Below are 110,609 nucleotides of genomic sequence, written 5' to 3'. Positions count from 1 at the left end.
ATAAGTAGGGATTGAAGTGGCCGCCGCAGACGCGCTCGCCAACGTACGCAACATCGGCATCATGGCGCACATCGATGCCGGTAAGACCACGACCACCGAGCGGATTCTGTTCTACACCGGTATCACGTACAAGATCGGTGAGGTCCACGAGGGCGCTGCCGTCATGGACTGGATGGAGCAGGAGCAGGAGCGTGGTATCACCATCACCTCCGCTGCCACCAAGTGTGAGTGGAAGGGCCACACGATCCAGATCATCGACACGCCCGGCCACGTCGACTTCACGGTCGAGGTCGAGCGGTCGCTGCGGGTGCTGGACGGTGCGGTCGCGGTCTACGACGGCGTCGCCGGCGTGGAGCCGCAGACGGAGAACGTCTGGCGTCAGGCGGACAAGTACAACGTCCCCCGGATGTGCTTCGTCAACAAGCTCGACCGGACCGGTGCCGACTTCTTCCGCTGCGTGCAGATGATGATCGACCGGCTCAACGCCACCCCGCTGGTGCTCCAGATCCCGATCGGGCTCGAGGCCGACCACATCGGCGTCGTCGACCTGATCGGCATGCGCGCCCTCACCTGGCGCGGGGAGACCCAGAAGGGTGAGGACTACGCGATCGAGGAGATCCCGGCCGACCTGGCCGACTCCGCGGCCGAGTGGCGCGAGAAGCTGATGGAGACCCTGGCCGACGTCGACGACGCGATCATGGAGAAGTACCTGGAGGGCGAGGAGATCTCCGTCGAGGCGATCAAGGCCGCCATCCGCCGGGCCACCATCGCCGGCAAGGCCAACCCGGTTCTCTGCGGCTCCGCGTTCAAGAACAAGGGCGTCCAGCCCATGCTCGACGCCGTGGTCGACTTCCTGCCGTCGCCGCTGGACATCCCGGCGATTGAGGGCACGGCCACCGACGGCGAGACCCCGCTGCAGCGGAAGCCTTCCACGTCGGAGCCCTTCTCGGGCCTGGCCTTCAAGATCCAGACCGACAAGCACCTCGGCAAGCTCACCTACGTCCGGGTCTACTCCGGCGTGGTCGAGTCCGGGTCCCAGGTGGTCAACTCCACCAAGGACCGCAAGGAGCGGATCGGCAAGATCTACCAGATGCACGCCAACAAGCGGGAGGAGCGCAGCTCCGCCAAGGCTGGCGACATCATCGCGGTCCAGGGTCTGAAGCAGACGACCACCGGTGACACCCTGTGCGACCCGGCGAACCCGGTAATCCTGGAGTCGATGACCTTCCCGGAGCCGGTCATCGATGTCGCCGTCGAGCCGAAGACCAAGGCTGACCAGGAGAAGCTCAGCACCGCCATCCAGCGGCTGGCCGAGGAGGACCCGACCTTCCGCGTCAAGCTGGACGAGGAGACCGGTCAGACGGTCATCTCCGGCATGGGCGAGCTGCACCTGGACATCCTGGTCGACCGGATGCGCCGCGAGTTCAACGTCGAGGCGAACATCGGTAAGCCGCAGGTGGCGTACCGCGAGACGATCCGCCGTCCGGTGGAGAAGATCGAGTACACCCACAAGAAGCAGACCGGTGGTTCCGGCCAGTACGCCCGGGTCATCATCAGCCTGGAGCCGCTGCCGCTGGACAACGACACCCCGACCTACGAGTTCGCGAACGCCGTCACCGGTGGCCGGATCCCCAGGGAGTTCATCCCCTCGGTGGACGCGGGCGCCCAGGACGCCATGCAGTACGGCATCCTCGCCGGCTTCCCGCTGGTGGGTGTCAAGCTGACGCTGGTGGATGGTCAGTACCACGAGGTCGACTCGTCCGAGATGGCGTTCAAGATCGCCGGCTCGATGGCGCTGAAGGAGGCGGCCCGCAAGGCCGACCCGGCGCTGCTCGAGCCGATGATGGCCGTTGAGGTCACCACTCCTGAGGAGAACATGGGTGACGTCATCGGCGACCTCAACTCCCGCCGTGGCATCATCCAGGCGATGGAGGAGCGCGGCGGTGCCCGCGTCGTCCGCGCCCTGGTGCCGTTGTCGGAGATGTTCGGCTACGTCGGCGACCTGCGGTCGAAGACCCAGGGCCGGGCTAGCTACAGCATGCAGTTCGACTCCTACGCCGAGGTTCCGCAGAGCGTGGCGAAGGAGATCATCGCCAAGGCGACGGGTGAGTGACGCTCACCTTCGCTGATCGATGACCCGGGGCTGGGCGCGGGAGGGACCTCCCGCCCGCGGCCACCTCGGTCGGGTTGTGTGAATCCGGGCCTGTAGGCTTCATCGCCGCAGAACCCACAAAGGCTCTCCGGCCGTCAGGTCGGAAAGGCTGTCGACAGAGTCCTAAGCGCCGACCGGCGCGCCGGGGCGAACGAACCAAGAAGTCCACAGGAGGACACCAGTGGCGAAGGCGAAGTTCGAGCGGACTAAGCCGCACGTCAACATCGGCACCATTGGTCACATCGACCACGGTAAGACGACGCTGACGGCGGCCATCACCAAGGTCCTGCACGACAGGTATCCGGATGTCAACCCCTACACGCCGTTCGACGAGATCGACAAGGCGCCGGAGGAGAAGGCCCGCGGTATCACGATCTCGATCGCACACGTCGAGTACCAGACCGAGGCGCGGCACTACGCACACGTCGACTGCCCCGGTCACGCCGACTACATCAAGAACATGATCACCGGCGCCGCGCAGATGGACGGCGCGATCCTGGTGGTGGCCGCGACCGACGGCCCGATGCCGCAGACCCGCGAGCACGTGCTGCTGGCCCGCCAGGTCGGCGTGCCCTACATCGTCGTGGCGCTGAACAAGAGCGACATGGTCGATGACGAGGAGCTGCTCGAGCTCGTCGAGCTCGAGGTCCGCGAGCTGCTGTCGGCGCAGGAGTACCCGGGCGACGACCTGCCGGTCGTTCGCGTCTCGGCGCTGAAGGCGCTCGAGGGCGAGCCGGAGTGGACCGACCGGCTCATGGAGCTGATGAACGCGGTTGACACCGCGATCCCGCAGCCGGAGCGGGAGACCGAGAAGCCGTTCCTCATGCCGATCGAGGACGTCTTCACGATCACCGGTCGTGGCACGGTTGTCACCGGTCGCGCGGAGCGTGGCATCCTCAAGCCGAACGAGGAGGTGGAGATCGTCGGCATCCGCGAGAAGTCGCAGAAGACGGTCTGCACCGGCATCGAGATGTTCCGCAAGCTGCTCGACGAGGCCCGCGCGGGCGAGAACGTCGGTCTGCTGCTGCGTGGCATCAAGCGCGAGGACGTCGAGCGCGGCATGGTGGTCGTCAAGCCCGGCACCAGCACCCCGCACACCGAGTTCGAGGCGACGGTCTACATCCTCTCCAAGGAGGAGGGCGGCCGGCACACCCCGTTCTTCCAGAACTACCGTCCGCAGTTCTACTTCCGGACCACGGACGTCACCGGCGTCGTCACGCTGCCCGAGGGCACCGAGATGGTCATGCCGGGCGACAACACCACGATGGCCGTGAAGCTGATCCAGCCCATCGCGATGGAGGAGAACCTCAAGTTCGCGATCCGGGAGGGTGGCCGGACGGTCGGCGCGGGTCGCGTCACCAAGATCAACAAGTGAGCTGGGTAACCCCGATTAGCGTCGCCGCCGGTCGTGCGGCATACTAGTCAGGTTGCGTAACGACGGTTAGTCACCTGCGTCCGGTGAATGCTGGACCTCCGGGTCACCGACGGTCGCGCGTAGGGTGGTTGATCGCCACTGGCGGTCAACCACCCTCGCACGGCGTCCAGGTCGCGGAGACGCGATCGGCGCCAAGACCCACCGCGTAGTCAGATAGCCGCTCCGGAGTCCCGGGGCGGAGCCTGGCCCGAGGGCGCGACACGCCCGACCGCGGGGGTCGGCGGAAGTGGGCCTGTGCCAGCCGGCACAGGCGCCCGCAACACAGCGGCATCGAGAGAAGGAACAGAAGCCACCATGGCGGGACAGAAGATCCGCATCCGGCTCAAGGCCTATGACCACGAGGTCGTCGACTCCTCGGCTCGGAAGATCGTCGAGACGGTGACGCGTACCGGGGCGCAGGTCGCTGGCCCGGTGCCGCTGCCCACGGAGATCAACCGTTTCTGCGTTATCCGCTCGCCGCACAAGTACAAGGACTCGCGCGAGCACTTCGAGATGCGTACGCACAAGCGGCTGATCGACATCATCGACCCGACCCCGAAGACGGTCGACTCGCTCATGCGCCTCGACCTGCCGGCTGGCGTCGACATCGAGATCAAGCTGTAGGGACCGGACAAATGGACAGGCAAGTCAAGGGGATCCTGGGCGCAAAGCTCGGCATGACCCAGGTCTGGGACAACAACCGCGTTGTCCCGGTGACCGTGGTTCAGGCCGGCCCGTGCGTCGTCACCCAGGTTCGTAGCGCCGACAAGGACGGTTACTCCGCGGTCCAGCTGGCGTACGGCACGATCGACCCGCGCAAGGTTAAGAAGCCGATCAGCGGGCACTACGCCAAGGCGGACGTGGCGCCGCGCCGGCACATCGTCGAGCTGCGCACCACCGACGCCGCGGACTACTCGCCGGGCCAGGAGGTCACGGTCGAGGAGTTCCCGGCCGGGGTGTCGGTCGACGTGACCGGCAAGACCAAGGGCAAGGGCTACGCCGGCCCGATGAAGCGGCACGGCTTCCACGGTCTGCGCGCCAGCCACGGTGTCGAGCGCAAGCACCGCTCGCCCGGCTCCATCGGCGGCGCGTCGACGCCCGGCCGCGTCTTCAAGGGCGTCCGGATGGCCGGCCGGATGGGTGGCGTGCGCTACACCGTCCAGAACCTGACCGTCCAGGCGGTCGACACCGAGAACAACCTCCTGCTCGTCCGTGGTGCCATCCCCGGTCCCAAGGGCGCGCTGGTCCTGGTCCGTACCGCGGCCAAGACCAAGGCGAAGAAGGGCGGTGCGGCCAAGTGACCACCGTTGACGTCCTCAACGTCGAAGGCGCCAAGAGCGGCTCCGTCGAGCTGCCGGCCGACATCTTCGACGCCCAGGCCAACGTCGCGCTGATGCACCAGGTCGTGGTGGCCCAGCTCGCGGCCGCGCGCCAGGGCACGCACAAGACCAAGACCCGCGGCGAGGTCGCCGGTGGCGGCAAGAAGCCGTACAAGCAGAAGGGCACCGGTCGGGCCCGGCAGGGTTCGATCCGCGCGCCGCAGTTCGCCGGCGGTGGCGTGGTCCACGGCCCGGTGCCGCGTGACTACAGCCAGCGCACCCCGAAGAAGATGAAGGCCGCCGCCCTGCGTGGCGCCCTCTCCGACCGGGCGCGCGCCGGCCAGGTGCACGTCGTCGAGGCGTTCGTCTCGGGCGAGAAGCCGTCGACCAAGGCCGCCCTGGCCACGCTGGCCAAGCTGACCGAGGCCCGTCGGGTCCTGGTCGTGCTGAGCAGCACCGACGAGCTGAACTGGGTGTCGCTGCGCAACGAGCCGCGGGTGCACCTGATCGAGGCCGGCCAGCTCAACACGTACGACGTGCTGGTGGCCGACGACGTGGTCTTCACGAAGGACGCCCTGGACGAGTTCCTCGGCGTTCCCGCCGAGACCACCGAGGAGGGTGGCAAGTGAGCACGATCGCGGATCCGCGTGACGTCATCGTCGCGCCGGTCGTCTCGGAGAAGAGCTACAGCGAGCTGAACCGCAACTGGTACACCTTCCTGGTGCACCCGGACGCCAACAAGACCGAGATCAAGATCGCTGTCCAGCAGATCTTCAACGTCCGCGTCCTGTCGGTCAACACGCTCAACCGCGAGGGCAAGCGCAAGCGGACCCGCACCGGGTTCGGTAAGCGCAAGGACACCAAGCGGGCGATGGTGAAGCTGGCTGACGGTGACCGTATCGAGGCCTTCGGCGGCCCGGTCAGCTGAGGGGTGTAGACAATGGCTATCCGTAAGTACAAGCCGACGACGCCGGGCCGGCGTGGCTCGAGTGTCGCCGACTTCGCCGAGATCACCCGGTCGGAGCCCGAGAAGTCGCTGGTGGTGCCGCTGCCGAAGAAGGGCGGACGCAACACCTACGGCCGGATCACCACCCGGCACCACGGTGGTGGTCACAAGCGCCAGTACCGTCTGATCGACTTCAAGCGGGTCGACAAGGACGGCGTGCCGGCGAAGGTCGCGCACATCGAGTACGACCCGAACCGCACCGCGCGGATCGCGCTGCTGCACTACGCCGACGGCGAGAAGCGCTACATCATCGCGCCGAAGGACCTGAAGCAGGGCGACGTCGTCGAGTCGGGCCCGTCCGCCGACATCAAGCCGGGCAACAACCTGCCGCTGCGCAACATCCCGGTCGGTACCACGATCCACAGCGTGGAGCTGCGTCCGGGCGGTGGCGCCAAGCTGGCCCGTTCGGCCGGCGTCGGCATCCAGCTGCTCGGCCGTGAGGGCGCGTACGCGACCCTCCGCATGCCGTCCGGTGAGATCCGGCGGGTCGACGTGCGGTGCCGCGCCAGCATCGGCGAGATCGGCAACGCCGACCAGTCGAACATCAACTGGGGTAAGGCCGGTCGGATGCGGTGGAAGGGCAAGCGCCCGACCGTCCGTGGTGTCGCGATGAACCCGGTCGACCACCCGCACGGTGGTGGTGAGGGTAAGACCTCCGGTGGTCGCCACCCGGTCAACCCGCAGGGTAAGCCCGAGGGCCGCACCCGTCGTAAGGGTCAGCCGAGTGACCGGCTGATCGTCCGCCGCCGCTACGCCACCCGCAAGCGCGGCTAACAGGAGAGCTGACAGATGCCTCGCAGCCTGAAGAAGGGCCCGTTCGTAGACGACCACCTGCTCAAGAAGGTGGAGACGCAGAACGAGAAGGGCTCGAAGAACGTCATCAAGACCTGGTCGCGGCGCTCGACGATCATTCCCGAGATGCTCGGGCACACGATCGCCGTGCACGACGGACGCAAGCACGTCCCGGTGTTCGTCACCGAGGCGATGGTCGGGCACAAGCTCGGCGAGTTCGCGCTGACCCGAACGTTCAAGGGTCACGAGAAGGACGACCGGAAGAGCCGCCGGCGCTGACGCCGCGGGCATACGGATAGAGGAACAAGGGGTTACAGCGATGCCAGGAAAGGGCGACGCTCCGGTGCTTCCGGGCGCGCGGGCGGTTGCGCGGCACGTGCGCATCTCGCCGATGAAGGCGCGCCGGGTGGTCAACCTCGTCCGCGGCCTGCCCGCGAAGGAGGCGCTCACGGTGCTGCAGTTCGCGCCGCAGGCTGCGAGCGAGCAGGTGTACAAGGTGCTCGCGAGCGCGATCGCCAACGCGGAGAACAACGAGCGGCTGGACCCCGACGCGCTGCTCGTCAGCGAGGCGTTCGTCGACGAGGGCCCGACCATGAAGCGGTTCCGGCCGCGGGCGCAGGGCCGGGCGTACCGGATCCGCAAGCGCACCTGCCACATCACCGTGGCGGTCGAGGCGGTCGCGCCGGCCGCGGCGAAGAAGTCCGCGGCGAAGAAGGCCGCCCCGGCGAAGCAGGCCGAGGCCGCTGAGACGGAGAGCACGACGGAGGGTGCCGAGTAATGGGTCAGAAGGTTCACCCCACTGGGTTCCGGCTCGGCATCTCGACCGACTGGAAGTCCCGCTGGTTCGCAGACAAGCTCTACAAGGACTACATCGGCGAGGACGTCAAGATCCGCCGGATGATGTCCAAGGGCCTCGAGCGGGCCGGCATCTCCAAGGTCGACATCGAGCGCACCCGGGACCGGGTCCGCGTCGACATCCACACCGCCCGGCCGGGCATCGTCATCGGCCGTAAGGGTGCGGAGGCCGACCGGATCCGCGGCGAGCTGGAGAAGCTCACCGGCAAGCAGGTGCAGCTGAACATCATCGAGGTGAAGAGCCCCGAGTCGGACGCGCAGCTGGTCGCCCAGGGCGTGGCCGAGCAGCTGTCCAGCCGGGTCAGCTTCCGCCGGGCCATGCGCAAGGCGATGCAGTCGGCCATGAAGAACCCGGTCGTCAAGGGCATCCGGGTGCAGGTCTCGGGCCGTCTGGGCGGCGCCGAGATGAGCCGGACCGAGTTCTACCGTGAGGGCCGGGTTCCGCTGCACACGCTGCGGGCCAACATCGAGTACGGCTTCTTCGAGGCCCGTACCACCTTCGGCCGGATCGGCGTGAAGGTGTGGATCTACAAGGGCGACGCCGTCCCGGGCCGGGAGGCTCCGGCCGAGGCCGGTCCGTCCCGCCCGCGTCGTGAGCGCGGCGAGCGTCCCGAGCGTCCGCGCCGTGGCCGGTCGGGTTCGGCCGGCACGACCGCCGGGGGCACCGAGGCTGGCCGGGCTGCCGCGACGACACTCGCGCAGGCCGCCGAGACGCCGGCCGGTGAGCCGGTGGACACCGCCGCCGTCGCCGCAGCAGCGTCGGCTCCGGCAGAAAAGCAGCAGGAGGGCTGACAGATGCTGATGCCGCGCAAGCCCCCGAAGGGCTTCCGCAAGCCGCACCACCCGGACCGTCACGGCGCGTCCAAGGGTGGCAACCGGGTGGTGTTCGGCGAGTTCGGGATCCAGGCTCTCGAGCCGGCGTACGTGACGAACCGGCAGATCGAGTCGGCGCGTATCGCGATGACCCGCCACATCAAGCGTGGCGGCAAGGTCTGGATCACGGTCTTCCCGGACCAGGCCCTGACCAAGAAGCCGGCGGAAACCCGGATGGGTTCCGGTAAGGGCTCGCCCGAGTGGTGGGTCGCCAACGTCAAGCCGGGGCGGGTTCTCTTCGAGATGTCCTTCCCCAACGAGCAGATCGCGCGAGAGGCGATGCGTCGCGCGATCCACAAGCTCCCGATGAAGTGCCGCATTGTTACGCGCGAAGTGGGTGAATCCTGATGGCAGCGGGCGTTAAGGCCTCCGAGCTGCGTGAGCTCTCCGAGGAGGAGCTGGTCACGAAGCTGCGCGAGGCCAAGGCGGAGCTGTTCAACCTCCGCGTGCAGGCCGCAACCGGGCAGCTGGACAACAACCGGCGGCTGCAGGTCATCCGTCGGGAGATCGCCCGGATCTACACGATCATGCGTGAGCGCGAGCTGGGTCTCTCGGCCGCGCCGACTGAGGTGACTGCATCATGAGCGAGAACACCACCGCCCCCACCCGGGCCAGCCGCAAGGTGCGGGAGGGCCTCGTGGTCAGCGACAAGATGGACAAGACCGTCGTCGTCGAGGTCGAGGACCGGGTCAAGCACGCGCTGTACGGCAAGATCATGCGCCGGACCAGCAAGCTGAAGGTGCACGACGAGCAGAACTCCGCCGGCATCGGCGACCGGGTCCTGATCATGGAGACCCGGCCGCTGTCCGCCACGAAGCGGTGGCGGCTCGTGGAGATCCTGGAAAAGGCCAAGTAGCGAAGGCTCGAGCTCGCCCGGCGTTGGTCGGGCGCAGGTTCCGCCAGGCTCCGGCCGCCCTCGGGCGGCCGGAGAACCGGCAGACATAGGAGATAGACGTGATTCAGCAGGAGTCGCGACTGCGCGTCGCCGACAACACGGGTGCCCGGGAGATCCTGTGCATCCGCGTTCTCGGCGGCTCCGGTCGGCGCTACGCGAGCATCGGCGACGTCATCGTGGCCACCGTCAAGGACGCGATCCCGGGTGCCGGTGTGAAGAAGGGCGACGTGGTCAAGGCCGTCGTCGTTCGCACCGTCAAGGAGAAGCGGCGGCCGGACGGCTCGTACATCCGCTTCGACGAGAACGCCGCCGTCATCATCAAGGACGGTGGGGACCCGCGCGGCACCCGTATCTTCGGCCCGGTGGGTCGCGAGCTGCGGGACAAGCGGTTCATGAAGATCATTTCTCTCGCGCCGGAGGTGTTGTGACCGTGAAGGTCAAGAAGGGCGACACGGTCGTCGTCATCGCCGGTAAGGACAAGGGTGCCAAGGGCAAGGTCATCGCGGCCTACCCGCGGCAGGACAAGGTCCTGGTCGAGGGCGTGAACCGCGTCAAGAAGCACACCCGCATCAGCACCACCCAGCGCGGCGCCAAGACCGGTGGCATCGTCACCCAGGAGGCCCCGATCCACGTCTCGAACGTGCAGGTCCTGGACTCCGACGGCAAGCCGACCCGCGTCGGTTACCGGGTCGACGAGAACGGCCAGAAGGTCCGCATCGCGCGTAGCACCGGTAAGGACCTGTGATGACCACGGCTACCGAAACCAAGACCATGCCGCGCCTCAAGGAGCGGTACCGCAGCGAGATCGTGGCCCAGCTGCGCGAGCAGTACAACTACGCCAACCCCATGCAGGTGCCGCGGCTGGTCAAGATCGTCGTCAACATGGGCGTCGGCGAGGCCGCTCGGGACGCCAAGCTGATCGACGGCGCCGTCCGCGACCTGGCCACCATCACCGGCCAGAAGCCGCAGGTGCGGCGGGCGACCAAGTCCATCGCGCAGTTCAAGCTGCGTGAGGGCATGCCGATCGGCGCGAAGGTGACCCTGCGCGGCGACCGGATGTGGGAGTTCCTGGACCGGCTGCTCTCGATCGCGCTGCCGCGTATCCGCGACTTCCGCGGTCTGGACGGGCGCAAGCTCGACGGGCACGGCAACTACACGTTCGGTCTGACCGAGCAGTCGGTGTTCCAGGAGATCGACCAGGACAAGATCGATCGCCAGCGGGGCATGGACATCACGGTGGTCACGACCGCCACGACCGACGACGAGGGCCGGGCGCTGCTGAAGCTCCTGGGCTTCCCGTTCAAGGAGAACTGAGATGGCCAAGAAGGCGCTGATCCTCAAGGCGGCCGCGAAGCCGAAGTTCTCGGTTCGCGCGTACACCCGCTGCCAGCGGTGCGGGCGTCCGAAGGCGGTCTACCGCAAGTTCGGTCTCTGCCGGGTGTGCATCCGGGAGATGGCCCACCGCGGTGAGCTGCCCGGCGTGTCCAAGGCTTCCTGGTAATAGCCCGGCGCGCTTCGCGCGTCAGCTGAACTGACTCTTCGCCGTAGGCCCCGGGCGTGGCCCGGGGAACCCCGGCGAGAAAGGTTGACGAATTCCATGACGATGACCGACCCGATCGCAGACATGCTCACGCGTCTGCGTAACGCCAACCAGGCGTACCACGACCGGGTGACGATGCCCTACTCGAAGATCAAGGCGAACATCGCCGAGGTCCTCAAGTCCGAGGGTTACATCAGCACCTGGTCGGTCGAGGAGCCCGAGGAGGGCGCCGTCGGCAAGCGACTGGTCGTCGAGCTGAAGTACGGCCAGAACCGGGAGCGGAGCCTGGCCGGCATCAAGCGCGTGTCCAAGCCCGGTCTGCGGGTTTACGCCAAGTCGGACGGGCTCCCGCGGGTGCTCGGCGGGCTGGGCGTGGCGATCATTTCGACGTCCCAGGGGCTGCTCACCGACCGGCAGGCCCGCAAGCGGAGCGTTGGCGGGGAAGTCCTCGCCTTCGTCTGGTAACGGGAGACAGGTAGAAATGTCGCGTATTGGACGTAAGTCGATCCCGGTACCCGCCGGCGTCGACGTCACGATCGAGGGCCAGACCGTCAAGGTCAAGGGCCCGAAGGGCGAGCTGAGCCACGTCCTCGCCGAGCCGATCAAGGCGGAGCGGGGCGACGACGGCGCGCTGCACGTCAACCGGCCGAACGACGAGCGCAAGTCCAAGGAACTGCACGGCCTGAGCCGTACGCTGGTCGCCAACATGATCGTTGGGGTGACCGAGGGCTACCGCAAGAGCCTCGAGATCGCCGGCACCGGTTACCGCGTGACCGCCAAGGGCAAGGACCTCGAGTTCGCGCTCGGGTTCTCCCACCCGGTCACCGTGCAGGCGCCGGAGGGCATCACCTTCACGGTGGAAAAGCCGACGCTGTTCCACGTGACCGGCATCGACAAGCAGCAGGTCGGCGAGGTCGCCGCCAACATCCGGAAGATCCGCCCGCCGGAGCCGTACAAGGGCAAGGGCGTGAAGTACCAGGGCGAGGTCATCCGCCGCAAGGCTGGAAAGGCAGGTAAGAAGTGAGCGCCACGCTGCTCAAGCGCCGCCGCGGCGTCGCCGCCAAGCGTGCCGTCGGGCGTGCGCGTCGGCACTTCCGGGTCCGCAAGAACATCAGCGGTACTCCCGAGCGCCCCCGCCTGGTCGTCACCCGCTCGCTGCGGCACATCGTCGCCCAGATCGTGGACGACACCAAGGGTCACACCCTGGTGTCGGCCTCGACCCTGGACGACTCGCTGCGCGGTGCGGAGGGCAACAAGAGTGCCCTGGCCGGCAAGGTCGGCGCCCTGCTCGCCGAGCGGGCCAAGGCCGCCGGCATCTCGAAGGTCGTCTTCGACCGCGGTGGCAACCGGTACGCGGGGCGGGTCGCCGCGCTTGCCGACGCCGCCCGCGAAGCCGGGCTCGAGTTCTAGAAACCCCGTCACGAGAGAAAAGGAAGGCTGCTGATGCCAGGTCAACAGCGCCGTGGCGGCGGGTCCGGTGGCAACGAGGGTGGTCGCCGCGACAACCGCCGTGAGGGCGGCCGCGGAAACGCGCCCGTCGAGAAGACCCCGCACCTCGAGCGGGTCGTCGCGATCAACCGCGTCGCCAAGGTTGTGAAGGGTGGTCGTCGCTTCAGCTTCACCGCCCTGGTGATCGTGGGCGACGGCGACGGCACCGTCGGCGTGGGCTACGGAAAGGCCAAGGAGGTGCCCGCGGCGATCGCCAAGGGTGTCGAGGAGGCCAAGAAGCACTTCTTCAAGGTGCCGCGGATCGGTGCCTCGATCCCGCACCCGGTGCAGGGCGAGGACGCCGCCGGTGTGGTGCTGCTCAAGCCGGCCTCGGCCGGTACGGGCGTCATCGCCGGTGGTCCGGTGCGTGCCGTGCTGGAGTGCGCGGGCATCCACGACGTGCTCTCCAAGAGCCTCGGCTCGTCCAACCCGATCAACATCGTGCACGCCACCGTGGCGGCGCTGAAGGCGCTCGAGTCCCCGGAGGCGGTCGCGGCCCGTCGTGGTCTGCCGGTCGAGGACGTCGCGCCGGCCGCCATGCTGGCGTCGCGGGCGGAGGTGGCTTCCTGATGGCTCGCCTGAAGGTCACCCAGGTCCGGTCCGAGATCGGGACCAAGCGCAACCAGCGTGACTCGCTGCGTTCGCTCGGTCTGAAGCGGATCAACGACGTGGTGGTCAAGGAGGACCGGCCCGAGATCCGCGGCATGATCTTCACGGTCAGCCACCTCGTGAAGGTCGAGGAGGTCGAGTAATGACGATCAAGGTGCACCACCTGCGCCCGGCGCCCGGTGCCAAGACCGCGAAGACCCGCGTGGGTCGCGGTGAGGCCTCGAAGGGCAAGACCGCCGGTCGCGGTACCAAGGGTTCGAAGGCCCGGAAGAACATCTCGGCGGCGTTCGAGGGTGGGCAGATGCCCATCCACATGCGCCTGCCGAAGCTGAAGGGCTTCAAGAACAAGTTCAAGGTCGTCTTCCAGGTGGTCAACCTGGACCGGCTCGCCGAGCTCTTCCCGAACGGCGGCCAGGTCGGCCCGGTCGAGCTGGTCGAGGCCGGCGCGGTCCGCAAGGGCCAGCCGGTCAAGATCCTCGGCACCGGCGACCTCGGCGGGGTGGCCCTCCAGGTGTCGGCGCACGCGTTCAGCGCGTCGGCCAAGGAGAAGATCACCGCCGCCGGTGGCTCCGTCACCGAGCTGTAAGGCAGAACCCATGGCGCCCGTTCAGTTGTCCCCAACTGGGCGGGCGTCATGGTCTACCTGGCCCGTGTGCGCCGGGTAACATTGGATTCGGTTTATGTAGCCGGGCACGTCTGCCCCGACCGGGATGGGGCTGTTAGAGTCCCATCCCAGCTATGGATATCGGGCGCTCGCCCGGCACCCACCCCGCCCCGCCAGGCATCACCGGCGGCCCGCCTCGCGCAGGAGGAAGAAAGTTGCTGTCCGCCTTTCTCAGTGCGTTCCGTACGCCTGACCTGCGCAGGAAGCTGCTGTTCACGGTAGGCATCATCGCGGTCTACCGGCTGGGCGCCACTATGCCCAGCCCGGGTGTCGCGTACGGCAACGTGCAGAAGTGCCTCGACACCCTCCAGGGGGGCAGCACCGGGGTGCTGAACCTGCTGGACCTCTTCTCCGGTGGCGCGCTGCTGCAGCTCTCGGTCTTCGCGCTGGGCATCATGCCCTACATCACCGCGTCGATCATCCTGCAGCTGCTGACGGTGGTCATCCCACGGCTGGAGCAGCTCCGCAAGGAGGGCCAGGCCGGCCAGGCGAAGATCACCCAGTACACCCGCTACCTCACCCTCGGGCTGGGCATCCTCCAGTCCTCGGCGTTCGTTGCCCTGGCCCGCTCCGGGCAGCTCTTCAACAACCAGTGCGACCAGTTCCCGATCATCCCGAAGGGCACCGGTATCCCGGACTGGCTGACCCTGAGCATCCTGGTCATGACCATGACCGCCGGCACCGGCGTGGTGATGTGGCTCGGTGAACTGATCACCGACCGGGGCGTCGGCAACGGCATGTCCGTGCTGATCTTCACCTCGATCGCGGCCCGGCTCCCCAGCGAGGGCTGGCGGATCAAGACCACCAAGGGCTGGGGGATGTTCTTCCTCGTCATCGCCCTGGTCCTGCTGGTCATCACCGCGGTCACCTTCATCGAGCAGGCGCAGCGCCGGATCCCGGTGCAGTACGCCAAGCGCATGATCGGCCGGCGGATGTATGGCGGCACCTCGACCTACATCCCGCTGAAGGTCAACCAGGCCGGCGTCATCCCGGTCATCTTCGCCTCGTCGCTGCTCTACCTGCCGCAGCTCGCGCTCCAGTTCTTCGACCAGACGAACCCGGGCAAGACCCAGGCCTGGATCCAGAACCACATCGTGAAGGCGAGCGCGCCGGAGCACATCGCGATCTACTTCCTGCTGATCATCTTCTTCACGTACTTCTACGTGTCGATCACGTTCAACCCGACCGAGGTCGCGGACAACATGAAGAAGTACGGCGGCTTCGTGCCGGGCATCCGCCCCGGCAAGCCGACCGCCGAGTACCTCGACTTCATCCTCAGCCGGATCACCCTGCCGGGCGCGCTCTACCTGGGCATCATCGCGATCCTGCCGAACTTCTTCTTCATCTGGCTCGACAACCAGCAGTTCCAGAACTTCCCGTTCGGCGGCACCGCTGTGCTCATCATGGTCGGCGTCGGTCTGGAGACCGTGAAGCAGATCGAGAGCCAACTCATGCAGCGGAACTACGAAGGGTTCCTGCGGTAGATGCGACTCGTTCTGGTTGGCCCGCCAGGCGCGGGCAAGGGCACACAGGCGGAGTTCATCGCCGCCCACCTCTCCGTGCCGAAGATCTCGACCGGCGACATCTTCCGGGCCAACGTGTCGCAGGGCACCCCGCTCGGCACGGAGGCCAAGCGGTACATGGACGCGGGCAAGCTGGTCCCGGACGAGGTCACCATCAACATGGTGCGGGACCGGCTCGCCGAGCCGGACGCCAGCGAGGGCTTCCTGCTCGACGGCTTTCCGCGTACGGTGCCGCAGGCCGCCGCGCTGGACAAACTCCTCGCCGACTTCGGCACCGCGCTGGACCTGGTGCTGGAGCTGGTCGTCGACGACGACGAGGTGATCCGGCGGTTGTCCGGCCGGCGTACCTGCCGCGGCTGCGGCAAGATCTGGCACGTGGAGTTCGACGCCCCGACGCGGGAAAGCATGTGCGACCGCTGCGGCGCCGAGCTGTTCCAGCGCGAGGACGACAAGCCGGAGACCATCGCCGCCCGGCTGCGGGAGTACGCCGAGAAGACCGCGCCCCTGGTCGACTACTACGGCGCTCAGGGCAAGCTGGTGGGCATCGACGCCACCGGGCCGGTGGAGGACGTCACTGTTCGCGCCATCGATGCCCTGCGCTCGTACGGCGGCTGACGTCCCGCCCGGGGCTCCGGCGGATAGAGTGCGAACGGCGGGGTACGTCCGACGTGCCCCGCTGTTCCGCGCAACGAAAGGTAAACCCTCTATGCGCCGTCCCCAGCTGGACGTCCAGCTGAAGACCCCCGACCAGATCGAGAAGATGCGGGCCGCCGGACTGGTGGTCGCCCGCGCGCTGCGTCGGATGCGGGAGGCGGTCGCGCCCGGGGTGAGCACGGCCGATCTGGACGCGATCGCCGAGGCGACGATCCGTGAGGCCGGCGCCACCCCGTCGTTCAAGGGCTACCACGGCTACCCGGCGTCGATCTGCTCCTCGGTCAACGAGCAGGTGGTGCACGCCATCCCGTCGTCGAGGCAGGTGCTCAACGACGGTGACCTGATCTCGATCGACTGCGGCGCGGTGCTGAACGGCTGGCACGGCGACGCGGCCATCACTGTCGGGGTCGGCGAGGTCGACCCGGCGCTGCTGAAGATGGCCGCGGTCGCCGAGGACGCGATGTGGGCCGGCATCGCGGCGGCCGCCCGGGGTGCGGCCAGCGGCAAGGGCCGGCTCACGGACATCTCGCACGCGGTGGAGAACGCCGTCCGCAAGGGCGGCCGGTACGGCATCGTCGACGGCTACGGCGGGCACGGCATCGGCACCGAGATGCACCAGGACCCGCACGTGCTCAACCACGGACGGCCGGGCAAGGGCCCGCGGCTGGTGCCGGGGCTGGCGCTGGCCATCGAGCCGATGATCACCATGGGCTCGCCCCGCACCGTCGAGCTGGCCGACGGCTGGACCGTGGTCACGCGGGACCGGTCGATGGCGGTGCACGTGGAGCACACGATGGCGCTGCTCGACGACGGCGTCTGGGTGCTCACCGCCGAGGACGGCGGCCGGGCCCGGCTCGGCGGCCTGGTCACCTCCCGCCAGCCGGCGGAGTCTCCGGCTGTCTGACCGGCGGGGCGGACCGACTCCCAGCGTCACCCGGCTCGCGCGGCTCGCGGCTGGCGACGAAGTGGTCACCGGGGACCAAATTCGGGCGTCGCCCACATCACGGAAGAGATCGCCCGGCCGTCGACGGGCATACGCGGGGGCGGCGGCGGGTGGCGCCGCGGTGACATGCTTGCCCTCATGGAGGGGCGGGGCCACCTGCGGGCGGCGGACACCGATCGGGCGGCCACGGCTGAACGGCTCCGGGTGGCCGTGGAGGAGGGCCGGCTCGACCTGTACGAGTACGACGAGCGGCTGCAACGGGCGTACGGCGCGAAGACCTACGCGGAACTGGACGAGGTGCTGGCCGATCTGCCCGGGCCGACGCCGACGGAGCAGGTGGCCCTGGCCCGCCTGACCACCGGGCAGTCGCGCCCGGCCGGGGCAGCGGCAGAGGCTGTGGACCACTCGGGGACGGTAGCGGTGGCCGGGCGGGCGAGGGCCGTAGCGGTGACCGGACCCGTGGGCCGATGGTTGGCCCAGCTCTGGCTCCCATATCTGCGGGTGGTCGGGATCCTGACCGCGATCTGGATCTTCTCCTCGATAGGGGCGCGCGAGGCCGTCTTCTACTGGCCCCTCTGGGTGGCCGGTCCGTGGGGCGTGGTGCTGCTGTTCCGGACGGTCGGCGGGCTGAGCGCCGGCGAGCCCCGGCGCGTGGCCGAGCGGGAGCGGCGCCGGCGGCGGAAGCGGAAGCGCCGGGGGAGGGAACGGGAGGGCGGTGCCGGCGGGGGAGACCTCGGCCGGAAGCGCCGACGAGGAGAGGTTGGCCGCAAACCGGATGGCGAGGACCAACCCGATGGATTGGGATCTACCGTCCGGAAGTCTGACCAGTCCGCACCGACGCGTGAACCGCCGCCGGGCCCGGACGGATTCGCCGGGCGCGGCCCCAACGAGGGTTGACCTCCGCCGCGTCCTGGATGCCTCATTCCGGCGGCGCCTGGCCCGGACTGGTCTCGGGCGTCTTGTCCGGATCGCGCTGAGGTGGGTGGTCAGTTTGGCGACGGCGCGCAGGCGGGCGTACACTTTCTGATCGGCGCACAGCGTCCACTCCGGCATGCCCACCCAGCGCTTCGGTGGGAGTCGGAGCCGCGGCTGGCGCGGGTTCTCTGATCTTGGTCGGTTTACCCGTGTAAGACGTTGTGGGCCGTCCGGAGCAACCGACGTCAGGACAGCGGAGGACATGCCGAAAAAAGACGGAGCCATCGAGATCGAAGGTCGGGTCATCGAGCCCCTGCCGAACGCCATGTTCCGGGTGGAGCTCGCGAACGGCCACAAGGTGCTGGCTCACATCAGCGGCAAGATGCGGCAGCACTACATCCGCATCCTGCCGGAGGACCGGGTCGTCGTCGAACTCTCGCCGTACGACCTGACCCGCGGGCGCATCGTCTACCGCTACAAGTAAGCCTGACGACGGCCGGGACGTCCCCGTGTCCGTCTTCGACGTCCGGAGTCGCGCCCTCGCGTCTCCGGGCCAGATGGGAAGTAAGGCAACCGTGAAGGTCAAGCCGAGCGTCAAGAGGATCTGCAACAACTGCCGGGTGATCCGCCGGCACGGCCGGGTCATGGTCATCTGCACCGACCCGCGCCACAAGCAGCGCCAGGGCTGAACCAGTCCCACCGGTCGTGACACGGCCGGTCGGATCGGTCCGGGCCGCAGATCCAGACAACACATCATCAGCTCGTCCCAGCCGCGAGCGGTACGCAGCGCGTACCCCCCTCGTGGTTGACCCCCGGTCGGAGGCCGGGGCCCGCTCGGGCAGCGACCGATCCCGGTCGCCGGCGCTGATCGCGCCGGAAGGACGGGACGGCCGGTAGCGGGGTGGGACGGGTCCACACCTCCGCGACAACATCACGAGGAGTACGCCCGCACATGGCACGTCTAGTCGGCGTGGACCTCCCCCGCGACAAGCGGATGGAGATCGCGCTCACCTACATCTTCGGGGTCGGCCGTACCCGCGCCCTGGAGACGCTCGCCGCCACCGGCATCTCGCCGGAGAAGCGCGCTCGGGACCTCACGGACGAGGAGCTGGTCCAGCTCCGCGACCACATCGAGGCCAACTACAAGGTTGAAGGTGACCTGCGCCGCGAGGTCGCCGCTGACATCCGCCGCAAGGTCGAGATCGGCTGCTACGCGGGCATCCGGCACCGCCGGGGCCTGCCCGTCCGTGGCCAGCGGACCCGGACCAACGCGCGGACCCGGAAGGGCCCGAAGCGGACCGTCGCCGGCAAGAAGAAGCCCGGCAGGAAGTAATAGGAGCGCAAGAGACTTATGCCACCGAAGGCTCGTGCCGGAGCCGCCGTCAAGAAGGTCCGGCGCAAGGAACGCAAGAACGTCGCCCACGGGCAGGCGCACATCAAGAGCACCTTCAACAACACCATCGTGTCCATCACGGACCCGACTGGTGCGGTCATCTCCTGGGCCTCCTCGGGCCAGGTGGGCTTCAAGGGCTCGCGCAAGTCGACCCCGTTCGCCGCGCAGCTGGCCGCCGAGGCCGCCGCGCGTCGGGCGATGGAGCACGGCATGCGCAAGGTCGACGTGTTCGTCAAGGGCCCCGGCTCCGGCCGGGAGACCGCCATCCGCTCGCTGCAGGCCGCCGGGCTGGAGGTCGGTCAGATCTCCGACGTCACCCCGCAGCCGCACAACGGATGCCGTCCGCCGAAGCGTCGCCGGGTCTGAGAGGTTAGAGAGAGATGGCTCGTTACACCGGTGCTGACTGCCGCCGTTGCCGGCGGGAGAAGATGAAGCTGTTCCTCAAGGGCAGCAAGTGCGATGGCCCGAAGTGCCCGTTCGAGTCCCGGCCGTTCCCGCCCGGGCAGCACGGCCGCGGCCGCACCAAGGAGACGGAGTACCTGCTCCAGCTCCGTGAGAAGCAGAAGGCCCGCCGCGTCTACGGCGTGCTGGAGAAGCAGTTCCGCGGTTACTACGAGGAGGCCGTGGCCAAGCAGGCCAAGACCGGTGAGGTCCTCCTGCAGATCCTCGAGTCGCGGCTGGACAACGTGGTCTACCGGGCCGGCTACGCCAAGTCCCGGGACATGGCCCGTCAGCTGGTCAAGCACGGTCACTTCACGGTGAACGGCAAGAAGGTCGACATCCCGTCGGCCCGCGTCAAGGAGCACGACATCATCGAGGTCCGCCCCAAGAGCCGGGAGCTGACCCCGTTCCTCGTCGCGCAGGCCGAGGCCGGCTCTCGGGCCGTTCCGGCGTGGCTGGAGGCGATCCCCAGCCAGATGAAGATCCTGGTGCACTCGCTCCCGGCCCGGCAGGTGATCGACACCCAGGTCCAGGAGCAGCTGATCGTCGAGCTCTACTCCAAGTAAGGGCTCGTTGCGGTGGCCCGCCCCTCCGGGCGGGCCACCGGAACAGTTTGTGTCGTGGGCGTCATATGGCGGGCGTCCCGGAAGAGAAGAGAAGACATGCTCATCAGCCAGCGACCGACCCTCTCCGAGGAGTCGATCAACGACACCCGCTCCCGGTTCACCATCGAGCCGCTGGAGCCGGGCTTCGGCTACACCCTGGGCAACTCGCTGCGGCGTACGCTGCTGTCGTCGATCCCGGGTGCGGCCGTCACCTCGATCAAGATCGACGGCGTGTTGCACGAGTTCACCACGATCCCCGGTGTCAAGGAGGACGTGGTCGAGCTCGTCATGAACATCAAGGAGCTCTGCGTCAGCTCCGAGCACGACGAGCCGGTCAGCATGTACCTGCGCAAGCAGGGCCCCGGCGACGTGACCGCCGGTGACATCCAGCCCCCGGCCGGTGTCTCGGTGCACAACCCGGACCTGAAGCTCGCCACCCTGAACGGCAAGGGCCGGCTCGACATGGAGCTGACCGTCGAGCGGGGTCGTGGCTACGTCACGGCGGCGCAGAACAAGCAGGCGGGCGCCGAGATCGGCCGGATCCCGGTCGACTCGATCTACTCGCCGGTGCTCAAGGTGACGTACCGCGTCGAGGCGACCCGGGTCGAGCAGCGGACCGACTTCGACCGGCTGATCATCGACGTCGAGACCAAGCCGTCGATGGGCCCGCGTACCGCCCTGGCCTCGGCCGGGTCGACGCTGGTGGAGCTCTTCGGGCTGGCCCGGGAGCTGGACGAGACCGCCGAGGGCATCGACATCGGGCCCTCCCCGCAGGACGCCCAGCTGGCGGCGGACCTGGCCCTGCCGATCGAGGAGCTGGACCTGACCGTCCGCTCCTACAACTGCCTCAAGCGCGAGGGCATCAACAGCGTTGGTGAGCTCATCGGGCGTACCGAGGCCGACCTCCTCGACATCCGGAACTTCGGTCAGAAGTCGATCGACGAGGTCAAGATGAAGCTCGCCGGGATGGGTCTGGGGCTGAAGGACTCGGCCCCGAACTTCGACCCGGCGCACGTCGTGGACGCCTTCGGCGAGGCCGACTACGACACCGAAGACTACCGCGAGACCGAGCAGCTCTAAGTCCGGCTGCCGCCACATCTGAGGAGCACCAAGCATGCCCACGCCCACCAAGGGCCCCCGCCTCGGCGGCAGCCCCGCGCACGAGCGGCTGATGTTGGCCAACCTGGCCAGCGCGCTGTTCCAGCACGGCAAGATCCAGACCACCGAGACGAAGGCCCGGCGGCTGCGTCCGCTGGCCGAGCAGCTCATCACCAAGGCCAAGCGCGGCGACCTCGCGTCGCGCCGCCGGGTGCTGAGCGTCGTCAAGGACAAGGACGTGGTCTACGCCCTGTTCGAGCAGATCGCGCCCCGGTACGCCAACCGCAACGGTGGCTACACCCGGATCGTGAAGACCGGTCCGCGCAAGGGTGACGCCGCACCGATGGCGATCATCGAGCTGGTGGAGGAGCTTCAGGTCGCCGAGCCGAAGGCGCCCCGGAAGGCCGCCGCCCGCAAGGCCGCGCAGCAGGACAAGCTCGAGGCGCTGGCCCCGGCCGAGGAGACCCCGGCGTCGGCCCCGGCCGACCAGGACTCCGAGCCGCCGATCTCGGCCGCCGGCGACACCGCCCAGGCGCGCGAGGACGACGACGAGGTCAACGAGAACAAGGCCTGAGCAGAGGCAGCATCGTCGGGCCCGGCATCCCTTCCTGGGGTGCCGGGCCCGACGCCGTGAACGGGAGGTACGAGGTGGACGAGCGGATCCGGCTGCGGCTGGACGTCTCGTACGACGGCACCGGTTTCTCCGGCTGGGCCGCCCAGCCGACCCGGCGCACCGTCGCCGGGGTGCTCACCCAGACGCTGGACCTGGTCCTCGGGGTCGGCACGGCGACCGGGCTGACCGTGGCCGGCCGGACCGACGCCGGCGTACACGCAACCGGTCAGGTCTGCCACCTCGACCTGCCCACCGCCGCCTGGCGGGAGCACGAAGGTCGCCTGCTGCGCCGGCTGGCCCGGCTGCTCCCCACCGACGTGCGGGTACGCGCGATCACCGAGGTCCCGGCCGATTTCGACGCCCGCTTCTCGGCGACCTTCCGCCGCTACCAGTACCGGGTGACCGACGCCCCTTGGGGAGCCGAGCCGCTGCGCCGGCACGACACGCTGGCCTGGCCGAAGCCGCTGGACCTGGACGCGCTGAACGCCGCCGCGGCCGGCCTGGTGGGGGAGCACGACTTCGCCGCGTACTGCCGGCGCAAGGAGAACGCCACCACGTTGCGCGAGGTGACCCGGCTGGACTGGCGGCGGGACCCGGACGGGATCCTGGTTGCCACCGTGCAGGCGGACGCGTTCTGCCAGGCGATGGTCCGCAGCCTGGTCGGTGCGATGCTGGTGGCCGGGGACGGCCGCCGACCGGTCCAATGGCCGGCGGGCCTGCTCACCCGGCGGGAGCGGTCCAGCGAGGTGACCGTGGCACCGGCGCACGGGCTGACCCTGGTGGCGGTGGGCTACCCGGACGACCCGGCCGAGTACGCCCGCCGGGCCGACCTGACCCGCCGGCTCCGGGTGCCGGTCGCCGAGGGCTGACGGCGACCCGGAATCCGGGACGGGTCAGGGGCGGCTACTGGCCGGCGTTACCGCCGGCGCCGCGGGTGCCCGGCTGGGTGCCGATGACGTCCGTCGGGCCGGCCGTCGGTTGGCTGGCCACGCCGACGGTCGCCCGCTGCTCCAGCACCCTGCGGTTGAGGTACAGCTCGATCATGTCGTGCAGGATGTCGCGCACCTTCTCGTCGTTGGCGTTGATCTGTGCCCCGTCGGACCGGGTCACCAGGCAGTAGGCGAGGTAGTGGCCGCGTACCTGCCAGCCGACCTGGGCGGCGGCCTTCGCCACGACCTCGGCGTCGGCACCGGTCGCCATGCCGACGAGGCGGCCCTGCCGCTCGTCGAGTATCTGCCGGATCCGGTCCCGCGCCCGCTGGGCGCTGGCGACGTCGGTCAGGTTGAACAGCCCGGCGGTCAGCAGGTGGTCGCCGTCGGGGGAGCGGAGGGTGGCCCGGACCACCTGGTTGCAGCCGAGGAGGACCAGCAGGTCGGCGATCTCACCGGTGGCGGCGACGGCACAGCTCCCGCTGGCGTGCGTGCTGAGCACCTGGTAGGCCGGCTGGCCGTCGGTGATCACCAGGTCCTTGCCGGGGAAGACCTCCTTGACGGTCAGCGCCAGTTGATCGGTGTCCCGGGAGTCGAGGTCTTGCCCGGCGGCCTGCTGTTGGGCCGTCGGCGCGCCGGCCTGCGAAGCGCTGGGCCGGTCCTGGAGCAGTGCGGCGGCGGCCAGCCCGCAGAGTGCGAGCAGCACCAGCACGGCGGCACCGCCGATCAGCACGTGCCAGGCCCGCCCGCCACGGGTCCGATCGTCGGGACCGGACGGGGGCAGGTCCGCCGGCGGCGTCGTGTCGTGAGCCTCGGCGGGGGGTGTCGGCTCGGGGACACCGGGTGCCGAGGTGCGCGCGCCGGCCGCAGACCCGGGCTGCGGCACCGGGGCGGTGGCCGGGGCCGGACTCGGGTCGACCGCCGGTGAGGTCGGTTCCGGACTCGGGTCAACCGGCGGTCGGGGCTGGCTTGGGGCCGGGCGGACCGGCGGTCGGGTGGCCCAGACCGGCGGGGGCAGCGACGGGGTGGGGAAGCGGGACGGCGAGGGACCCGCGGGCGCAGGCGCACCGGCGAGCACCGAACGGTCAGACCCAGGCTCCGGGTACTTCAGGAATGCGTCCTCATCGGACTCGTACCGATACACCATGTGTCCCACAGTAGGAGCGATTGTCCCTTTAGTGGGTAATACCGGAGAATTCCGGCGAGAACGGCCTGGGGCCCTGTCGGTCCTACCGTCGATCGCCCGCCGATCGGCCGGTGCGACAATGCGGGACGTGACCGGCGACCATTACTTCACCGCGGAACCCACGACCGCCGCCCACCCGCGCGAGGTCCAGTTCTCCGTCGCCGGACGCGACTTCACCCTCGCGTCGGCCAGCGGCGTCTTCTCGGCCGACCGCCTCGACCCCGGCACCACCGTGCTGCTGCGCAAGGCGGAACTGCCGGCGGCGGACACCACCGGTCCGCTGCTCGACCTGGGGTGCGGCTTCGGGCCGATCACCTGCGTGCTGGCCACCAGCGCGCCGCCGGCCACCGTCTGGGCGGTCGACGTCAACGAGCGCGCCCGGCAGCTCACCGCCATGAACGCCGAGCGGGTCGGCGCCGCCGACCGGGTCCGGGTCGTCGCCCCGGACGAGGTACCGACGGACGTCTCGTTCACCCAGCTCTGGTCCAACCCGCCGATCCGGATCGGCAAGGACGAGCTGCACGACCTGCTGCGCCGCTGGCTGCCCCGGCTCGCCCCGGACGGGGTCGCCTGGCTGGTCGTCGCCCGGCACCTCGGCGGCGACTCGCTGCACCGCTGGCTCGTCGAGCAGGGCTGGCAGGTCGACCGGCACGCCAGCCAGAAGGGCTACCGGGTGCTGCGGGTCACCCGGTAATTGAATGTCGCTCGCCCCTGCCGCTCCGGCAGGATGCCGACGTGGGATACGTGGACGTGGCGGCGGTCGGGCACATCCTGCCGGACGGCCGGGAGCTCTTCTCCGACGTGTCGTTCCGGGTCGGTGAGGGCGCCAAGGTCGCCCTGGTCGGGCCGAACGGCGCCGGCAAGACCACGCTGCTCCGGATGGTCGCCGGAGATCTGCCGGTGAAGGCCGGCGTCGTCTCCCGCTCCGGTGGTCTCGGCGTGATGCGGCAGTTCATCGGCATGATCGGGGACGACTCCACGCTCGCCGACCTCGCACTGTCGCTCGCCCCGCCGGCGCTGCGCGACGCCGGCCGCCGGCTCGCCGCAACCGAGGCGGCCATGCGCGAGGCCGAGGTGCGCGGCAAGTACAGCACCGCCGCCGGCAAGGCCCAGCTGGCGTACGCGGACGCGCTCGCGGCCTGGGGCGAGGGCGGCGGGTACGACGCCGAGGTGCTCTTCGACACCGTCGCCACCATCGTGCTCGACCTGCCCTGGGACGCCGCCCGGGACCGTCCGGTGCGGACACTGTCGGGCGGGCAGCAGAAGCGTTTCGCCCTCGAACTGCTGCTCCGCGGCACCGACGAGGTGCTGCTCCTCGACGAGCCGGACAACTTCCTCGACGTGCCCGGCAAGCGCTGGCTGGAGGCGCGGCTGCGCGAGTCCGGCAAGTCGGTGCTCTACGTCTCGCACGACCGGGAGCTGCTGGCGCAGACCGCCGACCGGGTGGTCGCGGTGGAGGGCGGCAGCGCCTGGGTGCACCCCGGCGGCTTCGCCAGCTGGCACGAGGCGCGGGTGGCCCGGCACGACCGCCTCGACGAGCTGCGCAAGCGCTGGGACGAGGAGCACGAGAAGCTGCGCGAGCTGATGCTGATGTACAAGCAGAAGGCCGCGTACAACTCGGGGATGGCCTCGCGGTACCAGGCCGCGCAGACCCGGTTGCGCAAGTTCGAGGAGGCCGGGCCGCCGCCCGTACCCCCGAAGGATCAGGACATCCGGATGCGCCTGACCGGCGGGCGGACCGGCAAGCGCGCGGTGATCGCCGAGCAGCTCGAGCTCGACGGTCTGACCTACCCCTTCGACCTGGAGATCTGGTACGGCGACCGGGTCGCCGTGCTCGGTGCGAACGGGACCGGCAAGTCGCACTTCCTGCGGCTGCTGGCGCGGGGCGGCAGCGATCCGGACCCGGCCAACACCCCGGTCGACGGCGCGGCCGGGCTGGCGCGGGTGGCCCACGACGGCGTGGTCCGACTCGGTGCCCGGGTGCGGCCCGGGCACTTCTCGCAGACCCACGACCGGCCCGAGCTGATGGCGAAGACCCTGGTCGATATCCTCTGGCGGGGCGACGAACACCGGGCCGGGATGGACCGGCACGCGGCGATGGCCGCGCTCGGCCGGTACGAGCTGGCCGGACAGGGCGACCAGCGGTTCGGCACCCTCTCCGGTGGCCAGCAGGCCCGGTTCCTCGTCCTGCTGCTGGAGCTGTCCGGGGCGACTCTGCTGCTGCTCGACGAGCCCACCGACAACCTCGACCTGGCTTCCGCCGAGGCGCTGGAGGCGGGGCTGGCCGCGTTCGAGGGGACGGTGATCGCGGTGACCCACGACCGATGGTTCACCCGCTCCTTCGACCGGTTCGTGCTGTTCCGCGGCGACGGTGAGGTGCTGGAGACCCCGGAGCCGGTCTGGAACGTGAAGTGATCACGACGGGTGGGGCGGCTCTGCAGTCTTCGTGGGGCGGTGCGGCGACCGGCGGTGGAACGGGCGCGCGGACGCTGTGGACCTGATGTCGTGGATGAATCACCCGCCCGATCCCGGGTCCTCCGCCGGTCGCACCCGTGAGTCGGCGCGGGCATAGGGTGGATCTCGTGACTGAGATGACCTACCGGCGGCTGGGCGACTCCGGGCTCGTGGTGTCCGTGGTCGGCGTCGGCTGCAACAACTTCGGCCGCAAGCTCGACCTCGACGGCACCCGGGCGGTGGTGGACGCGGCGCTCGACGTCGGGATCAACTTCTTCGACACCGCCGACATCTACGGCGAGCCGCAGGGCAGCTCCGAGGAGCTGCTCGGTCAGGCGCTCAAGGGGCTCCGGGACGACGTGGTGGTGGCCACCAAGTTCGGCATGGACATGCACGGCCTCAACGGGCCGGACTTCGGCGCCCGGGGCGCCCGCCGCTACATCGCCCGCGCCGTGGAGGCGTCGCTGCGCCGGCTCGGCACCGACCACATTGACCTGTACCAGATGCACGAGCCCGACCCGGGCACCCCGATCGATGAGACCCTCGCCGCGCTGGACGACCTGGTCCGCGCCGGGAAGGTGCGCTACCTCGGGAACTCCAACTTCGCCGGCTGGCAGATCGCCGACGCCGACTGGACCGCCTCGTCGCAGGGTCGGACCCGCTTCATCTCCGCGCAGAACCACTACAGCCTGCTGGAACGGTCGGTCGAGGCCGAGGTCATTCCCGCCTGCGAGCGGTTCGGCCTCGGCATGCTGCCGTTCTTCCCGCTCGCCAACGGCCTGCTCACCGGCAAGTACAAGCGCAAGGAGGCACCGCCCGCCGGCAGTCGGCTCTCCGGCGGCGGCCGGTACGCGCAGCGCCTGGCCGCCGCGGACTGGGACACCATCGAGGCGATCGAGGCGTACGCGGCCGGTCGGGCGCTCACCATGCTCCAGGTGGCCATCGGTGGGCTGGCCGCCCGGCCGGCGGTGACTTCGGTGATCGCCGGCGCCACCACGCCGGAGCAGGTGCGGGCGAACGCCGCCGCCGGCACCTGGCAGCCCAGCGACGAGGACCTCGAAGCCCTCGACGCCATCCTCTGACGCCGAAAGCTCCGCCCGCTGCCCCGGCACCGTGTTGACGGCGCCGGGGCAGCGGCGTATCGGCTGGCGGCGGTGCTCCCGCCGGCGCGCCATCGAGGTCAAACACCCCCGTCGCCGCGACAGCATCGCCCAGGTGAGCAACCCCTGCGCGACGGCGGCTGCTCCGGAACGGCAGAAACGACAACCGTCGAGGCGCGCGCGGGGCCGAGGGCATTCGGACAGCATGGCGTGAGGGGGCGGTCACTCGCTGCCCCGGTCATCGCGTTCGGACGGTCTGTGGGAAAAGCCGTTGCCCGCCCTTGGCGGATCCGGGCCGACGTCGTACGGTAGGCCCGCAAGTGACCCACGGGAGCCCGGTACACCGGGCTGAGAGGGGGGCTGGAAGCCCCCGACCGTCGAACCTGATCCGGGTAATGCCGGCGCAGGGAGGAGTGTTGCCGTGCCGTCCCTGGGACGACTGCATCTGATCACCGACACCCGGCCGGGGCGAGACCCGCTCGCCGTGCTGCGCGCCGCCCTCCCGGTGGCCCGCGCCGAACTGGTCGTCCAGGTCCGGGTGGAGGACGACGCCACCGACCGCCAGGCGTACGACCTGGCCCGACGGGTGGTCGCGCTCTGCGCGCCCTACCGGGCGACCTGCCTGGTCAACGACCGGCTGCACGTGGCGCTCGCGGTCGGCGCCGCCGGCGGCCACGTCGGCGCGGACGACCTGCCGGTCGGGGCGGCCCGTCGGGTGCTCGGCTCCACCGCCGTGCTCGGCGCCACCGCCCGGGAACCGCTCGCCGCCGCCGAGGCGGCCGCCGCCGGGGCCAGCTACCTGGGCGTCGGCCCGTGCCACGCCACCAGCACCAAGCGCGGGTTGCCGGCCCCGGTCGGCCCCGACGGGGTCCGCGCGGTCGCCGACTCCGTGGCCGTGCCGGTGATCGCGATCGGCGGGGTCACCGCCGCGTCGGTGCCGACGTTGCGCGCCGCCGGGGCGTACGGGGTGGCGGTGGTCGGGGCGCTCTCCGGCGCCGTCGATCCCGGGCGCGCGACGGCGGAGCTGCTCGGGGCGCTGACGTGCTGACCCGACCGGACGTCGCGGTGGTGGGGGCGGGACCGGTCGGGCTGGCGATCGCCTGGCGCTGCGCGGCGCGCGGACTGCGGGTGGTCGTGCACGATCCGGCCCCCGGTTCCGGTGCGTCGCACGTCGCCGCCGGGATGCTCTCGCCGGTCGCCGAGGCGTACTTCGGGGAGCACGAACTGACCGCGCTGCTCGCCGACTCCGCCGCCCGCTGGCCGGCGTTCGCCGCCGAGCTGGCCGAGGCCGCGGGCGTCGGGTTCGGACACCGCACCGAGGGCACGCTGGTGGTCGGGCTGACCGGGGACGATCTGGCCGAGGCGCGGCGGCTGTGGTCGTACCAGCGGGGTTTGGGACTGCCGATCACGCCGCTGCGCCCGTCGAAGCTGCGGGACCGCGAGCCGGCGCTGGCGCCGCGGGTGCGCGGCGGCGCGGTCGCGGCGGGCGACCACCAGGTCGACCCGCGGCGGCTCGTCGCCGCGCTGCGCGTTGCCGCCGAGCGGGCCGGCGCGACGCTGGTGCCCGACGCGGTGGCCCGGCTCTCCGATTTGGACGCCGGGGTCACCGTGGTGGCGGCCGGCTGCGGGGCCGCGGCGCTGACCGGGCTGCCGGTCCGGCCGGTGAAGGGGCAGGTGCTCCGGCTCCGCGCGCCCGGTCGCGGCGCGCCGGGCTTCCGGCACGTGATCCGGGGGTACGCCGACGGCGAGTCGGTCTACCTGGTGCCCCGGGACACCGGCGAGGTGGTGGTCGGGGCGACGGTCGAGGAGCGCGCGGACACCGAGGTGACCGCCGGGGCGGTGCTGCGGCTGCTCCGCGCCGCCGTCGACCTGGTCCCCGAGCTGGCCGAGTACGACCTGGTCGAGGCGTCCGCCGGGCTGCGCCCCGGTACGCCGGACAACGCGCCGATCCTCGGGCCGCTGCCCGGGCGCCCCGGCGTCCTCGCGGCCACCGGCCACCATCGGCACGGCATCGTGCTCACCCCGGTCACCGCCGACCTGATCGCCCAGCTGATCGTCACCGGCGAGGCGGACCCGCTCCTCGCCCCCTTCACCCCCGACCGATTCGTAGCCGAGGAGGAGCGTACGTGGAATTGACCGTGAACGGCGCCCGGCGGATCCTGCCCGGCGGCTCGACGGTGGCGGACCTGGTCCGTGCGGTCACCGACCAGCAGCGCGGCCTCGCGGTCGCGGTGAACGGCGAGGTGGTGCCGCGCGGCGGCTGGCCGGCGTCGGCACTGCGCGACGGCGACCGGGTCGAGGTGCTCAGCGCCGCCCAGGGCGGGTGAGGCGGGATGTCGTTCGAACTGGGCGGCGAGACGTTCGGATCGCGGCTGATCCTCGGCACCGGCGGCGCGGCCAACCTGCACGTGCTGGAGCAGGCGATCCGGGCCTCCGGTACGGAGCTCGTCACCGTGGCGCTGCGCCGGGTGGACACCGCGCCCGGGACCGCCGGTGCGCTGCTCGACCTGCTGGACCGGTGCGGGGTGAAGCTGCTGCCGAACACCGCCGGCTGCTACACCGCGGGCGAGGCGGTGAAGGTGGCCCACCTGGCCCGGGAGGCGTTCGACACCGACCGGGTGAAGCTGGAGGTGATCGGCGACGAGCGGACGCTGCTGCCCGACGGAGTGGAGCTGTTGCGCGCCGCCGAGGAGCTGGTCGGCGACGGATTCGTCGTGCTGCCGTACACCTCGGACGACCCGATCCTGGCCCGCCGGCTGGCCGACGTGGGCTGTGCGGCGGTGATGCCGGCCGGCGCGCCGATCGGCTCCGGGCTGGGCGTGAGCAACCCACACCACATCCGGCTGATCCGGCAGAGCGTGGACGTGCCGGTGATCCTGGACGCCGGCATCGGCACCGCGTCCGACGCGGCGCTCGCCATGGAGCTGGGCTGCGACGCGGTGCTGCTGGCCAGCGCGGTGACCCGGGCCGCCGATCCGGTGGCGATGGCCACCGCGATGCGGTACGCCGTCGAGGCGGGCCGGTTGGCCGCCGGCGCTGGACGGATCGCCCGTCGCTTCCACGCCCTCCCCTCAACTCCCGACGAGGGAAGGCCCGACCTGTGACGCGCGCGGTGGCCGGTGTGGCTGTCAGCGATGCCGGTACGCCCCTGGCGGGTCCGCCACCTGCCAAGATCGCGCCTGCGCCGTCCGGGCTCCTGGTGCTCACCGACCGACGGCAGGCGCGGCGGCCGTTGCCGGAGGTGGTCGCCGCGACAGTCGACGGGGGAGTGCGCTGGGTGGTGCTGCGGGAGAAGGACCTGCCGCGCGCCGAACGGGCCGCCCTCGCCGCCGAGCTGCGCCCGGTCCTCGCCGAGGCGGGCGGCACCCTGATCGTCGCCGGCCCCGACCCCCTCGACGGCGACGCCGTCCACCTGCCCGCCGCCGGCCCGTACCCACCGCCGAGCTACGGCCTGGTCGGCCGCTCCTGCCACGACCACTCCGAACTCGCGCGACTCACCACAGAGGACTACGCCACCCTCTCGCCCGTCTATCCAACGAGGACGAAGCCCGGCTACGGCCCACCCCTGCACCCCGAGGGACTCCGCGAGCTGATCCAGGCCAGCCCCGTGCCGATCCTCGCCCTAGGCGGAGTGGAGACCCCGGACCAGGTGCACGCCTGCATCGAGGCGGGAGCGGTGGGAGTGGCAGTGCTCGGCGCGGTGATGCGAGCGGAAGACCCGACCGAGGCAGCCACCAGGCTGACCGCCCCCTTCGAGGTGCCGCGAAGCCGGCGCGGACGCACGGCGGTCTCCGGTACGGGGCTGCGGCCGACCGTGACCACGGAGGAATCAAGCCTGACCGCCCGGAGTGGGCGCGGTCGGCCGCAGCCCTCAAGCGCAACCACCGACGAACCGCGAGGCACGGAAGAGTGACCCCCACGACAGTGCTCACCATCGCCGGATCGGACTCCGGCGGGGGAGCCGGCATCCAGGCCGACCTCAAGGTCTTCGCCGCCCTCGGCGTCTACGGGACCAGCGTCATCACGGCCGTCACCGCGCAGAACACCAGAGGCGTGGACGCCGTCCTGCCGCTGCCACCCCGGACGGTCACCGAGCAACTGGACAGCGTCCTCGGCGACTTCGGCGTACGCGCGGTGAAGACCGGCATGCTCGGCACCCCGGCGGTGGCCGACGCGGTGGCCGAGGCGGCGAAGGCGGGCCGGCTGCCGCATCTCGTCGTCGACCCGGTGCTGGTCGCCACCAGTGGGCACCGGCTCGGCGTGGTGGGGGCGGTGGAGCGGCTGCTGCCGTACGCGGAGGTGGCGACGCCGAACTGCGCGGAGGCCGCGGCCCTAACGGGACGCCCGGTGACCACGGTCGAGGAGATGGTGGCCGCCGCCGAGGCCCTCGCGGCCGGCGGCCCGCGGCACGTCGTGGTGACCGGCGGCGACGTGCGCGCGGGCGGTGAGTCGGTCGACGTGCTGCACGGCGCCGGGCGGAGCACGCTGCTGCGTGCGCCCCGGGTGACCACCCGGCACAACCACGGCACCGGCTGCTCGTTCTCGGCGGCGGTCGCCGTCCGGCTGGCGCTGGGCGATCCGGTGCCGGTCGCGGTCGCCGCCGCCAAGGAGTACGTCACCCGCGCGCTGACCGGCGCGCGGCACTGGGAGCTGGGGGCGGGACGCGGCCCGCTGGACCACTTCGGCTGGTCCTGTTGATTACCAAGGGAGGCTGTCATGCAGGCACGTCGCAAGGTCTACGTGGAGGGCTCACGGCCGGACATCCGGGTGCCGTTCGCCGAGGTGGAGCTGACCGGGGACAACCCGCCGGTACGCCGCTACGACACCTCCGGCCCGGGCTCGGATCCGGCGGTCGGACTGCCGCCGCTGCGCGGGCCGTGGATCGCGTCCCGGGGGGACGTGGCCCCGGTCCGTGGCGCGGGCACCCCGCTCGCGGCCGTGAACGGCAGGCGCCCGACGCAGCTCGCCTATGCGCGGGCCGGCGTGGTGACGCCGGAGATGGAGTTCGTGGCGATCCGGGAGGGCGTGGCGCCGGAGCTGGTCCGGGACGAGATCGCGGCCGGGCGGGCGGTGCTGCCGCTCAACGTCAACCACCCGGAGTGCGAGCCGGCGATCATCGGCAGGGCGTTCCTGGTCAAGGTGAACGCCAACATCGGCACCTCGGCGGTCACCTCCTCGATCGCGGAGGAGGTGGAGAAGCTGACCTGGGCGACCCGGTGGGGCGCGGACACCGTGATGGACCTGTCGACGGGTAAGCGGATCCATGAGACCCGTGAGGCGATCCTGCGGAACTCGCCGGTACCGATCGGGACGGTGCCGATCTACCAGGCGCTGGAGAAGGTCGGTGGCGACCCGGTGAAGCTGAGCTGGGAGGTGTTCCGGGAGACCGTCATCGAGCAGGCCGAACAAGGCGTGGACTACATGACCGTGCACGCCGGGGTGCTGCTGCCGTACGTGCCGCTGGCCGTCGACCGGGTGACCGGGATCGTCTCCCGGGGCGGCTCGATCATGGCGGCCTGGTGCCTGGCGCACCACGAGGAGAACTTCCTCTACACCAACTTCGCCGAGCTGTGTCAGATCCTCGCCCGGTACGACGTGACCTTCTCCCTCGGCGACGGCCTGCGGCCCGGCTCGATCGCGGACGCCAACGACGAGGCGCAGTTCGCCGAGCTGCGTACCCTCGGCGAGCTGACGAAGGTCGCGTGGGAGAACGACGTGCAGGTGATGATCGAGGGCCCCGGGCACGTGCCGATGCACAAGATCAAGGAGAACGTGGACCGCCAGCAGGAGTGGTGCCACGAGGCCCCGTTCTACACGCTCGGCCCGCTGACCACGGACATCGCGCCCGCGTACGACCACATCACCTCGGCGATCGGCGCCGCGATGATCGGGATGTTCGGCACCGCCATGCTCTGCTACGTCACGCCAAAGGAGCACCTGGGGCTGCCGGACCGGGACGACGTGAAGGCGGGCGTGATCGCGTACAAGATCGCGGCGCACGCGGCGGACCTGGCCAAGGGGCACCCCGGGGCGCAGGCCTGGGACGACGCGCTGTCGAGGGCCCGCTTCGAGTTCCGCTGGGAGGACCAGTTCAACCTCTCGCTGGACCCGGCGACCGCGCGGTCCTACCACGACGCGACGCTGCCGGCGGAGCCGGCGAAGACCGCGCACTTCTGCTCGATGTGCGGGCCGAAGTTCTGCTCGATGAAGATCACTCAGGAGCTCAGGGACTATGCGGCGCGCGGCATGAGGGACAAGTCCGCGGAGTTCGTGTCCGCCGGGAGCCGGATCTACCTGCCGCTGGCCTGATCTGCTGCGGCCGGGCCGGCCTGGCGGTCGGACCGGTCGGCGGGTCAGTCGCGGTGGTGACGCCCGGTGCGCAGGGAACGCTTGTCCTCCGAGTCGGCGTCCGCGGCCGGGCGGCCCAGACCGGTGACCCAGTCGAGGTACTCCTCGTCGTGCGCCGGCTCCGGTTCTCGCGCGCCCGTCGTGCTCTCCGCACCACCCTTGGCCCGGTTCCGGCGGAACAGGCCGCGCCGCTGCCGGGACTCTCCGGTGTCTCCGTCCGCGCTTGCGCCGGCCGTGGACCGGCTCGGGTCGGTCGTCTCGGCAGCGTCGTCGCCCTCGTGGGCCGCGATCCGTTGACCGGCGGGCGCGCCGGCGACCCGGCTGGCGGCCGGCGGGACGGGCGCGTCCGGCCCGGCGGCGTTGCCGAAGGAGTCCCAGTTCGGGGAGCGTCCCAGGTCGGGCAAGGCGCGGTGCCGGGGGCGCGGGCGGCGCTCGGCCGGCGTGCCGCTGCCGGCGCCGTCCGCGGTGACGTCCGGCGTCGCACCCCTGCGCGGCGCGGTCGGCCGAGCCGGCGCGGGCGCGATCGGCCAGGCCGGTCGGACTTCGCCGCGCCGATCCGCCTCATCCTCGACCTCCGGGGCCCGGGGCCGGGTCGGGTGGCCGCGTCCCGCCGGGCGGTTCAGGGGGCCGCCGGGCGACCCGCTGGCGTCCGGATGGGCGGCGGGCGGCGGTGCGTCAACGGGATCCGCGCCGGGAGCGATGCGGGATTCCGGCACGGTGTGGCGGCCCCCCGGCTCTGGCGCGGTGTCGGCCGGTGCCGGTGCCGGTTCGGTGGCGGGGCCGGCCGGCGCGCTGGCGTCGGCCGTGCGGGATTTGCGGGCCCGCTTCGCCCGCACGGGCGGCGATGCGGGGACCGGCCTGGGGGAGGCCGGGCCGGACTCCGGCAACCCGGTCGGCGAGCCGGGACTCGATGCCGCGGGGGCCGGCGCCGTGGATTTCGCTGCGGGTGCACCGGTCCCGGGGGTCGTCACGGACGCCGGCGGCTTGGTGCGGGAGTCGCCCGTCACGGTCCCGGAACGGGACACCGGCTCGTCCGTCTCGGGAGGCGTACCGGATCCCGGCGGCGGGGTCGCGGGAGGCGTACCGGATCCCGGGGTCGCGAGAGGCCGACCGGCGGCGAGCACGTCGATGGCCGAGATCCGCCTGGCCGTCGGTAGCCCGGTCGGTGCCAGCAGGCTGCCCGTTGCATCCTCGGCGTCCCACTCGCTCAGCGGATCCGCCACGTCGGCCCCGACGGCGGAGGCCGACCGCTCCTCGTCGCCGCCGGAGGTCATCGGGCCATTCACCGTCGGGCTGCTCACCGTCGGGGTGTTCACCGTCGCGTTGCTCAGCGCCGGGGCGCTCACCGTCGGGCCGCTCAGCGCCGCGCCGCTCGCCGTCGCGTCGCCGGCGGTGTCCGCGCGCTGTTCATCTTTGGAGACGGCGTGCTTGGCGCGGGAGGCGCGGTCCCCGGAGCCGCGGGCGTGGTCGTCGGTGGTCGAGGCGGGGGCCGGGACGCCGGGGACGGGGTCGTCGGCGAAGGACCGGTCGTCGATGACGGACGACGCGTTGCTCGCCCGGTCCACCGTGGTCAACGCGTCCCGCGCCGCCGCAGTGGTCGGCGTGGGAGCGGGGCCCACCGGGAGGGGCTGGAGGATGTCGGTCGGCTCGATGGCGTCGGTGACGGCCGCCGCGGCCGGCCGGCGCCGCAGCACGGCGGCGGCCGTCGAGCCGAGCGCGCCGGCGGCGACCGCCATCAGGGCGCCGTAGTAGGGCGCCAGTTGGTAGCGGTCGACCGGGTCGCCGGGGCCGGCGGTCAGGTAAGCGAACGCCACCAGGACCGGCCCCGCCGCGCCGGCCGCGCCACCGATCACCGGGGTCTCACCGCGCCAGCGAGCCAGCGCGCCGACCGCCACGCCGGCGAGCAGGGCCGTCGCGGGCAGGATCAACATGGTCAGGCGCTGCGCGGCCGCCGCGTCCAGCCACGACGGTTCCAGGACGCCGAGCCGTACCGTGGGCAGCGGCCCGGTGGACGCGAGCGACGGTGCCTCCGAGACGAGCGCGAGCAGCCAGACGAGCCCACCCGTCATCGCGATGTTCCAGCCCAGCGGGGGCTTCAGCAGTACGGCCAGCGCGGCCGCGGCGCCGACCACCGCACCGAGGATCGCGCAGATGCCGACCGCCCACACCGGGTCCGCCGTGGGGAGCTCGGCGGACCGGGCGGGCTGCATGCACAGCGGTGCGACGACGGTCGCGCCCAGCGCGGCGGCGCCGGCGACCGCGAGCGGTTCCCCCGGGCCGCCCGGGAACCCGATCCGGCGGGCGAGACGTTCGGTGAGGACCGCGCCGGCCACCGCGGCGACCGCCGCGAACCAGCCCACCCAGACGAGCTGAGCCGGCCAGTGGTTGACCGAGCCGTCGGTGAACACGTCGTTGAGGCGTACGATGCCGAACCCGTACGCGATGCCGAGCTGGCCGGCCCCGGCCAGCACGCTCACCCCGAGCGCCGTGAGCAGCAGCCTGCCCCACGTCCGAAAGGCCATGTCGGCACGTTACGGCCCGGTGCGCCCGATTGCCACCTTGGCACACGGGTGCGCGGCAGCCCGCCTCCGACCTGGGCTATTTCAGCTCGACCAGGCGCGCCAGATAGGTGGTGTCCCCGACGTTGGTGAGCGTGTGCACCGCACCCGGGTCGCGGTAGACGACGCCGCCGGTGGGCTCGTCGGCGTCGATCCGGGTGCCGTCGATCGTCTGCACCACGTTCTTCGCCCCCTGCACGGCGATCACCAGGTAAGGATGGTCGTGCCGGTGCAGCGGCTGCCGCTCGCCGGGCTTCAGCCGGATGTGCCAGACCCGCACCCGGTCGTTCTCGTAGACGATCTCCTGACCCACCGGGCCCAGCTCGGTCCCGTCCCGCACCTCGGTCATCGGCTTCCGTCCAGTCGGGGGAGCACCTCGGCGGCGATGAGCTCCAGGTGGTCGAGGTCGGCGAAGTCGATCAGGCGCAGGTGCACCCGGGTGGCGCCGATGGCGGCGAACTCGCCGAGCCGATCGACCAGCTGCGCGGGGGAGCCGACCACCGGGTCCTCCGGCGGCAGGGCGCTCTTGACGTGCAGCGGCGCGGCCCGCCGCTGCGCCTCCGCGTCGGTACGCCCGATCGCCACCACCACCCCGGCGGAGAGCACCAGCGGCGCCCGCCCCGACTCCGTACGACCGGTGCGCTGGCACGCCTCGCTCACCCGCTCGTACGCGGCGGCCGTCTCGACGACGGTCTTGAACGGCATGTTGAACTCGTCGGCGTACCGGGCGGCCAGCTCCGGCGTGCGCTTCGGGCCGCGGCCGCCGACGATCACCGGCGGGCCGGGCCGCTGCACCGGCTTCGGTAGCGCGGGCGCGTCCACCAGCCGGTAGTGGTCGCCAACGAAGGTGTAGGTCTCGCCGGGCGGGGTGCGCCACAGCCCGGTGATGATCTCGAGCTGCTCGGCCAGTCGGTCGAACCGCTCGCCGACGCGGGGGAAGGGGATGCCGTACGAGGTGTGCTCGCGCTCGTACCAGCCGGCGCCGATGCCCAGCTCGACCCGGCCGCCGCTCATCTGGTCGACCTGGGCCACCATCACGGCCAGCGGCCCGGGCAGCCGGAAGGTGGCCGAGCTGACCAGCGTCCCGAGCCGGATCCGGGTGGTCTCCCGGGCCAGCGCGGCCAGCGTCAGCCAGGCGTCGGTCGGGCCGGGCAGGCCGCGGTCGTCGCCCATCGACTGGTAGTGGTCGGCCCGGAAGAAGCCCTCGAACCCGCCCGCCTCGACCAGCCGGGCGAACCGGAGCTGGTCGTCGTAGCTGGCCCCCCGGTGCGGCTCGGTGAAGACCGACACCCGCATGGTCACCGCCCTCCCGCGCCGGCCCGGGCCGGCGAGTCCGTCCGGTCGGCCTCGGCGGCGTCCCGTTCCATCAGCAGCTCGTGCAGGTCGGCGCTGACCCGGGCCACCTCGGCGAGGTGGGCGTTGCGGCCGAGGGTGCGCGGCCGGGGGATGTCCACCTCGACCACCTTGCGGATCCGACCGGGGCGGGGGCTGAGCACGACCACCCGGTCGGCGAGCAGCACCGCCTCGTCGATCGAGTGGGTGACGAAGACGATGGTGGCCCCGGTCTCCATGTGCACCCGCTGCAGCTCGCCGGAGAGCTCCTCCCGGGTCAGCGCGTCGAGTGCGGAGAACGGCTCGTCCATCAGCATCACCCGCGGCTCGCCGATCAGCGACCGGCACAGCGAGACCCGCTGCTGCATGCCGCCGGAGAGTTCGTGCGGCAGGCGCTTCTCGAAGCCGCCCAGCCCGGCGAGGTCCAGCAGCTCCCGCGCGCGCTCCCGGTGCTTCGCCCGGCTCCACCCGAAGATCTCGACCGGGAGCAGGACGTTGTCCAGCACCGAGCGCCAGGGCAGCAGGGCCGGGCGCTGGAACAGCATGGCGATGTCCCGGCGCGGCCGGGTAATCGGCGTGCCGGCGACGGTGATCTCACCCTCGCTGACCGGCAGCAGCCCGGCGATCATCCGGAGCAGGGTGGACTTGCCGCAGCCGGAGCGGCCGAGGACGGCGACGAACTCGCCGTCGGCGACGTCGAGGTCGATGCCGCGCAGCGCCTCGACCCGGCCGGCGCGGCCGTCGAAGGTGCGGGACACTCCGGACAGTCGGATCATCCCCGCCGGCCCCCCTCCTGCCCGACGATCGCGAGCCCGGCAAGGGTAACCGGCGAATGTCCCTATAGCACCGTCCGGGGTGGACGACTGTCGGTTTCCGTTACGCAACTTCGTTTCCGTTCCGCAACCGATACGCCTGGCGTGGCAATGCCGGCCTTCTCGTACGCTGTGCCCGCGAAGAGTCCCCTTGCGACGGTCCGGTCGGCTTCCCCTCCTGCCGGCACCGTCGGACCCACGACCCGTCCGGGTGGTATGACCTGGTCGGAAAGGACATGGTGCACTGATGAGAAGGCTGACCCGTACGGTCGCCGCCGTCGCGCTCGCTTCCGCCCTCGCTCTGACCTCCGGGTGCAGCAGCGGCTCGGACAAGTCCGACGACGCGAAGGGCGCGAAGGGCGCGGCGCTGGAGAAGGTGACGTACCTCACGTCCTTCGGCAACTTCGGTCGCGACTCCTACGCCTGGGTGGCGAAGGAGAAGGGCTTTTTCAAGGACGCCGGATTCGACGTGGAGATCAAGCCCGGCCAGGGCACCGGCTCCGTCATCCAGACCGTCGTCGGCGGCCAGGCCGACTTCGGCCCGATCGACCTGACCGGTGGCCTGCTCCAGCTCGGCAACGGCCAGGCCAAGGACTTCGTCGCGGTCGCGGCGATCCAGCAGCGCACCATGGCCGCCATCGTCTCCGTCGAGGGCAAGAACATCGCGACGCCGAAGGATCTGGAGGGAAAGCGGCTCGCCGACACCCCCACCTCGGTCGTGCGCAACCTCTTCCCGACGTACGCCCGGCTGGCCGGCGTGGACGCCAGCAAGGTGACCTGGGTCAACGGTGAGCCGCAGACCCTGATGGGCACGCTCGCCTCCGGCGCGGTCGACGGCATCGGCCAGTTCGTGGTCGGCCAGCCCACCGTCGAGGCGGTGACCAAGAAGAAGCCGGTTCTGCTGCCCTACAGCAACGTGATGCAGGACCTCTACGGCAACGTGCTGATCACCTCCACGAAGATCGCGAAGGAGAAGCCGGAGATGGTCAAGCGGTTCACCGCGGCGCTGCTCAAGGGCCTGGAGTACGCGCTGGCCAACCCGCAGGAGGCGGCGGACATCCTGAAGAAGCAGGTGCCCGCCACCGTTTCGACGGCGGCCGCTCAGGAGCTGCAGCTGATGGCCGGGTACGTCCGGTCCAGCAACTCGGGCACCGCGCTGGGCACCCTGGACAGCGGCCGGGTCGCCAAGAGCATCGCCCTGCTGCAGGGCGCGGGCGCGCTCAAGCAGAACCTCACCCCGGACCAGATCATCGACTTCAACCTCGCGCCGAAGGCCTGACCGCTCGGCTCGGACCCGGGGGTGCCCCCACCGGCTTCCGGTGGGGCGCACCCCCTTTCCTGCCGGTCGTCGGGCTGGCCGAGGAGAGGAGGACACCTTGACGGAGTTGACCGGGTCGCCGGCACCGGACCAGGCCGCGCCGGAGGCGGCCGTGCCGCGCCGGGGCCGCATACGCCCCGCGGCGGTGGCGCTGCCGGCGCTCGGACTGCTGATCGCGGTGGCGATCTGGTGGTTGGTCACCTCGGGTCTGCACCTGGTCCACCCGGCGTCCCTCCCGCCGCCGCAGGTGGTCTGGAGCGCGTTGACCCGGACGAGTGACGTGCTGCTGCCGGCGTTGGGGGCCACCACCCTGATGACCCTGCTCGGCTTCCTGCTCTCCTCGGTCGTCGGCGTGCTGATCGGGTTGGCGCTGGCCGCCTCCCGGCGGGCCGAGCGGATGTTCGCGCCGCTGCTGGTGGCGATCAACGCGGTGCCGAAGATCGCTTTCGGCCCGCTGCTGGTGGTCGCGGTGGGCTGGGGTGAGAAGCCCATCCTGACCATGGTCTTCCTGCTCTGCTTCTTCCCGATCGTGCTCTCCACCGCGACCGGCCTCACCACCACCCCGGTGGACCTGGCCGAGCTGGCCCGGTCGCTGAACGCCTCGCGGTGGCAGTCGTTCCGCAAGGTCCGCTTCCCGGCCGCCCTCCCGCAGATCTTCGTCGGATTGAAGGTGGCGATGCCGCTCGCCGCGATCGGCGCCGTGATCGGGGAGTTCTACTCGGACAAGCCCGGTCTGGGCTACCAGATCCTGCAGTACAACGGCGTCGGCGACACCGCGACGGCCTGGGCGGCGATCGTGCTGATCGCGCTGATGAGCATCCTCCTCTACGCCGCCCTGACCCTCGTGGAACGCCTAACCCTCCCCTGGGTAAAAGCCACCACCTCAGCCAGGTAACCACCGCAAGACAGCAACGTCGACAGTGGACCGGCCGGCGTCCGTAAACACCCGAGATCACAAAGCCGGGGGGCCGGCGGCGAGGGACCACCAAGGTAGGGGCAGCGGACGGACGAGTCTGTGCTCTAGACTCATTCAAACTCTTAAGATCATCGCTGTCGCGAAGGGAGTGAGCTAGCTTGATGCTCAAGCGCGTACTGGCGAGGGCCTTGGTAACGGCCGCTGTGGCCGCATGCGGTCTGAACGCCACTGCATCGCCCGCGATGGCAGTTGGAGGTTGCCCCAGCGGAAAGCTCTGCTTGTACGAGGGCGCCAACTTCTGGTGGCTCAAGGTTTACTCGGGCAGCACGTCGGCTTGCGTCTATTACTGGCGCAACTTCAGTTTGGAAGCCATCGATTCCTACGTGAACTACCTGCCGGTGAGTGTCAGGGTCTATTCACGCCGGGATACATATACCTATTGGTACGACGGAACCATCAGCTCTGGTGGCTTTAGCAGCAACACTGGTGGCAGTTTCGGCTATCGCGGCGTTACCTGTACCGGCAACGCAAAGCCGGACGGCGTCGTTTACTACCGCTAGCCTGGCTACCGGTGCCCCTCCGAGGATCGCCGACGGTGGTGGGGCGATCGCGGATCTGGCGGTGCTGCGGGATCAGGTGGAGCTGTGCAGGGGCGGTGGCGTCGGATCCGACTGCGTGGCGGCTTTTGTCCGCTATGGACGAACAGATCCTGACTCAGCTGTCGTCGGCCCGCGCTGTTACGCCGGAGTTGACTTGGGCACAGGCGGCCGAGGCCCGTGATGGTCTGCCGTTGTCGATGGCGGCCGGACAGCTGGTGCTGGGTCTGGTGCAAGGGCGGCCGAAAACCGGCCCGAGCCCGGTCAGCCGCCGCCGCCCGGCTCGAAACACCACGTCATCACGGACGCCGGCGACCAATGTCATCGCCCCGACGCGGCGCCGGCCACGGCTCCGGCCTCGGCATCCGACGCTGGGTGGTCGAGCAGACCATCGCCCTGCTGCACTGGTTCCGCCGCGTCCGCATCCGCTGGGAGATCCGCGACGACATCCACGAAGCGCTCCTCGCCCTCCCCTGCGCCAGCATCTGCTGACGCCGCCTCCAATACTAGGAGCTCTTAGGGATGCGCCCTTGGGCCAGGTGCCAACGCCCACCCCGCGCCACCAACGTCGTCAACGCCTGCGGCATCAGCCCGGAGTGGTTGTCCGGGGTCATCCGGATCGGCCCGGAGAGCCCGTCGAGCTGCGCGGTCTCCAGGACGTCGCGCAGGACCTTCCGGTTCACCGTCCCGGACCCCGCGCCCGCGCGCAGCTCGGCGTCGGCGATGAGCTGTACGGCGTCCGCGGCGAACGACGAGAAACCGTGGTAACCGCCGAAGCGGGCGGTGTAGTCCTGGAACCACTGCCGCCGGGCGGCCTTGGCCGGGGTGGTGGCGATGACGTCGTCGATCACCATGGTCTGGGTGAAGACCAGCGTGGTCTGCTCCGCGGACCGGGCCGCGCCGCCGAGGAAGAGTTCGCCCGCCGCGGAGGCGTCGAAGAAGAACGACCCGGTGAAGCGGTCCCGCCGCGCGTTGTCGACCGCGAGCGCCGCCTGCTCCGGCGGGGTCCAGACGACCAGCGCCTGGGGGCTGTTCTCGACCAGCTGCGTCACCTGGCCGCTGACGTCGGTGTCGGTGGGGCGTACCGCCTCGGCGTCGAGCAGCCGGATGCCGGCCTTGCCGAACTGGCCGCGCAGCGCGGTCAGCCCCTCCTGGCCGTAGTTGTCGGCGCCGTGCAGCAGGGCCACCTTGCGGATGTTGCGCCGGGTCAGCTCGACGGTCAGCGCGGCCGCGTTGTCGGCCGCGTTCGGGGCCAGCTTGAAGACGTACCTGCGTTGGGCGACCGGATCGGTGATGGCGCCGGCCGAGGCGAGCGCGATCGTCGGAATACGCTTCTCGTCGATGGTGCGGACCGCACCCACCGCGCATTCGTTGCAGCCGCCCATGATGATGGCACTGACGTGGGAGTCGTTGCTGAAATCGTTGATGTTGCGCAACGATTCGCTGGCGTCGGAGCGGTTGTCCTTAACCTTGAGCTCGATCTTCCGGCCGCCCAGTGCGCCCGAGGAGTTCAACTGCTCGACCTTCAGTTCCAGCGCCCGCTGGTAAACCTTGCCGACCGCTGCGGAGGCGCCGGAGAGTTCGAGGTCCGCGGCGATCACGATGCGGCTCGTGTCCCGCTGATCCCCGCCGAACTGGCAGCCGGTGAGCGTGGTGGCCAGCACGGCCGATGCGAGCGCCGCGAGGCTCGCGGAGCGGATGGGGCTCAACTCAGTCCTCCAAGTGTGGCGCGGGCGCTGCCCGATCACCGCCCCTTGTCCGTCCTCAGTAGAGAAACGGGGTCGGTCTGCCGTACGGTGTGCGCGAAGCCTGCAAAACCTTGCCAATGCCGGGCCCTGTGGTCAAGCGCGGAGCGGGAGCCGTTTCGGGACACTCATCCCACATGTTGGGGGCATCGAATGTTTACGAGTCCTCGCCTCGGCTAAGCGACCGGCCACTCTGGACGTACATCCCCTGTTCAGGGGGCTTGGAGAATTGAAGGTACTAGTTGAGCGAATCTCGGCTTGGGTGCCCTCCGACCGTTTCCTGCCCGACTGCGGCTTCCCAAACAGGGTCATCTCTGATGAAATCGCGGCCGTGCCGCGCGTGGCGCTGCCCGCCGCACCAGGCACGAGTCGGCGGGTCAGGCGTGGAAGAAACGACGGAGGCGATGTCGTGAGCACCGGACCTACGACCCTGCCCGAGGCCCGCGCGGACCAGCGCAACCGGCGACGGCGGCTGCCCCGGCTCCGGGACGCGCGGATCCGGTCCAAGCTCGCTCTCATCCTGGTCGTGCCGGTCGCGGCCGTCATCGCACTGGCGGCGGTCCGACTCGTCTCGGTCGGCGAGGGCGCCTACGACGCCACCCGGATCCGGTCGCTCACCGCGCTCTCCATCGACATCTCCGCGCTGACCCAGGACCTGCACAAGGAACGGATGGCGGCGGCCGCCTACCTGGCCGCGCCCAACCAGAAGCCGGACGACTACAACCTACGGGTCCGCCGCACCGAGGAGCGGATCGCGGCGTACCGCGACGAGCGGGGACGGCTCGAGGACCTGCCGGCCTCGGTCCGCGACCGGCTCAAGGTCATCGACGACCACCTGGCGACGCTGAACGGCACCCGGCAGGAAGTGCTCGACCGGCAGCAGATGGCGGTGGCCGAGGCCAGCCTGCGCTACGGCATCATCCTCGCCGACCTCGTCGCGTACGGCGACACGCTCGCCCAGCAGCCGGGCGGGGAGAGCCTGGCGGACGCCCGGCGAGCGGTGGCCGCGTTCGCCCGCGCCAAGGCGGCCGTCGCGGAGGAGCAGGCGGTGGCCTTCACCGCGCTGGCCTCCGGCCGGCTCGACGAGGAGCAGTACTCCTCCTTCGTCGCCACCCTGACCGGTCAGCAGGAGGCGCTGCTCGACTTCTCGCGCACCGCCGAGCCGGACCAGCGGGCCGTGGTGGACAGCACCGTCTCCGGTGACGCGGTGGTGCTCGCCGACCGGGTCGCGAACGACTTGTCCCGCTCGGTCGGCCAGCGCCCGCTGGTCACCCGGGACGACGTCGCTGACGCCATCGGCGCGGTGGACGATCTGATGCGGTGGGCGGAGATCCGGCTCCAGGACCGGCTGCTCGCCGAGGCCGACGCGGCGCGCACCGAGGTCATCCGGCAGGCGGCCATCGAGACGGCGCTGGTGCTGCTCACGCTGATCATCGCGGTGACGCTGGCCGTGGTCCTCGCCCGGTCGCTGAACCACTCGCTGCGCCGGCTGCGCGAGGGTGCCCTGGCGGTGGCCAACCATGACCTGCCGGAGGCGGTCAGCCGCCTGCAGAGCGTCGGCGCCATCGGCGACGGCGGGGTGGACGAGATCGTGCAGCAGGTCCGGGACCCGATCAAGCTGAGCAACCGGGACGAGGTCGGCCAGGTGGCGCTGGCCTTCAACGTGGTCCACCGGGAGGCCGTCCGGGTGGCGGCCGAGCAGGCGGCACTCCGCACCAGCGTCGCGGCGATGTTCCTCAACCTGGCCCGGCGCAGTCAGAACCTGGTCGACCGGATGATCGGCGAGCTGGACGCGATCGAGCGCGGCGAGGAGGACCCGAAGCGCCTCGCCCAGCTCTTCGAACTCGACCACCTGGCCACCCGGATGCGCCGCAACGACGAGAACCTGCTGGTGCTGGCCGGCGCCGACTCGGCCGTGCCGCGTCGGGACGACGCGCTCCTGGTGGACGTGCTGCGGGCCGCCCAGTCCGAGGTCGAGCTCTACAACCGGATCGAGTTCGGCACCGTCGACACCGACATCTCGGTCGCCGCGCACGCGGTCAACGACGTGGTCCGCCTGGTTGCCGAGCTGCTGGACAACGCCACCCGGTTCTCGCCGCCGAACACCACGGTGGTGGCCGACGGCCGGCGGATCCGGGACTACGTGCTGATCCAGGTGGAGGACCGCGGACTCGGCCTGACCGATGAGCAGCTCGACTCGCTGAACCGGCGGCTCGCCGCCCCGCCGACGGTGGACGTGGCGGCGTTCCGGCTGATGGGTCTGGCCGTGGTGAGCCGGCTCGCCTCCCGCTACGGCATCCGGGTGGAACTGCGCCGCAACGTCGAGGGCGGGACGGTCGCCCAGGTGACCCTGCCGAACTCCACCGTGGTATTGCCGGCGATCCTGGGCCGCGACCAGGTCCCCCTGACCCGGCCCCGCCAGCCGATGGCGGTCGAGCAGGCGCCGCTGACCCCGGTCGGCCACGCCGACCCGCTGGCCGGCACCGGGCGTACCGCCGCGGCCACCCTGACCGACCAGTGGCGCACCTCGGCGCCGACGCCCGCCCGCTGGCAGGGGGCGGCCGAGGCGCGCGACACCGGTCCGTCTGTGCAGGTGGGCGGCGCGACGGGCGCGCTGCCGAGCCTGCCCGCGACCACCACGCCGGCCGCGCCCCCGTCGCCGACGCAGCTGGCCCCCGCCGCCGGTGGCGGTCTCTCGGCGGGTACCCCCAGCATCGCGCGCCCCACCCTCCCGCCGTTGCCCAAGCGGGCCCCGGGCGGTGCCGCCCCGTCGGCCCCGGCCGATCCCGTGCCCCCCGTCGGTCCGGTTGCCGGCCCGGCCACCCCGACCACGGCCGACCCCGCGCCGGCCGCACCGGTGGCCCCGCCGGTCGCCCGGTCGGAGCAGCCGGCGGAGGCGCCGATCTTCCGGGAGATGGAGGCCGTCTGGTTCCGCTCCCACGGCGAGGACGCCACGGCGATCTTCACCCGGCCCCGGTTCGACGACGAACCCGTCCCCGCCGCGCAGGAGCCGGTCGCCGCGGCGCCGCTTCCGCCGCTGCCGACCCGTACCCCGCAGGCGGCCGGCGTGGCGTCGCAGCCGCCACCGCCGTCGTACCCCCCGCCGCCCGCCGCGGCCGTGCCCCCGCCCGTGCCGCCGGTCTCGGCGCCGTCGGGGGCGGACGCGGACGCCTGGCGGACGGCGGCCGACGAGGGGTGGTCGCGGGCGATGCGGGCCGCCGAGCCCACCACCGGCGGCACCACCCGGTCCGGCCTGCCGAAGCGGGTGCCGCAGGCCCAGCTCGTGCCCGGCGGCATCGAGCCGAAGGACGGCCGGGCACCCAGCCGGCGCACGCCGGACGAAGTACGTGGCCTGCTGTCGGCCTACCACCGCGGTGTGCAGCGCGGCCGGTCGGCCGGCGCGGACCTGAACAGCACCTCGATCAAGGAGACGAACCGATGAACAGGCCAGCGGCCATGCAGGACATGGGTTGGCTGCTCACCAACTTCGCCGACAGCGTGGCGGGCATCGCCCACGTGGTGGCGGTGTCCGCGGACGGGCTGCTGCTCGCCTCCTCCCGCGACCTGCCCGCGGACCGGGCGGACCAGCTCGCCGCGATCACGTCCGGCGTGGTGAGTCTGACCGAGGGCGCCGCGCGGATGTTCAGCGCCGGCGGCGTGCTCCAGACCGTGATCGAGATGGACAGCGGCTACCTGTTCCTGATGTCGATCAGCGACGGCTCGTCGATGGCGGTGCTCGCCGCCCGCAGCTGCGACGTCGGCCAGGTGGGTTACGAGATGGCGCTGCTGGTGGAGCGGGTGGGCGCCGCCCTGGTCCCACTGCCGCGGGACACCGTCCGTTCCTGAGCCGGCGCCGGCGGGACGAGGTGATCGGAGCCGACCCGGCTCCGTACGGAAGGAGGTGATCGCGACATGGACCAACGGCGGGACCCGCGTGGGGCGCTGGTGCGGCCATACGCGGTCACCCTTGGCCGCACCGAGCCCCTGCGGGACATCGCGCTGGAGGCGGTGCTGTCGTGCACTCCCACGCAGCAGGCCGAGTCGCGGTTCGCCGGGCACGACAAGTACCGCATCGCCACGGTCTGCGAGGGCCGGGCACAGTCGCTGGCGGAGATCGCCGCGTACACCCGGATGCCGCTGGGCGTCGCCCGGGTGCTGGTCGCCGACATGCTGGCCGAGGGCCTGCTGACGCTACACACCGCCGCTCCCGCCGTCGGGTTCGCGGAGCGAATGAACCTGCTTGGAAGGGTGCTAAGTGGACTTCGCGAACTATGACCGCTCCGGGGCGCGCAGCAGCCAGGAGATCATCTCCGCGAAGATCGTGGTCGCGGGCGGCTTCGGCGTGGGTAAGACGACCCTGGTCGGCGCGATCTCCGAGATCACTCCGCTGACCACCGAGGCGCTGATGACCGCGGCGGGCGTGGGCATCGACGACCCGTCGAAGGTGCCCGGCAAGGAGACCACGACCGTCGCCATGGACTTCGGCCGGATCACCATGGCCCAGGACCTGATCCTCTACCTGTTCGGCACGCCGGGCCAGACCCGCTTCTGGTTCATGTGGGACGAGATCATCCGGGGCGCGGTGGGCGCGGCTGTCCTGGTCGACACCCGACGGATCACCGACGCCTTCGCCCCGCTGGACTACTTCGAAAATCGCAATCTGCCGTACGTGGTGGCGCTCAACCGGTTCGACGGCGCGCCGCGGTACGAGCTGGAGGAGGTGCGCGAGGCGCTGGCGATCCCGTCGGACGTGCCGCTGGTGATGTGCGACGCCCGGCAGCGGGAGTCGGTCAAGCAGGTGCTGGTGACCGTCGTCGAGCACGCCATGCTCCGCCTCCAGGCCGAGCACGACCGCGGCCACCCGGCCCCGGTCGCCTGAACCCGACTCGGCGGGCCGCGACCTCGCCGCAGAGCCCCGGCCTCAGTCGATCCGGAGGCGGTAGCCGCGCTTGACCACGGTCTGCACCACCCGTGGCGCCCGCAGCCCGGCGCGGAGCCGGGCCACCGCCATCTCCACCGCGTGCTCGTCGGCGCCGCGCGGCAGCACCCGCAGCAGGGCGGTCCGGGAGAGCACCCGGCCCGGGGACCCGGCCAGCGCCCGAAGCACGGCCATCGGCGCGGGGGCGAGCGGGCGCAGCTCCCCGTCGACCACCGCCGCGTGCCCGCGCAGGGTCAGCAGGTGACCCGCCGCCTTGATGGTCGTCGTCCGGCGCGGCAGCTCGTCGACGATCGTGCGGACCAGGGCCCCGAGCCGCGCCCGGTTCGGGGCGCTCACCGGGACTCCGCGCCGGACCAGCGGTTCCGAGGTGACCGGGCCGACGCAGCTGGCCAGCACGTCACTCCGCAGCGCCGCCAGCACCGTCTCGGTACGGTCCCCGGCCGCCCGCAGCAGCGCCTCCGCCGCGGGGGCGGAGGTGAACGTGACCGCGTCCACCAGCCGGCCGGCGACCAGGTCGATGAGCCGGTGCAGCGGGGCCGGGTCGGTCGGCGGGGCCCAGCGGTAGACCGGCACCTCGATCACCGTGGCCCCGGCCTCTTCCAGCGCCGCGGTGCACTCCGGCTGCCGCTCGCCGTGCAGCTGCACGGCGATGACCTGCCCGGCCACCCCGCGCCGGCGCAGGTGCTCGACCACCTCGTCGCAGCTCTCCGAGGCCGGGGACCACTGGTCGTGCAGACCGGCGGCCCGGATCGCGCCGCGCGCCTTCGGGCCGCGGGTCACCACGTAGGCCTGCGAGAGCACCGAGCGCAGCGGTTCGGCCAGCCCCCACCCCTCGGCCGCCTCCAGCCAGCCCCGCATCCCGATGCCGGTGTTGGCCATCAGGATGTCCGGCGGGCGGTCGAGGCAGGCGCGGGTGGCCGCGCGCAGGTCGGTGTCGTCGGCCAGCGGCACGATCCGCAGGGCCGGGGCGAGGACCACCCGGGCGCCGCGCCGTTGCAGCAGCGCGGCCAGCTCGTCGCGCCGCCGGTCGGCGGTCACCCCGATGGTGAAGCCGGCCAGTTCGTCGCGCATCACACCTCCTGTCGCAGCCGCACCTCGACCAGCCCGTCCCGGCAGCGCGTCTCGTGCCGACGCAGCGTCACGTCGGGCAGGTCCAGGCACCGCCCGGTCCGCAGGTCGTAGACCTGCTTGTGCAGCGGGGAGGCGAGCGTCGGCATCGCGCCGCGACTGCCCACGATGCCGCGGGACATCACGTACGCGCCGCCGACCGGGTCCAGGTTGTCGACCGCGAACAGCTCGCCGCCGGTCGCGAAGAGCGCCACCTGCACGCCGTCGACCAGTGCGGCGACGCCCCGGTCGGGCTCCAGCCGGTCCAGGGGGCAGACCGGGGTCCAGGACAGCGTCGCCGTGGGGCTCATCGGCGTACCTCCGGAAGGCCGAGCGCGACCGGCTGGCGGCGGCGGGCGGACGCGGCACCGGCGCCCTCGGCCCGCGCCGGGCTCGCGGCCGGCGGTCGGGAGCGGCCGGCGGGCACCGGCTGCCCCCGCTCCATCGCGAAGGTGATCGACGGGTCCGGCACGTCCGGGGCGTTGACGAAGGAGGTGAACCGGCGCAGCCGGTCCGGGTCGTCGAGGACGTCGCGCCACTCGTCCGAGTAGGACGCCACGTGCCGGGCCATCGCCGCGTCGAGTTCGGCGCAGAGCCCGAGCGCGTCGTCCACGATGACCGCGCGCAGGTGGTCGAGGCCGTCCTCCATCGCCTCGATCCAGGCGGCGGTGCGCTGCAGGCGGTCGGCGGTGCGGATGTAGAACATCAGGAACCGGTCGACGTAGCGGACCAGCTCCTCGGTGCTCAGGTCGGAGGCGAAGAGGTCGGCGTGCCGGGGCCGGAAGCCGCCGTTGCCGCCGACGTAGAGGTTCCAGCCGGACTCGGTGGCGATGATCCCGAAGTCCTTGCTGCGTGCCTCGGCGCACTCGCGGGCGCAGCCGGAGACCGCCGACTTGATCTTGTGTGGGGCGCGCAACCCCCGGTAGCGCAGCTCCAGGGCGATGGCCAGGCCGACCGAGTCCTGCACCCCGTACCGGCACCAGGTCTCACCGACGCAGGACTTCACCGTCCGCAGCGCCTTGCCGTACGCGTGGCCGGACTCGAAGCCGGCCTCGACCAGCCGGCGCCAGATCTGCGGCAGCTGCTCGACCCGGGCGCCGAACAGGTCGATCCGCTGCCCGCCGGTGATCTTGGTGTAGAGCCGGAAGTCCCGGGCTACCTCGCCGATGACGATCAGCTTCTCCGGGGTGATCTCGCCGCCGGGGATCCGGGGCACCACCGAGTAGCTGCCGTCGCGTTGCAGGTTGGCCAGGAAGTGGTCGTTGGTGTCCTGCAGCGAGGCCTGCCCGCCGTCGAGCACGTGGCCGGTGCCGAGCGAGGCGAGGATCGAGGCGACCACCGGCTTGCAGATGTCGCAGCCGCGGCCCCGCCCGTGCTCCGCGACCAGGCGGGAGAAGGTGCGGGTGCCACGGACCCGGACGACCTCGAAGAGCTCCCGCCGGCTCAGGTCGAAATGCTCGCAGAGCGCGGTGGACTGCTCAACCCCGGCCGCGTCGAGGAGCTGCTTCAGCATCGGCACGCAGGAGCCGCAGCTGGTGCCGGCCCGGGTGCAGGCCTTCAACGCCGGCACGTCGTGGGCGCCGCCGGCGATCGCCGCATCGATCTCCGCCCGGGTCACCGCGTTGCAGGAGCAGACCTGCGCGGCGCCGGGCAGCGCGCCGGCGTCCGCCCCGCCGGCCGGCGCCAGCAGCGCCAGCGGGGGAGCGGGCAGCGGCCCGCCGACGCTGGCCCGCAGCGTCGGGTAGGCGCTCGCGTCGCCGACCAGCACGCCGCCGAGCAGCGTCCGCGCGTCGTCGGAGAGGACCAGCTTCGCGTACGTGCGGGTGGCCGGGTCGGTGAAGGTGACGTCGAGACACCCCGGGGTGGCGCCGTGTGCGTCGCCGAAGGAGGCCACGTCCACGCCGAGCAGCTTGAGCTTGGTGGCGGTGTCCGCTCCGGGGAAGGTGGCCGGGCCGCCGAGCAGCCGGTCGGCGACCACCTCGGCCATCGCGTATCCGGGGGCGACCAGGCCATGGCAGGTGCCGTCCACCGCCGCGCACTCGCCGACCGCCCAGATCCGCTCGTCGTCGCTGCGGCAGGTCGCGTCGACCAGCACCCCGCCGCGCGGGCCGAGCGCCAGGCCGGCGGCCCGGGCCAGCTCGTCGCGGGGCCGGATGCCCGCGGCCACCACCACCAGCTCGGCGTCGATGGTGCTGCCGTCGGAGAGGTCCAGCGCGGCGACCATGCCGTCCGGGCCGGGGCGGATCGTGGTGGTGGCGGCCCCGAGGTGGGTGGTCACCCCCAGCTCCTCGACGTGCCGGCGGAGCATCGCCCCGCCCGCCTCGTCCACCTGCACCGGCATCAGCCGGGGCGCGAACTCGACCACGTGGGTGGCCAGGCCGAGCAGCCGTAGCGCGTTCGCCGCCTCCAGCCCGAGCAGCCCGCCGCCGATCACCGCGCCGGTGCGCCGGACCCGGGCATGCTCCCGGATCGCCGCCAGGTCGTCCAGCGTCCGATAGACGAAGACCCCGGGCAGGCCCGCGCCGTCGACCGGCGGCACGAAGGGGTACGACCCGGTGGCCAGCACCAGCGCGTCGTACGGGTGCTCGCCGGCCGCCGTGGTCACCACCCGCCGCGCCCGGTCGATGCCGATGGCCGGCTCGCCGAGGCGCAGCTCCACCCCGTCGTCCGGGGTGTGCAGGTTCAGCTCGTCGGCGTCCACCCCGTCGAAGAACGCCGAGAGCCGCACCCGGTCGTACGCCGGCCGGCGCTCCTCGGCGAGCACCGTCACCCGCCAGCGCCGGTCGTGGTCCCGGGCGCGCAGCGCCTCGACGAAGCGCTGCCCCACCATGCCGTTGCCGATGACGACCAGATTGCCGCCGCTCATCGCGTCACCTCCCGTGAGCCGTGGTCGATTACGTCCCGTCCACGCCGTCCCTTCATCGCATCGCCGCCACCGGGTCCGCCTCGGCGAGCCAGTCGACGATGCCCGCGACCGCGTCCCGGCAGCCGCCGCAGCCGGTGCCGGCCCGGGTCGCCGTGGCCAACTCGTCGACCGTCCGGGCGCCGGAGCGCCAGCAGCTCACCAGCGCGCCCTTGCTGACGTCGTTGCACTGGCACACCGTGGCCGCGTCTGGCATCAGCGCCGGGGACGCGGCCGGCGCGGCCGGGGCGGTGCCGAAGGCCCGGCCGAGCAGTAGCGACCGCCGGTCCGCCGGTACCGGGGCGCCCCGATCGAAGAGCTGCACCACCATGCCGACCGCCGGGTTGTCGCCGAGCAGGATCGCCCCGGTCAACCGCTCGTCCCGGATCCGCAGCCGGGCGTACGTGCCCCGGGCCGGGTCCGCGAAGGTCAGCTCCTCGGCCGGCCCGCCGTTTCCCGACCCGCTTACCGCCGGGTCGCCGCCGGTGGCGTCGCCCATCGCGGCCAGGTCGATGCCGGCCGCCTTGAGCCGGGTCACCACCGGCCGGGGCCGGTACCGGGCCAGCGGGTCCTCGCCGGTCAGCACCTGCGCCACCACCCGGGCCTGCGCCCAGGCCGGGGCGACCAGCCCGGTCAGCCTCCCGTCGTGCTGCGCACAGTCGCCGATCGCCGAGATCCGCCGGTCGCTGGTCCGCATCCGGTCGTCCACCACGACGCCGTGCTCCACGGTCAGTCCGGCCGCGGCGGCCAGGGCGGTGTCGGGGCGTACCCCGCAGGAGAGGACCAGCAGGTCGGCGGCGAGGCAACCGCCGTCGGCCAGGTCGAGGCGGACCCCGTCGGCGTCGGCGGCCACGGCGGTCGCCGGGACCGCCAGCCGGGTACGCACGCCGAGGCCGGCGAGGGTACCGGCGAGCACCGCCCCGGCCGTCGGGTCGAGCTGCCGTTCCATCAGGTGTCCGGCCTGGTGGACCACCGTCACGTCCAGTCCCCGGGTGGCGAGCCCGCGGGCCGCCTCCAGCCCGAGCAGCCCGCCGCCGAGCACCAGGGCGCTGCGGGCGCCCCGGGCGGCGGCGACGATCCGGCGGCAGTCGTCCAGGGTGCGGAAGGCGACCACCCGGTCCGGGAGGGGGTCCAGGCCGGGCAGCGGCGGCAGCAGCGCGCGGCTGCCGGTGGCGAGGACCAGGTGGTCGTAGGAGATCCGGTCGCCGTCGTCGGTGCGGACCTCGCGGGCGGCCCGGTCGATCGCGGTGACCGCCACCCCGGTCCGCACGTCGACGCCCTGCCCGGCGACCTCGGCCAGCTCCACGTCCGGCTCGTCGATCTTCCCGACCAGCAGGGCGGAGAGCATGATCCGGTTGTACGCGCGGTGCGGCTCCGCGCCGAGCACGGTCACCTTCCGGTCCCCGCCCCGGGCGTGCAGCTCGGCGGCGAGCCGGGACCCGGCCATCCCGTACCCGACGATCACGACCCGCTCGCTCATGCCTTCTCCACCCGGACGGCGCAGATCTTGAATTCCGGCATCCCGGAGACCGGGTCGAGCGCGTCGTTGGTGACCGAGTTCGCCCGGGCCGCGCCGGCAAAGTGGAACGGCGCGAAGACGGTGTCCGGCCGGATCGCCGGGCTGAGCCGGGCCGGGGCGCGCAGCTCGCCGCGGCGGGAGACGACCCGCACCTCGTCGCCCTCGGTGACGCCGAGCCGGGCGGCCAGATCGGGGTGCAGCTCGACGAAGGCGCCGGGGGCGGCCCGGCGCAGCGCGGCCACCCGGCGGGTCTGGGTGCCCGACTGGTAGTGCGCCAGCACCCGACCGGTGGTGAAGTGCACCGGGTAGGCGGCGCAGACCTCCTCGGCGGCCGGCCGATGCGTCACCGGGTGGAACCGGGCTCGCCCGTCCGGCGTGGGGAAGGAGTCGGCGAAGAGCCGGGGCGTGTCCGGGCCGTCCGGGTCCGGGCAGGGCCAGAAGACGCCGTCGGCGGCCTCGATCCGCTCCCAGCTCACCCCGGCGTAGTCGGCCGGCCCGCCGGCCGAGGCCCGCCTCAGCTCCTCGAAGACCACCCGCGGGTCGACCGGAAACCGCACCGGCGCGTCGAGGCGGGTGGCGAGGTCGGCGAGGATGGCCAGGTCGGTGCGGACGCCCGGCGGCGGCTCGCGCAGCGCGCGGCGGCGCAGCACTCGACCCTCCAGATTGGTCAGCGTGCCGTCTTCCTCGGCCCACTGGGTGACCGGCAGCACCACGTCGGCGAGGGCGGCCGTCTCGGAGAGCAGGAAGTCGGCCACCACCAGCAGGTCCAGCCCGCGCAGCCGCCGCTCGATCCGGGCCGCTCGGGGCGCCGAGACGACCGGGTTGGAGCCGAAGACCAGCAGCGCGCGGGGCCCGCCGGACGTGCCGAGCGACTCCAGCAGCCGGTACGCCGGGACCCCCGGCCCGGGCAGCCCGTCGGCGGGTACGCCCCAGACCCGGGCCACGTGTTCCCGGGCCGCCGGGTCGTCGACCCGCCGGTAGCCGGGGAGCTGGTCGGCCTTCTGCCCGTGCTCCCGCCCGCCCTGACCGTTGCCCTGCCCGGTGAGGCAGCCGTACCCGGAGCCGGAGCGGCCGGGCAGGCCGAGGGCGAGCGCCAGGTTGACGAAGGCGGTGACCGTGTCGACGCCCTTGGCGTGCTGCTCGGCGCCCCGGGCGGTGAGGATGATGGCGCTGCCGGCGGTGGCCAATGCCCGGGCGGTCGCCTCCAGGTCGGCCACCGGCACCCCGGAGAGCCGTTCCACCTCGGCCGGCCAGTATCCGGCCACCGTGCGGCGGACCGCGTCGAATCCCTCGGTCCGGGCGGCGACATAGTCCCGGTCGATCCAGCCCTCGGTGAGCGCGATGTGCAGCACTGCGTTGGCCACCGCGAGGTCGGTGCCGGGGAGCGGTTGCAGGTGCAGGTCGGCCTGGCGGGCGGTGGCGGTGGCCCGGGGGTCGACCACGATCAGCCGGCCGCCGCGGCGGCGCTGGTCGGCGAGGTGGCGCATCAGCGGCGGCATGGTCTCCGCCGGGTTCGCGCCCACCAGCAGCAGGGTCTCCGCCCGACCGAGGTCGGCCAGCGGGAAGGGCAGTCCCCGGTCGACGCCGAAGGCGCGGATCCCGGCCGCCGCCGCCGAGGACATGCACCACCGGCCGTTGTAGTCGATGTGCCGGGTCCGCAGCGCCACCCGGGCGAACTTGCCGAGCGCGTACGCCTTCTCGTTGGTCAGCCCGCCGCCACCGAAGACCGCGACCGCGTCGCGGCCATGTCCGCTCTGGACGGTGCGGATCCCGGCGGCGACCCGGTCCAGCGCCTCGTCCCAGCTCGCCGGGCGCAGCTTGCCGCCGGTCGGGTCGCGCAGCAGCGGGGTGGTCAGCCGCTCGGGGTGGTCGAGCAGCTCCGCGGCCGTCCAGCCCTTCTGGCAGAGCCCGCCGCGGTTGGTGGGGAACTGCCGGGGGAGCACCTCGACCCGCTCACCGGTGTCGCGGAGCACCATGCCGCACTGGAGCGCGCAGTACGGGCAGTGCGTGGCCGCCTCCCGGGGCGGTACCCCCGGTCGCGTCGCCACGCGTGCACCGTCTGTCATGCCCGAGAAGAGTGCCGCCGGGCGGTTTCCGGCCCGGGTCCCTTCTGTTTCGGGCCTGTCAAGAGCGGCTCACACCGCACGGGTGCACCGGGTCGGACCTCCGGGTCTATCATGTGGGACCAAAATCCTGAATAACGGGAGGCCGCGATGACGGTGGCGGACGCGTTCGACGCGGTCGCGGGCACGTACGACAAGGCGCGGCGACGGCTGGTGCCCTGCTTCGACGCCTTCTACGGGACGGCCGTCGAGGTCGCCGCGCCGCCGTTGCGGGCGGCGCTGGCCGCCGGGCGTACCCCCGAGGTGCTGGACCTGGGCGCGGGCACCGGGCTGCTCTCCCTGCTGCTCGCCGCCGCCCTGCCGGGGATCCGGCTGACCCTGGTCGACGCCGCGCCGGGCATGCTCGCCGTCGCCACCGACCAGTTGCGGGCCCGGGGCGTGCCGCACCGGGTGGTACGGGCCGACCTGGCCGACCCGCTCCCGGCCGGCCGGTACGACGCGGTGGTCTCCGCCCTGGCCATCCACCACCTCGACGACGACGGCAAGCGGGCGCTCTACCGGCGGGCGGCGGAGGCGCTGGTCCCCGGCGGGGTCTTCGTCAACGCCGAGCAGGTGGCCGGCCCGACCCCGGCGCTGGACCGGCGCTACGACGAGGTCTGGGTCGCGCAGGTCACCGAGCTCGGCTCGGACGACGCGGAGCTCGCCGCCGCCCGCGAGCGGATGCGGCACGACCGGCCGGCCCCGGTGGCCGAGCAGTGCGGCTGGCTGATCGAGGCCGGCCTGATCGACGTCGACTGCTTCTTCAAGGCGTGGCGCTTCGCCGCCTTCGGCGGCCGCCGCCCTGGCGTGGTTTGACCGGTTCGGCGGCAGGTGCGGGCAGGGATGACTATGAGTCATACCGCTGGGTAGTCTGTCCGGCATGACTGCCAAGGTGACCCTCTCGTTCTCCGACGAGACGATCGAGGAGGCGCGCCGGTTCGCCAAGCGCGAGGGGCTCTCCCTGTCCGCATGGATGGACCAGGCCGCCCGGGAGAAGGCGCTGCGCGAGGTCTTCACCGCGCACGCCGCCGCCGTCGGTCGCGCCGGACTGGATCTGGAGTCTGCCGCGCTCGCCGACGCGGACGAGGCCGCGATGGTCGACGACGCGCTCTTCGGCGGACGTCCGCGTGCTGCGTAGGGGCGAGATCTGGCGCATCGAGGGCGCCCGGGAACGGCTCGGGCTGGTGATCAGTTCGGACGTGTACAACTCCACCGACGTGCCGATCGTGATCGTGGCCGAGGTGGTCGAGGAGTCGCTGCTGCGGGACTCGCCGCTGGCGGTGCGGATGGGCGGTCACGTGGTGATGCCCGACCGGCTCTCCTCGCCCATGAAGAAGTGGTTCACCGAGTGCGTGGACGTGGCCGACACCGAGACCATGCAGCGGGTCGGCCGGGCGCTGCGCATCCTGCAGCAGCTCTGACCGGCTCACCGCGGCGGCCCGGCCGACGTGCGATCTCCGTTTCCGGAACGACCCGCGGCGGGCACCGGCGGGTAACCGCCCGTGCCTAGCGTCCCTCCTGGTCGATCGACGAGGAGGAGTCGCCGTGAGCACACTGGCCCCCGCCGCCACCCTGATCACCGCCGGGCGCCGGCAGCCGATCACCGACTGGCGCCCCGAGGACCCGGAATTCTGGCGTACGACCGGCGCGCCGATCGCCCGGCGCAACCTGTACGTCTCGATCTTCGCCGAGCACGTCGGCTTCTCGGTGTGGAGCCTGTGGTCGGTGATGGTGCTCTTCCTCGGGCCGCAGTACGGCATCGACCCGGCCGGGAAGTTCCTGCTCACCGCCGTGCCGGCCGCGCTGGGCGCGGTGCTGCGGCTGCCGTACACGCTCGCGGTGGCCCGGTTCGGCGGGCGGAACTGGACGATCGTCAGCGCGCTGATGCTGCTGGTGCCCGCGGTGCCGATGGCGCTGGTGATCTCTCCCGGGGTGTCCTACCCCACGTTGCTGGTGCTGGCCTGCCTGACCGGGGTCGGCGGCGGCAACTTCGCCTCGTCGATGGCGAACATCAACCTCTTCTACCCCGAACGGCTCAAGGGTCGCGCGCTCGGGCTCAACGCGGGCGGCGGCAACCTCGGCGTACCGGCGGTGCAGCTGGTCGGGCTGGCGGTGCTGGCCACCGCCGGGGCCGCGTACCCCCGGCTGGTGCCGGCGGTCTACCTGCCGCTGATCGTGCTGGCCGCGCTGGCGGCGGCGCGCTGGCTGGACAACATCCCGGGCGCGCGGAACGAGCCCGGCGCGCTGCGCGAGGCCGCCCGGGAGCCGCACACCTGGGTGATGTCCCTGCTCTACATCGGCACCTTCGGCTCGTTCATCGGCTTCGGCTTCGCCTTCGGCCAGGTGCTCCAGCTCCAGTTCCACGACCGGTTTCCCACCCCGGTCGACGCGGCCTGGCTGACCTTTCTCGGTCCCCTGATCGGCTCGCTCATCCGGCCGCTCGGCGGGCAGCTCGCCGACCGGCTCGGCGGGGCCCGGGTCACCTTCTGGAACTTCGTCGCCATGGCGGCCGGCGCCGGGGCAGTGCTGTACGCCTCCCGGGAGCGGTCGTTCCCGCTCTACCTGGCCGGGTTCCTGGCGCTCTTCGTCTTCTCCGGGATCGGGAACGGGTCGACGTACAAGATGATCCCGGCGATCTTCCGGGCCCGGGCGGCGGCCGAGGCGGCCCGGGGTGGCGACCCGGCGGTGGCCGAGCGGCGCAGCCGGCGGCTGGCCGGGGCGTTGATCGGCATCGCCGGGGCGGTCGGCGCGTCCGGCGGGGTCCTGGTGAACGTGGCCTTCCGGCAGTCGTTCCTGAGCTCCGGCAACGCGGACGCCGCCTACCTGGCCTTCATCGGCTGGTACGCGCTCTGCTTCGCGGTGACCTGGGCGGTCTACCTGCGCCCGGGGCCGCGTCGGCTGCCGGGGGTGTGAGCTGCGCCATGTCCCGTCGGCAGGTCACGCGGGGTGACCCCCCGTTTTGACCTGCCGGCCGGGCGCCGGGTATCGTTGCCTGCTGTTGTACGACATTCAGAGGCGTGCCGATCAGGTACGCTTGGTCGTTCGTGCGCGCCTTGTCACCTCGGCGCGCGACCCCAGACCGACGACGAGACAAGGTAGACCTGTGCGTACGTACAGCCCGAAGCCGGGTGAGATCGAGCGTCAGTGGCACGTCATCGACGCTTCTGATGTCGTGCTGGGCCGCCTGGCCACCCACGCCGCCACGCTGCTGCGCGGCAAGCACAAGCCGACTTTCGCGCCGCACGTCGACACGGGCGACTTCGTCGTCATCGTGAACGCGGGCAAGGTTGCGCTGACCGGCAACAAGCGGCAGCAGAAGATCGCCTACCGGCACTCCGGTTACCCGGGTGGTCTGAAGCAGGTCGGCTACGACGAGCTGCTCACCAAGCGTCCCGAGCGGGCCATCGAGCTGGCCGTGAAGGGGATGCTCCCGCACAACAAGCTCGGCCGTCAGATGCTCAAGAAGCTGAAGGTCTACGCCGGTGCCGAGCACCCGCACGGCGCGCAGCAGCCGGTGCCGTTCGAGATCAAGCAGATCGCGCAGTGAGCGCGGGCGAAGGAAACAGCATGACCGACATCACCGCCACCGAGGTTGCCCCCGAGGCCACCGAGGCGCCGGCGCCCGTCGCCCGCGCGCCTCGTGGCGACCGCCCGATCCAGACCGTGGGTCGGCGCAAGGAGGCCATCGTCCGGGTCCGCATCGTCCCGGGCAGCGGCAAGATCACCTGCAACGGCCGTGACCTCGAGGCCTACTTCCCGAGCAAGGTGCACCAGCAGCTCATCAAGGACCCGCTGGTGACCGCCGAGAAGGTCGAGGCGTTCGACGTCATCGCCAACCTGCGCGGCGGCGGCATCACCGGCCAGGCCGGTGCCCTGCGGCTGGCCATCGCCCGGGCGCTGATCGCCAGCGAGCCGGACGACCGCCCGGCGCTGAAGAAGGCCGGCTTCCTCACCCGTGACCCCCGGGTCAAGGAGAGCAAGAAGTACGGCCTCAAGAAGGCCCGTAAGGCTCCCCAGTACTCGAAGCGCTGATCACCACCAGCGCCTTGTACTTCTGACGGACGGCCGGGTCCGCCTCCCCTCGATCGGGGAGGTGGCCCGGCCGTTCCGCTTTCTCCACTCAACGGCAGTTCCATCGGAGGTTGGCGGGTATGGGTCGGTTGTTCGGCACGGACGGCGTACGCGGGCGGGCGAACGCGGATCTCACCCCGGAATTGGCGCTCGCGGTGGCGGTGGCCGCCGCCCACACGCTCGCCGAGACGGACAAGAGCCATCCGCCGCTGGCCGTGGTCGGCCGGGACACCCGGGCCAGCGGCGAGATGCTGGAGGCCGCAGTCGTGGCCGGTCTCACCAGCGCCGGCGCGAACGTGGTCCGGGTCGGCGTGCTACCCACCCCCGCGGTCGCGTTCCTCACCGCCGAGGCCAAGGCCGACCTGGGTGTGATGCTCTCCGCCTCGCACAACCCGATGCCGGACAACGGGATCAAGCTCTTCGCCGCCGGCGGGCACAAGTTGCCCGACGAGATCGAGATGCGGATCGAGGCGGCCGTCGAGGCGAACGCCACCACCGACTGGGACCGGCCGACCGGCGCCGGCGTGGGACGGGTGCACGACCTGCTCGACGGCGCCGACCACTACGTCCAGCACCTGGTGGACAGCGTCCCGCACCGGCTGGACGGGATCAAGGTCGTGGTCGACTGCGCCAACGGCGCCGCCGCCGAGGTCGCCCCGGCGGCGTACCGGGAGGCGGGCGCCGAGGTGATCGCCATCAACGCCGAGCCGGACGGGCTCAACATCAACGACGACTGCGGCTCGAACCACATCGAGGCGCTGCGGGCCGCCGTGGTGGAGCACGGGGCGCACCTGGGCATCGCGCACGACGGCGACGCCGATCGGTGCGTCGCGGTGACCGCCGACGGCGACCAGGTGGACGGCGACCAGGTGATGGCGATCCTGGCCCTCGCGATGCGGGAGGCCGGCGAACTGACGCAGGACACCCTGGTCGCGACCGTGATGAGCAACCTCGGCCTGCGGCTGGCGATGTCCGCGCAGGGCATCCGGCTGGTCGAGACCAAGGTCGGCGACCGGTACGTGCTGGAGGAGTTGCGCGCCTCCGGGCTGGCCCTCGGCGGCGAGCAGAGCGGCCACATCGTCATGCCCGCGTACGCCACCACCGGCGACGGCGTGCTGACCGGGCTGCACCTGATGTCCCGGATGGCCGCCACCGGCAAGTCGCTGGCCGAGCTGGGCTCCGTGGTGACCAAGCTGCCGCAGGTGCTGATCAACGTGCCGGTCGGCGACCGTACGGCGGGCGCCGCCGCGCCGGCCGTCCGCGCCGAGGTGGAGCAGGCCGAGGCCGAGCTGGGCGAGACCGGCCGGGTGCTGCTGCGCCCGTCGGGCACCGAGCCGCTGGTCCGGGTCATGGTCGAGGCCGCCACCGAGGAGACCGCCCGCGAGGTGGCCGAGCGGATCGCCGCCCAGGTCCGCGCCGCCAGCCCGGTGGCATCCTGACCGACTCGAGCAGCGCGGAACGGACCCCCGACCCGTCGGCTGCTCGTCACTCCTCGGCGAGCAGCCGCGCGGTCGGGAGCCGGCGCAGCAGGGTGGCCGGCAGGAGCGCCGCCAGGCAACTGACGACGATGCCGGCGGCCGCCGTGACGATGGCCACCAGCAGCAGGCTGCCGGGCAGCGAGCCGATCAGGCCCACCGTGCCGAGCAGGCCCAGCAGGGCTCCGGTGACACCGCCGAGCACACCGAGCGCGAGACCTTCGTAGCCGATCAGCCGGCTGAGCGCCGGGTCGGTCCAGCCGATCGCGCGCAGCGTGGCCAGCTCGGCGGCGCGATCGCGGATGCCGAGATAGAGCACGTCGGCCACGGCGGCGGTGCCGAGCAGCACGGTCGCGGCCGCGGCGACGACGTCCGGGCCGCGCACGCTGAGCGAGATCGCGTCCCCCAGCAGGCTGCCGACGACCGCGCCCCGGAAGGCGTACGAGACGGCCCCCACCAGGGTCAGCGCGGCGACCCCGATCGCCAGGGCTCCCGCGCCGAGCAGGCTCCGCCCCGGTGTGCGGGCGAGGTTGGTGAGGGCCAACCGGAGCAGGGTGCGGGGTCGCCCCGCCCGGCGGGCCGCCGCGACCGGCGGTCGCAAGGCGGCCGCCGGATGCGCGCGACTGGCGCGCAGCGCCGGCGCCAGACCCGCGACCAGCGCCAGGAGCAGCGCCACCGGAACGGCGAGGACGGCCCGGCGCCAGCCGACGTCGATGCCGAGCGCCGCGGAGGTCGGCGTCGCGAGAGCGAGGGAGAGCAGCCCGGCGGCGAGGCCGAGCGCGGCAACCTCGCCGAGGATGAGCAGGCTGATCCGCCGCGCCGGCCAGCCGAGGCAGGCGAGCAGGGCCAGTTCGGACCGGCGGTCCCGGACTGCGGCGGAGACCGCGTTGCCCAGGAAGAGCGCGCACACGACCAGGACGAGCAGGAAGAGCAGCACGCTCTTGCGGTCGACGGCCTGCACGATGACGGACGCGACACCGAGCGCGGACCAGTTCTCCGCCAGTCGCAGTGCGGGCCGCCCAAACGATCCGGCGGGCAGCTCGACGGTCTGCGGGGCGGGGGAGGAGCCCAGCGTGATGTCCACGTCGAGGCCGGTGGCGTCGGCGATCTGCTCGGCCACCAGGCGGACCCGTTCCGCGGAACGCTCGCTGTAGCCGTCGACATCCGCGACCCGTACCCGGATCGCGCTGATCGGCGCGGCGCGCTGCGGGCCGGTCGCATCCTCGAGGAGCTTCGGTAGGGACGCCAGGTTGGTCAGCAGGAACGGCGGTGTGCCGAGGTAGCCGCCGGGGTTGCCGCTGGGCAGCAGCGGCTGACCGCCGAGCGCCGCCCGGCTGCGCGCGTCCGCCCCCTCGGCCGTCGGCGGCTCGTAGGTCTCCAGCGGCACCCGGGACAGGTCGCCGAACGCGGCCAGCCGCTCCGGGTCGAAGATGCCGACCGGCCGCCACCCGGGGTAGCGCGTCGCCGCGGTATCGCGGACCTCCAGCTGGCGGAGCGGACGGAACGACACGTCCGCGCTGAGCCAGGGCACCGCCGTGGCCTCGTTGGGCAGCGCGTACGCCCCGGGGTCGGGGTCGACCGTCCGGGCCCGCAGCACGCCGTCCGGAAGCTCGTCGTAGCCGGTCTGCCCTGCCTGCACCAGCGGCCACAGGGCGGCGTAGCAGCAGTCGTCACCGCCCTGGACCTCCGCCGTCATCTGTGCGCGATGCGCGGCCTCGACGTCCAGCCGGGCTGACCCGGCCGCGATCCGGTCGGCCCGTTCCAACGCGCGGGTGACCGCCGCGCCGGAAAGGCCGGCCACCCGGTCGGGGCGGAGCCGGGAGAGGGACACCGAGACGGTGCCGTCCACGTACGGGCGGGTGGTGACGAGCACCGGGAACTGCCGGTTCTGCAAGCCGGGCAGGTCCACCGGCAGGTCATCGGTGCGGAGCGTCCGACCTTCAACGACGGCGCCGGTCAGCCCGACCAGCCGCTCCTCGGCCGGTGGGTCGACGGCCGCGACCAGGAACGGCACGTACCAGGCGATGGAAACCATCAGGCGGTCGACGACCTTCGTGACCCGCTCGGGGCCCTGCCCGCCGCGCACGACGCCCATGACCTCGAACCGGCCGTCGTCGAGCAGCCGGACGGCCCGGAAGGCGCTCTCGTCCAGGTCGGAGTGGGTCGTGCCAGCCTCGCCGCTAACCTCGGGTGGTCCGCAGATCGGTTCGGCCCGACCGTTCGGGAGAACCTCCAGGGGAACCCCGAATGCCCCGTTGCACTGCCCCGCCGGATAGGACCTGCCGTTGCTGTGCCGGACCGGCCCCGAGTCGGGTTCCGCACCGAAGTCCGGGTAGACCACCTCGTTCCGGGTCACGTAGGCGTAGTGCGGGCGGGCCGCTGCGCGGGACAGCCCCCGCTCGGCGGCGAAGGTCGGATCGATGCGGATGACCTGGCTTTCGGCGTTGCGGTCCACCGCGGCGGTCACGTCCACCTCCACCGGCACCACCCGGGTGGAGTAGCCCAGCATGGCGATCGGCGCCGCGACGCTGACGCCGTTGGTGGCCGCGACCTGCTGGTACTGGGCCATCGTGATGCCGCCGAAGAGCCCGGAGAGGTAGTTGGGCTGCACCAGCCCGCGCGACACCTCCTGTGCGGTCCGGCTGCCCTTCGGCCGGACCAGGATGTCGTACGCGGCTGCGCTGTTGCTCTCCACCGCCCCGATCACCTGGAGGCGGGACGCGGTCGTCGTGCTGGTGAGCACGATGAAGCTGGTGGTCGCGACGAGCGCGCCGACCAGCAGGGCCAGGGAACGCCCGGCCCGGCCGCGTAGCTGGCGCCAGATGAATCCGACCATGTCCCACCGCCTCTCTGTTTGTTGCTGCTGCTCGTCGGGGCGGAGGGCCCAGCCCCGCGCCATCGCGGCCCCCTACAGCCGCAGGCGGGTGGCCCGGTCGAAGGTCTCGGCCGGATCCTCACCGTCGGTGAGGTCGACGTCCTCCACGACCCGCCCATCGCTGAGGCGGATCAGCCGGTCGCAGCGTGCGGCAATGGTGCGTTCGTGGGTGGCGAGCAGGATGGTCATCCCGTGCCGGTCACGCAGGTCGAGCAGCAGGTCGAGGATCTGCGCACCGGTCGTCGAGTCGAGGTTGCCGGTGGGCTCGTCCGCGAGCAGCAGCCGAGGCGCGGCCATCAGCGCCCGGGCGATCGCCACCCGTTGCTGCTCGCCACCGGACAGCTGCGCGGGCAGCGCCCGCTCCCGACCGGCGAGGCCCACCGCGTCGAGCAGCTCCCGGGCCCGCGCGGCGTGGTCGGCCCGGCCCCGCTGGGGCAGCACCGGGGCGATCACGTTGTCCAGCACGGTGAGCGCCGGCAGCAGGTGGTAGCGCTGGAAGACGAAGCCGACCCGCTGGCGGTACCGGGCCAGGGCCGCGCGGCGCAGCGCGGTGACCGCCACGTCGTCCACCGTCACGGTGCCCCGGTCGGCCTGCTCGATCGCGCCGATCAGGTGCAGCAGGGTGGACTTGCCGGAACCGCTCGGCCCGGTCAGCGCCACCACCGATCCGGCGGCGATCTCCAGGGACACGTCGTCGATCGCGGTCAGCCGCTCGGTGCCGGTGCGGAACTGCCGGACGAGCCCGGCGGTGCGGACCGTGCTGCCCGTGGTCGCGTCCATGGTCGCTCCTCTGCCAGTGGTCGTGCGGCGGGAAGGCGGCGCAGCAGCGCGGCCGGGGCCAGCGCGGCCAGGCAGGTGAGCAGCCCGCGCTCGGCGTCCAGCGGCGTGCGCGTCCCTTCGGGCCGACCAGGATGTGGTACGCGGCCCGGGAGTTCCGCTCCACGGTGCCGGTGACGTTCAGGCGGGATGCGGTGGTGGCGCCGGTCAGGACGACGAAGCCGGTGGTCGCCACGAGCACTCCGGCCGGCAGCGCCACCGATCGCCCAGCACGGCCACGAAGCTGCCGCCAGATGAAGCCGAGCATTCGCGCCTCCCCGTGTGCTGCCTCATACTCTGGGCGATACATTGTCACAATGCAAGAGCGGATTGGAGGAGACGGTGGCGATCCAGCACGCGGTCCTGGCCCTGCTCGCCCGTGGCCCCAGCTACGGCTATGAGCTGAAGGGCGCCTTCGAGGCGGCGGTCGGTCCACAGTGGGGACCGCTGAACATCGGGCACCTCTACCAGATCCTGGAGCGGCTCTCCCGGGACGGGCTGGTGGTCGCGGAACGGCAGGCCCAGCCGGTAAAGCCGGACCGGGTGGTCTACGAGATCACGACCGACGGCCGAGCTGAATTGAAGCGTTGGCTCGCCGAGCCGAGCCCCCGCAGCGGCGGCTTCCGGGACGACTTCTTCCTCAAGGTCACCGCCGCCGCCCGATCCGGGTCCGCACAGACCGTCCGGGCCGTGCTGACCAACCAGCGCGGGCACCTGATGCGCGAGCTGCGCAACCTCGACGGGCTGCGGCGGCGGGCTGATGATCCGGTGGTCGGGCTGCTGCTCGCCGCGGCGAGCCGGCACGTCGAGGCGGACCTCGCCGTTGTCGACGACGCCGAGTCGGTGCTGCTGGCCGATGGCGGCGCGCTGCTCGCCTCCCTCGCTGACGAGCGGGCCGGGACCGCCGCGCCGACGGAGGGCCCGGCCCGCGCCGCTGGCTGACCGGCCCGAACAGGGGTCAGGCGGTGGCCACCCGGCGGATGACGCGATCGGCGAGGTCGGTGATCTGGTCGGCGTCCAGCTCCAGGGCGGGGCCGGCCACCGTCACCTCGGCCATCGCCAGTCCGGCCACCTCGGTGTCCTGCCAGCCGCCGACGAACCAGGCCTTCTCCTCCTCGGCGAGGGCGAGATTGGCGTCGTTGAGGGCGTCCGCCGGATGCGGCAGCCAGAGCCGGAACTGGTGGGTGTGCGGGGGCGCCGGGTGCACCCGCGCGCCGGGCAGCCCGGCCAGCGCCTCCGCCACCCGCTCCGCGTGCGCGACGTAGCCGGCCAGCCGGGGCAGCTCCCGGTCCAGGCCGGCCAGCGCGGCGAGGGCGGCCGGCCACTGCTGGAAGAGGTTGCCCCCGTAGCGGTGCCGCCAGGCCCGGGCGTACCGGATCAGCTCGGCGGAGCCGGCGAGCGCGGCGCCCGAGTGGCCGCCCAGGGACTTGTAGAACGAGACGTAGACACTGTCGGCGAGGCCGGTGATCTCGGCCAGCGAGTGCCCGAGGTGGACGGTGGACTCCCAGAGCCGGGCGCCGTCCAGGTGCACCCGGGCGCCCCGGGCCCGGGCCGCGCCGACCACCGCGACCAGCTCGTCCCAGGTGGGCAGGACGAAGCCGGCGTCGCGCAGCGGCAGCTCCAGCATCAGCGTGCCGATCGGCTCGTCCAACGCGGCCACCTCGTCGGCGGTCGGGTTGCACGGCGCACCCGTGGTCCGCACCGCGCGTAGCCCGCCGAGCACGGCGTACGCGTCCCGCTCATGCTGCAGCGGGTGGCTCAGCGGGTGCAGGCCGACGGCGTCCCGGCCGGTCAGCTCGGCGCCGTACCGCAGGGCGACCTGCTGGGCCATCGTGCCGGTGGGGAAGAAGGCGGCGGCCTCAGTGCCGAGCAGCTCGGCCACCCGGCGCTCCACCGCCTCGACCGCCCCGCCCTCGCCGTAGAAGTCGGGCAGCAGGTCGTCGGTCGCGGCCGCCCGGAGGGTGTCAAGCTGCTCGGCGACCGAGGTCGGCCGGATGCCGGAGAGCACGGTGTCGCAGCCGCGCAGCGCCGTCACCCGGCGGACCCGCTCGGCGTACGCGTCGGTCATCCGTTCTCCTCCAGTCGGCGCAGCCGGGTCACGGCCTCGGTGAGCACCTCCGGTCGTTTGCAGAAGGCGAAGCGGACCAGCCGCCGCCCCGCCTCGACGTCGTCGTAGAAGACCTGGGTCGGCACCGCCACCACCCCGCAGCGCTCGGGCAGCGACCGGCAGAACTCCACCCCGTCCCGCCCGCCCAACGCGGTGACGTCGGCGGTCACGAAGTACGTCCCCTCCGGCACGAGCACCTCGAACCCGGCGTCGGCGAGCCCGCCGACGAGCTGGTCGCGGCGGCGCTGCAGGCCATCGGCGAAGTCGGCGAAGTACTCGTCCGGCAGGGCGAGCGCCACGGCGACCGCCGGCTGCAGCGGACCCGCGTTGACGAAGGTGAGGAACTGCTTCACTCGCAGCACCGCGGAGACCAGCGCCGCCGGCCCGCTCACCCAGCCCACCTTCCAGCCGGTGCAGGAGAAGGTCTTGCCGGCCGAGGAGATGCGCAGCGTCCGCTCCCGCATCCCGGGCAGCGTCGCCAGCGGCACGTGCGACGCGGCGGCGTCGGTGAAGACCAGGTGCTCGTACACCTCGTCGGTGACCGCGTACGCGCCGTGCTCCTGGCAGAGCTCGGCGATGAGCGCCAGCTCATCCGGGGTGAACACCTTGCCGGTCGGGTTGTGCGGAGAGTTGAGCAGCACCAGCCGGGTCCGCGGCCCGAACGCGGCGCGGAGCGCCTCCGGGTCGAAGGCGTACCGGCCGTCGTCGCCGGGGCGCAGGGTGACCGGGCGGCGGACCGCGCCGGCCAGCGCGATCGAGGCGGCGTACGAGTCGTAGTACGGCTCGAAGCAGACCACCTCGTCGCCCGCCTCGCAGAGGGCGAGGATGCTGGCCGCGATCGCCTCGGTGGCGCCGGCGGTCACCACGATCTCGCCGTCCGGGTCGTACTCCAGCTGCCAGAACCGGCGCTGGTGGGCGGCGACGGCCGCGCGCAGCGCCGGGATGCCCGGGCCCGGCGGGTACTGGTTCTGCCCGGAGCGCAGCGCCTCGGCCGCCGCGGCGAGCATCTCCGGCGGGCCGTCGGTGTCCGGAAATCCCTGGCCCAGGTTGACCGCGCCGGTGCGCACGGCGAGGGCGGACATCTCGGCGAAGATGGTGGTCCCGAACGGCCGCATCCGGGCCACCAGCGGGTCGACGTTCGCGGTCGTCGTCACGCGCGCCAGCCTACGGCTCTGCCCGGACACTTCAACCCCGCCGTCAAGCGCCGCAGGTGACCCGCCAGCCCCCGTCGCCGGTCAACTCGGCGACCGGTGGGCGGCCGTCGACCGTGAGCGCGCAGGCGATGCTCCGTCCGCCCTTGTCGTCGACCTTGTAGGCCATGACGGACGCCTGGCTCGGATCGTCGGTGCGGATCTGCCGGTGCCAGGGCAGCGAGACTCGTTCCACCAGGACGAGCAGACCGTTCGCGTCCTGGTACTGGATGTCCACCGGCCCCTGGCCGGTCACCTCGTACCTCACTGCGAACCGGCCCGGTCCGTTGGACGGGGTCGAGGCGGGCCGCTGGCTGGGCGTCGGGTGAGGTGAGGGCGGTTCGGACCGCGCCTGGCCCGCGTCCGTGTCCCCGGACCCGGCGGGGGCGACCGGGACCTCCTGCCGCGGCTCCCTGGCCTGCGGGCCGTCGCCGAACGGGTGGACCGGCAGGTTGACCAGCAGGCTGACGACCGCGAGCAGTCCGCAGACCGCCAGCACCACGACGGCGAACGCCGAGAGGACGATCGTGGTCGTCCTGCCGTCCCCGGCCGGCCGCCGCCGCTCCCCCGCGCGGGGTGGACCGCCCGGTCGGTCCGGGGCGTCCCCGGTCCGGACCGGCGTCGGCTCGGCTGACGCGGCCGGCGGATCTGGCGGCGCCCACGGCGTGGCGGCCGGGTCTCTCGGGTCGGTCGGGCTCCCATCGCCCACGTCGTCAGCCTCCATCCTCACTCTGGTGCACACGTGGTGCGCCAGATCCCGTCGACCGCGTCGACGACCGGTGCGCCGGCCCCGGTGACGGTCACCTTGCAGCTGATCGGCAGGTCGGCGCCGGCGGACCAGGTGGCCTCCACCATGACCCGGCTCTTCCCGTCGGTGCGGATCGTGATCCGCCAGGGTAGCTGCACGCCGTCGACGTGGATGAGGTCGCCCTCGGCGTCGAAGTACGAGATGTCGGCCCGGCCGTCCCCGGTGACCTCGTAGACCACCGTCACGGGGGCGGGCCCGGCCGTCGGGCGGGTGACCGGCCGCTGGGTCCGGGCCGGCGTCGGGGAGAGGGTGGGTTCGGCGGGCGGCTCGGTCCAGCCCTGGTTCGGGTCGTGGAGACTGGGCTCCTCGACCACCTGGGGGTCTTCCGACAGGCGCGCCACCACGCCCACGCCGAAGCAGCCGCAGAAGAGGATCGCCACCACCGTCGGCGCCGCGATCCAGATCCGGGAAGTCCGCCCGCCGCGCGTCGCCGGCGCCGAGGGGTGCGCGAAGGGCGGCGAATCCGAGGGATACCCGAAGGTCTGCGCCGCCGTGCCGGGTGGCGGAACGGCGGCGGTCGGCGCGCCGAGCGGTGCTGGCGGGAAGGTGCCGAACGCCGGCTGGGTGGCGCGCGGCGAGCCGGCGGCGGTGGCGTCGGGGCTCATGGTGGGGACGGGCGGTCCGGCGGCGGTGGCGTGGGGACCCGGGGCGGGCGGCGTTTCCGCGGCGGGCCGCGACCAGGCGAGGGGCCACGGATCGGGCGTGGCCCAGGGCTTCGGCGCCGGCAGCGGGTCGGGCGGTGCCCACGGCGCGGGGGCGGCCGGGCCGCTCGGGCCCGGCCCGGCCGGGGGTCGCGGGTCGGGGGATGGTGTCGCCTCGGACATCGCTCAGCTCCGCAGGGAACGGGCGCGGACGACCGCGGATGGTGGGGTCCGACCCGGCGTCAGTCGGCACGGCACCCAGGTCGGGGCCCTCAATGTACGTCGGGGACACCATCGGAGGTCCCTCATGCAGGCCCGAACCGACGGCAGGGGATTTGTCTGATGCTTGGTCCGCGTTCACCTGATCGCTCAAATTCCGTGATCGTTTACCGGCCTTCCGAGCACCCGCGATGAGCGAAACTGGGTTAGGCTGCCACCCATGTGTGGAATCGTGGGTTACGCCGGCGGGCGCCCGGCGCTGGGCATCGTTCTGGACGGACTGCGGCGACTGGAGTATCGCGGCTACGACTCAGCCGGCGTCGCCATCGTCTGCGAGGACGAGCTGCTGACCGAGAAGAAGGCCGGCAAGCTGGCCAATCTGGAGAAGGTGCTCGCCGAGCGGGCGGCCGCCGACCCGGAGTCCTGCGGCGCCAGCCCGATCGGCATCGGCGACGGCACCACCGGCATCGGGCACACCCGCTGGGCAACCCACGGCGGCCCAACCGACCGTAACGCCCACCCCCACCTGGCCCCCGACGGCCGGGTCGCGGTGATCCACAACGGCATCATCGAGAACTTCGCCAAGCTCCGCGCCGAGCTGGAGGCCGACGGGGTCGAGTTCGCCAGCGACACCGACACCGAGTGCGCCGCGCACCTGCTCTCCGCCGCGCTGGCCGAGCTGCGCTCGGCCGGCGAGGTCGACAGCCCGCAGCTGCTCGCCTCCGCCATGCGGGTGGTCTGCCAGCGGCTGGAGGGTGCCTTCACGCTGCTCGCCGTCGACGCCGGGATCCCCGGCGCGGTGGTGGGCGCCCGGCGCAACTCGCCGCTGGTGGTCGGCCGCGGTGACGGGGAGAACTACCTGGCCAGCGACGTGGCCGCGTTCATCGAGCACACCCGCGACGCGGTCGAGCTGGGCCAGGACCAGATCGTACTGATCACCCCGGACAGCATCGAGATCACCGACTTCGCCGGCCAGCCCGCGACCGGCAAGGACTTCCACATCGACTGGGACTCGTCGGCCGCCGAGAAGGGTGGCTACGACTGGTTCATGCTCAAGGAGATCGAGGAGCAGCCGCAGGCCATCGCCGACACGCTGCTCGGCCGGCTCACCGAGAGCGGCGAGATCGCGCTCGATGAGGTCCGCCTCAGCGAGCAGGACCTGCGCGACGTCGACAAGATCTTCATCGTGGCCTGCGGCACCTCCTACCACGCCGGCCTGGTCGCCAAGTACGCCATCGAGCACTGGACCCGCATCCCCTGCGAGGTGGAGCTGGCCAGCGAGTTCCGCTACCGCGACCCGGTGCTGGACCGGTCCACCCTGATCGTGGTGATCTCGCAGTCCGGCGAGACCATGGACACGCTGATGGCGCTGCGCCACGCCAAGGAGCAGAAGGCCCGCGTGCTGGCCATCTGCAACACCAACGGCTCCACCATCCCGCGCGAGTCCGACGCGGTGCTGTACACGCACGGCGGCCCGGAGATCGCGGTCGCGTCCACCAAGGCGTTCCTCACCCAGGTCGTCGCGTGTTACCTGATCGGGCTGCACCTCGCCCAGGTACGCGGGATCAAGTTCGCCGACGAGGTCGGCGCCGTGGTGGCCCAGCTCCAGGAGATGCCCGGCAAACTGCGCGAGCTGCTGGACCGGATCGAGCCGGTCCGCGAGCTGGGCCGTGAGCTGAAATCCGAGCCGACCGTGCTGTTCATCGGCCGGCACGTGGGCTACCCGGTGGCCCTCGAAGGCGCGCTGAAGCTCAAGGAGCTGGCGTACATGCACGCCGAGGGCTTCGCCGCCGGTGAGCTGAAGCACGGCCCGATCTCGCTGATCGACAAGGGCACGCCGGTGATCTGCATCGTGCCGTCGCCGGTCGGCCGCGGCCTGCTGCACGACAAGGTCGTCTCCAACATCCAGGAGGTGCGGGCCCGCGGTGCCCGGACCATCGTGATCGCGGAGGAGGGCGACCAGGCGGTCGTCCGCTACGCCGACCACCTGATCTACGTCCCGCGTACGCCGACGCTGCTGGCCCCGCTGGTGACCACGGTGCCGCTCCAGGTGCTCGCCGCCGAGATCGCCGCCGCCCGTGGGCACGACGTCGACCAGCCGCGCAACCTGGCCAAGTCGGTCACCGTCGAGTAGTCGACCGGCCCATCCGAACAGCCCCCGGAGCCCCCTGCCCCGCGCCCGCGGACAGGGGGCTCCGTCGTCGCCGCGCCCGCTCATCGGCCCAGCACGATCCGGGCCATGCCGTCCAGCGCCGGGTTGCCGGGGTCCCAGTAGCCGGTGTGGCCGTACCGGCCGCTGGGGAAGCGCCGGCCGCCGAAGCCCGGGTCGCTCGGGTCGTGCCCGAACCAGAGCTCGTGGTCGGTACGGTCGAGCAGCCCCGCTGCCGGGCCGAGGGGCGTCGCGCCGAGCACCGCCCTGCGGGCCAGCTCGTCCGGCGGCCGGGCCAGCCGGATCACGTCGTCGGGCGCGGTGCTCGACCAGACCTGCCCGGGCGGCATCCGCAGCTCGGCGGCGTGCTCCACGCCTACCCCCGGCGAGCCCACGAAGACCAGCGCATCGGCGCTCAGCCCGTGGTCGCGGGCGGCGGTGCCCACCACCACCGACCCGTAGCTGTGGCCGAGCACGGTCTGCCGAGCGGGCGGGCCCTCGTGCGAGGCTCGCAGCCCCTCCTGGAACCGATGCAGGGCCGGCCCCGCGTCCCGGGCCTGACCACTCCACGCCGCCTCGTGGAGAAAGTCGGGCGCGTCGTAGTCCAGCCAGAGCACGGCCGCGGTCTCCTCGGCCGGGGCGAGCGCAGTGCAGCGGTCCAGCACCCGGGCCGCCCGGCCCAGCTCGCCGCGGGCGTCGGCCAGGTCCGCGGTCATCCCCGGCACGTACGTCAGCACCGCGTCGGCCCGGTCCGGGTTGCCCAGTGCCACGATCGCCCGCCCGTCGCCGGCCGGATCGAGCCCGAGCAGGTACGCCCGGGGTGACCCCGGTGCCGCCAACCGCTCGGCCAGCCCGTCCAGGCCGCGCAGGGCCCCCATCACCCGGGCCAGCCGGGCCACCTCCAGCGGCCCGAGGGGCGCCCGGCGCAGCAGCCGTCGCTCCTGCGCCAGCAACGCCTCCCGCTGGTCGGCCAGGAGCAGCCGGTTGGCCTGGTCCCGCGCCGCCACCGGCACCCCGTCGAGGCGACCGATCCGGGCCGGCTCGTGCAACACCAGCCACCGCCGCTCGGCCGGCGTGAGCCCGGCCCACCAGCGACTCACCTCGGCAGGGCCGGCACCGGCCGGCGGTCGCCCGGCGGGTGGGACGCTCACCCAGCCCACGCCGGACGCGGCCGACAGCTCGGCCAACCGGCCGGCCGCCTCCCGGTCGGCCGCCCCGGCCAGCGCCAGCGCCTCGCGCACCGCGGCCGCCACCTGGGCCACCCCGGGACCGGCCCGTTCGACGGGGCGCGGCACGGCCGGATCCGCCCGGACCCGCCCAGACCGGTCGATCAGCACCCGACCGGCGTCGGCGAGCGCGACCGCCGCGGCGAGCCGGGCCTTCGCCCCGCTCAGCCGGGTGGCGAACTCGGCGAGCACCTGGTCGACCTCGATCAGGGCGGGGAGCACCGCATCGAGCTCGGTCCGGAGGCCGGTGAGCCGTCCGTCCGCCGCGACCGCCGCCCCGCCGGACCAGCCCGGGCGCAGGGCTGCCCCCCGGGCGTCCAGCTCACCGGCCCGCCGCTGCACCGGAGCGGTCAGCCCGCGCCAGGCCGCCCCTGCCGCGGCCCAGCCGGCCGGGTCGGCCGACCAGAGCTGCGCGTACCCGACCGGCTGCGGCGCGGCGCCCCCGGACGGTGTGTGCGGGGCGCGTCGGGCCGGGATCGGGGCGTGCCCGGTCACCGGGGTAGCCCGGCCAGCCGGCGCGCGGCCCGGTCGTCCACCGCCTCGTAGCCCTCCGCCGCGGTGCGGACGGCGTCGGCGGTCGCCGCCACCCGGGCGGCGAGGCCCCCGCACCAGCGGTGCACCGCCGACTCCAGCTCGGCCAGCGCCACCCCGGCGAGCCATCCGTCGGCGGGCGGCACCAGCCCCGACACCCCGGCCAGCCCGTGGGCCAGCCGGTACGCGTCCTCGCCGAGCGCCCGCGCGACCTCGCGAAGCAGCTCGGGCTCGACGGCGAAGGGCTCCTCGGTCATCGAACTCCCCGTGTCCCGGCGCCGTCGACTCGGTCGGCGGCGGATCGACGCCCGGCGTCGGCGAGGGCCGAGGCCGGGCGGGCAACGGTGCGGACGCTAGGCAGCGCGGCACCTGAAGCGCCGGCCCTGTGGACAACGGGCGGTGGTCGTACCCGGGGGTTGTCCACAGGCGTTGCCCACAGCGGAGCCGGTGGCTAATCTTCGGCCGCGCCCGCCGGTAGGGTGAGCTTCGTGATCGTGGCTGTCGGCATCGACGTCGTGCTGGTGGACCGGTTCGCCCGGTCCCTGGCGCGGACGCCGCTGCTCGCCGACCGGCTCTTCACCGAGGCCGAGCGGTACACCCGCTCCGGCAACCCGCGTTCGCCGGAGTCGATGGCCGCCCGCTTCGCCGCCAAGGAGGCGGTGGCCAAGGCGCTCGGCGCCCCGGCCGGGCTGAGCTGGCACGACTGCGAGATCGTGCCGGACCCGGACGGCCGTCCCTGGCTGACCGTCTCCGGCACGGTGGCCGCGGCGTCCCTCGAACGCGGGATCAACCGCTGGCACCTGTCGTTGTCGCACGACGGCGGGATCGCCTCGGCGATGGTGGTCGCGGAACGCTGATCGGCCGGGCGGGCGGCCGGTCCGCCCGGGGGGACAGGACGGGGTGGGCATGAAACCGGTGTGGCGGGTCGCGGACGTACGCGCGGCGGAGGCGGGGCTGATGGCCACCCTTCCGCCCGGGACGCTGATGAAGCGCGCCGCCGCCGGGCTGGCCCGCCGCTGCGCGCTGCTCCTCGCCGACCGGGGCGGCCTGTACGGGGCGCGGGTGCTGCTGCTGGTCGGCTCCGGCGACAACGGCGGCGACACCCTGTACGCCGGCGCCCACCTGGCCCGGCGCGGCGCCGCCGTGTCGGCCCTGCTGCTGACCCCCGGCCGGGCGCACGCCGAGGGGCTGGCCGCGCTGCGGGCCGCCGGTGGGCGGCTGGTCGACCGGCCCCCGGCCATGGTCGACCTGGTGCTCGACGGGATCGTCGGGATCGGCAGCACCGGCGGCCTCCGGGACACCGCCGAGCAGCTGGCGGCCAGCCTGGTGCGGCACTGCGGGCGGGACGGCACCCGGGCGACCGTGGTCGCGGTGGACGTGCCGAGCGGGGTCGCGGTGGACACCGGGCACGTGCCGCTGACCGCGTCCGGTCGGCACAGCGCGGTGCGCGCCGACGTGACGGTGACCTTCGGCGCGCTGAAGCCGGCCCTGGTGGTCGGGCCGGCCGCCGCGCTGGCCGGGCAGGTCGAGTTGGTCGACATCGGGCTGGAACCGTGGCTCCGCGGGTCGCCCGCGCTGCGGGTGACCGAGTGGTCGGACGTGGTCGACTGGTGGCCGCAACTCGGCCCGGCATCGGAGAAGTACAACCGGGGCGTGGTCGGGTTGGCGACCGGGTCGGCGACGTACCCGGGGGCGGCCGTGCTCTCGGTGGCGGGCGCGCTGGCCGGCCCGACCGGCATGATCCGCTACGCCGGCGGCGCCCGGGCGGAGGTGCTGCACCACCATCCGTCGGTGATCGCCACCGGCCGGGTCGCGGACGCCGGCCGGGTGCAGGCCTGGGTCTGCGGCGCCGGGCTCGGCACCGGCAAGGAGGCCGCCGCCGAGCTGCGCGCGGTGCTCGCCGCGCCGGTGCCGGTGGTGCTCGACGCCGACGCGCTGACCCTGCTGGTGGACGGCAAGATGGCGGACCGGCTGCGCGACCGGGACGCCCCGATCGTGGTCACCCCGCACGACCGGGAGTACACCCGGCTCTGCGGGGAGACGCCGGGTGCGGACCGGGCGGCGGCGACGCTGCGGCTGGCCGCCTGGATGAACGCGGTGGTTCTGCTCAAGGGGGACCGCACGGTGATCGGCACGCCGGACGGCCGGGCGTACGTCAACCCGACCGGCACCGCGGCGCTGGCCACCGGGGGCACCGGCGACGTGCTCGCCGGCCTGCTCGGCTCGCTGCTCGCCGCCGGGCTGCCGGCGGACCGCGCGGCCACCGCGGCCGCGTACCTGCACGGGCTGGCCGGTCGGGAGGCGGCCCGGACCGGACCGGTGACCGCGCCCGACGTGGCCACCGCGCTGCGCCCGGTGCTCGCCCGGCTGCCCTGACCCGCGCGGGTCGGCCCACCGTGATCACCCGGGAAGTAGGCTGGGGGTCATGTGGCAGTCGGAGGTACGCGTCGACCTCGACGCGATCCGGGACAACGTGACCGGGCTGAAATCGGGCACCAGCGCCGAGCTGATGGCGGTCGTGAAGGCCGACGGGTATGGCCACGGCATGGTCCCGGCCGCCCGCGCGGCCCTGGACGCCGGAGCGGACTGGCTCGGCGTCTGCACGCTGGGCGAGGCCCTGGGCCTGCGCGCCGCCGGGATCACCGCGCCGGTGCTGGCCTGGCTGCTCGACCCGGGGCTGCCGCTGCACGAGGGCGTCGCGGCCGGCGTCGACCTGGCCGCCGCCAGCCTGCCGCAGCTCGACGAGATGATCGAGGCGGGCCGCCGGGCGGACCGCCCGGCCCGGCTGCACCTGAAGATCGACACCGGGTTGTCGCGGGGCGGGGCGACCGTCGCCGACTGGCCCACCCTGCTCGAGGCGGCCGCGAAGGCCCAGGCCGATGGCCTGGTCGAGGTGGTCGGGGTGTGGAGCCACTTCGTGTACGCGGACCTGCCCGGCCACCCCACCACGGATCGGCAGCTCGCCGTCTTCGAGGAGGGGCTGGCCATGGTCGAGCGGGCCGGGCTGCGCCCGCGCTACCGGCACCTGGCCAACTCCGCCGCGACCCTGACCCGCCCGGACACCCACTTCGACCTGGTCCGGCCCGGGCTCGCGATCTACGGCCTCTCCCCGGTGGCGGGCGAGACGTTCGGGCTGCGTCCGGCGATGACCGCCCGGGCCCGGGTGATGCTGACCAAGAGGGTTCCGGCCGGCACCGGCGTCTCGTACGGGCACACCTACCTCACCGAGCGGGAGGCGACCCTGGCGGTCGTGCCGCTCGGCTACGCCGACGGGGTGCCCCGGCACGCCTCCAACAGCGGGCCGGTGCAGCTCGGCGGCAAGCGACGGACCATCTCCGGCCGAGTCTGCATGGACCAGTTCGTGCTGGACTGCGGCGACGACGAGGTGGCCGCGGGCGACGTGGCGACGCTCTTCGGCAGCGGCGCCGACGGGGAGCCGACCGCCAATGACTGGGCCGAGGCCGCCGGCACGATCAACTACGAGATCGTGACCCGGTTCGGCGGGGTCCGGGTGCCCCGCGTCTACGACGGCGAGCGGCCGTGACCCCGTCGCCCCGGTTCCGCATCCCCCGGCCCCGGAGCGCGGCGGGCAAGGTCGCCGGCGTGGTGGGCGCCGCCGTCGGCGTCGCCGCCGCCGGGCTCGCCGCCGGCGTGGTGAGCGAGCGCGTCCTGGTCCGCCGGCTCAAGGCCGACCCCACCGACCCGTACACCGAGGAGGTCTTCGACCAGCAGCGGTACGACGAGTCGTTCCGGCTGGAGCTGCCGGACGGCACGGACATCCACGTCGAGGTGGTGGAGCCGACCCGGCCGGTCTCCGGCCATCCGACCGTGATCCTGGTGCACGGCTTCTGCCTGGACATGGGGACCTTCCACTTCCAGCGCAAGATGCTCGCCGAGCGGGGCGACTACCGGATCGTGGCCTACGACCAGCCGGGGCACGGCCGCTCCGGCCGGCTGGAGACCGGCGACTACGACCTCGTCGCGCTGGGCCGGACCCTGCGCCGGGTGATCGACCGGACCGCGCCCGAGGGCCCGCTGGTGCTGGTCGGCCACTCGATGGGCGGAATGACGATCATGGCCCTGGCCGAGCTCTATCCGGAGCTGTTCGGCGACCGGGTGGTCGGCACGGTGCTGATGGCCACCTCGGGCGGGCTGCTCGCCGAGACCAAGCTGGTGGCGCCGGCCCTGCTCGGCCGGGTCGGCGGGCCGGTGCTCTTCATGATGAGCAACGCCACCCGGTACGGCGGCACGGTGATCGACAAGGCCCGCAAGTCCACCACCAACGTCGCCTGGCTGCTGACCCGCAGGTACGGCTTCGGCACCCCGAAACCCAGCCCGGCGCTGGTCTCGTACGTGGAGGCGATGAACTCGCGGACCTCCGCCGACACGGTGACCCGCTATCTGCGGACGTTGGCCACCCACTCCCGGTTCCCGGCGCTCGCCGCGTTGGCCGGCACGCCGGTGCTGGTGATCGTGGGGGACAAGGACATGATCACGCCGGTGACCCACTCCGAAGAGATCGTCCGGCGGTTGCCGCACGCCGAGTTTGTCAAGATCCACGACAGCGGGCACGTGGTGATGCTGGAGCACGCCGACGAGGTCAACGCCGCCCTCGCAGGCTTTCTGGAGCGGCTGTGACGGTCGTCGTCACGTTGCGGACGGTCGAGGACACCCACGAGTTCGGCCGGCGGCTCGCCGGCGTGCTGCACGCGGGTGACCTGCTGCTGCTCACCGGCCCGCTGGGCGCCGGCAAGACCGCGCTGACCCAGGGCATCGGCGCCGGCCTCGGGGTGCGCGGCGACATCACCTCGCCGACCTTCGTGATCGCCCGGGTGCACCGTCCCGACCCGACGCGCGGCGGCCGGGTGGCGCTGGTGCACGCCGACGCGTACCGGCTGGGGGACGCCGCCGACCCACGTGCCGAGATCGACGACCTCGACCTGGACGCCTCCGTGGACGAGTCGGTGACCGTGGTCGAGTGGGGCGAGGGGATGGTCGAGCAGCTGACCGACGCCCACCTGCGGGTCCGCATCGACCGGCGGGAAGACGACACCCGGGTGGTGACGTTGGAGCCCGTCGGTGGCGACTGGCCGCAGCGCCTGGCCACCCTTGACTGACGGCTGTCGTACCCGCTGCCTACAGTGCCCCGGACCGACCCGACAGGCGAAAGGTTGCCGATGCCCGACGACGCCCCCACGCTGGACCTGCTGGCGCTGCTCCCCGACGACTGGCGGGCGGTGCTGACGCCGCACCTGGACCCGGCCCGCACGGCGGCGCTGGCCGAGTTCGTCGCCTGGGAGTACGCGACCCATACCGTCTTCCCGCCGGTCGAGGACCTCTTCTCGGCCTACCGGCTGTGCGGGCTCCGGGGGTGCCGAGTGCTGATCCTCGGGCAGGACCCGTACCACAAGGCCGGGCAGGCGCATGGGCTCAGCTTCAGCGTCCGGGACGGGGTGACCGTGCCGCCGTCGCTGCGCAACGTCTTCAAGGAACTGGGCGAGGACCTGGGCCTGCCGAAGCCGCGCAGCGGCAACCTGAGCGGCTGGGCGGCGCAGGGCGTGCTGCTGCTCAATGCGGTGCTCACCGTCCGGCAGGCCACCCCCGGCTCGCACGCGAATCAGGGTTGGGAGGAGTTCACCGACGCCACCATCCGGGCCCTGGACGCGCTGGACCAGCGGGTGGTCTTCCTGCTCTGGGGCGGGTACGCCCGCAAGAAGGCGGCCCTGATCACCAACCCGCAGCACGTGGTGCTGGAGGCCGGCCACCCGAGCCCGATGAACCCGCGCGGCTACCTCGGCAGCCGCCCGTTCAGCGCGGCGAACAAGGCCCTCGCCGACGCCGGCCTGCCCACCGTCGACTGGGAGCGCTCAGCCGGCTGACCCCGCCCGGCCCGCGCCGCCGGCCAGCCGCGGCGGCAGGCCGCCGAACTCCTCCCATCGGGCGTTCCAGCGTTGCCCGTACGCCGCCTCGAGCCAGGCGGTGAAGCGGCCCGAGTCGCGCCAGCGCAGCGCGATCTCCACCCCGTCGACCGGGAGGGGCGCGCCCTGAAGTAGCGCGGCGGTGCTTTCGGTCAGCAGGTGGGGCAGATCGCCGAGGCGCTCGATCACCCGATCCAGCCCCAGGTCGTCGATCAGGTCGGCCAACGGCCGGGCGGCCAGCTCGGCCATCCTGGCGTCGAGGTGACTGTCCAGCGGCTCGATGGCGACGGCGAGCTGCAGGTCGAGCGCGGCGAAGAGGCGTGGCGAGACGACTCTCGGTCACCACCGGATCATGACTCGCCGCAGAGAGCGATATGCCTCTCCGTCATATTCATGCCTCAGAGTCATATCGCTCACGAGGTGATGGTAGGGCGCGAGCCTCACGCCTGTATCGGCCTCTGCCCGGGCATGCTGCCCAACGGGGAGGAGACGGGAGAGCGACCATCCAGCGCCTCGCGCAGGCGCCTCGCGCCGGCCTGGGACGGGGTGTGACCGGGCATGAGCGGGGAGCCGACTAGGCTGGCATACCGTGCTCGTACTCGTGGTGGACTCCTCGACGCCCGCGGTGACCGCGGCGCTGGTCGAGGTCTCGGCGGACGGCGTCGCGGCCCGCGCGCAGCGGTGCACCGTCGACGCCCGGGCGCACGGTGAACTGCTCGCCCCGCAGGTCGACGCGGTGTTGGCCGACGCCGACGCGCGCCCCCGCGACCTGGCCGCGATCGTCGCCGGGCTCGGCCCCGGCCCGTTCACCGGGCTGCGGGTCGGTCTGGTCACCGCCGCCACCATGGGTCAGGTGCTCGGCATCCCCACGTACGGAGTGTGCTCGCTGGACGGCCTCGGCCACCCGGTGGCGGCCGGCGAGCCCGTACTCGCCGCCAGCGACGCCCGCCGCAAGGAGATCTACTGGGCGGTCTACGACGGCGCCGGCGAGCGGATCGCCGGGCCGAACGTGGACGTTCCCGCCGTCGCCGCCGAACGGGCCCGCGGCCTGGCGGTCACCGTCGCCGTGGGTGACGGCGCCCACCGGTACGCCGACATCCTCGGCCTGCCGTTGCGGGCCGAGCCGCGCTACCCGGACGCGACGGCGCTGGCCGCGCTGGCCGCGGAGCGGATCCGGGCCGGCGCCCCCGGCGACCGGCTCACCCCGCTCTACCTGCGCCGGCCGGACGCCGTGGCGGCGGCCGGGCGCAAGCCGGTCCTGCCGTGAGCCCGGTACGGCTGAGCCGGTTCCGCTGGTGGCACATCGACGAGGTGCTGCCGATCGAGGCGGACCTCTTCGGCGTCGAGCAGTGGTCGCCGGCGATGTTCTGGAACGAACTGGCCAACGGGCACTACTACCTGATCGCCACGGACGACAGCGGCGACCTGCTGGGCTACGCGGGACTCGCCGTGGCGCCGCCGGACGAGGCATGGGTGCAGAACATCGCGGTCCGCCGGGACGCCCAGCGCCGGGGCGTGGGCCGCGCCCTGCTGGAGGCACTGCTCGCCGAGGCCGCCCGGCGCGGCGTCCGCAGCACGCTGCTGGAGGTCGCGGCGGACAACGCCCCGGCGCAGAAGCTCTACGCGTTGTACGGCTTCGAGCCGATCGGGGTGCGGCGCGGCTACTACCAACCGAGCAACACCGACGCGCTGGTCATGCAGCGCGTGGCGGAGCCGACGGAAGACGAGACAGGTCGCCATGGCTGATGAACCACTGATCCTCGGGATCGAGACCTCGTGCGACGAGACCGGCGTGGGCATCGTGCGCGGACACAGCCTGCTCGCCGACGCGCTCGCCTCCAGCGTCGAGGAGCACGCCCGGTTCGGCGGTGTCGTGCCGGAGGTGGCCAGCCGGGCCCACCTGGAGGCCATCGTGCCGACCATGGACCGGGCGCTCGCCGAGGCGGGGGTGAGCCTCGCCGACATCGACGCGATCGCGGTGACCTCCGGGCCGGGCCTGGCCGGCGCGCTGCTGGTCGGGGTGGCGGCGGCGAAGGGCTACGCGCTCGCCGCCGAGAAGCCGGTGTACGGGGTGAACCATCTCGCCGCGCACGTCGCCGTCGACACCCTCGAACACGGGCCGCTGCCCGAGCCGGCGGTCGCCCTGCTGGTCTCCGGCGGGCACTCTTCGCTGCTGCTCGTCGACGATCTGGCCCGCGGGGTAACCCCGCTCGGCGCGACCATCGACGACGCGGCCGGCGAGGCGTTCGACAAGGTCGCCCGGCTGCTCGGCCTGCCGTTCCCCGGCGGCCCGTACATCGACCGGGAGGCCCGCGCCGGCGACCCCGCGGCCATCGCCTTCCCGCGCGGGCTCACCGCGGCCAAGGATCTCGCCACCCACCGGTACGACTTCTCCTTCTCCGGCCTGAAGACCGCGGTGGCCCGCTGGGTGGAGGCCCGGCAGCGGGCCGGCGAGCCGGTGCCGGTGGCCGACGTCGCCGCCTCCTTTCAGGAGGCGGTCTGCGACGTGCTGGTCACCAAGGCGCTGGACGCCTGCCGGACCAACGGGATCGACACGCTGGTGATCGGCGGGGGAGTGGCGGCCAACTCCCGGCTGCGGGCGATGGCCGAGCACCGCGCGGCGAAGCACCACATCCAGGTCCGGGCGCCCCGGCCGAGGCTCTGCACGGACAACGGGGCGATGGTGGCCGCGCTCGGCTCGCACCTGGTGGCCTCGGGCGTCGCACCGAGCCGCCTCGACCTGCCCGCCGACTCCGCCATGCCGCTGACCATGGTCAGCGTGTAACGTTCCGCCGGCAACGGAGGTGGGGGATGGGTGACGTGATCGTACGAATGTGGGAGGCGCGCGCCGAGCCGTACGGCTTCGCCGACCTGATCACCTGGGTCTGCGACACCGTCCTGCCCGAGTTCGAGCACGACCCGCGGCACCTGTCCAGCGAGGTCTTCTCCTCCACCGACCACCGGCTGGTGGTGATCTCGAAGTGGCGGAGCACCCCCCGGGACCTGCCCGAGCCGCCGGCGATGCTGGTCGCCCGGCCGCCACACTCCTGGGACTTCACCCAGGTCGACCGCTGACCGGGCGGCGCCGGCGGTCGACCGGTGCGGGTCAGACCTGGAGCGTGCAGCGCGCGGTGCCCGTGCTCTGCGACATACGTCGCACCGGCCGCTGACCGGCGGGAATTCGTTGGCGCGGCGGCATGGCGTCCACCTAGCGTCGGCATGCCATGCGCTTCTCACCGGCCGGCGATCCCGGCACCCCCGACGACCGGTCCGCCACCCGCTACCTGGTGTGGCTGGCCGGCCGGCACCCGCTGATCTTCAGCGCCGGCATCGTGCTCGGCATCGTCTGGACGGTCGCCCAGGCGTTGATGCCGGCCGCCGTGGGCCGAGCCGTCGACGCCGGACTCGCTCACCGCGACCCGGACGCCCTGATGGGCTGGGGGCTGGCGCTGCTGGGGCTGGGCGTGCTCCAGGCGGTGGCCGGGATGCTCCGGCACCGGTGCGCGGTGCACAACTGGCTCGCCGCCGCGTACCGGACCGTGCAGGTGACCGTCGACGCCGCAAACCGGCTCGGCGCCGCCCTGCCCCGCCGGGTCGCCGCCGGCGAGGTGGTCAGCATCGGCACGGCCGACATCGAACACATCGGCAGCGCCATCGACATCACCGCGCGGGGCGCCGGGGCGATCGTCGCCATCGTCACCGTGGCGGTGATCCTGCTGGATGCCTCGGTGCCGCTCGGGCTGGTCGTGGTGCTCGGCGTGCCGCTGCTGATGAGCGTGGTCGCGCTGCTGATCCGGCCGCTGCACCGGCAGCAGCAGGCGTACCGCGACCAGGAGGGCCGCTTGACCGCCCGGGCCGGCGACATCGTCTCCGGGCTGCGGGTGGTCCGCGGGGTGGGCGGCGAGCCGGTCCTCTCCGCGCGCTACCGGGCGCAGTCCCAGGCGCTGCGCACCGACGGCGTACGGGTGGCCAGGGTGGAGTCGCTGCTGGAGGCGGCGCAGGTGCTGCTCCCCGGTGCGTTCCTGGTGCTGGTCACCTGGCTCGGCGCCCGGTTCGCGCTGCGCGGCGAGATCAGCGCGGGGCAGCTCGTCGCCTTCTACGGCTACACGGCCTTCCTGGTCAACCCACTACGCAACCTCACCGAGGCGGCCGACAAGCTGACCCGCGGGCACGTCGCCGCCCGGCGGGTGGTCCGGCTGCTCCAGCTCACCCCGGGGCTGGTCGACCCGGCCCGCCCGGTGCCGCTGCCCGCCGGGCCCGGCGAGCTGGTCGACGTCGAGTCGGGGCTGGTGCTGAGTCCGGGCCGGTTCACCGCGCTGGCCGCGACCGCGCCGGAGGAGGCGGCCGCGATCGCCGACCGGCTCGGCCGGTACGTCGACGCGGACGTGACGCTGCACGGCGTACCGCTGCGGGACGTGGCGCTGGCGACGGTGCGCGAGCGGATCCTGGTGGCCGACAACGACGCGCAGCTCTTCACCGGTCCGCTCCGAATGGAGCTGGACCCGCACGACGCGGCCGACCGCGCCACGGTCGAGGCGGCGCTGGTCGCGGCGAGCGCGATCGACATTGTGGACGCCCTGCCCGACGGGCTGGACAGCCGGGTGGCCGAGCGCGGCCGGGAGTTTTCCGGTGGCCAGCGGCAGCGACTGCGGCTGGCCCGGGCGCTGGTCGCCGACCCGGAGACGCTGGTGCTGGTCGAGCCGACCAGCGCGGTGGACGCGCACACCGAGGCGCGGATCGCCGACCGGCTCGGCGCGGCCCGGCGCGGCCGGACCACCCTGGTCTGCACCACCAGCCCGCTGGTGCTGAGCCGGGCCGACCAGGTGGTCTTCGTGGAGGACGGCAAGGTGGTGGCCGAGGGGCCGCACGACGAGCTGCTCGCCGCCGAGCCGCGGTACGCGGCCACGGTGAGCCGGGAGGAGGACCGATGAGCACGGCCCTGCCCGTTGCCGACGTCGACCAGGTCCGCCGGTACGCGCGTGCGCTCGTCCGGCGGCACCCGCGCCCCCTGGCCGCGGCGCTCGGCCTGCACGCGCTCGCCGCCGCCACCGGCCTGGTGGCGCCCCGGCTGCTGGGCGACCTGGTGGAGGAGATCTCGCGCGGCACCTCGACCGTCACCGTGGACCGGATCGCGCTGGCCATCGCCGGGTTCGTGGTGGTGCGGTCGGTGCTGGTCCGTTTCGCCCACCTGGCCTCGGCCCGGCTCGGCGAACGGGTCCTGGCCGAGCTACGCGAGGACTTCGTCGAGCGGGTGCTCGCCCTGCCGCTGTCCACCGTGGAACGGGCCGGCACGGGGGACCTGCTCACCCGGACCTCGCGGGACGTCTCCGCGCTGTCCCGGACGGTCCGCTTCGCGGTGCCGGAGACGCTGATCGCGGTCGTCACTGTGGTGCTCATCCTCGGCGCGCTGCTGCTGACCGGTCCGCTGCTCGCGCTGCCCTGCCTGCTCGCGGTGCCGGTGCTCTGGGCCGGCGCCCGCTGGTACCTGCGCCGGGCGCCGGAGGGATACCTGCGGGAGAACGCCGCCTACTCCGACATCACCGACGGGATCAGCGAGGCGGCCGAGGGGTCGCGGACCACCGAGGCGCTGCGGCAGCAGGCCCGCCGCCGGGCCCGCACCGAAGCCGACATCCGTCGGTCGTACGCCGCCGAGCGCTACACGCTGCGCCTGCGGACGGTCTTCTTCCCGGTGGCCGAGATCGGGTACGTGGTGCCGGTGGCGGCCACGCTGGTGATCGGCGGCTGGTTCCACCTCAAGGGCTGGGTCACCCTCGGGCAGGTCACCGCGGCCACCCTCTACGTGCAGCAGTTGGTGGACCCGATCGACCGGCTCCTCACCTGGCTGGACGAGCTGCAGGTCGGCGGCGCCTCGATGGCCCGCCTGCTCGGCGTGGCCGGCGAGGGCCCGGTCTCGCCGGCGTCCGCGCCCGGCACCGCCGCGGCCGGCACGGCGGACGGGGACCGGCGGCTCGCCGCCCGCGACGTCCGGTACGCCTACCGCGCGGGACACGACGTGCTGCACGGCGTGACCCTGGTGCCCCGTCCGGGCGAGAAGCTGGCCATGGTCGGCCCCTCCGGCGCCGGAAAGTCCACTTTGGGCCGGCTGCTCGCCGGGGTCCACGAGCCCCGGTCCGGTTCGGTCACGGTGGCCGGCCGATCCCTCACCGAGCTGCCCCTGGACGAGCTGCGTACGCACGTCGCGCTGGTCACCCAGGAGCACCACGTCTTCATCGGCACCCTGGCCGAGAACGTGGCGATGGTCCGACCGGGCGCCGCCGAGGCGGACATCCGGGCCGCGCTGGCCGCCGTCGACGCGCTGGGCTGGGCGGAGGCGCTGCCGGACGGGCTGGACACGGTGGTCGGCTCGGGCGGGCACCCGCTCTCCCCGGCGCAGGCGCAGCAGCTTGCCCTGGCCCGGCTGGTGCTCGCCGACCCGCACACCCTGGTGCTCGACGAGGCCACCTCGCTGATCGATCCGCGGGCGGCCCGGGAGCTGGAGCGGTCCCTCGCCGCCGTGCTGGCGGGGCGGACGGTGATCGCCATCGCGCACCGGCTCTTCTCCGCCCACGACGCGGACCGGGTGGCGGTGGTCGAGGACGGCCGGATCGCCGAGCTGGGCTCGCACGACGAGTTGGTCGCCGCCGGCGGCTCGTACGCGGCCCTCTGGCGCTCCTGGCACGGCTGAGGTGCAAGGAGGGGCCCCCTGTTAACGCCTCGTGTATAGCAGGGGGCCCCTCCTAACCAGCCGTCCCGCCGCGATGCGAGTCAGGTGCGGCGGAGGATGCGGTAAGTGGCGATGCCGCCGGTGCCGAGGGCGGCGAGGAAGACCAGCCAGACGACCGTGGTGCTGACCTCCACGCCGCCGCCGCCGCCGACGTTGGCGGCGGCCGCCGCGACGAGCGAGTCGCTCTGCGCCGGGGGCAGGGCGGCCGGCGGCAGCTGCTGCCAGCGGACCAGCCCGGTGCTCTCCAGCATCGCCATGTGGTCGGAGACGAACTTGTTGGCCTCGTCCGCGAGCTTGCGGACGGTGGCGTCCCGGGTGCTGGCCCGGACCGCGCCGATCACCGGGAAGATCTTGCCGTGCGCGACCCGGAGCCGGGTCACGAAGATCTGGTCGAAGCGGGCACCGCTGGCGTTCTGCATCTCGACCAGCCACCCCTTCTGCTCGGCGGTCGGCTCCGTGGGCAGGGTGGCGCCCAGCTTGTTGGCCGCGTCCACCACGAGCTGGTCGAGCACGCCGTGCTGTCGGGAGATCTCCGCCCCGATCTCCCGTACCCGCCGCGACTGGCCCTTCTCCGCGGCCATCTGGCCGGCCGGCATCTCCCAGAGCCCGGCCAGCCGTACGCCGTTGAGCAGGGTCATGTCGGCGGCGTTCAGCTGCGAACCCGGCGCGGCCAGGGCCACCCCGGGCAGCACGCCGAGCCCGGCGACGAGGGTGATGAGCAGCACCGCCACCCGGTGCGCTGGTCGGCGGCGTGCGGATCTGAGCGGTGCCATTGCTGCGGTGCCTCCTCGGTCCGACCCAACCCGTGCGTCGCGGACGACCGAACCCGCCGGCCGCCCGATCCGGACACTGGTACGGAGCACCGACCCGATCAGTTCACCGCCCCGGAGAAGGGCTTGCAAAGGAATCTTTGCAAAGATATCTTTGCCAATATGATGGCGAAGGAGATCAGACCTGACCCCACGGCGCTGCGCGGGCTCGCCCACCCGCTGCGGGTCCGCATCCTCAACCTGCTGCGCGAGCAGGGGCCCGCCACCGCGACACTGCTCGCCGATCGGCTCGGCCAGTCCACCGGCGCCACCAGCTACCACCTCCGCCAGCTCGCCCAATACGGCTTCGTGGTGGAGGATCCTGATCGGACGGTCGGCCGGGAGCGCTGGTGGCGGGCGGCGCACCGCAACACCGTCCTGGAGGGCGCGGTCGGCCACGCGGCGCCGGCCGAGACGGAAACGTACCTGCGCGCGATCGCGGCCCTGTACGCCGAGCGGGTCGACCGCTGGCTGAGCGAGCTTCCAGCATTGCCGGACGAGTGGTCCGACGCGACGACCCTCAGCAACTGGCGGCTCCGGCTCACCCCGACCGAGGCGGCCCGGCTGCACGACGAGCTCTTCGCCCTGCTCGAGCGGTACCGCCGAGACGAGCCGGAGAGCGAAGCACCGCCCGAGGCCCGGCCGGTGGTGCTCCAGGCCCAGCTCATGCCGTTCGTGACCGGGACGGAGGAATCGTGACCCGCCGCCGCACGCCGCTCGTCGGGCTGCTCGCCGCCGAGTTGATCTCACTCATCGGCAGCCGGATGAGCATGGTCGCGCTGCCCTGGTTCACCCTGGTCACCACCGGCAGCGCCGCCCGCACCGGCCTGGTCGCCTTCGCCGAGATGCTGCCGTACGTGCTGGCCTGCGGGCTCGGCGGCCCGCTGCTCGACCGGGTCGGCGCTCGCCGGGTAAGTGTCCTGGCCGACCTGGCGAGCGCCGCCGCGCTGGCCGCGGTGCCGCTGCTGTACCGACTGCACCACCTCCACTTCGGAACCCTGCTCGGGCTGATCGCCGCGGTCGGGCTGCTGCGCGGGTTCGGCGACACCGCCAAGCGGGTCGTCTTCCCGGAGACCGTGGCGGCCTCGGGGATGGCGCTGACCCGGGCCACCGCCCTGCACGACGGGCTGAGCCGGTTGGCCACGCTGCTCGGTGCCCCGCTCGCCGGGATCCTGATCGCCGCGCTGGACGCCGCGACGGTGCTGGCGCTGGACGCGGCGAGCTTCCTGTTGGCCGGTGTGGTGATCGCCGCTACGGTGCCGGCCCGGGTCCGCCCGGCCGGCCGGACGGCCGCGGTCGACGGCGATCCGAGGATCGTCGCCGCAGGCCGGACCGACCTGCCCGGCGACGGTGCGCGCCTGGACAGATTCCGTCGATACCTGGCCTCGCTCGCCGAGGGGTTGCGCTTCCTCTACCGGGAACGCCTGATGGGCGCGGTGACCCTGCTGCTCTTCGTCACCAACCTGGCCGACGCCGCCTACTCCTCGGTGTTGGCCCCGCTCTGGGCCCGCGAGGTGGCCGGTACGCCGACCGCGCTCGGCGTGCTCTCCGCGTCGTTCGCAACCGGCGCCGTGCTCGGCAACGTCGTCTTCACCGCCGTCGCGCCCCGGGTGCCCCGGTTCGCCGTCTTCACGGTGGGCTTCCTGGTCGCCGGCGCGCCCCGGTTCATCGCGCTGGCCGCGCTCGACCGGCTCTGGTCCGTCTACCTGATCTCCTTCGTCGCCGGGCTGAGCATCGCCGCGGTCAACCCGATCCTCGGCGCGCTGGTCTACGAGCGGGTCCCGGAGGCGCTGCGCGCCCGGGTGCTCGGCCCGGCGCACGCCATCTCCTGGGCCGGCATCCCGCTCGGTGGCCTGCTCGCCGGCTGGGCGGCGGCCGGTCTCGCGCTGCCGGTCGCCTGCCTGCTCTTCGGCGGGGCGTACCTGCTGGTCACGCTGGCGCCGTTCGTCGCGCCGGCCTGGCGGGAGCTGGATCGGCCGCCGTCCATCGACCGGCCACCTGGGGCGGGGGACCGGGTCGAGCCCCAGCGAGGCGAGACGGTGCCGACGGGCTGAGGCGTCAGCCGACGTCGAGCGGGTCGGCGAGGAGCCGCTCGAAGGCCAGTTCGGCAGCCCCGATCAGCGCCGCATCGTCGCCCAACTTCGGCGTACGCAGCCGCACGTGCTCGAGGCAGGCCGGCAGCCCGTTGCAGTTGAGCCGGCTGCGGACCTGGGCGGCCGCCGCGAGGTAGAGGTCGCGCATGGTGCCGCCGAAGATGACCATCTCCGGGTTGAAGATGTTGACCAGGTTGGCCACCCCGAAGCCGAGCCAGTCCCCGGCCTGGCGGACCGCCGTCTGGGCGGGGCGGTCGCCCCGCTCGGCGGCGTCGAAGACGGCCAGCAGCGCGTCCCGGCCCCGGGCGTCGGAGCGGCCGGCGGCCCGGAGCAGCCCGTGCTCGCCGATCTCGGTCTCCCAGCAGCCCCGGGAGCCGCACTCGCAGGGCGAGCCGTCGCGTACCACCACCATGTGGCCGACCTCGCCGCTGTAGCCGCCGTGCCCGGTCAGCCGGCGTCCGCCGGCGATGATGCCGGCCCCGACGCCGACGTCCCCGTACAGGTAGATGACGTTGTCGCAGCCGGCCGCGACGCCGCGGGCGTGCTCGGCGAACGCCGCCACGTCCGCCACGTTGCCGACCGTGATCGGCACGTCGATGCCCAGCTCGTCGGCGAGCGCGGCGCCGATCGGCTCGTCCACCCACCCGGTGGTCGGCCCGAGCCGGACCAGGCCGTCGGCCTTGCGGACCATGCCGCAGACCGCCACCCCGGCGCCGATGCAGATCGAGCCGGGCGGGACGCTCTGGTGCATCTCCTTGAGCGCGCCGGCCAGCAGTGGTGCGGTTTCCGCGGCGTCCAGGCCCCGCGGCCGGTCCAGGTCCCGGCGGTCGAGCACCTCCCCGCCCAGACCGATCCGCGCGGCCCGCAGTCGGTCCACCTCGATGCTGTACGCGTACGCGTAGACCCGGGCCGACTCGGGCCGGACGACCAGTGAGGGTCGTCCGGCCCGGCCGGTCTCCTTCGGCGTCCCCTCGCTGACCAGCCCGGCACCGGCCAGGTCGGCGGTCAGCGCGCCGATGGTGCTGCGGTTGAGCCCGAGCGTGGTGGTGAGTTCCGCACGGGAGGTCGCGCCATGGACGTGGACGTACCGCAGCAGCGCGCCCAGGTTCTGCCGCCGGATCTCGTCCTGGCTCGGTCCCGCCCGCATCGCTTCCGGTACTCCGTGTCCCCGCTGTTCAGCTCAGTCCGCAGGTCAACGGGTGCCGGTCGCGGCCGAGCGCCGGCGGGAGAGCGCGTCCACGCTGGCGGCGAGGAGCAGCACCACACCGGTGACCACGTACTTGACGCCCGAGCTGTAGCCCATCAGGCCCATGCCGTTGTCGATGACGGCGACCACCGCGCCACCGAGCACCGCGTCGAGGACCCGGCCCTTGCCGCCGAAGAGGCTGGTGCCACCGATGACCGCCGCACCCACGGCGTAGAGCAGGACGTTGCTGCCACCGGTGTTCGGGTCCACCGAGTTGGCCCGGCTGGCCGCGACGATGCCGCCGATGGCGGCCATCGAGGAGCAGATGACGAAGACGGAGATGCGGATCCGGTCGACGTTGATGCCGGCCCGGCGGGCCGCCTCCGTGTTGCCGCCGACCGCGTAGACGTGCCGGCCGTAGCCGGTGCGCTGAAGCACGAAGGTCCACAGGATCAGCAGCAGTGCGATGATCGGCACCACGATCGGCACGCCCTTGAGGGACACGACCAGCACGTTGCGGCTGCGCTCCAGGTTGAGGATGAACACCGCGAGGCCGAGGATCACCGCCAGCGCGGCGATCCGGGCGAGGACCACCGCGATCGGGTCGGTCAGCAGGCCCCGGGCGGCGCGCTGGCGGTGCCGGAGCAGTTGGACCGCCGCGTAGCCGGCGACGGCGACGGCGAAGAGCAGCCAGCCCACGGCCGGGGAGAGGTTGCGGTTGGCGATCGCCACCAGCGTCTCGTCCCGGACGGAGATGTTGGTGCCCTCCTTCATCAGCATCAGCACGATGCCCTGGAAGGCGAGGAAGCCGGCGAGGGTGACCACGAAGGACGGGATGCCGACCTTCGCCACCAGGAAGCCGAGGGCCGTGCCGATGACCACGCCGGTGGCGATCGCGGCGAGCACCGCCACGTACCAGGGGTAGCCGAGCACGGTCACCACGTTGGCCAGGACGGCGGCGCAGACGCCGCTGGCGAAACCGGCCGAGAGGTCGATCTCGCCGAGCAGCAGGACGAAGACCAGCCCCATCGCGATCAGCGTGACCGCCGCGCCCTGGGTGAAGAGGTTGGCGAAGTTGCCGGCCGTGAGGAACGACGGCCGCATGATCGAGAAGACCGTGCAGAGCACGATCAGGCCGAGCACGGCCGGCAGCGCGCCGATGTCGCCACCGCGTACCCGGCGCCAGTAGTTGCGGACGTGGCTGCCGACGGTGGGCACCGGCGCGACGGCGGCGGGGCCTTCCTTCTTGACGGCGGTGGTGGTCATCGGACGGCTCCTGGGGTCGTCTCTGCGGGCTCGGCGCCGTTCCCGTTGCCGCCCGCGGCCGGCTCTGCGGCGAGGCCGAGGTTGCCGGAGCGGCCGGCGGTGATCAGCTCGACCACCTGCGAGTGGGTGATGTCGGTGGTCTTCACCTGGGCGACCATCTGGCCGAGGTAGAGCGCGGCGATGCGGTCGGAGACGGCGAAGACGTCGTTCATGTTGTGCGAGATGAGCACCACAGCCAGGCCGTTGTCGGCCAGCCGGCGGACCAGTTCGAGCACCTGGGCGGTCTGCGCGACGCCGAGCGCGGCGGTCGGCTCATCCAGGATGACCAGCTTGCTGTTCCAGAGCACCGCCTTGGCGATCGCCACGGTCTGGCGCTGGCCGCCGGAGAGGCTGGAAACGTGCTGCCGCAGCGACTTCACCGTGCGGACGCTGAGCCCGGCCAGGGTCTCGGCGGCCATCTGCTCCATGGTCGGCTCGTCGAGCACGATCCCGCTGCGCTTCTCCCGGCCGAGGAACATGTTCTGCACGATGTCGAGATTGTCGCAGAGCGCGAGGTCCTGGTAGACGACCTCGATGCCGAGCGCGGCGGCGTCCCGGGGGCTGCTGATATTGACCGGTCTGCCCTCGAAGAGAGACTCGCCGGAGTCGGTCGGGTAGATGCCGCTGATGCACTTGACCAGGGTCGACTTGCCGGCGCCGTTGTCACCGACAAGTGCGGTCACCTCACCGGCGTGCGCGGCGAAGGCGACGTCGCGAAGTACCTGGACGGGACCGAAGCTCTTGTCGATCCCGCGTAGCTCCAGCAGTGGTGTTGCGGACACGGGGGGACTCCTTTGGACGGAGGGGAGATCTCGGAGCCCGTCCGGCGAGTGCCGCCCGGCACGGGAGGGCGCTCCCGTGCCGGGCGGCGGCTGCGCCTCGGCGGGTGGACGGCGTCAGGTCAGCTGATGCCGGCCGCGGTGCAGAGCTGGGCGTACGCCCCGGTGCAGAGCTCGTCCTTGGTGACGAAGCCGTCCGCAACGACGTCCTTGACGTTCTCCTTGTAGATCGCCTTCGGGGTCAGCAGCACGGCGGGGACGTCGCGGCCACCCTCCGGGTCCTTGACCGTCTGGCCGGTGTCCTTCTTCTCGCCCTTGGCGACGGCGATGGCCAGGTCGGAGGCGGCCTTCGCCTCCTCCTTGATCGCCTTGTAGACGGTCATGCACTGGTCGCCGGCGAGGATGTTCTGCAGGCCCTGCGGGGTGGCGTCCTGGCCGGTCACCGGCACCTTGCCGTTGAGCTTGTTCTTCTTCAGCACCGAGATGGCCGCGTTGCCGAGGCCGTCGTTGGCGGCCAGCACGCCGTCGATCTTGCCCTTGGTCGAGGTGAGCATCTGCTCGAAGATCGTGGCGGCCTGCGCGTTGTCCCAGTCCGGCACCGACTGGTCCGGACCCTTGGTGTAGTCCTTCGAGTCGAACTTCGGCTTGAGCACCGAGTCGTACCCGTTCTTGAACAGGGTCGCGTTGTTGTCGGTCGGCGACCCGTTCAGGTAGGCCACCACCGGGTTCTTGGCGCCCTTGTCGGTCAGGCACCTGCTCAGGCCCTCGCCCTGGAGCTTGCCGACGGCCACGTTGTCGAAGCTGACGTAGTACTGCGCCGAGCCGCCCAGCGTGAGCCGGTCGTAGTCGATGGTCGCGACGCCCTGCGACTTGGCCTTGTCGAGCACGGCCTTACCGGTGCCGGAGTCCAGGTTGACGATCATCAGGGCGGTCACGCCGTTGGTGATCATCTGGTCGGCGATGGTCTGGAACTGGGTCTTGTCGCCCTGAGCGTTCTGGATGTCGTACTTGACGCCGGCGGCCTTGAAGGCCTCCTCCAGGAACTTGCGGTCGGCGCCCTCCCAGCGGGCGGAGGACTTGCTGTCGGGCAGGATGACACCGATCTTCGGCGTCTTGCCGCCGGAGCCGGCCTGGTCGGTGCTGCCGGAGTTGTCGCCACAGGCGGCCATGCTGCCGGTGGCCAGCAGGCCCACGGCGGCGAAGGTGAGGAAGCCCTTGCGCATGTGCACGGGTCCTTTCGAGGGTGGGGGAGTAGTTGTCGGTGTTTTGTTGTGCCCGGCAACGTATTGCGGCCCGCCCCGCACGCGCAAGAGTGCCGAGGTCAGAAGTTTGTTGGCAGCGGTAACAATTCAGCAACGTGCCCGTCGCTCAGCTGTCACCCCGCTGAGAGCGCTCCCTGCTCACCGCCGGTGCGGCCGGTTTTTCCGGCCCTCGGAGGCCTCAGGCGGAGGAGACGGCGGCGGTGGTGGCGGAGGTCAGGGCGATCAGATCCGCGGGGGCCAGTTGGAGCTGGAGGCCGCGGCGGCCCGCCGAGACGTAGATGGTGGGGTGGTCCAGCGCCGACGAGTCGAGCACGGTGGGGAGCCGCCTGCGCTGGCCGAGCGGGCTGATGCCGCCGCGGACGTACCCGGTGGCGCGCTCGGCCACGGTGCGGTCCGCCATGGTCGCCCGCTTGCCGCCGACCGCGGCGGCGAGGGCCTTGAGGTCGAGCGCCCCGGTGACCGGGACGACCGCCACGGTGAGCCCGCCGTCGACCTCGGTGACCAGCGACTTGAAGACCCGCTCGGGCGGCACCCCGAGCGCCGCCGCGACCAGGGCGCCGTAGTTCGGGGTGTCCGGGGAGACGTCGTACGGGTGGGTGCTGTGACGGATCTTCCGCTTTGCCAGCAGCGCCGTCGCCGGAGTGCCCTGTCCCGCCATGCCCGACAAGCTAACGTGGCTCGGCGCGGTGGGCGAGCCGAAAACGGTCGTCAGGCCGGCACCGGTCGGCAGACCAGCACGGTCGGCGCGCCGGCCACCCGGGTCAGCACCAGGCTGGCCGCCGCGTCGCCGGCCAGCTTCAGGTCCCGGCGCAGCCGCTCCGGCTCCAGCGCCGAACCGCGCTTGAGGATCTCCACCCGGCCGACCCGGCGTTCCCGCAGCATGGCCCGCAGCCGCTTGAGCGAGAACGGCAGCACGTCCGTGACCTCCAGGCAGCGGGTGAACGGGCTGGCGACCGGGGCGTCGGTGTAGAGGTAGGCGATGCTCGGGTCGGCCAGCGTCGCGTCCAGCTCCCCGGCCAGCTCCGCGACCAGGTGCGCCCGGACCACGGCGGAATCCGGATCGTGCAGGTACCGCCGCACCGGCCCGACCGCCGCCTGTGCGTCACCGGAGCCGGCGAGCTGATAACAGGGGTCCCCTGCTCTACCAGAGGCGTTAACAGGGGGCCCTTCCTTCAATAGGGTCGCCCGGCGGGGGACCTCGGCGAGCCGGCCGCACCAGAGGGTGGCCTCGACCAGGTCGCCGGCCACGCTGACCCACTCCGCCTCGGCGCCCGCCGGGATCAGCGCGTGGTCGATTCCCGGCGCCACCTTCACCACCGTCCGCGGCAGCCGCTCGGCCAGCCCGACGACGAAGTCCCAGGGCGGCGAGTACGCGTTCGGGTCGAAGATCCGCCGCCCGGTGCCGGCCTTCCGCCGCGCCGGGTCGCAGAAGACCGCCTCCACCCGGGTCACGTCGAACGCGGTCGCGTCGCCGCACTCCACCGTGAACAGGTCGGCCAGCCCGGCCGCCGCGGCGTTCGCGGCGGCCATGGCGGCGGTCACCGGGTCGGCCTCCACGCCGTACACCCGGATGCCGGCGCGGGCAGCGGCGAGCGCGTCCGCGCCGAGGCCGCAGCCCAGGTCGGCCATCGTGCGCACCCCGGCGGCGCGCAACCGCGCGGCGCGCCGTGCGGCGACCGCGCCGCGGGTGGCCTGCTCCAGCCCGGCGCGGGTGAGGAACATGCCGGCCGCCGCCGGGCCGAACTTGCCGACCGCCCGCCGGCGCAGCTCGGCCTGGGTGAGCGCGGCGGCGGCCAGGCCGGCCGGGATGCCGGCCGAGCGCAGCGCGGCCGCCGCGGTCAGCGGATCGCCGCCGGCCAGCTCGGCGGCCGCCGCGAGCGCGGCCGACCCCTCGGGGGTACGCAGCGCGGCGAGCTGGTCGAGATCCACCCGGTCATTGTCCCGGCACCCGCGACCCGCCGGCCGGCGGGTTGGCACTCTCCTTGACGGAGTGCTAGCCGAGGAATAATCTGCGATTAGCACTCTCACCCTGAGGGTGCCAGCTCCCGGGCCGCGAGGCGCGGGCGCTGAACGCCAGGCGGACCGGCACCCGCGACGACGGCCCCGCCCGGTGGCATGTGGCAGATTGACGCCGGTCGGCCGCGCCGACCGGCAACGAAACCAGTACCCCAGGAGGGTATGCCCGTGACTACCGCGACCAAGGTTGCGATCAAGCCGCTCGAGGACCGGATCCTGGTCCAGGCGAACGAGGCTGAGACCACCACGGCGTCGGGCATCGTGATCCCCGACACCGCCAAGGAGAAGCCGCAGGAGGGCACCGTCCTCGCTGTCGGCCCGGGCCGGATCGACGACAAGGGCAACCGGATCCCGGTTGACGTCAAGGCCGGCGACACCGTCATCTACTCGAAGTACGGCGGCACCGAGGTCAAGTACGCCGGCGAGGAGTACCTGGTGCTCTCCGCCCGCGACGTCCTCGCGGTCATCGAGAAGTAAGCAACCGATCAGTGTCGTTGCCCCGGTCCGGCTCGCCGGGCCGGGGCAACGTCACTTCGAAGGGACATTCATGGCGAAGATCCTGAGCTTCTCGGACGACGCCCGGCACCTGCTGGAGCACGGTGTCAACGCCCTAGCCGACGCGGTCAAGGTCACTCTCGGCCCGCGCGGGCGCAACGTCGTCCTGGACAAGAAATTCGGTGCGCCGACGATCACCAACGATGGCGTGACCATCGCCAAGGAGATCGAGCTCACCAACCCGTACGAGAACCTCGGCGCGCAGCTGGTCAAGGAGGTGGCGACCAAGACCAACGACGTCGCCGGCGACGGGACCACCACCGCGACCGTGCTGGCCCAGGCGATGGTCCGCGAGGGCCTGCGCAACGTGGCCGCTGGGGCCAACCCGACCGGCCTGAAGCGGGGCATCGACGCGGCGGCGAGCAAGGTCTCCGAGGCGCTGCTCGGCCGGGCCGTCGAGGTCGCCGACAAGGAGTCGATCGCGCACGTCGCGACGATCTCCGCGCAGGACGCCACCATCGGCGAGCTGATCGCCGAGGCGATGGAGAAGGTCGGCCGCGACGGCGTCATCACCGTCGAGGAGGGCTCCGCGCTCACCACGGAGCTGGAGGTGACCGAGGGTCTCCAGTTCGACAAGGGCTTCATCTCGCCGAACTTCGTCACCGACGTGGAGGGGCAGGAGTCGGTCCTGGAGGACCCGTACATCCTGATCACCACGCAGAAGATCTCGGCGATCGAGGAGCTGCTGCCGCTGCTGGAGAGGGTCCTCCAGAACAACAAGCCGCTGCTCATCATCGCCGAGGACGTCGAGGGTCAGGCGCTGTCCACCCTGGTGGTCAACGCGATCCGCAAGACCCTCAAGGTCTGCGCGGTCAAGGCCCCCGGCTTCGGTGACCGCCGCAAGGCGATGCTGCAGGACATGGCGATCCTGACCGGCGCCGAGCTGGTCGCGCCGGAGCTGGGCTACAAGCTCGACCAGGTCGGCCTGGAGGTGCTCGGCACCGCCCGCCGCGTGGTGGTCGACAAGGAGAACACCACTGTCGTGGACGGTGGCGGTCAGCCCTCCGAGGTCGCCGACCGGGTCGCCCAGATCCGCAAGGAGATCGAGGCCTCGGACTCCGAGTGGGACCGGGAGAAGCTGGCCGAGCGGCTGGCGAAGCTCTCCGGTGGCATCGCGGTCATCAAGGTGGGCGCGGCCACCGAGGTCGAGATGAAGGAGCGCAAGCACCGCATCGAGGACGCGATCGCCGCGACCAAGGCCGCGGTCGAGGAGGGTACGGTCCCCGGCGGCGGCGCCGCCCTGGCCCAGATCCTCCCCGTGCTCGACGACGACCTCGGCTTCACCGGCGACGAGAAGGTCGGCGTCTCGATCGTGCGCAAGGCGCTGGTCGAGCCGCTCCGCTGGATCGCCCAGAACGCCGGCCACGACGGCTACGTGGTGGTGCAGAAGGTCGCCGGCAAGGAGTGGGGCAACGGCCTCGACGCCGCCTCCGGCGAGTACGTCGACCTGGTCAAGTCCGGCATCATCGACCCGGTGAAGGTGACCCGTAACGCGGTCGTCAACGCCGCCTCGATCGCCGGCCTGCTGCTCACCACCGAGAGCCTGGTGGTGGAGAAGCCGGAGAAGGCCGAGCCGGCCGCCGCCGGGCACGGTCACGGCCACGGTCACGGTCACCAGCACGGCCCGGGCTTCTGACCCGACGCCGGACGGCCACGTCAGGGCACACCGCCACGCCGGCGGTGTGCCCTGACCCGTTTCTGGTTACGGAACGCTGACGTCGCTACCGGTCGGCCCCGGTGATCCACAAGACTGGTCCGATGAGCACCACCTCCCGTGGGTACGCCGCACTGGCCGGGATCACCGCCGCAGCCGTGGCGATTGGCGCCGCCGAACCGGTGGCGGTCCTCACCGGCCCCCGTTCGGCGCCGCTGATCGCGGTCGGCGGGCTGGTCGTCGACTTCGTACCCGAGCCGGTCAAGCAGTTCGCCATCGCGCTCTTCGGCACGTACGACAAGATCGCTCTGCTGATCGGGACGGCGCTGCTGCTCGCGGCGTTCGCGGCGCTGCTCGGGGTACTGGCCGCCCGCCGGCTCTGGATCGGGCTGGTCGGCATCGCCGCCTTCGCCGCCATCGGGGTCGCCGCCGCGCTGACCCGGGCCGGCGCGGACGCCGCCGACGCGCTGCCCTCGCTGGTCGGCGCGGCGCTGGGCGCGCTGGTGCTCTGGCTGCTCCTGGCCGGTCCGCTGCAGACGGACCTGTGGTCCTGGTCCCCGCCCACGCCCGACGGGGACGAGGTGGATCCGGAGGGGCGGCGACGGTTCCTGACCGGAGCGGGGGCGCTGCTGGGCGCGGCCGCCGTCGCCGGGCTCGGCGGGCACTGGCTGGGCGGGCGGCGGGGCGTGTCGGCGGCCCGGCGGGCGGTCGCGCTGCCCACCCCGTCGGCGGCCGCCCCGGCGGTGCCGGCCGGCGCCGACCTCTCCCTGGCCGAGCTCGCCCCCTACGTGACCACGAACTCCGGCTTCTACCGGATCGACACTGCCCTGGTGGTGCCGCAGGTCGACCCGGAGACCTGGCAGCTGCGCATCCACGGCCGGGTCCGCAACGAGATCACGCTCAGCTTCGCCGACCTGCTCCGCCGGCCGCTGGTCGAGCGGTACGTCACCCTGGCCTGCGTCTCGAACGAGGTGGGCGGGGACCTGATCGGCAACGCGCGCTGGCTGGGCGTACCGATCAAGGAGCTGCTCGACGAGGCCGAGCCGGAGGAGGGCGCGGACCAGGTGGTCGGGCGCTCGGTGGACGGCTGGACCTGCGGCACCCCGACGACGGTGCTGCGGGACGGGCGGGACGCGCTGCTCGCGGTCGGCATGAACGGCGAGCCGCTGCCGGTCGAGCACGGGTTCCCGGTGCGGATGGTGGTGCCCGGCCTCTACGGCTACGTCTCGGCCTGCAAGTGGGTGACCGAGCTGGAGCTGACCAGCTTCGCGGATTTCGACGCGTACTGGGTCCCGCGCGGGTGGTCTGCGCAGGGCCCGATCAGGACGCAGTCGCGGATCGACACCCCCCGGTCGCGCAACCGGCTCAGCGCCGGCCCGGTCATGGTCGCCGGGGTGGCCTGGGCCCAGCACCGGGGCATCCGCCGGGTCGAGGTACGCGTCGACGAGGGCCCCTGGCGCGAGGCGACGCTCGCCCCGACGGTCTCGGCGGACACCTGGGTGCAGTGGTCCTGGCGCTGGGACGCGACCCCCGGGGAGCACACCCTCCAGGTGCGGGCGACGGACGCCGATGGTCAGACCCAGACCGGCCAGCAGCGGCCGGTCGCACCGGACGGCGCCACCGGCTGGCACACCGTCAAGGTCACCGTCCGCTGACCCGCCGCCCGCCCGGTTGCCGGGCTCGGAGGTTCCGTTCCGGGAATCCGGGGCTTGCTTCTGTCGTGCTCGCTTTGGAGCTGCCCGCACGAACGGGGCGCGGGCCCGGGTTCCCCCGTTCCGTGGCCCGGGTGCGCCGGCGGGGCAGCTCCACAGTGCCGGCCAGGCGGGCGGTCTGCTCGTGGCACGACCTGTCGGCCGGGTCAGGCGATCTTGCGCTGGGCCGGCACGGTGGACTTGTGCGGCCGGCCGAGGCGGGCCTCCAGCCGGGCGATGTCGACCCGGGTCTGGCGGCGGTCGGCCAGGTCCTCCCAGCCGAGGGCGAGCAGCCGGAGCCGCTCGGACTCGCTGAACCCGCCCCACACGCCGTAGGGCTCCCGGACGGAGAGGGCGTGCGCGGCGCACTCGGCGCGTACGGGGCAGGTCCGGCAGACGGCCTTGGCGCCGGACTCGCGGCGTAGCCGCGACGAGCCCCGCTCGCCGTCCGGGTGGAAGAACTGGGCGCTGTCCCGGCCCCGGCAGGCGCCGAGCCGCTGCCAGTCCCAGAGATCGACGATGGGTCCGGGCAGTCTACGTACGTTCGACATCAGCACCCCTCCTCCCGCGCGGCACCGCGGAGAATCCTTCGTGTGGCATTTACCGGGCGGCGGTCCGCGCAGGCGCACCGTTTCCGGCCTGGCGTCTCGGTACCCGAGCTTTCCCGCGCTCACACATCTTTGATCCAAAACCTCGGACAACTCGCGGCATATGCCCCATCTGCCGGAAAAGTTCGGATGATTGCCCGGAACCTCCTCCCGACGCGAGTCGGCCGTGGTCTGCTCTGAGGCGGAGAGGAGACCACTGTGCGTAGCGTTCTCGTGTGCCTTCGGACGCCGCTCGCCGCCCAGCACCTGACCTCCGCGGCGGCGCGACTCGGGCTGGCCTCGGTCGTCCGGACCGCCGTCTCCGATCCCGAGGTGATGCTGCGGCTGGCCGAGCGTCCGGTCGACGTGGTGCTCGCCGACACCGCCCTCACCCGGCCGGACAGCGCCGGTTTCGTGCGCCGGGTGCTCGCCCGCGCGCCGCAGGCCGCGGTGCTGCTGCTCGGGGCCGAGGAGGCGGAGGCGGCGGCGGCCACCATCAGCGCCGGGGCCAGGGGGCTCATCCAGGGCACGGACCACGACCTGACCAGCGCGGTGGCGAAGGCGCTGCTGCTGCTCTCGGCGCCCGGACGACCGGCCCGGCACCGGGTGACCGACCCGGCCCGGGACGCCGCGGCCGTCGGCGGCACCGCCCGGTCCACCCCGCCGGGGCGTACCCAGGGCGGTCCGACGCCGGCCTGGACGGCGGGGCCGGCGGAGGGGCCCGGGAGCCCGCCCACCGTGGTGCCGGTGCAGCGCGGCGACGACGAGGCCGAGCCGGCCGGCAATGAGCCGGAGTCCCCGCCGCCGACCGGTCAGCGCCCCGCCGCGGCCCCGCGCGCCAGCCGGGATTCGGTCGGCCTGACCGAACGGGAGCTCCAGGTGCTGCTGGGCATGGCCGAGGGGAAGAGCAACGCGGAGATCGGCCGGGAGCTGTTCGTCTCGGAGGACACCGTCAAGACCCACGCCCGCCGGCTGTTCCGCAAGCTCGGCGCCCGGGACCGGGCGCACGCCGTCGCCGCGGGCTTCCGCGCCGGGCTGGTCGCCTGATCGCGCGCCGGAGGGTCAGGCTTCGGAGGAGCTGTCGTCCTCGGTGCCCTCGGTGAGGGTGTCGTGCACGCCGTCGGCGTACCCGCGGGCGTAGTCCCAGGTGACGTAGTGGTCCGGGTCCGGATCGTAGGCCGGCTCGTGCACCCGGGGGCGGCCGGAGCTGAGCAGGTGGCGCAGATTGCCCCGGAGCAGGTCCCAGTCGAAGTAGTGCGGCTCGCGGCAGTCCTCGCACTCGATGACGAGCCCACGCACCCCGATCGGCGCCAGCAGGGCCTGGTAGATCTCCAGGTCGGCCAGGTCCTCCAGGACGTCCTGGCGCTCGACCTCGGTCAGCGGGCCGAGCGGGTCGTCCGCGCGCGGATCGTGCAGGCCCGCAGCCGGATCGGCCGGGTCGCCGTTGAACGGGTCGATGGGCTCATCGTGCACCCCCTCACCGTAGTCCCAACTGGCGGGGGAAGTCCGCCCCCGGCGGTCGTGTGGCGCCGCCTACCCGCTGCGCCGCTACCCGGGGCCGCACAGCCCAGTAGGTACGATGAAACGACGCGCCGTTGTCCCGGCGTGCGTCGGTGCCCACCCGCGCCGCCTCGCCGAAGCCCGTCCGAGCAGCTCAGGGGAGCAATCGTGGAGAATTCGCCCAGGACCGATCTTCCGGCCGGCGCCGACAACGGCGAGCTGGGCGGTCACCTGCCGGAGCTGCCCGCCGGCTCGGCGCGGGTGGTGCCACTCGGGCTGACCTTCGACGACGTGCTGCTCCAGCCGGGCGAATCGGACGTCGTGCCCAGCCGGGTCAACACCCGCACCCGGATGACCCGCAACGTCGAGCTGAGCATGCCGCTGCTCTCCAGCGCGATGGACACCGTCACCGAGGCCCGGATGGCGATCGCCATGGCCCGCCAGGGCGGCATCGGCGTGCTGCACCGCAACCTCTCCCTCGAGGACCAGGCGCTCCAGGTCGACCTGGTCAAGCGCTCCGAGTCCGGCATGATCACGAACCCGGTGACCGCCAGCCCGGACGACACCCTCCGCGAGGTCGACGCGCTCTGCGGCCGCTACCGCATCTCCGGCGTGCCGGTGATCGACGGCCAGGGGAAGCTGGTGGGCATCGTGACCAACCGCGACATGCGGTTCGTCTCCGACCCGGCCACCCCGGTCCGCGAGATCATGACCCGGACGCCGCTGGTCACCGCCAAGGTCGGGGTGAGCAAGGACGAGGCGCTCGACCTGCTGCGCCGGCACAAGGTGGAGAAGCTGCCGATCGTCGACGACTCGGGCCGGCTGCGCGGGCTGATCACCGTCAAGGACTTCACCAAGAGCGAGCAGTACCCGAACGCCACCAAGGACGAGGCCGGCCGGCTCCGGGTCGCCGCCGCGGTCGGCGTGGGCGAGGACGCGTACAAGCGGGCCCGCGCGCTGGTCGACGCGGGCGTTGACGTGCTGATCGTGGACACCGCCCACGGGCACCAGCGGGCCGTGCTGGACATGGTCCGCCAGCTCAAGAAGGACGTCTCGGTCGACATCGTCGGCGGCAACGTCGCCACCTACGCCGGCGCCAAGGCGCTGGTCGACGCGGGCGCCGACGGCGTCAAGGTCGGCGTCGGCCCGGGCGCCATCTGCACCACCCGGATCGTCGCCGGGGTGGGCGTACCGCAGATCACCGCGATCATGGAGGCGGCGCGGGCCGCGCGACCGGCCGGCGTACCGGTGATCGGCGACGGCGGCATCCAGTACTCGGGCGACATCGCCAAGGCACTGGTGGCCGGTGCCGACACGGTGATGCTCGGCAGCCTGCTGGCCGGCTGCGAGGAGAGCCCCGGCGAGCTGATCTTCATGAACGGCAAGCAGTACAAGGCGTACCGGGGGATGGGCTCGCTCGGCGCGATGCAGTCCCGCGGCCAGGCCAGGTCCTATTCCAAGGACCGCTACTTCCAGCAGGACGTGCTCGCCGAGGACAAGCTGGTCCCCGAGGGCGTCGAGGGCCAGGTGCCGTACCGCGGCCCACTCTCCGCGGTCGCCCACCAGCTCATCGGCGGGCTGCGCGCCGCGATGGGGTACGTCGGCGCGGAGAGTATCCCCGAGCTGCACCGGCGGGGGCAGCTCATCCGGATCACCGCGGCCGGGCTCAAGGAGAGCCACCCGCACGACATCCAGATGACCGTCGAGGCGCCCAACTACCACTCCCGCTGATCATCCCCCCAACCACCTGGAGTCCCCCATGCGTGACGTGGTCGAGATCGGGCTGGGCAAGACCGCGCAGCGCGGCTACCACCTGGACGACATCGCCATCGTGCCGAGCCGCCGGACCCGGGACGTCGACGACGTCTCGACCGCGTGGCAGCTCGACGCGTACCAGTTCGGCATCCCCTGCGTCGGGCACCCCTCCGACGCCACCATGAGCCCGTCCTCGGCGGTCCGGCTCAACCAGCTCGGCGGGCTCGGCGTGCTCAACGTCGAGGGTCTCTGGACCCGGTACGAGAACCCGACCAAGGTGCTCGAGGAGTTGGCCGCCCTCGACGATGAGACGCGGGCGACCAAGCGCCTCCAGGAGGTGTACGCCGAGCCGATCCGCCCCGACCTGATCGCCGAGCGGGTCCGCGAGCTGCGGGCCGGGGGCGGCACGGTGGCCGTCCGGGTCTCCCCGCAGCACACCCTGGCGCTCGCCCCGGTGATCCTCGACGCCGGCGTGGACATCCTGGTCATCCAGGGCACCATCGTCTCCGCCGAGCACGTCTCCACCACCGAAGAGCCGCTCAACCTCAAGGAGTTCATCGCCGACCTCGACCTGCCGGTCATCGTCGGCGGCTGCACCGACTACAAGACCGCGCTGCACCTGATGCGGACCGGCGCGGCCGGCGTGATCGTCGGCATCGGCGGCGACGACTGGTCGACCACGGACTCGGTGCTCGGCATCCGGGTGCCGATGGCCACCGCGATCGCCGACGCCGCCGCGGCCCGCCGGGACTACCTGGACGAGACCGGCGGCCGGTACGTGCACCTGATCGCCGACGGCGACATCCGGACCTCCGGCGACATCGCCAAGGCGCTCGGCTGCGGCGCGGACGCGGTGATGCTCGGCGAGCCGCTCTCGCTCTGCGAGGAGGCACCGGCCGGTGGCGCCTGGTGGCACTCGGCCGCCAGCCACCCGTCGCTGCCGCGCGGCGCGTTCGAGGTGGCGAACGAGCCGATCGGCCCGATGGAGCAGCTCCTCTTCGGCCCGGCCGACCAGCCCGACGGCCAGCTCAACCTGTTCGGCGGTCTGCGCCGGGCCATGGCCAAGTGCGGCTATCGCGACCTCAAGGAGTTCCAGAAGGTCGGCCTCGTCCTTGACCGCTGACCTCGACCCAGTTCGTCGGCTTAGGCTCAGCCGGTGAGGTGGGGTCGGGGCTGGTGCGCGGCGGCGCTGGTCGGGGCGCTGGTGCTGGGTGGGTGCACCCAGGCGGACGAGGAGCGGTTCCACCCCGGGGCGGCCGACGCGGGTGACCCGTACGTGCCGGGGGCCGGCAACGGCGGCTACGACGTGGCCGGCTACCAGCTGAGGGTCCGCTACGACCCGGCGAGCGACCGGCTCACCGGCGAAGCGACCGTCACCGCCACCGCCACCACCGGGCTGTCCCGGTTCAACCTGGACCTCGCCGGCCTCACCGTCGATCAGGTACGCGTCGACGGCGCCCCGGCGAGGCACCGGCGGGACGGCAACGAGTTGGTCGTCACCCCGGCGCACGGGCTGCCGTCGGGGAGGCAGTTCACCGTCGACGTGGCGTACGCCGGGGTGCCGCGACCGCTGCCCAGCGGCGAGCTGGGCAGCGGCGGCTTCCTCGCCACGCCCGACGGCGCGATCGCCCTCGGCCAGCCGGAGTCGGCCAGCACCTGGTTCCCGGTCAACGACCACCCGTCCGACAAGGCCACCTACGACCTGGAGATCACCGTCCCGGACGGACTCGCCGCGCTGAGCAACGGCGTGCTGCGCGGGCGGACCAGCCGGGGCGGCTGGACCACCTGGACCTGGTCCGAGGGATCGCCGATGGCCAGCTACCTGACCACGCTGGTGATCGGGAACTATCGGGTGTCGACGGGTACGCACGCCGGGAAGCCGATGGTCACCGCGGTCGCCGCCGGGCTGCCGGCGGACGGGCCGGCGGCCGCCTCGATCGCCCGGACCGGGGAGGTGGCGGACTTCCTGACCGACCGCTTCGGGCCGTACCCGTTCGCCGCGTACGGCGGCATCGCGATCGCCGACGAGCGCATCCGGTACGCGCTGGAAACCCAGTCCCGGCCGGTCTACGGGCCGGGCTTCTTCCGCGCCGGTCGGCCGAACACCACCGTGGTCGCGCACGAGCTGGCCCACCAGTGGTTCGGCGACAGCGTCTCGGTGGCCCGGTGGAGCGACCTGTGGCTCAACGAGGGCTTCGCCACGTACGCGGAATGGCTCTGGGACGAGCACGACGGCGGACGCCCCGTGGCGGAGGCCTTCATCGCCGAGTACGCGGCGACCGACTGGACCAAGCCGTCGGTGGACCCGGGCCGGCCGGCGATGTTCGGCGACGCCGTCTACAAGCGCGGGGCACTGGCCGTGCACGCGCTGCGCCGCGCGGTCGGCGACGACACCTTCTTCCGCATCATGCGCGGCTGGACGGCCGAGCACCGGGACGGCACCGTCACCACCGCCGACTTCGTCGCGTACGCCGAACGGGTGGCCGGCCGGCCGCTGCGTCCGCTCTTCGACGCCTGGCTCTACGGCGCCGAGCGCCCCGCCGAGCCGAAGCCCCGCTGACCTCGGTCAGGTCTTGACGCGCAGGGTCGGGTGGCTGGAGAGGAACGCCTCGGCGCGGCCGGCGCGGAGTTCGGTGAAGAACTGGCGGGCGACCGGGCGGAGTTGTTCGCCGCGGTAGGCGCCGTCCTTGCCCACCCCGCTGCCGGGGAGGCCGACCAGGACCAGACCGTTTGCGGGCATCCCGCCGAGGGCGTACGCGAAGTCGATCAGCCGGGTGCCGCCACCGGCGTACACCATGGTCTTGCCGAGGGCGCGGACCACCTGCTGGACCCGGTCCGGGTCCCGGGCCAGCCCCTGGTCGAGGATCTTGCGGACCAGCGCCCGGATCAGCTGCTGCTGGTGACGCTGCCGCGCGTAGTCACCCCCGGCGATGTAGCGCTGCCGGGCGTAGTCCCGCGCCTGCCAGCCGTTGAGGTGGCGGGTGCCCTTCTCGTAGACCATCTGCGGTCCGACGTACCCGCCGGCGGTGTGCTGCCGGTACTGCCCGTCGGGGCGCCGGTGGATCGAGGCGACCCGCTGGTCGATGTAGAGGTCCACCCCGCCCAGGGCGTCGATCAGCCGGTCGAAGCCGAAGAAGGTGAGCACCGCGCCGGCGTCGATGCGCAGCCCGGTGTACCGGCTGACCGTGATGCGCAGCAGCTCGTAACCCTGGGCGGTGCTCGGGTGGGCCTTGTCGCCGGGCACCCGGCTGCCGTAGCTCATCGCATGGGTGAGCTTGGTCCGGCCGCCCCGGTAACCGGACTTCGGGTAGGCCGGGATGTCGACCACCAGGTCGCGGGGGAGGGAAAAGAGGTACGCCCGCTTCAGCCCCGGCTCCACGTGCATGACCATCACCGCGTCGGCGTGCGGCTCCCAGCCCGGCACGGTGACCCGGGTGTCCACCCCGACGATGAGGAAGTTCAGCGGCCCGGTGATGTCGGCGCCGGGCGGCGGGGTGGGGCTGGCCGGGGCACTCGTCTCCGGCGCCGGGGTGGCCGAGCCGGCGACCGGGCCGGGGGCGGGCGCGGACCGGGAGAGCAACTTGCCGACCACCACCGCGCCGGAGGCGACCAGGAGCACCGTGAGCAGGGCCGCCAGCCCCAGCGGCCAGCGTCGACGTGCCGTTCGTGCACCCTGGGCCATCGGTGCCCCCTTCCCCGTATCTGGACAACGCTCCGACGGGCACTTCAGGTTGCGGCCCGGCGCGCTCCGGGTCGGTCGCGCGTCCTGCATGATCGCGGAAAACTGCCGCTGGCGCGACTGCTACCGGTCGGTAATGATGCCTTCATGCGGTACGACGTGGTCGTCATCGGGTCAGGATTCGGCGGCAGCGTCACCGCGCTGCGGCTCGCGGAGAAGGGCTACACCGTCGGCGTGCTGGAGGCCGGCCGGCGCTTCGCCGACGACGAGTTCCCGCAGACCTCCTGGCGGGCGCGGCGCTTCCTCTGGGCCCCCAAGCTGGGCTGCTACGGCCTCCAGCGGATCACGCTGCTCCGCTCGGCGGACCGGAAGGCCGGCGGCGGGGTCATGGTGCTCTCCGGCGCGGGCGTGGGCGGCGGCTCGTTGGTCTACGCCAACACCCTCTACGAGCCGCTCGACGCGTTCTACACCGATCCGCAGTGGCGGGGCATCACCGACTGGCGCGACGAGCTGGCCCGGCACTACGACCAGGCGAAGCGGATGCTCGGCGTCACCACGTACCCGATCGCCACCGGCGCGGACCGGGCGATGCGCACGGTGGCCGAGCGGATGGGGGTCGGGCACACCTTCCACGCCACCCCGGTCGGCGTGCACATCGGCCGTCCCGGAGAGCGGGTGCCCGACCCGTACTTCGGCGGCGTCGGGCCGGCGCGCACCGGCTGCACGCACTGCGGCTCGTGCATGACCGGCTGTCGGCACGGCGCGAAGAACACTCTGGTCAAGAACTACCTCTGGCTGGCCGAGCGGCTCGACGTCCAGGTCCACCCGCTCACCACCGCCACCGTGGTCCGCTCCGCGGCCGATGGCGGATACGAGGTGCACACCGAGCGCACCGGCGCCTGGTTGCGCAGGCGGCGCCAGGTGATCCACGCCGACCAGGTGGTCTTCGCGGCCGGCGCGCTCGGCACCCAGCGGCTGCTGCACGAGATGAAGGCGACCGGCGCGCTGCCCGGGCTCTCGTCCCGGCTCGGCGAGCTGACCCGGACCAACTCCGAGGCCATCCTCGGCGCGTCGGTGCCGCGGCAGCAGGCCCGGCAGCGGGGGCTGGACTTCACCGAGGGGGTGGCGATCACCAGCTCGTTCCACCCCGACCCGCAGACCCACATCGAACCGGTCCGCTACGGCCGGGGCTCGAACGCGATGGGGCTGCTCCAGTCGCTGCTGGTGGACGGCGGCCCACACCGGGTCCGGCGCTGGCTGGGCAGCATCCTCCGGCAGCCCGGGCTGGCCGCCCGGATGCTCTCCGTCCGCGGCTGGTCCGAGCGGACCGTGATCGCCCTGGTGATGCAGTCGGCGGACAACTCGCTCACCACCCGCTGGCGGCGGGGGCCGTTCGGCCGGCGGCTGGTCTCCGGCCCGGGCCACGGCGCGCCGAACCCGACCTGGATCCCCGCCGGCAACCAGGCGGTCCGGTTGCTCGCCGATGAGATCGGCGGTACGCCCGGCGGTGCGCTCACCGAGCCGTTCAACATCCCGATGACCGCGCACATCCTCGGTGGGGCGGTGATCGGGGCCACCGCCGACGACGGGGTGATCGACCCGTACCACCGGGTCTACGGGCACCCGGGGCTGCACGTGGTGGACGGCGCCGCAGTCTCGGCGAACCTCGGGGTGAACCCCTCGCTGACCATCACTGCCCAGGCGGAACGGGCCATGGCCTTCTGGCCGAACAAGGGCGAACCGGATCCCCGGCCGCCGCTCGGCGAGGCGTACCGGCGGTTGGAGCCGGTCTCCCCGCGCCACCCGGCGGTCCCGGCGGACGCCCCCGGTGCACTGCGGGGGTGAGCCGCGCAACACCGGCGCGGACACCGCCCGGGCAACGGCCGGGCGGGGCGTCACGGTCGGTAGGCTTTCTGCACATGAGCACGCCTCGCCCCGTCCTCGTGGTGGACTTCGGAGCCCAGTACGCCCAGCTCATCGCGCGCCGGGTGCGCGAGGCGAAGGTCTACTCGGAGATCGTCCCGCACTCGATGCCGGTCGCCGAGATGCTGGCGAAGAAGCCGGCCGCGATCATCCTCTCCGGCGGGCCGTCCAGCGTCTACGCGCCCGGCGCGCCCCAGATCGACGCCGGGATGTTCGCGGCGGACGTGCCGGTCTTCGGCATCTGCTACGGCTTCCAGGCGATGGCCCAGGCGCTCGGCGGCACGGTCGCGAGGACCGGCAACCGCGAGTACGGGGGCACCCCCCTGCGCGCCCGCGCCGAGGCCGGGGTGCTGCTCCGCGAACTGCCGGACGACCTGCCGGTGTGGATGAGCCACGGCGACTGCGTGACCGAGGCCCCGGAGGGCTTCACCGTCACCGCCGAGTCGGCGGGCGCGCCGGTCGCCGCCTTCGAGGACCTGGCCGGCCGCCGGGCCGGGGTGCAGTTCCACCCCGAGGTCGGGCACACCGCGCACGGCCAGGAGATGCTCACCCGCTTCCTCTACGACATCGCCGGCATCGAGCCCACCTGGACCCCCGAGAACATCATCGAGGAGCAGGTGGCCCGGATCCGGGAGCAGGTCGGCGACAAGGAGGTCATCTGTGGCCTCTCGGGCGGGGTCGACTCCGCGGTCGCCGCCGCGCTGGTGCACAAGGCCGTCGGTGACCAGCTCACCTGCGTCTTCGTCGACCACGGCCTGCTCCGCGCCGGCGAGGCCGAGCAGGTGGAGAAGGACTACGTCGCCGCCACCGGGATCAAGCTCAAGGTGGTCGACGCGCAGGACCGCTTCCTCGGCGCGCTCGCCGGGGTGACCGACCCCGAGCAGAAGCGCAAGGTCATCGGCCGGGAGTTCATCCGGGTCTTCGAGGCCGCCGCCCGGGAGATCGCCTCGCACGGCGACGTCGAGTTCCTGGTGCAGGGCACCCTCTACCCGGACGTGGTGGAGTCCGGCGGCGGTACCGGCACGCCAACATCAAGAGCCACCACAACGTCGGCGGCCTGCCGGAGGACCTGAAGTTCGCCCTGGTCGAGCCGCTGCGCACGCTCTTCAAGGACGAGGTCCGCAAGCTCGGCCTGGAGCTGGGCCTGCCCGAGGCGATGGTCTGGCGGCACCCGTTCCCCGGCCCCGGCCTGGCCATCCGGATCATCGGCGCGGTCGACAAGGAGCGGCTGGACCTGCTCCGCAAGGCCGACCTGATCGCCGGGAGGAGCTGAGCGCCGCCGGTCTCGACCGGGGCGTCTGGCAGTTCCGGTGGTGCTCCTGGCCGACGTGCGCAGCGTCGGCGTGCAGGGGGACGAGCGCAGCTACGGACATCCCGTGGTGCTGCGCCCGGTCTCCAGCGAGGACGCCA

At 72.6% G+C, this 110,609-nt stretch carries 113 protein-coding genes, 2 pseudogenes and 1 riboswitch; of the genes and pseudogenes, 85 read left to right on the top strand and 30 right to left on the bottom strand.

What is annotated here, in order from left to right; all coding sequences use genetic code 11:
• The first annotated feature begins 16 nt into the window (after positions 1–16).
• The 35 genes from fusA (at position 17) to truA (ending at position 22,661) form a co-directional block, all read left to right on the top strand.
• Positions 17–2,113, top strand: a complete 2,097-nt coding sequence (fusA, locus tag GA0070624_RS00620; protein WP_091335659.1) for an elongation factor G — start codon at positions 17–19, stop codon at positions 2,111–2,113.
• Between the two features lie 220 nt (positions 2,114–2,333).
• The gene (gene tuf, locus GA0070624_RS00615) at positions 2,334–3,527 is read left to right on the top strand and encodes an elongation factor Tu (RefSeq protein WP_091335657.1); all 1,194 of its coding nucleotides are present in this window, start codon (positions 2,334–2,336) and stop codon (positions 3,525–3,527) included.
• 354 nt (positions 3,528–3,881) lie between these two features.
• Positions 3,882–4,190 (top strand): 30S ribosomal protein S10, encoded by a 309-nt coding sequence (rpsJ, locus tag GA0070624_RS00610; RefSeq protein WP_007073037.1) that lies wholly within the window; start codon positions 3,882–3,884, stop codon positions 4,188–4,190.
• 11 nt (positions 4,191–4,201) lie between these two features.
• Positions 4,202–4,867, top strand: a complete 666-nt coding sequence (rplC, locus tag GA0070624_RS00605) for a 50S ribosomal protein L3 (protein WP_091335655.1) — start codon at positions 4,202–4,204, stop codon at positions 4,865–4,867.
• Positions 4,864–5,514, top strand: coding sequence for a 50S ribosomal protein L4 (gene rplD, locus GA0070624_RS00600; protein WP_091335653.1), 651 nt, complete (start codon positions 4,864–4,866; stop codon positions 5,512–5,514). Before rplC ends, rplD begins: the two co-directional genes overlap by 4 nt.
• Positions 5,511–5,813 (top strand): 50S ribosomal protein L23, encoded by a 303-nt coding sequence (rplW, locus tag GA0070624_RS00595; RefSeq protein ID WP_091335651.1) that lies wholly within the window; start codon positions 5,511–5,513, stop codon positions 5,811–5,813. Before rplD ends, rplW begins: the two co-directional genes overlap by 4 nt.
• A 12-nt stretch (positions 5,814–5,825) precedes the next feature.
• Positions 5,826–6,665: a 50S ribosomal protein L2 gene (gene rplB / locus GA0070624_RS00590; RefSeq protein WP_091335649.1), complete on the top strand. Its 840-nt coding sequence runs from the start codon at positions 5,826–5,828 to the stop codon at positions 6,663–6,665.
• A gap of 15 nt (positions 6,666–6,680) precedes the next feature.
• Entirely contained in the window at positions 6,681–6,962 is a 282-nt protein-coding gene (gene rpsS / locus GA0070624_RS00585) for a 30S ribosomal protein S19 (RefSeq protein WP_091290357.1), read from the top strand.
• Between the two features lie 40 nt (positions 6,963–7,002).
• A complete protein-coding gene (rplV, locus tag GA0070624_RS00580) occupies positions 7,003–7,461 on the top strand; it encodes a 50S ribosomal protein L22 (RefSeq protein ID WP_091335647.1) in 459 nt (152 codons plus the stop codon).
• Positions 7,461–8,330 carry a 30S ribosomal protein S3 gene (gene rpsC, locus GA0070624_RS00575; RefSeq protein ID WP_091335645.1) on the top strand — a complete coding sequence of 290 codons (870 nt, stop codon included), beginning with the start codon at positions 7,461–7,463 and terminating at the stop codon, positions 8,328–8,330. Before rplV ends, rpsC begins: the two co-directional genes overlap by 1 nt.
• Positions 8,331–8,333: 3 nt before the next feature.
• Positions 8,334–8,759 carry a 50S ribosomal protein L16 gene (gene rplP / locus GA0070624_RS00570; protein WP_088647000.1) on the top strand — a complete coding sequence of 142 codons (426 nt, stop codon included), beginning with the start codon at positions 8,334–8,336 and terminating at the stop codon, positions 8,757–8,759.
• A complete protein-coding gene (gene rpmC, locus GA0070624_RS00565) occupies positions 8,759–8,995 on the top strand; it encodes a 50S ribosomal protein L29 (protein WP_007073028.1) in 237 nt (78 codons plus the stop codon). Before rplP ends, rpmC begins: the two co-directional genes overlap by 1 nt.
• Complete coding sequence (gene rpsQ, locus GA0070624_RS00560; protein WP_091335643.1) at positions 8,992–9,267, top strand: 30S ribosomal protein S17; 276 nt, start codon at positions 8,992–8,994, stop codon at positions 9,265–9,267. The genes rpmC and rpsQ overlap by 4 nt, the downstream gene beginning before the upstream one ends.
• Positions 9,268–9,365: 98 nt before the next feature.
• On the top strand, positions 9,366–9,734 hold the full coding sequence (gene rplN / locus GA0070624_RS00555; protein WP_020520472.1) for a 50S ribosomal protein L14: 369 nt from the start codon (positions 9,366–9,368) through the stop codon (positions 9,732–9,734).
• Complete coding sequence (gene rplX / locus GA0070624_RS00550) at positions 9,731–10,051, top strand: 50S ribosomal protein L24 (protein WP_176731541.1); 321 nt, start codon at positions 9,731–9,733, stop codon at positions 10,049–10,051. The genes rplN and rplX overlap by 4 nt, the downstream gene beginning before the upstream one ends.
• Positions 10,051–10,620 (top strand): 50S ribosomal protein L5, encoded by a 570-nt coding sequence (gene rplE, locus GA0070624_RS00545; RefSeq protein WP_091335641.1) that lies wholly within the window; start codon positions 10,051–10,053, stop codon positions 10,618–10,620. The genes rplX and rplE overlap by 1 nt, the downstream gene beginning before the upstream one ends.
• Position 10,621: 1 nt before the next feature.
• Entirely contained in the window at positions 10,622–10,807 is a 186-nt protein-coding gene (locus GA0070624_RS00540) for a type Z 30S ribosomal protein S14 (RefSeq protein WP_007073023.1), read from the top strand.
• 96 nt (positions 10,808–10,903) lie between these two features.
• Complete coding sequence (rpsH, locus tag GA0070624_RS00535; protein WP_088997380.1) at positions 10,904–11,311, top strand: 30S ribosomal protein S8; 408 nt, start codon at positions 10,904–10,906, stop codon at positions 11,309–11,311.
• Positions 11,312–11,327: 16 nt separating this feature from the next.
• Positions 11,328–11,870: a 50S ribosomal protein L6 gene (rplF, locus tag GA0070624_RS00530; protein ID WP_091335639.1), complete on the top strand. Its 543-nt coding sequence runs from the start codon at positions 11,328–11,330 to the stop codon at positions 11,868–11,870.
• Positions 11,867–12,256, top strand: coding sequence for a 50S ribosomal protein L18 (gene rplR, locus GA0070624_RS00525; protein WP_091335637.1), 390 nt, complete (start codon positions 11,867–11,869; stop codon positions 12,254–12,256). Before rplF ends, rplR begins: the two co-directional genes overlap by 4 nt.
• Positions 12,257–12,289: 33 nt before the next feature.
• Complete coding sequence (gene rpsE, locus GA0070624_RS00520) at positions 12,290–12,904, top strand: 30S ribosomal protein S5 (protein WP_091335634.1); 615 nt, start codon at positions 12,290–12,292, stop codon at positions 12,902–12,904.
• Positions 12,904–13,086, top strand: a complete 183-nt coding sequence (gene rpmD, locus GA0070624_RS00515; protein ID WP_091335633.1) for a 50S ribosomal protein L30 — start codon at positions 12,904–12,906, stop codon at positions 13,084–13,086. Before rpsE ends, rpmD begins: the two co-directional genes overlap by 1 nt.
• Positions 13,086–13,529 (top strand): 50S ribosomal protein L15, encoded by a 444-nt coding sequence (rplO, locus tag GA0070624_RS00510; RefSeq protein ID WP_091335630.1) that lies wholly within the window; start codon positions 13,086–13,088, stop codon positions 13,527–13,529. The genes rpmD and rplO overlap by 1 nt, the downstream gene beginning before the upstream one ends.
• Positions 13,530–13,762: 233 nt before the next feature.
• Positions 13,763–15,091, top strand: a complete 1,329-nt coding sequence (gene secY / locus GA0070624_RS00505; RefSeq protein WP_091335628.1) for a preprotein translocase subunit SecY — start codon at positions 13,763–13,765, stop codon at positions 15,089–15,091.
• Positions 15,092–15,745 carry an adenylate kinase gene (locus tag GA0070624_RS00500; protein ID WP_091335626.1) on the top strand — a complete coding sequence of 218 codons (654 nt, stop codon included), beginning with the start codon at positions 15,092–15,094 and terminating at the stop codon, positions 15,743–15,745.
• A gap of 91 nt (positions 15,746–15,836) precedes the next feature.
• On the top strand, positions 15,837–16,688 hold the full coding sequence (map, locus tag GA0070624_RS00495) for a type I methionyl aminopeptidase (RefSeq protein ID WP_091335625.1): 852 nt from the start codon (positions 15,837–15,839) through the stop codon (positions 16,686–16,688).
• Between the two features lie 177 nt (positions 16,689–16,865).
• The gene (locus tag GA0070624_RS00490; RefSeq protein WP_245718603.1) at positions 16,866–17,624 is read left to right on the top strand and encodes a DUF1707 SHOCT-like domain-containing protein; all 759 of its coding nucleotides are present in this window, start codon (positions 16,866–16,868) and stop codon (positions 17,622–17,624) included.
• Between the two features lie 280 nt (positions 17,625–17,904).
• Entirely contained in the window at positions 17,905–18,126 is a 222-nt protein-coding gene (infA, locus tag GA0070624_RS00485) for a translation initiation factor IF-1 (protein WP_007073013.1), read from the top strand.
• A gap of 91 nt (positions 18,127–18,217) precedes the next feature.
• Positions 18,218–18,331: a 50S ribosomal protein L36 gene (gene rpmJ / locus GA0070624_RS00480; RefSeq protein WP_091347859.1), complete on the top strand. Its 114-nt coding sequence runs from the start codon at positions 18,218–18,220 to the stop codon at positions 18,329–18,331.
• A gap of 263 nt (positions 18,332–18,594) precedes the next feature.
• Complete coding sequence (gene rpsM / locus GA0070624_RS00475) at positions 18,595–18,975, top strand: 30S ribosomal protein S13 (RefSeq protein WP_091335623.1); 381 nt, start codon at positions 18,595–18,597, stop codon at positions 18,973–18,975.
• Positions 18,976–18,993: 18 nt separating this feature from the next.
• The gene (gene rpsK, locus GA0070624_RS00470) at positions 18,994–19,401 is read left to right on the top strand and encodes a 30S ribosomal protein S11 (protein ID WP_014440747.1); all 408 of its coding nucleotides are present in this window, start codon (positions 18,994–18,996) and stop codon (positions 19,399–19,401) included.
• A gap of 14 nt (positions 19,402–19,415) precedes the next feature.
• The gene (gene rpsD, locus GA0070624_RS00465) at positions 19,416–20,042 is read left to right on the top strand and encodes a 30S ribosomal protein S4 (protein ID WP_091335621.1); all 627 of its coding nucleotides are present in this window, start codon (positions 19,416–19,418) and stop codon (positions 20,040–20,042) included.
• 96 nt (positions 20,043–20,138) lie between these two features.
• Complete coding sequence (locus GA0070624_RS00460; protein WP_091335619.1) at positions 20,139–21,161, top strand: DNA-directed RNA polymerase subunit alpha; 1,023 nt, start codon at positions 20,139–20,141, stop codon at positions 21,159–21,161.
• 34 nt (positions 21,162–21,195) lie between these two features.
• Positions 21,196–21,753, top strand: coding sequence for a 50S ribosomal protein L17 (rplQ, locus tag GA0070624_RS00455; protein ID WP_091335617.1), 558 nt, complete (start codon positions 21,196–21,198; stop codon positions 21,751–21,753).
• 74 nt (positions 21,754–21,827) lie between these two features.
• Positions 21,828–22,661: a tRNA pseudouridine(38-40) synthase TruA gene (gene truA / locus GA0070624_RS00450; protein ID WP_091335615.1), complete on the top strand. Its 834-nt coding sequence runs from the start codon at positions 21,828–21,830 to the stop codon at positions 22,659–22,661.
• Positions 22,662–22,695: 34 nt separating this feature from the next.
• Here the strand turns inward: truA and GA0070624_RS35470 are convergent, their stop codons facing one another.
• On the bottom strand, positions 22,696–23,454 hold the full coding sequence (locus GA0070624_RS35470) for a hypothetical protein (RefSeq protein WP_245718602.1): 759 nt from the start codon (positions 23,452–23,454) through the stop codon (positions 22,696–22,698).
• 541 nt (positions 23,455–23,995) lie between these two features.
• Here GA0070624_RS35470 and GA0070624_RS00440 point away from each other — a divergent pair.
• From GA0070624_RS00440 to thiC, 10 genes are all read left to right on the top strand, one after another.
• The gene (locus tag GA0070624_RS00440) at positions 23,996–24,601 is read left to right on the top strand and encodes a class I SAM-dependent methyltransferase (protein WP_091347856.1); all 606 of its coding nucleotides are present in this window, start codon (positions 23,996–23,998) and stop codon (positions 24,599–24,601) included.
• Between the two features lie 41 nt (positions 24,602–24,642).
• Complete coding sequence (locus tag GA0070624_RS00435; RefSeq protein ID WP_091335611.1) at positions 24,643–26,322, top strand: ABC-F family ATP-binding cassette domain-containing protein; 1,680 nt, start codon at positions 24,643–24,645, stop codon at positions 26,320–26,322.
• A 158-nt stretch (positions 26,323–26,480) separates the two neighbouring features.
• A complete protein-coding gene (locus GA0070624_RS00430) occupies positions 26,481–27,443 on the top strand; it encodes an aldo/keto reductase (RefSeq protein ID WP_176731540.1) in 963 nt (320 codons plus the stop codon).
• A gap of 336 nt (positions 27,444–27,779) precedes the next feature.
• A riboswitch (TPP riboswitch) is annotated at positions 27,780–27,888 on the top strand.
• On the top strand, positions 27,883–28,509 hold the full coding sequence (gene thiE, locus GA0070624_RS00425; RefSeq protein WP_091335603.1) for a thiamine phosphate synthase: 627 nt from the start codon (positions 27,883–27,885) through the stop codon (positions 28,507–28,509). Its footprint overlaps the riboswitch before it by 6 nt.
• Positions 28,503–29,597 (top strand): glycine oxidase ThiO, encoded by a 1,095-nt coding sequence (gene thiO / locus GA0070624_RS00420; RefSeq protein ID WP_091335600.1) that lies wholly within the window; start codon positions 28,503–28,505, stop codon positions 29,595–29,597. Before thiE ends, thiO begins: the two co-directional genes overlap by 7 nt.
• Positions 29,588–29,788, top strand: a complete 201-nt coding sequence (gene thiS, locus GA0070624_RS00415; RefSeq protein ID WP_091335596.1) for a sulfur carrier protein ThiS — start codon at positions 29,588–29,590, stop codon at positions 29,786–29,788. The genes thiO and thiS overlap by 10 nt, the downstream gene beginning before the upstream one ends.
• A 6-nt stretch (positions 29,789–29,794) precedes the next feature.
• Entirely contained in the window at positions 29,795–30,565 is a 771-nt protein-coding gene (locus tag GA0070624_RS00410; protein WP_091335595.1) for a thiazole synthase, read from the top strand.
• Between the two features lie 68 nt (positions 30,566–30,633).
• Positions 30,634–31,374 carry a thiamine phosphate synthase gene (locus GA0070624_RS00405; RefSeq protein WP_091347851.1) on the top strand — a complete coding sequence of 247 codons (741 nt, stop codon included), beginning with the start codon at positions 30,634–30,636 and terminating at the stop codon, positions 31,372–31,374.
• On the top strand, positions 31,371–32,159 hold the full coding sequence (gene thiD / locus GA0070624_RS00400) for a bifunctional hydroxymethylpyrimidine kinase/phosphomethylpyrimidine kinase (RefSeq protein ID WP_091335592.1): 789 nt from the start codon (positions 31,371–31,373) through the stop codon (positions 32,157–32,159). The genes GA0070624_RS00405 and thiD overlap by 4 nt, the downstream gene beginning before the upstream one ends.
• Before the next feature lie 18 nt (positions 32,160–32,177).
• Positions 32,178–33,770 carry a phosphomethylpyrimidine synthase ThiC gene (gene thiC, locus GA0070624_RS00395; RefSeq protein ID WP_091335587.1) on the top strand — a complete coding sequence of 531 codons (1,593 nt, stop codon included), beginning with the start codon at positions 32,178–32,180 and terminating at the stop codon, positions 33,768–33,770.
• A gap of 44 nt (positions 33,771–33,814) precedes the next feature.
• Here the strand turns inward: thiC and GA0070624_RS00390 are convergent, their stop codons facing one another.
• The 4 genes from GA0070624_RS00390 to GA0070624_RS00375 form a co-directional block, all read right to left on the bottom strand.
• The gene (locus tag GA0070624_RS00390) at positions 33,815–36,331 is read right to left on the bottom strand and encodes a hypothetical protein (RefSeq protein ID WP_091335585.1); all 2,517 of its coding nucleotides are present in this window, start codon (positions 36,329–36,331) and stop codon (positions 33,815–33,817) included.
• A gap of 76 nt (positions 36,332–36,407) precedes the next feature.
• Positions 36,408–36,716, bottom strand: coding sequence for a cupin domain-containing protein (locus tag GA0070624_RS00385; protein WP_091335582.1), 309 nt, complete (start codon positions 36,714–36,716; stop codon positions 36,408–36,410).
• Entirely contained in the window at positions 36,713–37,663 is a 951-nt protein-coding gene (locus GA0070624_RS00380) for an LLM class F420-dependent oxidoreductase (RefSeq protein ID WP_091347847.1), read from the bottom strand. The genes GA0070624_RS00385 and GA0070624_RS00380 overlap by 4 nt, the downstream gene beginning before the upstream one ends.
• A 2-nt stretch (positions 37,664–37,665) precedes the next feature.
• A complete protein-coding gene (locus tag GA0070624_RS00375; protein WP_091335579.1) occupies positions 37,666–38,475 on the bottom strand; it encodes an ABC transporter ATP-binding protein in 810 nt (269 codons plus the stop codon).
• Between the two features lie 283 nt (positions 38,476–38,758).
• Between GA0070624_RS00375 and GA0070624_RS00370 the strand changes: the two genes are divergently transcribed.
• From GA0070624_RS00370 to GA0070624_RS00355, 4 genes and pseudogenes are all read left to right on the top strand, one after another.
• On the top strand, positions 38,759–39,790 hold the full coding sequence (locus GA0070624_RS00370; protein WP_091335576.1) for an ABC transporter substrate-binding protein: 1,032 nt from the start codon (positions 38,759–38,761) through the stop codon (positions 39,788–39,790).
• A 97-nt stretch (positions 39,791–39,887) separates the two neighbouring features.
• The gene (locus tag GA0070624_RS00365) at positions 39,888–40,724 is read left to right on the top strand and encodes an ABC transporter permease (RefSeq protein WP_176731539.1); all 837 of its coding nucleotides are present in this window, start codon (positions 39,888–39,890) and stop codon (positions 40,722–40,724) included.
• A gap of 179 nt (positions 40,725–40,903) precedes the next feature.
• Positions 40,904–41,305: a hypothetical protein gene (locus GA0070624_RS00360; protein ID WP_218105089.1), complete on the top strand. Its 402-nt coding sequence runs from the start codon at positions 40,904–40,906 to the stop codon at positions 41,303–41,305.
• A gap of 366 nt (positions 41,306–41,671) precedes the next feature.
• Positions 41,672–41,833, top strand: a pseudogene (locus tag GA0070624_RS00355) (IS5/IS1182 family transposase); the annotation flags it as partial.
• 14 nt (positions 41,834–41,847) lie between these two features.
• On the opposite strand, the gene GA0070624_RS00350 reads toward GA0070624_RS00355, so the two are convergent.
• Positions 41,848–43,050: an ABC transporter substrate-binding protein gene (locus GA0070624_RS00350; RefSeq protein WP_091335570.1), complete on the bottom strand. Its 1,203-nt coding sequence runs from the start codon at positions 43,048–43,050 to the stop codon at positions 41,848–41,850.
• Between the two features lie 445 nt (positions 43,051–43,495).
• Here GA0070624_RS00350 and GA0070624_RS00345 point away from each other — a divergent pair, with 445 nt between their 5' ends.
• The 4 genes from GA0070624_RS00345 (at position 43,496) to GA0070624_RS00330 (ending at position 47,965) form a co-directional block, all read left to right on the top strand.
• Positions 43,496–46,528 carry a sensor histidine kinase gene (locus GA0070624_RS00345; protein ID WP_091335567.1) on the top strand — a complete coding sequence of 1,011 codons (3,033 nt, stop codon included), beginning with the start codon at positions 43,496–43,498 and terminating at the stop codon, positions 46,526–46,528.
• A complete protein-coding gene (locus GA0070624_RS00340; RefSeq protein WP_091335563.1) occupies positions 46,525–46,932 on the top strand; it encodes a roadblock/LC7 domain-containing protein in 408 nt (135 codons plus the stop codon). The genes GA0070624_RS00345 and GA0070624_RS00340 overlap by 4 nt, the downstream gene beginning before the upstream one ends.
• Before the next feature lie 66 nt (positions 46,933–46,998).
• Positions 46,999–47,361: a DUF742 domain-containing protein gene (locus GA0070624_RS00335; RefSeq protein ID WP_091335560.1), complete on the top strand. Its 363-nt coding sequence runs from the start codon at positions 46,999–47,001 to the stop codon at positions 47,359–47,361.
• Positions 47,342–47,965, top strand: coding sequence for a GTP-binding protein (locus GA0070624_RS00330; protein ID WP_091335557.1), 624 nt, complete (start codon positions 47,342–47,344; stop codon positions 47,963–47,965). The genes GA0070624_RS00335 and GA0070624_RS00330 overlap by 20 nt, the downstream gene beginning before the upstream one ends.
• A gap of 42 nt (positions 47,966–48,007) precedes the next feature.
• On the opposite strand, the gene GA0070624_RS00325 is transcribed toward GA0070624_RS00330, so the two are convergent.
• From GA0070624_RS00325 to GA0070624_RS00305, 5 genes are read right to left on the bottom strand one after another with little or no spacing between them, the layout of a single operon-like run.
• Positions 48,008–49,096 (bottom strand): uroporphyrinogen-III synthase, encoded by a 1,089-nt coding sequence (locus GA0070624_RS00325; RefSeq protein ID WP_091335554.1) that lies wholly within the window; start codon positions 49,094–49,096, stop codon positions 48,008–48,010.
• Positions 49,096–49,443, bottom strand: coding sequence for a nitrite reductase small subunit NirD (gene nirD, locus GA0070624_RS00320; RefSeq protein ID WP_091335551.1), 348 nt, complete (start codon positions 49,441–49,443; stop codon positions 49,096–49,098). Before nirD ends, GA0070624_RS00325 begins: the two co-directional genes overlap by 1 nt.
• Positions 49,440–51,998, bottom strand: a complete 2,559-nt coding sequence (gene nirB / locus GA0070624_RS00315; protein WP_091335548.1) for a nitrite reductase large subunit NirB — start codon at positions 51,996–51,998, stop codon at positions 49,440–49,442. Before nirB ends, nirD begins: the two co-directional genes overlap by 4 nt.
• 52 nt (positions 51,999–52,050) lie before the next feature.
• Positions 52,051–53,514 carry an FAD-dependent oxidoreductase gene (locus GA0070624_RS00310; RefSeq protein ID WP_091335545.1) on the bottom strand — a complete coding sequence of 488 codons (1,464 nt, stop codon included), beginning with the start codon at positions 53,512–53,514 and terminating at the stop codon, positions 52,051–52,053.
• A complete protein-coding gene (locus GA0070624_RS00305; protein WP_091335542.1) occupies positions 53,511–55,619 on the bottom strand; it encodes a molybdopterin oxidoreductase family protein in 2,109 nt (702 codons plus the stop codon). Before GA0070624_RS00305 ends, GA0070624_RS00310 begins: the two co-directional genes overlap by 4 nt.
• A 147-nt stretch (positions 55,620–55,766) precedes the next feature.
• Between GA0070624_RS00305 and GA0070624_RS00300 the strand changes: the two genes are divergently transcribed.
• The 7 genes from GA0070624_RS00300 (at position 55,767) to glmM (ending at position 61,165) form a co-directional block, all read left to right on the top strand.
• The gene (locus GA0070624_RS00300; protein WP_091335540.1) at positions 55,767–56,471 is read left to right on the top strand and encodes a class I SAM-dependent methyltransferase; all 705 of its coding nucleotides are present in this window, start codon (positions 55,767–55,769) and stop codon (positions 56,469–56,471) included.
• Positions 56,472–56,535: 64 nt separating this feature from the next.
• Positions 56,536–56,793: a DUF6364 family protein gene (locus GA0070624_RS00295; protein ID WP_091335537.1), complete on the top strand. Its 258-nt coding sequence runs from the start codon at positions 56,536–56,538 to the stop codon at positions 56,791–56,793.
• Entirely contained in the window at positions 56,783–57,076 is a 294-nt protein-coding gene (locus tag GA0070624_RS00290; protein ID WP_091335535.1) for a type II toxin-antitoxin system PemK/MazF family toxin, read from the top strand. Before GA0070624_RS00295 ends, GA0070624_RS00290 begins: the two co-directional genes overlap by 11 nt.
• 124 nt (positions 57,077–57,200) lie before the next feature.
• Positions 57,201–58,568, top strand: coding sequence for an MFS transporter (locus GA0070624_RS00285; RefSeq protein ID WP_091335532.1), 1,368 nt, complete (start codon positions 57,201–57,203; stop codon positions 58,566–58,568).
• Positions 58,569–58,758: 190 nt separating this feature from the next.
• On the top strand, positions 58,759–59,202 hold the full coding sequence (gene rplM / locus GA0070624_RS00280) for a 50S ribosomal protein L13 (RefSeq protein ID WP_091335529.1): 444 nt from the start codon (positions 58,759–58,761) through the stop codon (positions 59,200–59,202).
• Between the two features lie 20 nt (positions 59,203–59,222).
• A complete protein-coding gene (rpsI, locus tag GA0070624_RS00275) occupies positions 59,223–59,687 on the top strand; it encodes a 30S ribosomal protein S9 (RefSeq protein ID WP_091335526.1) in 465 nt (154 codons plus the stop codon).
• Between the two features lie 119 nt (positions 59,688–59,806).
• The gene (gene glmM / locus GA0070624_RS00270; RefSeq protein WP_091335523.1) at positions 59,807–61,165 is read left to right on the top strand and encodes a phosphoglucosamine mutase; all 1,359 of its coding nucleotides are present in this window, start codon (positions 59,807–59,809) and stop codon (positions 61,163–61,165) included.
• Positions 61,166–61,211: 46 nt separating this feature from the next.
• Here glmM and GA0070624_RS00265 read toward each other — a convergent pair whose 3' ends face one another.
• Both GA0070624_RS00265 and GA0070624_RS00260 read right to left on the bottom strand, forming a co-directional pair.
• On the bottom strand, positions 61,212–64,037 hold the full coding sequence (locus GA0070624_RS00265) for an FtsX-like permease family protein (RefSeq protein ID WP_176731538.1): 2,826 nt from the start codon (positions 64,035–64,037) through the stop codon (positions 61,212–61,214).
• Between the two features lie 72 nt (positions 64,038–64,109).
• Positions 64,110–64,856, bottom strand: a complete 747-nt coding sequence (locus GA0070624_RS00260; protein WP_091335516.1) for an ABC transporter ATP-binding protein — start codon at positions 64,854–64,856, stop codon at positions 64,110–64,112.
• A 378-nt stretch (positions 64,857–65,234) separates the two neighbouring features.
• On the opposite strand from GA0070624_RS00260, the gene GA0070624_RS00255 reads away from it, so the two are divergent.
• Positions 65,235–65,834 carry a PadR family transcriptional regulator gene (locus GA0070624_RS00255; protein ID WP_176731537.1) on the top strand — a complete coding sequence of 200 codons (600 nt, stop codon included), beginning with the start codon at positions 65,235–65,237 and terminating at the stop codon, positions 65,832–65,834.
• Positions 65,835–65,850: 16 nt separating this feature from the next.
• On the opposite strand, the gene GA0070624_RS00250 is transcribed toward GA0070624_RS00255, so the two are convergent.
• Genes GA0070624_RS00250 through GA0070624_RS00235 form a run of 4 tightly spaced genes read right to left on the bottom strand, consistent with a single transcriptional unit; the run spans position 65,851 to position 69,821 of the window.
• Positions 65,851–66,960, bottom strand: a complete 1,110-nt coding sequence (locus GA0070624_RS00250; RefSeq protein ID WP_091335511.1) for a threonine aldolase family protein — start codon at positions 66,958–66,960, stop codon at positions 65,851–65,853.
• Positions 66,957–68,153 carry a pyridoxal phosphate-dependent aminotransferase gene (locus GA0070624_RS00245; protein WP_091335508.1) on the bottom strand — a complete coding sequence of 399 codons (1,197 nt, stop codon included), beginning with the start codon at positions 68,151–68,153 and terminating at the stop codon, positions 66,957–66,959. Before GA0070624_RS00245 ends, GA0070624_RS00250 begins: the two co-directional genes overlap by 4 nt.
• A 43-nt stretch (positions 68,154–68,196) precedes the next feature.
• Complete coding sequence (locus GA0070624_RS00240) at positions 68,197–68,898, bottom strand: MmpS family transport accessory protein (protein WP_141714909.1); 702 nt, start codon at positions 68,896–68,898, stop codon at positions 68,197–68,199.
• Positions 68,899–68,915: 17 nt separating this feature from the next.
• Entirely contained in the window at positions 68,916–69,821 is a 906-nt protein-coding gene (locus GA0070624_RS00235; RefSeq protein ID WP_141714908.1) for an MmpS family transport accessory protein, read from the bottom strand.
• Positions 69,822–70,077: 256 nt separating this feature from the next.
• On the opposite strand from GA0070624_RS00235, the gene glmS reads away from it, so the two are divergent.
• Entirely contained in the window at positions 70,078–71,991 is a 1,914-nt protein-coding gene (gene glmS, locus GA0070624_RS00230) for a glutamine--fructose-6-phosphate transaminase (isomerizing) (protein ID WP_091335501.1), read from the top strand.
• A gap of 80 nt (positions 71,992–72,071) precedes the next feature.
• Here glmS and GA0070624_RS00225 read toward each other — a convergent pair whose 3' ends face one another.
• Together GA0070624_RS00225 and GA0070624_RS00220 are read right to left on the bottom strand one after the other, a co-directional pair.
• Positions 72,072–73,727 (bottom strand): alpha/beta hydrolase, encoded by a 1,656-nt coding sequence (locus tag GA0070624_RS00225; protein WP_245718601.1) that lies wholly within the window; start codon positions 73,725–73,727, stop codon positions 72,072–72,074.
• Positions 73,724–74,020, bottom strand: coding sequence for a type VII secretion target (locus GA0070624_RS00220; RefSeq protein ID WP_091335498.1), 297 nt, complete (start codon positions 74,018–74,020; stop codon positions 73,724–73,726). Before GA0070624_RS00220 ends, GA0070624_RS00225 begins: the two co-directional genes overlap by 4 nt.
• A gap of 231 nt (positions 74,021–74,251) precedes the next feature.
• Here GA0070624_RS00220 and GA0070624_RS00215 point away from each other — a divergent pair, with 231 nt between their 5' ends.
• From GA0070624_RS00215 to ung, 6 genes are read left to right on the top strand one after another with little or no spacing between them, the layout of a single operon-like run.
• A complete protein-coding gene (locus tag GA0070624_RS00215; protein ID WP_091347837.1) occupies positions 74,252–74,620 on the top strand; it encodes a holo-ACP synthase in 369 nt (122 codons plus the stop codon).
• A gap of 49 nt (positions 74,621–74,669) precedes the next feature.
• Positions 74,670–76,139 carry an NAD(P)H-hydrate dehydratase gene (locus GA0070624_RS00210; RefSeq protein ID WP_091335495.1) on the top strand — a complete coding sequence of 490 codons (1,470 nt, stop codon included), beginning with the start codon at positions 74,670–74,672 and terminating at the stop codon, positions 76,137–76,139.
• 49 nt (positions 76,140–76,188) lie between these two features.
• Complete coding sequence (gene alr, locus GA0070624_RS00205; protein ID WP_091335491.1) at positions 76,189–77,307, top strand: alanine racemase; 1,119 nt, start codon at positions 76,189–76,191, stop codon at positions 77,305–77,307.
• Positions 77,304–78,401, top strand: a complete 1,098-nt coding sequence (locus GA0070624_RS00200) for an alpha/beta fold hydrolase (RefSeq protein WP_091335488.1) — start codon at positions 77,304–77,306, stop codon at positions 78,399–78,401. Before alr ends, GA0070624_RS00200 begins: the two co-directional genes overlap by 4 nt.
• On the top strand, positions 78,398–78,880 hold the full coding sequence (gene tsaE, locus GA0070624_RS00195; RefSeq protein ID WP_091335486.1) for a tRNA (adenosine(37)-N6)-threonylcarbamoyltransferase complex ATPase subunit type 1 TsaE: 483 nt from the start codon (positions 78,398–78,400) through the stop codon (positions 78,878–78,880). Before GA0070624_RS00200 ends, tsaE begins: the two co-directional genes overlap by 4 nt.
• 60 nt (positions 78,881–78,940) lie before the next feature.
• The gene (gene ung / locus GA0070624_RS00190) at positions 78,941–79,642 is read left to right on the top strand and encodes a uracil-DNA glycosylase (protein ID WP_091335484.1); all 702 of its coding nucleotides are present in this window, start codon (positions 78,941–78,943) and stop codon (positions 79,640–79,642) included.
• Here ung and GA0070624_RS00185 read toward each other — a convergent pair.
• Positions 79,631–79,930, bottom strand: coding sequence for a hypothetical protein (locus GA0070624_RS00185; RefSeq protein ID WP_091335482.1), 300 nt, complete (start codon positions 79,928–79,930; stop codon positions 79,631–79,633). The genes ung and GA0070624_RS00185 overlap by 12 nt on opposite strands.
• A 340-nt stretch (positions 79,931–80,270) precedes the next feature.
• Here GA0070624_RS00185 and tsaB point away from each other — a divergent pair, with 340 nt between their 5' ends.
• The 6 genes from tsaB to GA0070624_RS00155 all read left to right on the top strand — a co-directional run bounded on the left by tsaB (position 80,271) and on the right by GA0070624_RS00155 (position 86,366).
• Complete coding sequence (gene tsaB / locus GA0070624_RS00180) at positions 80,271–80,948, top strand: tRNA (adenosine(37)-N6)-threonylcarbamoyltransferase complex dimerization subunit type 1 TsaB (RefSeq protein ID WP_091335479.1); 678 nt, start codon at positions 80,271–80,273, stop codon at positions 80,946–80,948.
• A complete protein-coding gene (rimI, locus tag GA0070624_RS00175; protein WP_091335476.1) occupies positions 80,945–81,427 on the top strand; it encodes a ribosomal protein S18-alanine N-acetyltransferase in 483 nt (160 codons plus the stop codon). The genes tsaB and rimI overlap by 4 nt, the downstream gene beginning before the upstream one ends.
• A complete protein-coding gene (gene tsaD / locus GA0070624_RS00170) occupies positions 81,420–82,466 on the top strand; it encodes a tRNA (adenosine(37)-N6)-threonylcarbamoyltransferase complex transferase subunit TsaD (RefSeq protein ID WP_091335473.1) in 1,047 nt (348 codons plus the stop codon). Before rimI ends, tsaD begins: the two co-directional genes overlap by 8 nt.
• Positions 82,467–82,501: 35 nt before the next feature.
• Positions 82,502–82,756 carry a hypothetical protein gene (locus GA0070624_RS00165; RefSeq protein WP_091347834.1) on the top strand — a complete coding sequence of 85 codons (255 nt, stop codon included), beginning with the start codon at positions 82,502–82,504 and terminating at the stop codon, positions 82,754–82,756.
• Positions 82,757–82,905: 149 nt separating this feature from the next.
• On the top strand, positions 82,906–84,612 hold the full coding sequence (locus GA0070624_RS00160) for an ABC transporter ATP-binding protein (protein WP_091335470.1): 1,707 nt from the start codon (positions 82,906–82,908) through the stop codon (positions 84,610–84,612).
• Positions 84,609–86,366 carry an ABC transporter ATP-binding protein gene (locus tag GA0070624_RS00155; RefSeq protein ID WP_091335467.1) on the top strand — a complete coding sequence of 586 codons (1,758 nt, stop codon included), beginning with the start codon at positions 84,609–84,611 and terminating at the stop codon, positions 86,364–86,366. Before GA0070624_RS00160 ends, GA0070624_RS00155 begins: the two co-directional genes overlap by 4 nt.
• 80 nt (positions 86,367–86,446) lie before the next feature.
• Here the strand turns inward: GA0070624_RS00155 and GA0070624_RS00150 are convergent, their stop codons facing one another.
• On the bottom strand, positions 86,447–87,178 hold the full coding sequence (locus GA0070624_RS00150) for a DUF4142 domain-containing protein (protein WP_091335464.1): 732 nt from the start codon (positions 87,176–87,178) through the stop codon (positions 86,447–86,449).
• 159 nt (positions 87,179–87,337) lie between these two features.
• Here GA0070624_RS00150 and GA0070624_RS00145 point away from each other — a divergent pair, with 159 nt between their 5' ends.
• Positions 87,338–87,913 carry an ArsR/SmtB family transcription factor gene (locus GA0070624_RS00145; RefSeq protein WP_218105087.1) on the top strand — a complete coding sequence of 192 codons (576 nt, stop codon included), beginning with the start codon at positions 87,338–87,340 and terminating at the stop codon, positions 87,911–87,913.
• Entirely contained in the window at positions 87,910–89,268 is a 1,359-nt protein-coding gene (locus GA0070624_RS00140; RefSeq protein WP_091335462.1) for an MFS transporter, read from the top strand. The genes GA0070624_RS00145 and GA0070624_RS00140 overlap by 4 nt, the downstream gene beginning before the upstream one ends.
• 4 nt (positions 89,269–89,272) lie before the next feature.
• Here GA0070624_RS00140 and GA0070624_RS00135 read toward each other — a convergent pair whose 3' ends face one another.
• The 6 genes from GA0070624_RS00135 to GA0070624_RS00110 form a co-directional block, all read right to left on the bottom strand.
• Positions 89,273–90,454: an ROK family protein gene (locus GA0070624_RS00135; RefSeq protein WP_091335459.1), complete on the bottom strand. Its 1,182-nt coding sequence runs from the start codon at positions 90,452–90,454 to the stop codon at positions 89,273–89,275.
• Between the two features lie 45 nt (positions 90,455–90,499).
• On the bottom strand, positions 90,500–91,759 hold the full coding sequence (locus tag GA0070624_RS00130) for a sugar ABC transporter permease (RefSeq protein WP_091335456.1): 1,260 nt from the start codon (positions 91,757–91,759) through the stop codon (positions 90,500–90,502).
• Positions 91,756–92,580: an ATP-binding cassette domain-containing protein gene (locus GA0070624_RS00125; RefSeq protein ID WP_091335455.1), complete on the bottom strand. Its 825-nt coding sequence runs from the start codon at positions 92,578–92,580 to the stop codon at positions 91,756–91,758. Before GA0070624_RS00125 ends, GA0070624_RS00130 begins: the two co-directional genes overlap by 4 nt.
• Before the next feature lie 119 nt (positions 92,581–92,699).
• Positions 92,700–93,800: a sugar ABC transporter substrate-binding protein gene (locus GA0070624_RS00120; RefSeq protein WP_091335452.1), complete on the bottom strand. Its 1,101-nt coding sequence runs from the start codon at positions 93,798–93,800 to the stop codon at positions 92,700–92,702.
• Positions 93,801–94,017: 217 nt separating this feature from the next.
• Positions 94,018–94,497: a Cys-tRNA(Pro) deacylase gene (gene ybaK, locus GA0070624_RS00115; protein ID WP_091335450.1), complete on the bottom strand. Its 480-nt coding sequence runs from the start codon at positions 94,495–94,497 to the stop codon at positions 94,018–94,020.
• Between the two features lie 50 nt (positions 94,498–94,547).
• A complete protein-coding gene (locus GA0070624_RS00110) occupies positions 94,548–95,768 on the bottom strand; it encodes a THUMP-like domain-containing protein (RefSeq protein ID WP_091335447.1) in 1,221 nt (406 codons plus the stop codon).
• Positions 95,769–96,017: 249 nt separating this feature from the next.
• Here GA0070624_RS00110 and groES point away from each other — a divergent pair, with 249 nt between their 5' ends.
• The 3 genes from groES (at position 96,018) to GA0070624_RS00095 (ending at position 99,719) form a co-directional block, all read left to right on the top strand.
• Positions 96,018–96,332: a co-chaperone GroES gene (gene groES, locus GA0070624_RS00105; RefSeq protein ID WP_091335444.1), complete on the top strand. Its 315-nt coding sequence runs from the start codon at positions 96,018–96,020 to the stop codon at positions 96,330–96,332.
• A 70-nt stretch (positions 96,333–96,402) separates the two neighbouring features.
• A complete protein-coding gene (gene groL / locus GA0070624_RS00100) occupies positions 96,403–98,046 on the top strand; it encodes a chaperonin GroEL (protein WP_091335441.1) in 1,644 nt (547 codons plus the stop codon).
• 122 nt (positions 98,047–98,168) lie between these two features.
• Positions 98,169–99,719 carry a molybdopterin-dependent oxidoreductase gene (locus GA0070624_RS00095; RefSeq protein ID WP_091347828.1) on the top strand — a complete coding sequence of 517 codons (1,551 nt, stop codon included), beginning with the start codon at positions 98,169–98,171 and terminating at the stop codon, positions 99,717–99,719.
• A gap of 203 nt (positions 99,720–99,922) precedes the next feature.
• Here the strand turns inward: GA0070624_RS00095 and GA0070624_RS00090 are convergent, their stop codons facing one another.
• The gene (locus GA0070624_RS00090; RefSeq protein ID WP_091347824.1) at positions 99,923–100,306 is read right to left on the bottom strand and encodes a WhiB family transcriptional regulator; all 384 of its coding nucleotides are present in this window, start codon (positions 100,304–100,306) and stop codon (positions 99,923–99,925) included.
• Between the two features lie 255 nt (positions 100,307–100,561).
• On the opposite strand from GA0070624_RS00090, the gene GA0070624_RS00085 reads away from it, so the two are divergent.
• Positions 100,562–101,389 carry a response regulator transcription factor gene (locus tag GA0070624_RS00085; RefSeq protein WP_091335437.1) on the top strand — a complete coding sequence of 276 codons (828 nt, stop codon included), beginning with the start codon at positions 100,562–100,564 and terminating at the stop codon, positions 101,387–101,389.
• A gap of 15 nt (positions 101,390–101,404) precedes the next feature.
• On the opposite strand, the gene GA0070624_RS00080 is transcribed toward GA0070624_RS00085, so the two are convergent.
• Complete coding sequence (locus GA0070624_RS00080) at positions 101,405–101,815, bottom strand: DUF5319 domain-containing protein (protein WP_091335434.1); 411 nt, start codon at positions 101,813–101,815, stop codon at positions 101,405–101,407.
• Positions 101,816–102,010: 195 nt separating this feature from the next.
• On the opposite strand from GA0070624_RS00080, the gene guaB reads away from it, so the two are divergent.
• Genes guaB through GA0070624_RS00065 form a run of 3 tightly spaced genes read left to right on the top strand, consistent with a single transcriptional unit; the run spans position 102,011 to position 106,157 of the window.
• Positions 102,011–103,573, top strand: coding sequence for an IMP dehydrogenase (gene guaB / locus GA0070624_RS00075; RefSeq protein WP_091335430.1), 1,563 nt, complete (start codon positions 102,011–102,013; stop codon positions 103,571–103,573).
• A gap of 28 nt (positions 103,574–103,601) precedes the next feature.
• On the top strand, positions 103,602–104,720 hold the full coding sequence (locus tag GA0070624_RS00070) for a GuaB3 family IMP dehydrogenase-related protein (protein ID WP_091335428.1): 1,119 nt from the start codon (positions 103,602–103,604) through the stop codon (positions 104,718–104,720).
• Positions 104,721–104,753: 33 nt separating this feature from the next.
• Positions 104,754–106,157, top strand: a complete 1,404-nt coding sequence (locus tag GA0070624_RS00065; RefSeq protein WP_245718600.1) for a M1 family metallopeptidase — start codon at positions 104,754–104,756, stop codon at positions 106,155–106,157.
• A gap of 6 nt (positions 106,158–106,163) precedes the next feature.
• Here GA0070624_RS00065 and GA0070624_RS36300 read toward each other — a convergent pair whose 3' ends face one another.
• The gene (locus GA0070624_RS36300) at positions 106,164–107,279 is read right to left on the bottom strand and encodes an LCP family protein (protein ID WP_091335426.1); all 1,116 of its coding nucleotides are present in this window, start codon (positions 107,277–107,279) and stop codon (positions 106,164–106,166) included.
• A 144-nt stretch (positions 107,280–107,423) separates the two neighbouring features.
• Here GA0070624_RS36300 and GA0070624_RS00055 point away from each other — a divergent pair, with 144 nt between their 5' ends.
• Both GA0070624_RS00055 and guaA read left to right on the top strand, forming a co-directional pair.
• Positions 107,424–109,121, top strand: coding sequence for an FAD-dependent oxidoreductase (locus GA0070624_RS00055; RefSeq protein WP_091335423.1), 1,698 nt, complete (start codon positions 107,424–107,426; stop codon positions 109,119–109,121).
• Positions 109,122–109,195: 74 nt separating this feature from the next.
• Positions 109,196–110,609 (top strand): annotated as a pseudogene (guaA, locus tag GA0070624_RS00050) (glutamine-hydrolyzing GMP synthase); the annotation flags it as partial.

It is taken from the genome of Micromonospora rhizosphaerae (assembly GCF_900091465.1).
In the GTDB taxonomy this organism is placed as follows: Bacteria; Actinomycetota; Actinomycetes; order Mycobacteriales; family Micromonosporaceae; genus Micromonospora; species Micromonospora rhizosphaerae.
The sequence above is the reverse complement of the archived record's forward strand: the minus strand, read 5'-3'. Positions and strand labels throughout refer to the sequence as shown.

What these genes read in the sequence shown, in the direction of transcription:
- GA0070624_RS00410 (WP_091335595.1), top strand. Translation starts at nt 29,795, where the DNA reads ATGTCGTTCGAACTGGGCGGCGAGACGTTCGGATCGCGGCTGATCCTC.
- rpsK (WP_014440747.1), top strand. Translation starts at nt 18,994, where the DNA reads ATGCCACCGAAGGCTCGTGCCGGAGCCGCCGTCAAGAAGGTCCGGCGC.
- glmM (WP_091335523.1), top strand. Translation starts at nt 59,807, where the DNA reads ATGGGTCGGTTGTTCGGCACGGACGGCGTACGCGGGCGGGCGAACGCG.
- GA0070624_RS00390 (WP_091335585.1), bottom strand. Translation starts at nt 36,331, where the DNA reads ATGGCCTTTCGGACGTGGGGCAGGCTGCTGCTCACGGCGCTCGGGGTG.
- rpmD (WP_091335633.1), top strand. Translation starts at nt 12,904, where the DNA reads ATGGCTCGCCTGAAGGTCACCCAGGTCCGGTCCGAGATCGGGACCAAG.
- GA0070624_RS00340 (WP_091335563.1), top strand. Translation starts at nt 46,525, where the DNA reads ATGAACAGGCCAGCGGCCATGCAGGACATGGGTTGGCTGCTCACCAAC.
- rpsI (WP_091335526.1), top strand. Translation starts at nt 59,223, where the DNA reads ATGACCGACATCACCGCCACCGAGGTTGCCCCCGAGGCCACCGAGGCG.
- rplC (WP_091335655.1), top strand. Translation starts at nt 4,202, where the DNA reads ATGGACAGGCAAGTCAAGGGGATCCTGGGCGCAAAGCTCGGCATGACC.
- ybaK (WP_091335450.1), bottom strand. Translation starts at nt 94,497, where the DNA reads ATGGCGGGACAGGGCACTCCGGCGACGGCGCTGCTGGCAAAGCGGAAG.
- groES (WP_091335444.1), top strand. Translation starts at nt 96,018, where the DNA reads ATGCCCGTGACTACCGCGACCAAGGTTGCGATCAAGCCGCTCGAGGAC.
- GA0070624_RS00220 (WP_091335498.1), bottom strand. Translation starts at nt 74,020, where the DNA reads ATGACCGAGGAGCCCTTCGCCGTCGAGCCCGAGCTGCTTCGCGAGGTC.
- GA0070624_RS00310 (WP_091335545.1), bottom strand. Translation starts at nt 53,514, where the DNA reads ATGAGCGAGCGGGTCGTGATCGTCGGGTACGGGATGGCCGGGTCCCGG.
- GA0070624_RS00265 (WP_176731538.1), bottom strand. Translation starts at nt 64,037, where the DNA reads ATGGTCGGATTCATCTGGCGCCAGCTACGCGGCCGGGCCGGGCGTTCC.
- GA0070624_RS00185 (WP_091335482.1), bottom strand. Translation starts at nt 79,930, where the DNA reads ATGGCCGAGCTGGCCGCCCGGCCGTTGGCCGACCTGATCGACGACCTG.
- GA0070624_RS00260 (WP_091335516.1), bottom strand. Translation starts at nt 64,856, where the DNA reads ATGGACGCGACCACGGGCAGCACGGTCCGCACCGCCGGGCTCGTCCGG.
- GA0070624_RS00160 (WP_091335470.1), top strand. Translation starts at nt 82,906, where the DNA reads ATGCGCTTCTCACCGGCCGGCGATCCCGGCACCCCCGACGACCGGTCC.
- rpsS (WP_091290357.1), top strand. Translation starts at nt 6,681, where the DNA reads ATGCCTCGCAGCCTGAAGAAGGGCCCGTTCGTAGACGACCACCTGCTC.
- GA0070624_RS00500 (WP_091335626.1), top strand. Translation starts at nt 15,092, where the DNA reads ATGCGACTCGTTCTGGTTGGCCCGCCAGGCGCGGGCAAGGGCACACAG.
- tsaD (WP_091335473.1), top strand. Translation starts at nt 81,420, where the DNA reads ATGGCTGATGAACCACTGATCCTCGGGATCGAGACCTCGTGCGACGAG.
- GA0070624_RS00375 (WP_091335579.1), bottom strand. Translation starts at nt 38,475, where the DNA reads ATGATCCGACTGTCCGGAGTGTCCCGCACCTTCGACGGCCGCGCCGGC.
- GA0070624_RS00155 (WP_091335467.1), top strand. Translation starts at nt 84,609, where the DNA reads ATGAGCACGGCCCTGCCCGTTGCCGACGTCGACCAGGTCCGCCGGTAC.
- GA0070624_RS00305 (WP_091335542.1), bottom strand. Translation starts at nt 55,619, where the DNA reads ATGACAGACGGTGCACGCGTGGCGACGCGACCGGGGGTACCGCCCCGG.
- map (WP_091335625.1), top strand. Translation starts at nt 15,837, where the DNA reads ATGCGCCGTCCCCAGCTGGACGTCCAGCTGAAGACCCCCGACCAGATC.
- rplF (WP_091335639.1), top strand. Translation starts at nt 11,328, where the DNA reads ATGTCGCGTATTGGACGTAAGTCGATCCCGGTACCCGCCGGCGTCGAC.
- GA0070624_RS00250 (WP_091335511.1), bottom strand. Translation starts at nt 66,960, where the DNA reads ATGACCGACGCGTACGCCGAGCGGGTCCGCCGGGTGACGGCGCTGCGC.
- nirD (WP_091335551.1), bottom strand. Translation starts at nt 49,443, where the DNA reads ATGAGCCCCACGGCGACGCTGTCCTGGACCCCGGTCTGCCCCCTGGAC.
- rplO (WP_091335630.1), top strand. Translation starts at nt 13,086, where the DNA reads ATGACGATCAAGGTGCACCACCTGCGCCCGGCGCCCGGTGCCAAGACC.
- GA0070624_RS00070 (WP_091335428.1), top strand. Translation starts at nt 103,602, where the DNA reads ATGCGTGACGTGGTCGAGATCGGGCTGGGCAAGACCGCGCAGCGCGGC.
- GA0070624_RS00120 (WP_091335452.1), bottom strand. Translation starts at nt 93,800, where the DNA reads ATGCGCAAGGGCTTCCTCACCTTCGCCGCCGTGGGCCTGCTGGCCACC.
- nirB (WP_091335548.1), bottom strand. Translation starts at nt 51,998, where the DNA reads ATGAGCGGCGGCAATCTGGTCGTCATCGGCAACGGCATGGTGGGGCAG.
- GA0070624_RS00325 (WP_091335554.1), bottom strand. Translation starts at nt 49,096, where the DNA reads ATGCGCGACGAACTGGCCGGCTTCACCATCGGGGTGACCGCCGACCGG.
- GA0070624_RS00380 (WP_091347847.1), bottom strand. Translation starts at nt 37,663, where the DNA reads ATGCGGGTGTCGGTCTTCACCGAGCCGCACCGGGGGGCCAGCTACGAC.
- rplP (WP_088647000.1), top strand. Translation starts at nt 8,334, where the DNA reads ATGCTGATGCCGCGCAAGCCCCCGAAGGGCTTCCGCAAGCCGCACCAC.
- glmS (WP_091335501.1), top strand. Translation starts at nt 70,078, where the DNA reads ATGTGTGGAATCGTGGGTTACGCCGGCGGGCGCCCGGCGCTGGGCATC.
- GA0070624_RS00540 (WP_007073023.1), top strand. Translation starts at nt 10,622, where the DNA reads ATGGCCAAGAAGGCGCTGATCCTCAAGGCGGCCGCGAAGCCGAAGTTC.
- GA0070624_RS00460 (WP_091335619.1), top strand. Translation starts at nt 20,139, where the DNA reads ATGCTCATCAGCCAGCGACCGACCCTCTCCGAGGAGTCGATCAACGAC.
- thiC (WP_091335587.1), top strand. Translation starts at nt 32,178, where the DNA reads ATGCAGGCACGTCGCAAGGTCTACGTGGAGGGCTCACGGCCGGACATC.
- alr (WP_091335491.1), top strand. Translation starts at nt 76,189, where the DNA reads ATGTGGCAGTCGGAGGTACGCGTCGACCTCGACGCGATCCGGGACAAC.
- groL (WP_091335441.1), top strand. Translation starts at nt 96,403, where the DNA reads ATGGCGAAGATCCTGAGCTTCTCGGACGACGCCCGGCACCTGCTGGAG.
- GA0070624_RS00490 (WP_245718603.1), top strand. Translation starts at nt 16,866, where the DNA reads ATGGAGGGGCGGGGCCACCTGCGGGCGGCGGACACCGATCGGGCGGCC.
- rpmC (WP_007073028.1), top strand. Translation starts at nt 8,759, where the DNA reads ATGGCAGCGGGCGTTAAGGCCTCCGAGCTGCGTGAGCTCTCCGAGGAG.
- GA0070624_RS00300 (WP_091335540.1), top strand. Translation starts at nt 55,767, where the DNA reads ATGACGGTGGCGGACGCGTTCGACGCGGTCGCGGGCACGTACGACAAG.
- GA0070624_RS00210 (WP_091335495.1), top strand. Translation starts at nt 74,670, where the DNA reads ATGAAACCGGTGTGGCGGGTCGCGGACGTACGCGCGGCGGAGGCGGGG.
- rpsD (WP_091335621.1), top strand. Translation starts at nt 19,416, where the DNA reads ATGGCTCGTTACACCGGTGCTGACTGCCGCCGTTGCCGGCGGGAGAAG.
- rpsQ (WP_091335643.1), top strand. Translation starts at nt 8,992, where the DNA reads ATGAGCGAGAACACCACCGCCCCCACCCGGGCCAGCCGCAAGGTGCGG.
- GA0070624_RS00135 (WP_091335459.1), bottom strand. Translation starts at nt 90,454, where the DNA reads ATGCGGGCGGGACCGAGCCAGGACGAGATCCGGCGGCAGAACCTGGGC.
- rplB (WP_091335649.1), top strand. Translation starts at nt 5,826, where the DNA reads ATGGCTATCCGTAAGTACAAGCCGACGACGCCGGGCCGGCGTGGCTCG.
- GA0070624_RS00385 (WP_091335582.1), bottom strand. Translation starts at nt 36,716, where the DNA reads ATGACCGAGGTGCGGGACGGGACCGAGCTGGGCCCGGTGGGTCAGGAG.
- rpsM (WP_091335623.1), top strand. Translation starts at nt 18,595, where the DNA reads ATGGCACGTCTAGTCGGCGTGGACCTCCCCCGCGACAAGCGGATGGAG.
- GA0070624_RS00095 (WP_091347828.1), top strand. Translation starts at nt 98,169, where the DNA reads ATGAGCACCACCTCCCGTGGGTACGCCGCACTGGCCGGGATCACCGCC.
- GA0070624_RS00150 (WP_091335464.1), bottom strand. Translation starts at nt 87,178, where the DNA reads ATGGCACCGCTCAGATCCGCACGCCGCCGACCAGCGCACCGGGTGGCG.
- rpsJ (WP_007073037.1), top strand. Translation starts at nt 3,882, where the DNA reads ATGGCGGGACAGAAGATCCGCATCCGGCTCAAGGCCTATGACCACGAG.
- GA0070624_RS00145 (WP_218105087.1), top strand. Translation starts at nt 87,338, where the DNA reads ATGATGGCGAAGGAGATCAGACCTGACCCCACGGCGCTGCGCGGGCTC.
- GA0070624_RS00235 (WP_141714908.1), bottom strand. Translation starts at nt 69,821, where the DNA reads ATGTCCGAGGCGACACCATCCCCCGACCCGCGACCCCCGGCCGGGCCG.
- GA0070624_RS00335 (WP_091335560.1), top strand. Translation starts at nt 46,999, where the DNA reads ATGGACCAACGGCGGGACCCGCGTGGGGCGCTGGTGCGGCCATACGCG.
- GA0070624_RS00055 (WP_091335423.1), top strand. Translation starts at nt 107,424, where the DNA reads ATGCGGTACGACGTGGTCGTCATCGGGTCAGGATTCGGCGGCAGCGTC.
- rpsH (WP_088997380.1), top strand. Translation starts at nt 10,904, where the DNA reads ATGACGATGACCGACCCGATCGCAGACATGCTCACGCGTCTGCGTAAC.
- GA0070624_RS00130 (WP_091335456.1), bottom strand. Translation starts at nt 91,759, where the DNA reads ATGACCACCACCGCCGTCAAGAAGGAAGGCCCCGCCGCCGTCGCGCCG.
- rplV (WP_091335647.1), top strand. Translation starts at nt 7,003, where the DNA reads ATGCCAGGAAAGGGCGACGCTCCGGTGCTTCCGGGCGCGCGGGCGGTT.
- rplE (WP_091335641.1), top strand. Translation starts at nt 10,051, where the DNA reads ATGACCACGGCTACCGAAACCAAGACCATGCCGCGCCTCAAGGAGCGG.
- GA0070624_RS36300 (WP_091335426.1), bottom strand. Translation starts at nt 107,279, where the DNA reads ATGGCCCAGGGTGCACGAACGGCACGTCGACGCTGGCCGCTGGGGCTG.
- ung (WP_091335484.1), top strand. Translation starts at nt 78,941, where the DNA reads ATGCCCGACGACGCCCCCACGCTGGACCTGCTGGCGCTGCTCCCCGAC.
- rplQ (WP_091335617.1), top strand. Translation starts at nt 21,196, where the DNA reads ATGCCCACGCCCACCAAGGGCCCCCGCCTCGGCGGCAGCCCCGCGCAC.
- GA0070624_RS00295 (WP_091335537.1), top strand. Translation starts at nt 56,536, where the DNA reads ATGACTGCCAAGGTGACCCTCTCGTTCTCCGACGAGACGATCGAGGAG.
- infA (WP_007073013.1), top strand. Translation starts at nt 17,905, where the DNA reads ATGCCGAAAAAAGACGGAGCCATCGAGATCGAAGGTCGGGTCATCGAG.
- rpsC (WP_091335645.1), top strand. Translation starts at nt 7,461, where the DNA reads ATGGGTCAGAAGGTTCACCCCACTGGGTTCCGGCTCGGCATCTCGACC.
- GA0070624_RS00090 (WP_091347824.1), bottom strand. Translation starts at nt 100,306, where the DNA reads ATGTCGAACGTACGTAGACTGCCCGGACCCATCGTCGATCTCTGGGAC.
- GA0070624_RS00370 (WP_091335576.1), top strand. Translation starts at nt 38,759, where the DNA reads ATGAGAAGGCTGACCCGTACGGTCGCCGCCGTCGCGCTCGCTTCCGCC.
- rpsE (WP_091335634.1), top strand. Translation starts at nt 12,290, where the DNA reads ATGCCAGGTCAACAGCGCCGTGGCGGCGGGTCCGGTGGCAACGAGGGT.